Origin of the sequence: Sphingopyxis sp. GW247-27LB, assembly GCF_002277025.1 — a bacterium.
Lineage (GTDB): Bacteria > Pseudomonadota > Alphaproteobacteria > Sphingomonadales > Sphingomonadaceae > Sphingopyxis.
The window spans coordinates 887,049-998,817 of sequence record NZ_NIWD01000008.1; the positions used below are offsets into that span (position 1 = coordinate 887,049).

A 111,769-nucleotide genomic window follows, 5' to 3' on the forward strand; every position below is an offset into this window, starting at 1 on the left:
CGGCCATGGCGATCGGACCTTCGGGAAACCATAAATCCTCGGCGACGACGTCCATTTCGATCATGCAAGCTCCTCCACTTTCTGTCCGGCTGGCGACGCCTCGACGAGCCGGACGAGGCCCGCGTCGCCGATCAGTTCGACCATCGCGCCATCCGGTATGCGGACCGTGGCCTGTTCGACGGCGGTGACGCAGGGCAGGCCATATTCACGGCACAGCGATGTCCCGTGCGACAGGACGCCTCCGGTTTCGAGCACCAGCCCGCCGATCCGTCCGAAGACCGATGTCCAGCTCGGGTCGGTCTGGCGCGTGACGAGGATCTCGCCGTCGCGCACCGCGGACAATCCGCTGACGTCATAGACGATGCGCGCGACGCCGATCACGGTGCCGGGGCTCGCGGCGATGCCGGCTATCTCGCCGACGGCGCCTTGGGGCGACGTGTCGCTATAGGGCGACCAGCCCTTGAGGAATTTCGGTCCCTGCCGATGGAGCGTGGCCTGCCAGACGCGCCGGCGCACCTCGATCCGCCGCTCGGCCTCGGCGGGGCCGAGCCTGCCCGCCAGGGCGTCCTCGATCTCGCCCGTGCCGAGAAAGAAAATCTCGTCGCGGTCGGCAAGCACGCCCGCCTCGGCCAGGCGTTTCCCATAGGAACGGTAGATGCGCCGCACTTCGTACCAGTTGCGGTCGACATAGTGGCGGTGGTTGTCGCGCACCGACATATATCGCTCGTTGTAACGGAACAGCCATCGGAGGACGGCGCGCCGGACCGGCGGCACGCTGGCCAGGATTTCGCGCTGGGCGTTGCGCCGCGCCGCCGCGCTCCGGGCATTGACCTCGACCGGTTCGGGCGACGCGCTCGACGCATAGCCGCGCATCACCGCATAGCAGGCGTCGATATCGTCGCCCCACCGCGGCCACACGACATCCTTGTAATTGGCGCCGAGATGGCGGTGGCGGCGCCAGAATTCCTCGAAAGCCGATACCAGGCGGCGCCCCTCGGCCGAGCCGGTTGCGGCGCTGCGAAACTCGCTCCAGCGTTCGGATTCGAGCGGCAGGCCGGCTGCGCGCGCGTCGCGGGCGATCGTCCAGAGCTGCTGGGCCTCGCGCACCGTTTCGCTGTCGTCGAGGCCCGCGCTTATCCGCGCATAGAGATTTTCGCCGTCCGATCCGAGCTTGCGGCACCAGCGATCGAGGAGTCCCGTCAGGAGCAGGTGGATATCCGATGCGTGCGACAGGACGGCGATCGCGCACGGCGCGCCGACCTTTGCCATCCAGCCCTGCTGCTCGGCCTGATGCGCGCGAAGCTGGTCGAGCGACAGCGTGTCGAGATCGAGGTCGAGCCACGCGTCGCTGACGGTTTCATAGGGCGGCCATTGCGCGTTGACCCAGGCATAGTTGCGAAAGAAGGATCGCCATTGCCGGTCCTTGAATTCATAGCTCAACATCCGCCGCAGGCGACCGGCCCAGCGCCACTTCGCCGCGGCAAGGCCCGCCTGCCGTTCGCGGGGAAGGAAATTGAGAACCGCCTGGATGCGCGCGCGCTGCGGCTGGAATGCGTACATGCGCTCGATCAGGCCGATGTCCACATAGGCGGTCGCGCGGTGATATTTGAACAGGTCGGGGGGCAGCGGCGCGGTGTCGCCGTGCGAGCGGATGAACGCCACGCGGCCCGGCGTGCTGTTGTGGATATTGTAGAAGAGCGGGCTGATCGGCGAGACCCAGGTCTCGTCGGCGAGCATGCGCGACCACAGGCGGCCAGGTCGGTCGGGATCGGCGGCGGGATCGTCGCGCCACGGCTCGATCGCCCGCGAATAATAGACGTCAGCGATCGTCGTGATCGGCCTGCTCTGCAGGATGTAAAGCGTATCGCCCCGCCATGCCCATTCGATATCCTGCGGAAATCCGAGCTGGCCGGCGATCGCCATCGATGTCGAGAAGATTTCGGTCAGCGCGGCATCGGGAAGGGGGTGATCGACATCGCCGCCGCTCCGCCGGCGGACCGCGCCGCTCGCGGTCTCCAGCGCGATCTCTTCGGGATTGACCTCGCCCGAAACGAGCGCCTCGCCAAGGCCGGGGACGGCGTTGACCACCGCCTCCGACAGCGCCTGCGTCACCGGATTGGCGGTGAAGGAGACGCCCGACCAGTCGCCGATGATCATCTGCTGGATGACCACGCCCATGCCGCCTGTCCGGTCGTCGGCGCGCTCTTCGCGATAGGCGGCGGCGTGCGCGTCATGGTAGGATCGCCAGCAGGTCCGCACCGCATCGACTACCGCTTCCAGCCCCCGCACCTCGAGCGATGTATGGTAGAGTCCCGCGAAGGAAGCGTCGGCGGCATCCTCGCCAACCGCCGACGAACGGACGGCAAGTCCGAACCGGTCGTCGAGACCGGCGAGCGCCTCGCGGATCTCGTCGATCAGCGACGGGTCCGGGCCCGTCGCGGCCATCGCCTGCCATGCGCGGGTCGAAATCACCACGAAGGGCGGCACCCGGACGCCGAGTGCCACCAGCCGGGCGAGCGATGCACCCTTGCCGCCGGTGAGCATCTCGTCGGTGGCGTTACGGTTCTCGGGCGCGACGATCCACTTCATGTCAGTCGGCGCTCGCCTCGGTCTTGCCCGCTTCGCCTTCGTGAAGTTGCTTTGCGGTCACATCGTTCGACCACCAGCAGGAAGCGAGGCCGGCGCAGCGCCCCCAGTCCTTGACCTCCCAGACGCCAGCGCCTTCGAAGCCGATATTGGGCCCGCCGCCCGCGACCGCGGCATACATCGCGTCCATATGCGCCTCGACGACATGCCCGGCGACATCGGTGACGCGGAGGCTGATGTCGTGCATGCGTCCGTTTTCCAGGTAACGCGACGATTCCTCGATCGTTTTGACGGCCCACATCTCTTCGCCGTGCGCGATATAGCCGCGCGGCAGTTCGCGGCCGGGCTCGCCGAGCATCTGGGCCTTGACCGACAGGGCGCCGTCCTTCGACTGGATCGCATAGGTCTTGAGGTTGTTCTCCTCGAAGATTCCCATGTCGCGGGTGCCCCACGAATGATCCGAGTCCCCCGTGGTGTCGATGCGATAGGTCTTTCCGGCGATGGTCAGCGAGCCCTTCGCCTTCCAGCCGCGATGATAACGGTCCTTCGCAAGCCAGCGCGGCGTCGGATGGACATTGTCCGCAAAGTCCCAAGGCTGGCTCATATATTCGCAGTCGAAGTCGAAGCTCGCGTTGTCGCCGTCGCGGAATGACAGCTTATGGTGCTTGTTCGGCTCGATGACCTTGACCGACAGGCCGCACAATTCGACGTCGTCGACATCTTCGGCGAAGAGCGGTTCGACATCCTCGCGGTAGCAATAGGTCCAGCTGCCGTCGTCGCCCTTCAAAAGATGTCCCGGAGATTCCCAGGCCGCCTCGGTCGAGTTCCGGTCGGCGGCAAAGCCATGGTAAAGACAGACGAGCATGCCCGATTTGAGCGGTTTGTTGGGAACGACCCAGAGATAGATCCAGCAGCCGATCTGATTTTCGGGGTCGGAGAAATTCCAGTACCAGCTCTCGCGCCAGTGCGGATCCTCGTCCCATTCGTGACGCAGCTCGTCGTTCGCCTTCAATACCATCGTCTCTCCCTTCGCGTGCTCAGGCACGTCGCTGGTCCGCGCCCCGGGAGGGCGCCTTCAAAAGCCGTCGAGGTGGAAAAGCCGCGCGTTGCCGCGGCCGATGCCCTTCTCACTCTCCCATATATCGAATCACTAGAATTATCTAATGATTAGATTATTAGAATGAGTCGTGACTTTTCGCAAGGCCTGCCTATGACCGGCGGGTAAGCGCCGGAAACGGGCAAAAAGGGGAAGAAGCATGTCGCTGCGCGCGAAGAAGAAACTCGCAACACGCAAGGCGCTGATCGACGCATCGCGCCGACTCATTCGCGAAAAGGGTTATGACGGCGCGACGCTCGAGGATATCTGCCAGCAGGCGAATATCCACGTCACGACCTTCTTCTCCTATTTTGCGAGCAAGGAGGAACTGGCCTTCGCCCATCTGCACGATGCGGTGCGGGGTTTCGTCGAGGGCGTGCGCGAACGCCCCGAGGGCACCGACGTCCTGACCTATTGGTGGGACTATCTCTATCATTTCGGCATGCGCGACCGCGCGCACGAAAGCGTCATGCTGAGCCGCATCGACACCCCCGTGCTTCGCCAGGGCTATGCGACCATCAATCGCATGTTCGAAGAGGCGCTAGCCGCAGCCCTGACGGAAGAGGCGGGGAACGAGCCGGGTACCGATCTCTATGCCGAACTCCTCGCATCGACGATCATGAACGGCGTGGTCGCGGCATCGCAATGGCACCGGCGAAACTATGGGCAGGACGCGGCATTCCCCGACACGCACGCCTTTGCGCGGATGCTTGCCGAGCGTTTTCCGCCGCGCGAGGCGATCGAGGAGGTCAAGAAGAAGGTCCTGAAGGCCGCCAAGCTGCCGCTCAGCCCGCCGCGGCCCGCATCCCAAGAGAAAGCCCCTGCGCAAACGAAAGGATAGAGGATGGACCTGGAACTCGTCGATAAGCCGATCTTCGTCGCGGGAGGCAGCCGGGGCATCGGTCTTGGAATTGTCGAAGCCTGCCTGGCCGAGGGTGCCCGCGTCGCGATCGGCGCGCGCGGTGCCGAAGCGCTCGAGGCGGTTCGCGCCGATCTTGCCAATCGTTTCGGTGCCGACCGGGTTCGCGCCTTCGCCGGCGACCTGACCGACAGTGCGGTCATCGACCGCGTGTTCGGCGAGGCCGAGGCCGACCTTGGTCCGTTTTGGGGAGCGGTCGGCAATGTCGGCCTTCATCCCTGTCCTCCCGGCTTCGAAGTTCCCGACACCGTGTGGCGCGGCGGTTTCGCTCAGAATCTGGACTCGGCTTATTATCTTGGGCGTACCGCGCTGCGTTCGATGGCGCCGCGCGGGGAAGGCGCGCTGCTCTTCATCAGTTCGATCGCGGGGCTGGCGGCGAAAGGCACGCCACTGACCTATGGCACCGCGAAGGCCGCGATGAATCATATGGCCAAGGAACTCGCCGTCCTCGTCGGTCCCGCGGGCGTGCGCGTCAACACCATCGCCCCGGGGAACATCATCTTTCCCGGAGGCGATTGGGAGGAGCGGTCGAACGGGCCGCGGGCGGACGCCTGGCTCCGCTGGGTCAATCGCGAGGTGCCGATGAAGCGGTTCGGCCGGCCCGAGGAAATCGGCCGGGTGGCCGCCTTCCTGCTCAGCCCCGCCGCAAGCTTCGTGACCGGCGCGGTCATCCCGGTCGACGGCGGTCAGGATCGGTGACCGGGCCGTCGCGGCTGAGCCTTCGGGTAAAGCTCAGCTACGGACTCGGGGAAATGGCGGAGGGGGTGAAGAGCGCCGCGCTCGAGACCTTCCTCTTCTTCTACTATGTCCAGGTGCTCGGGCTTTCGGGCTCGCTCACCGGCCTTGCCTTGCTCGTCGCCGTTCTCATCGACGCCGTCAGCGATCCGTTGATCGGGCATCTTTCCGACAATCTGCGCAGTCCCCTGGGGCGCCGGCATCCCTTTCTCTATCTCGCCCCGCTCCCGCTCGGGCTTTCGATGGTCCTGCTGTTCGCGCCGCCGAACGGTCTGTCGCAGGGAGGCTTGTTCGTCTGGCTGCTTGGCTTCACCGCGGTCAGCCGGCTCATGCAGTCCTGCTATTTCGTTCCGCACATGGCGCTCGGAGCCGACCTCGCGCAGGATTATGGCGATCGCGTCGCGGTAAGCGGCTGGCGCAATGCTTTCGCCTATCTGGGTCGGCTTCTCGTTCTCGGCGTCGCATTCTCGATATTCTTTCGTCCGAGCGAGGCTTATCCCGACGGCCAGCTCGACGCGTCGGCCTACGCTCCGCTCGCGATGACCTGCGCCGCGATCGCCGGCAGCGCCATCCTGCTTTCCGCCATCGGAACGCAGCGACGGGCGATCGCGATGGACGCAGAACTGGGGCGATCGGGCGAACGGCCACCGGCACGCCTTCTCGGCCATATCGCCAATGCGTTCCGCCTCCGGGCCTTCACGATCTTTTTCATCGCTAACCTGGTCTCCTATGTGCTCAGCGGCGTGCAAGCAGCCCTCAGCATTCACATGATGACCTATTATTGGCGGCTTCCGCCGCAGGGCATCCAGTGGGTGCTCTCCGCGCTCACCATCGGCGTGCTGGTCGGAAGCCTGTTCGTGAGACCGGTGGCCGAGAGATGGGACAAGAAGCAGTTGCTCGTGGCGAGCGTCGTTGCGTCGGTCGCCATCGCGACGCTGCCGATCTTTCTGGCAGAGGCCGGTATCCTGCCGCTGCACGACAAGGATCGGCTGATCCCGATCCTGTTCGGATTTCTCTTTCTGGCCGGATTGAGCGGCGGCGCCGCGCTCGTCCTTCCCGGGGCCATGCTCGCGGACATCGCCGATGCCTACGAGCATCGGTTCGGGGGGCGGATAGAGGGGTTCGTCTATGGCGCCAGCGCGTTCACCCGGAAGGCCGCGCTCGGGTTCGGGGGCGCGATCTCCGGCTTCGCCCTGGACCTCATCCGGTTTCCGCGCGGGGTCTCCCCCACCGACGTCGACCGATCGACCGTTCTCGATCTGGCGCTGCTTTACGGCCCCGCCATGTTGGCTCTCACCATCGTCGCGATGGCCATAATGTGGCGATATCCGCTGAGCCGGAAACGCCACGAGGAAATCATGCGGGACTTGTCTTCCGCCGGCAACCCTTAGCGCGCAGGACACGCGCCCGTTTCAAACGTCGTTCTCAGACTCAGGCATTCAAGCGCTCGATATACGAAAGCCACCGATCCCGCTGGCGGCCAGAGCGGGAACGCTGGACTATAAAAGCGCGAGCCGGGATCATTCGGATGGGAGGACGCCCAATTCGGTGAGCAGGCGGTCGCGCAGCGTGTCGAACGCCTCGCCGCCCGCGCGGCGCGGGTGAGGCAGCGGAACGCGGGTGTCGAAGCCGATGCGCCCCTCTTGCAGCACCAGGATGCGGTCGGCGAGCAGGATCGCCTCCTCGACGTCGTGGGTGACCAGCAGCGTCGCCGGCCCGTGCGCCTGGCAGAGATCGCCGATCAGTCGCTGCATCCTGAGACGGGTGAGCGCGTCGAGCGCCGCGAAGGGTTCGTCGAGCAGCAGCAATTTGGGTTCGCGCACCAGCGCTCGGGCGAGCGCCGCGCGCTGCGCCTCGCCGCCCGACAGCGTCGCGGGCCAGGCGTCGGCGCGGTGATCGAGCCCGACCTCGGCGAGTGCGGCAACGGCGCGGGTGCGCGATGCCAACGCGCGGGGCAGGCCGATGACGACATTCTTCCAGACGCTCTTCGACTGGACGAGGCGGGGTTCCTGAAAGACGACGGTGCGCGCTTCGGGCACCCAGGCGTCACCGCCGTCGGGCGCGTCGAGTCCGGCCAGGATGCGCAGCAGAGTCGTCTTGCCGCTGCCCGACGCGCCGAGCAGCGCGACGAATTCGCCGCTGCGGATGGTGAGATCGAGCCGGTCGAGCACGGTGTTTCCCGAAAAGATGCGGCTGACCTCCGCGACGCGAACCGCGACCGGCGTGTGCGAGACATCGAGCGGCTGCGCCGCATGTGCTTCGACGGCGGGCCTGTAGGCAAGGACGGTGGACATGCGAAATCTCCTATCGGATGGCGACACCCGCGCGCCACGGCATGAATGTCCGTTCGAGCGTGCGGACGATCAGGTCGGCGCCGAGACCGAGGGCGGCGTAGATGGCGATGCAGATCAGGATGACGTCGACCTGCTGATACATTTGCGCGCTGTTGAGCAGATAACCGAGCCCCGCCGAGGCGTTGATCTGCTCGGCGGCGATCAGCACGAGCACCGAGACGCCGAGGGCGAAGCGCAGCCCGGTGAAGATCTGCGGCAGCGCCAGCGGCAGCACCACCTCGCTCACCAGCCGCCGGCCCGACAGGCCGAAGCTGCGCATCGCCTCGATCACCTTGCGGTCGACGTTGCGGACGCCCGCATAGCTGTTGAGATAGACGGGAAACATCGTCGCGAGCGCGATCAGCAGCAGCTTGGGCGCCTCGCCGATCCCGAACCAGACGATGAACAGCGGCACCAGCGCCAGGAAAGGAACGGTGCGGAGCATCTGGAGCAGCGCGTCGAGGAGCTCCTCGCCGAGCCGCGAGAGGCCGGCGACGGTGCCGAGGACCAGCCCCAGCAGGATTCCGGCCGCCCCGCCGGCGATCGCCCGCGTCAGCGACACGCCGATCTGCGCGGCGAGCGCCTGTTCGGTCCAGAGCTGACTCCAGCCCTCGACGAGGCCGGACGGCGACGGGAGGATCGACGGGTCGATCCATCCCGCGCTCGTCGCGATCGCCCAGGCCGCGACGACCAGCAGCGGCCCCGCCGCGCGGCGCACAAAGGACAGTCGCTCCGACCGCCGCCCCGCCGGCCGGACGACCGGCTGGACGAGGGTGCCCGGATCGAGGATGGCGGGCGCGGTCACGCCCCCGCCTCCTGCGCCGCGACGATGGCGTCGTAGCGCGTGTCGAAGACCTTGCGCGTGTCGAGCCTTCCGCGGATCAGTCCGAGGCGCGAGAAGAGGTCGGCCTCGTCCTGATGCGCGGCGATCACGCCGGCGTCGATCGGCGTATAATGCTGCGGCGACCGCGCGATGATCCGCTCTGCGATGTCAAGATCGACATTATAGCGCTTCGCGATCGCCGGCGCGGCTTTCTTCACATTCTCGCGCTGCCAGCGCTGCGCGCGTGCGGCGCGGGCGATCAGGTCGCCGATCGCTTTCGCTTTCGCGGGGTCGGCGAGCGCGGCGTCGGACGCGACCAGATACATGAAACCCGGCGTGTTGGGTCGCGCGCCCGTGGCGATGATCCGGATCTTCCCGCTGTCCTCGAGCTGGGTGAGGAAGGGTTCGGTCAGCACGATCGCGTCGGCCGCGCCCTTGTCGAGCAGGCCGGTGCCGAAGCCCGTCGCCTGCACCGGCTTGATATCGTCGAGCGACAGCCCTTCGCGTTCGAGTAGCCGCGCGACGAAATACTGAAGGACGGTGCCCTTCATATAAGCAACGCTGCGACCCTTGAGATCCTTGACCGAGCGGATCGGCGAGCCGGGCTTCACGACCAGCGCGAAGCCCGATCCTTCGGCCGTCGCCGACTGGCTGACCGCGACGACCTTGATCGGGCTGCCGGCGGCCTGGGCGAAGATGACGGGGGTTTCCGCCATCCAGCCGACATCGACCGAACCACCGGTCTGCGCCGCGATGATCGGCGGGCCGCCGACGAAGTTGGACCATTCGATCCGGTAACCCTCCGGCCGGTCCTCGCCCGCGACGTCGAGCGAGGATTTGAGGGCGTGGAGCTGGTCGGCGACCTTGAGCGTCACGCCCGCCGCGCCGCCGTCACCGCATGCAGCGAGCGCGAGGAACGCACCGGCGGCGAGCACGCCGCGCCGCGAAAAGGGAAATACCATGGAAGAGAGCCTTTTTCGCTTGGCGGGATCAGGCGCCGCCGGGGCCGACCGGGCGGTCGCCGACGATCGTGACGCGCTCCATATGGCGCGCCTCGCTATAGTCGGGGACGGCATAATGCTGGGTCGCGCGATTGTCCCAGAAGGCGATCGAGCCGGGCCGCCAGCTCCAGCGGACCTGGAATTCGGGGCGTTTCACCTGATTGAACAATAGCGCGAGCAGCGCGTCGCTCTCCGCCTCGGGCAGGCCGACGATGCGGCGCGTGAACACCGAATTGACGTAGAGCACCTTTTCCCCCGTTTCGGGATGGATGCGGACGACCGGATGCTCGACGGGTGGGAAGGCTTTTTGCAGCGCGTCGCGCTTTTCCTCGGTGTCGAGGAATTGCAGGAAGGTGCGCGTGTCGTGGATCGCGGTCAGCCCGTCGATGCGCGCCTTCGTCTCCTCGTCGAGCGTATCATAGGCCGCGACCGCATTGGCGAAGACAGTGTCGCCGCCGAGCGACGGAGACACGCGCTGGAGCAGGATCGACGCCGCCGAGGGCTCGGCGCGGAAAGTGGTGTCGGCGTGCCAATTGCCGTCGCTGGTCCGGCGATAGCCGCCCGGCAGCCGCTCCTTCAGCTCGTCCGAAATCAGCGGAAGAATCTGCGGATAGTCGGGGAGCGAAAAGACCGGGTGCTCTTCGAGGTCGCCGAAGGCCGCGCCGAGCGCGATATGCTGTTCGCGCGTCAGATGCTGGTCGCGAAAGAAGATCACCCGATATTTGAGCAGGGCCGCGCGCAGCGCATCATAGGTCGGCCGGTCGAGCGGCTGCGCGAGATCGATACCCGTGATCAGCGCGCCGAGGCTCGGCTGCAGCGGGGTGATGTCGAAGAGAGCGGTGGAAGTGCGGTGGTCGAGCGTCTGGACGGTCATGGGAAATTCCTTGTGACGAAGCGGACGGGCGCCGGAACGGCGCGCGAACGGGCCGGCCATCGCGCGAAAAGGCGAGGCCGAAGAGGCGGCAGAATCCGCGGACGGGGCCGGGCGCGCGCTCGGGTTGGAGGTGGCGCGTCGCGGGCGGGTGCTTGCTATCGTGGCGGGGGGATGTGCATCGTATCACCTCATCATCTGCTGAGGGGAACACGAAACCTGGCGCTGTCGCCTGAGCATCGCGCGCTTTAGCCGTTGGTGACGCGGAGCAAGCTGCTTCCCGATCAAAAGCCGCGGACCCGAAAGAATCGCCAGCCGGCCCGGGTCGGTTCCGGCTGCAATCTCAATTTGATCGGTAGACATATTGCCGTCAAGCATAGATTCGCTTTACACTCGCAAAGCGTCGCAATGCTCGCCCGCCTCGTCGCCGGAGGGGACCGGCGCGGCAAGGCGCATGGCAAGAGCCGCGGTGCGGCACGAAGGAGATGGACGTTGCGCGGCTGGATATTCTTCCACCGGGATCTCGACCCGGCCTTGCCCGAGGTTCCTGAGATCCTGCGCTTCAAGGAGGCCGCCGCGGCGCGCGGCATCGCGTTGCAGGTGCTGAAGCCGCATGATTTCGATATCGTCGCGGCACCGCATGACGACTGGTCGGTGCATTATGAGGGGCGCTCGCTCAAGCGGCCCGATTTCATCCTGTGCCGGACGGGCGCCGAAACCGATTATTTCACGCTGGCGGTGCTGCGCCATTTCGAGCGGCGCGGAGTGCGGCTGATCAACGGGTCGGAGACGATCGACCTCGTCGCCGACAAGCTGCACACGATGCAGCGGCTCGCGCGGGCGGGGCTTGCCATCCCGGCGACGATGCTCGGCAAATTCCCGATCGACGCCGACGTCATCGAGCAGGAGCTGGGCTTTCCCGTCATCGTAAAGACGCTTCGCGGCACGCGCGGGACGGGGGTGCTGAAATGCGAGGATCGCAACCAGTTCGCCGATCTCGCCGGGCTGCTCGCCAGCGCCGAGGCGAAGGCCGATTTCCTGTTCCAGCATTATGTGCGGTCGAGCCACGGCCGCGACGTGCGCGTGCTCGTCATCGGCGGGCGCGTGATCGCGGCGATGGAGCGCCGCGCGCCGCCGGGGCATTTCAAGTCCAACGTTTCGCTCGGCGGCGTCGGCGTTGCGCATACGCCGACGGGCGAGATGGCCGAGCTCGCCGTGCGGGCGGCCGATGCCCTTGGGCTCGAGGTCGCGGGGATCGACATATTGTTCGACGAGGAAGGCTATCGCATCTGCGAGGCCAATTCGGCACCGGGCTTCCAGGGGCTGGAGCGCGCCTGCGGGATCGACGTGCCGGGCGCGGTCTTCGACTGGATCGAGGCGAGCCACGCGATGCAGGCGCGCCCGATCAAGGCGGTCACGGGCGAGGCGCTGATCGACCTCGTCTTCGGTGGCCGGCTGCGCCTGCGCGCAATCAGCGACCGGCTCGACGATCGGCACCTGTTCGCGCGCGCCGCCGGGGTGCGGCTGATCGGTGCGGGGGCGGCATCGCTTGTCACCTCGCTCGTGCCGTCGAGCCGGATCGAGAAGCACAGCCTCGTCGCGAGCCGCCTCGAGCATCTGCGCGCCGACGCGCGCGGCGTGCCGCTGGCGCCCGGCAACGCGATCGAACAGGAACAGGTGCTGCTCACCCTGCTCGCGGTCTCGATCTGGGCCGCGATCCTGCCGTGGCTGGCGGGCGCCGGGTCGCTGGTCGCCGGGGCGCTGTCGCTGCTCACCCTCTCTTTCCCGGCCGTCTTCCTGCTCACGCGCGGGCGAGGGCGGCGGGAGCCGGCGCGATGATTCCCGGGACCGAATTGTCCTTTGCGGCGCTGCTTCCCTTCATCCTCATCGGCTTCACCGCGCAGCTTATCGACAGCGCGCTCGGCATGGCCTTCGGCGTCGTCGGCGCGGCGCTGCTGCTCGCGCTCGGCATGCCGCCGGCGTCGGCGTCGGCCGCGATCCATGCGGCGGAGAGCTTTACCAGCGGCGTGTCGGGGCTCAGTCACGCGCTGCAGAGGAACGTCGACTGGCGGCTGTTCCGCCGCCTCGTCGTCCCCGGCATCATCGGCGGACTGATCGGCGCTTTCATCCTCGTCCATCTCGACATCGGTATCGCGCGGCCCGTGGTGCTGACCTATCTGGGGGCGGTCGGCGTCTATCTGATGTGGCGCGGCGCGCGGCGGCCGCAGACCTATCGCGATCTCAAACTCGTCGGCGGTCTCGGCTTCGTGGGCGGCGTTCTCGACGGGTCGGGCGGGGGCGGCTGGGGGCCGGTGGTCACCGCGAACCTGCTCGCGCAGGGCGGCGAGCCGCGGCGGGTGATCGGCACGGCCAATGCGTCCGAATTCTTCGTGACGGTCACCATCGCCGCCAGCTTCATCGGAACGCTGGGCTGGCAGAGTTTCGGCGTCATGGCGATCGGGCTGCTGATCGGCGGCGTCCTGGGAGCGCCGGTGGGGGCCTGGCTCGTGCGCCGGCTGCGCGCAGAGCTGATCGTTACCGCGGCGGGCGCGCTTCTCCTGCTGGCGAGCGGCTATGGATTCCTGGCGCTGATGTTCGAGCCGGTGCCCGCTTTCCCGCGATTTTGACGCGCCGCAAGCATCGACTGGCCGCCTGAAAGATTTTCTTCGTCGCAAAAGCGGGCGATGAATGTTGACGAATCCAAAATCAATCTTTTAAGTTGAGTTTGTTGTTCGGACCTGGTCGAGACGGGCAACGGCTCTCCCCATCGACCCGCGGCTTTTGACCGGGAAGCAGCTTGCTCCGCGTTACCAACGGCTAAAGCGCGTGATGCTCGGGCGACAGCGCCAGGCATTGCGTTCCCCCAGAAGGGGTATTGCGATGCGTATGTGTAGCAGCAGTTCATAGACGATCGCCGATGATATCGCGCGCCGGGTAGCGGATCGACCGCATCCGGGCGCCCATCGTCGGCCCATCCTTTCATCCCGGCCGCGCCTCCCTTTCGCTTGGGCGCCTGCGGCCATGCGTCCGGCGTGCTCCGCGCGCCGGCGGCAGGTGAATCATGCCTTTGCTGACCCAATCCGACCTGTCGGATCTGGCTCGCTATCCCGCGTCCCTGCGCAGCGCCGCCCGTGCGCTGTGGGGTGCCGGGCTGGCGCACGGCCGATCCGGCCCGGCGCACCGCGCCCGTTTCCATCCACCCAAACAGGGGGCGGGATCGCCGCCCGGGGACCATGACTTATGACGAAATATTCTCCCGCTTTCCGTTTCAAGCTCCTGCTGGGCGCCGCCGTCCTGTTGCCGTCGGCGCCCGCGTGGGCGACCGAAGTCGCGGCCGCCGCCGAAACCCGTACCGGCGACGCCGCGGCTTCGGAAGCGGCTGCGGCCGACAGCGCCGCGACCGAGGCGGCGGTCGAGGCCGACTATGCCGACACGATCATCGTATCGGCGCGGCGCCGCGATGAAAGCGCCCAGGACGTTCCCATCGCGCTGTCGGTCGTCGGGGCCGACACGCTCGAGGCGACGGGCAATTACACGCTGTCGCAGGTGCAGCAACTCGTGCCGAGCCTGCAGGTGTTCAGCTTCAACCCGCGCAACACCAACATCAACATCCGCGGTCTCGGCAGCAATGTCGCGCTGACCAACGACGGGCTGGAGAATGGCGTCGGCTTCTATATCGACAATGTTTATTACGGCCGCCTCGGCCAGTCGCAGTTCGACCTTGTCGACCTGCAGCAGATCGAGGTGCTGCGCGGGCCGCAGGGTACGCTGTTCGGCAAGAACACGACTTCGGGCGCGATCAACATCAGCTCGCGAAAGCCGAGCTTCGATCCCGAATTCTCGGGCGAGGCGAGCGTCGGCGACTATGGCTATTATCAGTTGCGCGGCTCGGCCTCGGGGCCGCTCGTCGACGATCTGCTCGCGGTGCGGCTTTCGGGTTCGGTGACCGAACGGCGCGGATTCCTTTACAATGTCACGCAGAACGCGCGCGCGCAGGGTTATTCGAACTGGAGCGTGCGCGGACAGTTGCTCTTCACGCCCTCCGCGGACCTCGAGGTGCGGATCATCGGCGACTTCGCGCGTCAGAAGCAGAACCACGTCCTCAACGTCTTCGCCAATTATTACGACACTTACGTCGATGGCACCCCCATCCCGAACAATTTCGCCGAGCGCGTCGCGCGCTATCCGGGCTATGCCTTCCCGACCATCGACCCCTTCGCGCGGCGCGGCGAGGCCGATAGCCATTATCAGTCGAACATGGACGGCTATGGCGTGTCGGGACAGGTCGACTGGGACGTCGGGCCGGCGAAGCTGACCTCGATCACCGCCTATCGCTGGTGGAACTGGAATCCCGCGAACGACGGCGATTCCACATCGCTGCCGGTCGTCACGCTCGCGCAATTCTCGAACCGCCAGCGCCAGTTCAGCCAGGAATTCCGGCTGGCCTCAGATACCGACGGCCCGATCGATTATGTCGTCGGCGCCTATTATTTCTGGCAGATCATCCGCGGTTCGGGTCGCACGGGCTACGGCAGCGCGGCGCCCGCCTGGTTCCTGCCGACGGTGCCCGCCAATGTCGCCGCGCTGGCGCTCGACGGCTTCGAGGTCAATCCGCGGTCGGACCCCCAGACCAGAAGCCTAGCCTTCTTCGGCCAGGCCGACTGGAAGATCGGCGATCGCCTCACCCTGACCGCGGGCCTCCGCTTCACCCACGAGAAGAAGAAGGGGTCGTTCAGCCAGGTCTGGGTGGCCGGGGCCGATCCTGCGACGCTGCCCGACGCGCTGGCCGCCGCCGTCATCAACATCCGCAATCTGTTCAGCCCCGAAACCAGCTATTCGACCGGCTTCAGCGACGACAGCCTGTCGGGCCTCGCGACGCTGTCGTGGCAGGCGAGCGACGATCTGCTCGTCTATGCAAGCTACGCGCGCGGCAACAAGTCGGGCGGCCTCAACCTGACCAACCTGCCCACCGGGGTCGACCCCGACGTCGCGCCCGAGACGGTCGACAATTACGAAATCGGCATCAAGTCGCAATGGCTCGACAGGGCGGTGACGCTGAACGCCGCCGCCTATTGGACCGAGATCACCGACTATCAGACCGCGATCTTCGAGCAGGTGTCGGAGATCAACTATCGCCAGTATATCGCCAACATCCCCGGCGCGCGATCGCGCGGCATCGAGGTCGACCTGTCGGCGGCGCCGACCGACCGGCTGAGCTTCTACGGTTCGCTGGCCTATACCGACACCACCTATCTCAGCTATCCCGAAGCCCCGCAGGCGCCCGAGCGGGCGAACGAGGGCGGCAATCAGGACCTGACCGGCAAGCGCCTGCCCGGCGTGCCGAAATTCACCTGGACGGTCGGCGGCGACGCTTCCGCGCCGCTGGGCGCGCTCGGCGGGCGCGAACTGTCGCTCTATGCCCACGCCGACTATTCGCATCGCTCGTCGTTCAACACCTCGTCGAGCAACAGCATCTACGCCGAAGTGCCCGGCTACGGCATCGCCAACGCGCGCATCGGCCTGCGCACCGAGGACGGCCTGCTCGACCTGTCGGTCTGGGCGCGCAACCTGTTCGACAAGGATTATTTCCAGACGCTCGGCGCGATGCCCGGCGCGACCGGCATCGTCACCGCGCTAATCGGCGAGCCGCGCACTGTCGGCCTGACACTGCGGACGAAGCTCTGATGCGCGCCCGCATCCTTTCGCGCCAAGCGCCCCGCCATTCGCCGCTCGTGCGTCGAATAACCCCCGCCGTCGCAACTTCAGGAGATCGATCATGACGGACCTTCACACCAGCTATGCCAATGCCCGCGACAAGACTATCCCGCTCGACGTCACGCCCGTGACGGGCACGATCGGCGCCATCGTGAACGGCGTCCAGCTCTCGGGCGACCTGCCCGCGGCAACGGTGCAGGCGATCCAGGCCGCGCTCGTGCGCCACAAGGTGCTCTTCTTCCGCGATCAGCAGCATCTGACCGACCGGGAGCATGAGGATTTCGCCGCGCTGCTCGGCGATCCGGTCGCGCACCCGACGGTGCCGGTCGCCGAAGGCTCGCGCTATCTGCTCGAGCTCGACAGCAAGGAAGGCTATGCCGCGTCGAGCTGGCACACCGACGTGACCTTTGTCGATGCCTATCCCAAGGCGTCGATCCTGCGCGCGCTCACCATTCCCGAAGCGGGCGGCGATACGCAATGGGCGAACGGCGAGACCGCCTATGAAGGGCTGCCCGAGGTGCTGCGCCAGCTCGTGAACACGCTCTGGGCAACCCACACCAACCTCTATGACTATGCGTCGATCCTCCAGTCGGCGCCCGATGGCGAAAGCGCGGCAAAGCGGATCAAGGAGCATCAGGGCGTCTTCGCCTCGACGGTCTATGAAACCGAGCACCCGGTGGTGCGCGTCCATCCGGTCAGCGGCCAGCGCAGCCTGCTGCTCGGCCATTTCGTCAAGCAGTTCGTCGGACTGAATGCCACCGACAGCGCGCGGCTGTTCCAGACGCTGCAGGAGCATATCACCAAGCCCGAGAATGTCGTGCGCTGGCGCTGGCGCGCGGGCGACGTCGCCATCTGGGACAATCAGGCGACCCAGCACCGCGCGACCGCCGACTTCGGGCTGCAGCGCCGCACGCTGCGCCGCGCGACGATCGCCGGTGAAGTGCCGGTCGCGATCGACGGCCGCCGGAGCCGCACGGTGCGCAAGGACAAGGCGGTTCAATACGAGCCGGCCTGACAGGCGACAGGCCGGCGCCGCTCTCCTCTCCCTCCTGTGACCGCGCCGGTCCAGACTGCGGCGCGCCCGGGTTCCATTCGCCCGCGGCGCGCCGGCCCTTCCGACGCTCATTGTCGGCGGAGGTGTCGCCGGATGGCTTTTTCCGGCCCTACCTTCTCCCCTCCCTTTTAGGGAGAGGCTGGGGGTGGGTAGCCGCCGAAGGCGGCGTTCTTTCGTGGGCTCGTCCGCTCGCGCACCCACCCCTAACCCCTCCCTAAAAGGGAGGGGAATGGCTCAAATCCACCCCGAAGCAGACGTACGGCAATAAACGATATATTCGCTAAGCCGCCTTGCCGTGCAGCGTGTCCATGCTCACCGCGCTTCCGGCCTCGATTTCGGCGGCCTTGGCTTCGACCAGCCTGACGATGTGCTGGATCATGTCGGCGTCGGCGACATGGTGGTCGGTGACGCCCGACAGATAGACCATATGCTTGCCGTTGCCGCCGCCGGTGATGCCGATGTCGGTCTCGCGCGCCTCGCCGGGACCGTTGACGACGCAGCCGAGGACCGAGAGCGACATCGGGGTCTTGATGTGCTGGAGCGCGTCCTCGAGCGCCTGGACGGTGCGGATGACGTCGAAGCCCTGGCGCGCGCAGCTGGGGCAGGAGACGACGCGGACGCCGCGGGTGCGGAGGCCCAGCGATTTCAATATCTCATAACCGACGCGCACTTCCTCTTCGGGCTCGGCCGAGAGGCTGACGCGGATCGTGTCGCCGATGCCCGCCCAGAGGAGGTTGCCGATGCCGAGCGCGCTCTTGACCGTGCCCCCGATCAGCCCGCCCGCTTCGGTGATGCCGAGGTGCAGCGGGCAGTCGACCGCCTCGGCGAGTTGCATGTAGGAGGCGACCGCGAGGAAGACGTCGCTCGCCTTCACCGCGACCTTATAATCGTGGAAGTCGTGGTCCTGCAGCAGCTTGATATGGTCGAGCGCGCTTTCGACCAGCGCCTCGGGGCAGGGCTCGCCATATTTTTCGAGCAGGTCCTTCTCGAGGCTGCCCGCATTCACCCCGATGCGGATCGCGCAGCCGTTCGCCTTGGCGGCGCGGACGACCTCGCCGACGCGCTCGCTGCTGCCGATATTGCCGGGGTTGATACGCAGGCAGGCCGCGCCCGCATCGGCGGCTTCCAATGCGCGCTTATAGTGGAAATGGATGTCGGCGATGATCGGAATCCGCGCCGCGCGGACGATCGACCCGAGCGCCGCGGTCGACTCGGTGTCGGGGCAGGAGACGCGGATCAGGTCGGCGCCGGCATCCTCGCAGCGGCGGATCTGGTCGATCGTCGCCACCGCGTCGCTGGTCGGCGTGTTGGTCATCGTCTGGACGCTGATCGGCGCGCCGCCGCCGACGGGGACGTCGCCCACCATGATGCGGCGGCAGTTGCGTCTGGAGATGTCGCGCCAGGGGCGCAGGCCGGGATTGTGATCGCTCATAGGGTCGTCCTCGGGGAGAGTGCCCGCTCTTTAGCCGTCCCGCCGCCGCTTGGCAAAGCGGTTGCGCATGTACGCCGCGACGGCCAAGGTCGCGGCCCCGCCACGACCCCGCCACGACCCGAGGAAAGACGATGACCCGCCTGTTTGCCGCCGCCCTGTTCGCCTTGTCGGGACTCGCCGTTCCCGCTGCCGCGCAGGAGGTGCCGACCGGCCCGATCGACGTGTCGGGCGGGGTCGAGGTCGTCACGGACTACCGGTTCCGGGGGATTTCACTCAGCGGCGGCGACGTCGCGGTGCAGCCGACGATCACGCTCAGCCACGACAGCGGCCTCTATCTCGGCGCATGGGGATCGACCATCGAGGATACGCCGGCGTTCGGCGAGGCCGAGGTCGACCTGTACGGCGGCTATGCGACCGAAGTCGCGCCGGGAACCTCGATCGACCTCGGGCTGACCTATTATTGGTATCCGGACGGCGAGCGCGCCGCGGGCCCGAGCGACTATGTCGAGGCGACGGGCAAGCTGTCGCACATGCTGGGGCCGGTCGAGGCGACGGCGCGGCTCAGCTATGCGCCGAGCCAGGCGGCGATCGGGCATGACGACAGCCTCTATCTGGCGGCCGACCTGTCGGCGGGCATCCCGACCACGCCGCTGACGTTGTCGGCGTCGGCCGGCTACACCGACGGCGGGCTCGCCGCGCTCGCGCCGGGCGGGCATTATTGGGACTGGTCGCTCGGCGCCTCGGCGAGCTTCGGCCGGCTGACCGCCGGCATCAAATATGTCGACACCGACATTCCAACGACGGGGGTGAAGGCGGTCGACAAATATTTCGATTCGGGCGTAGTCCTGTCGCTTGGGCTGTCGTTCTAGGCGGCGTGGACAAATTTGAGCCAGTATCTGGCGGTGGCCAGTGTCCGCCATGATCTCAGCGAGCGTCACGGCAACGGTCTCCCAGACCCCGGCCTCGCTCCATCGCCGGAACCGCCGATAGATGGTATTCCAACTGCCATACTTGTTGGGGGGCATCGCGCCACGGCGCACTGCACCGGAGCCGCCAGAGTATGCCGTTGATGATCGAGCGTTCTGCTCGGGAGGCCGCCACGACCACGGTTCTCAGGCTCGATCGGCAGTAAGCCCTTTAGAACGCGCCATTCCGCCGCGCTCCACGTCAATCATCTCAACGCAAGTGGTTGCCGAAACCGGCTGACATTGCAATCATGCCCGTGCGGAGGGCTTTATGGCTTTGGTGGAAGTGCTCGAGGGCGAGGATCTGGAAAAGCTGCTGTTCGTGGCCGAGTTCGACTTCCTGCCGCGTGTCGGCGAACACCTTGCCCGAGATATAGATGGCTATTTCCATTATTATCACATCGTTAAAATCTGGCACCGGCAAGATGCAGCGGACGGGGCCTTTCGGGCATGCTTGCTTGTCACGCTCGACGATTGATAACCTCGAATTTGTCCACGCCGCCTAGAGAGGCGCGCGTTAAAACTGATCTGCCGTCCCGTTCGTGTCGAGCGCAGTCGAGACACTCATCGGTGTATCGCAAGGTCGATGGGTGTCTCGACTGCGCTCGACACGAACGGAGGAGAGAAGATGCTGATTTGAGGTACCGTGTTCTAGCGTAACTTTATGTCGGTGTTCGGCGATTCCGCGCAAGGGATTGTTGCAAATTTGTCGCATCCGGACACCTAACGCGCGCCGCCGCGACTTTTTCGTTTGTGCGTCGCAGCAATTTCGTGAACATCGAGCCCACGCACGACCGGACCAGCCCGTGAACGAGGCTGGCCGTCCGTGCGGCAGGCAGGGACGATCCTTCAGACCTTTTTAGGGGATCAACCCATGAAGACTTTCTCCCGCGCATGCTTCGGCATGGCCCTTGCGCTGTCGGCGCTTTCCACATCCGCTTATGCCCAGGAAGCCGAAGAGGCGGCGGACACGAGCAGCATCACCATTTCGGGGAGCGCGACCGTCGTCAGCGACTATCGCTTCCGCGGCTTCAGCCAGTCGAACGAAGAAGCGGCGATCCAGGGCGGCATCACCGTCAGCCACGACAGCGGCCTCTATGTCGGCACCTGGGGGTCGAGCATCGGTTTCGCCAACGGCACCGAGATCGACGTGTTCGGCGGCTATTCGAAAGAAGTGACCTCGGGGCTGACCGCCGATATCGGCGCGACGCTCTATCTTTACCCCGGCACGTCGAACAGCTCGGTGATCGAGCCCTATTTTTCGGTCAAGGGCGACATCGGCCCGGCGTCGGTCAAGACCGGCATCGCCTGGGCACCCGGCGGGCAGGACTCGCTCGGCGACGCGAGCGCGGTCTACCTCTACACCGATGCCGGCGTGGGGATACCGAACACGCCCTTCACGCTGAACGGCCATGTCGGCTACGCCAAGAGCGACAGCTTCCTGGGCGGAGCCGACGGCGAGGTGCTCGACTATTCGGTCGGCGTCTCGGCGAGCTGGAAGATGCTCACCCTCGGCGTGTCCTACGTCAACACCGACGCGCCGAAGCTCGGCGGGTTCAAGGAAGCGGTCGGCGCCGATGGCGCGGTGATCTTTTCGCTCGGCGCGTCCTTCTGACGCCGGGCCGGGGCGGCTTTCTGAGGGGGAGGCCGCCCCTTTTTCGTCAACCCGTCAGACGTGCCAGCGCCCAGCGCGGTTCGACCGGGCGGCTTGCGTCCTCGACATGCGCGGCGACGCGTGCGCCGATCGCGGGGGCGAGCGCGAAGGCGCGGCCCGCGCCGCCGCCGACCACCCACACGCGCGGATGATCGGGCAGCCGGTCGAGCAGCAGGTCTCCGGTTGCGGTGCGGCAGTCGTGCGCGGCGGCGCTCGCGACGACCGGCGCGTCGGCGAGGCGCGGCAGGCGCCCGGCGAGCCATTGCCGGGCATCGGCGAGCGCGCGCCCACCCGAATCCGCGTCGGCGCGGCGGTCGAAGCTGTCGGGGTCGACGGTCGCGTCGGGCGCGCTTTTCCACACCCGTACCCCGACGCCTTCGACATCGGGAAGCAGGTTGAAGCCATAGGCACGGTCGACGAGCGCGGGCATTGCGGGCGGGCGGAACTGGGTGTCGCCCTGGCCGGGGCCGAAATGGAAGATCTGCTGGCGCACCGCCGACAGGCGCTGCGGGGTCAGCGTCTGCGGGAACAGCTCGGTCAGCCACGCCCCGCAGGCGTAGACGAGGCTTTTTGCGGTGCCGCCGTCGGGGAGCGTGTAGAGATCGCGGCGCTTGTCGCGGAGGGGCGCGGGCATCACGACATCCTCGGGCGCGACCTGGGCGTCGAGGATGGTTTCGAGCACCCCGCGGCGCCCGGCGAGCATCGCGCCCTTTTCGGCGACGAGCGCGGCTTCCTCGGGGCGCCAGGCGATCTGGGTGTAGCGCGCGCGGAGCCGGTCGCCGCCGAGGCGGTCGGCATCGCGCGGCGGCGCGAAGGCGTCGGTCGCGGCGAGCGCGGTCACCGCCTCGCAAGCGGTGAGGATGGGCAGGCTGGCGGTGTCGGAGAGGCGCTGCCACGCCTTGGCGCTTTCCTCGACCAGCCCCGCATAAAGCGCATCGCCGCCCTGCACCGGATCGAGCATCATCGATGCGAGGTTCGACGCCGCGCGCCCGTTGCCCGCGCCATAGGCGTCGAAGAGGCGGACGCTGAGCCCCTGCCGGACGAGGTGCCACGCGGCCCAGGCGCCGAGCGCCCCGGCGCCGATGACCGCGACGTCGACATGGCGCTCGGGCGCTTTCGCCCCCTTGCGGCGGCGCGAGGCGCGCGGTTCGGGCGGGTCCTTGCGCTTGGCTTCCTTCTTTTTGGCAGCCCCCAGCGCGAGCGCCGCGGGCGCGGCGGCGAGCGCGGCGAGGAGGCGCCGCCGGTCCATCAGAACCGGGCCACTTTCAAGTAAAACAATTCGTCATTGCGAGCGGCGAAGCCGCGCGGCAATCCAGAGCGTGCGTAGACCGCCCTGGATTGCTTCGCTTCGCTCGCAATGACGATTTTGAAGGATGGCCTCACGTTCTAGCCGCCCTTTTTCTTGTAATAGCGATAGCCGCCGACCCAGGTTTCGAGCGGCGTCATGCGGCGAATCTCGTCGGGGCTCGCGAGCAAGGGATCGCTTTCGAGGATCAGGAAGTCGGCGCGCATCCCCGGCATCAGCGTGCCGAGCCGGTCCTCGGCGAAGCCCGCGAACGCCGCGCTGCGCGTGAAGCCGTCGAGCGCGGTTTCGCGGCTGACGACTTCCTCGGGATGCCAGCCGCCGAAGGGCTGGCCCGCGGCGTCGGTGCGCGAGATGGCGGCGGCGATGCCGGGGAAGGGGTTGGCGCTCTCGACCGGCACGTCGGATCCGAAGGCGAGGCGGACGCCGGCCTTCTCCATGCTCCGCCACGCATAGGCGCCCTTCAGCCGCTCCGGCCCCAGCCGCGCCTCGGCCATCAGCCGGTCCGACGGCTGGTGAATCGGCTGCATCGAGGCGACGACCCCCAATTGCTGGAAGCGTGGAATGTCGAGAGGGTCGACGATCTGCGCATGTTCGATGCGCCAGCGCCGCTCGCCCGGCAGGTCGGCGGTCAGGTCGGCGATCGCGTTCAGCGCCTCGGCGTTGGCAGCGTCGCCGATCGCGTGGATCGCGACCTGGAACTTGTCCATCGAGGCGCGGACCATCTTGTTGCGGAGCTGCGCTGGGGTGAGAAGCGGGAGGCCCTTCTGCCCCGGCGCGTCGCTGTACGGCTGCTTGAGCCACGCGCCGCGCGAGCCCAGCGCACCGTCGAGATAGAGCTTCACCCCGACCATGCGCAGCTTGTCGTCGTAGAGCCAGGGGGTGGGCCCCGGCCCGCCGATCAGCGCCATATTGTCGATGTCGTGGCCATAGCTGATGATGCGGATCGCGAGCTGGCGCTTGTCGCCGGCGCGGCGAAAGGCCTGCCAGTCCTGGATGGTCGTGCCCATGTCGGCGATCGTCGTGATCCCCTGTTCGAGCAGCTTCGCCTGCGCGAGCAGGAAGGCGCGGTCGAGATCACGCGCGAGCGGCTTGGGCACCGCCGAGGCGACGACGCTGGTCGCGGCATCGACGAAGATGCCGCTCGGCTGCCCGCCCGCCATTTCGATGCGCCCGCCCTCGGGCGCCTTGGTCGCCGCGGTGACGCGCGCCGCCCGCATCGCCGCGCTGTTCGCCCAGCCGGCATGGCCGTCGACGCGTTCGAGCCAGACGGGGCGGTCGGCGACCGCGGCGTCGAGGTCGGCGGCGGTCGGAAAGCGACCGAGGCCCCATTTCTCCTGGTTCCAGCCGCGGCCGATGATCCACGGCACCTCGGGATTGTCGGCGGCATATTTGCGGATCGCGGCCTGCGCCTCGGCGAGCGAATTGGTGTCCGAAAGGTCGAGCAGCATCAGCGAGAAGCCGAGCCCCATGACATGGCCGTGCGCGTCGATCAGCCCCGGGATCAGCGTCTTGCCCTTGCCGTCCTCCCTGAAATCGGGACGCTCGGGGCGTTTGTCCTTGCGGTCGAGCAGCTTCGCGACCTTGCCGTCCTTGTCGATGACGAGCCCGGTGAAGCGGACGAGCTTGCCGTCCTTGTCGAGCGTGATGCCGTTGACATTGTCGACGAGCGTATCGGCGTGCGCGGGTGATGCAACCAGCAGCGCCAGCGCGATAGCTATTAAACCCCTCCCCTTCAGGGGAGGGGTTGGGGGTGGGGTCCATCGGCCTTGCGCAAGGGTTCGGGACCCCACCCCAACCCCTCCCCTGAAGGGGAGGGGCTTCAAGAAAATATTGCCCCTCATTTCGGCAACCTTTCGACCAGCGAGCTCGTGTCCTTTCGTCCACCGCCGGCTTTCTGCACGTCGGCGTAGAATTGGTCGACGAGGCTCGCGACGGGCAGCGTCGCGCCGTTCACCCGCGCTTCCTCGAGCGCGAGGCCCAAGTCCTTGCGCATCCAGTCGACCGCGAAGCCGAAATCGAACTCGTCCTTTGCCATCGTCCCCCAGCGGTTGAGCATCTGCCAGCTCGCGGCGGCGCCGCCCGACACCGCCTCGAACACCTTGTCGGTGTCGAGATCCGACGCCTGGGCGAAGCGCAGCGCTTCGGACACGCCCTGGATGACGCCGGCGATCGCGATCTGGTTGACCATCTTGGTCGTCTGTCCCGCGCCGGGGCCGCCGATATGGACGATGCGCCCGGCATAGGCGCGCATCACCGGCTCGGCCGCCGCGAAGGCCTCCGCGCTGCCGCCGCACATGATCGAGAGGGTGCCGTTCTGCGCCCCCGCTTCGCCGCCCGAGACGGGCGCGTCGACGCTGAGCAGCCCGAGTCCCTCGGCCTCGACCGCGAGCCGGCGGGCGATACGCGCCGAAACGGTGGTATGATCGACGAACAATGCGCCCCTTCGCATCGCCCGGAACGCCCCGTCGGCGCCGAGCGTCACCTCCGCGAGATCGTCATCGTTGCCGACGCACGAAAGGACGGCATCGGCTCCCGCCGCGGCTTCGGCGGGGGTCGCTGCCGCCCGGCCCCCATATTGCGCCGCCCAGGCGTCGGCCTTGGCGCGGGTGCGGTTGTAGACGGTGACGCTGTGCCCGGCCCTGGCGAGATGACCCGCGATCGGCCCGCCCATGACGCCGGTGCCGATGAAGGCGATGCGGTAGGATGTTTCGCTCATGCCCGGTCCATAAAGATGCTTTGCCCACGGCGCTAGAGCACTGAACGGAATAAGCCCCTCCCCTTCAGGGGAGGGGTTGGGGGTGGGGTCCATCGGCCTTGCGCAACGGTTCGAGACCCCACCCCAACCCCTCCCCTGAAGGGGAGGGGCTTAAATCGGCCTTTCCCTTCGCGATGCTTGCCGTTAGGGCCAGCGCGCTATGACAGACCTTGCAACGCTCTCCGCCGCCGACTTCCCGGCGATCACATTGGACGATGTGCGCGCGGCGGCGGGGCGAATTAACGGCGCGGTCGTTCGGACGCCGACCCTCCATTCGCAGACGCTGTCCGAGATGGTCGGCGCCGAGGTCTGGCTGAAGTTCGAGAATCTGCAGTTCACCGCGGCCTATAAGGAACGCGGGGCTTTGAACGCGCTGCTCCTCCTCGACGACGAGGCGAAGGCGCGCGGCGTGATCGCGGCGTCGGCGGGCAATCACGCGCAAGGCCTCGCTTATCACGGCAAGCGCCTCGGCGTTCCCGTCACCATCGTGATGCCGAAATCGACGCCGCAGGTGAAAGTGTCGCAGACCGCGAGCCACGGCGCGACGATCGTCCTGCACGGCGAGAAGTTCGACGATGCCTATGCCCATGCGCGCGAGCTCGAAAAGGAACGCGGCCTGACCTTCGTCCACCCCTTCGACCATCCGCACGTCGCGGCGGGGCAGGGAACAGTGGCGCTCGAAATGCTCGAGGACGTGCCCGAACTCGACACGCTGATCGTCCCGATCGGCGGCGGCGGGCTGCTGTCGGGCATGGGCACCGCGGCGCGCGGCATCAAGAACGACATGCGCCTCGTCGGGGTGCAGGCCGAGCTCTATCCGTCGATGTACGCCGAACTCAACGGCGTCGACATGGCGTGCGAGGGCGACACGCTCGCCGAGGGCATAGCGGTCAAGGAACCGGGTTCTTACACCCGCAAGCTGGTCGCCGAGCTTAACGACGATATCGTGCTCGTCGCCGAGCGTCATCTCGAGCGCGCGGTGAGCCTGCTGCTCCAGATCGAGAAGACGGTGGTCGAGGGCGCGGGCGCCGCGGGGCTCGCGGCGATGCTCGCGCACCCCGAGGAGTTTGCGGGGCGCAAGGTCGGCCTCGTGCTCACCGGCGGCAATATCGACACGCGGCTGCTCGCCAACGTGCTGCTGCGCGACCTCGCGCGCTCGGGCCGTATCGCGCGGCTGCGCATCCGCCTGCAGGATCGGCCGGGCGCGCTGTTCAAGGTGATGAAGCTGTTCGACGAGAAGCAGGTCAACATCATCGAAATCTATCACCAGCGCATCTTCACGACCCTGCCCGCGAAGGGACTGATCACCGACATCGAATGCGAGGCGCGCGACCGCGAGCATCTCGACAGCCTGGTCGATGCGCTGCGCGGCGCGGGCTATATGGTGACCACGGTGGAACTGGCGTAGTTTGTTAAGCCCTCCCCTTCAGGGGAGGGCAGCGAAACTTGGCAGCTTGCTGCCTAGTTGCAGCGGGTGGGGTCCATCGGCCTTGCGCAAGGGTTCGAGACCCCACCCCAACCCCTCCCCTGAAGGGGAGGGGCTTGCTATGGTCGCAAACATGCAATCCTTCACCCTCTCCCTCACCGCCACCCCCGACACCATCGATGAACTCGGCCACGTCAACAATGCGGTGTGGGTTCAGTGGATCCAGCAGGTCGCGACCGCGCATTGGGACGCCGCGGCGCCGCAGGCGCACAAGGACGCCTATGTCTGGGTCGTGGTGCGGCACGAGATCGACTATCTGCGCGCGCTCGGTCCCGGCGAGCGCGTGACCGCGCGAACCTGGGTCGCCGATGCGCCGCAAGGCGCCAAGTTCGACCGCTTCATGGAATTCACCGGCGCAGACGGGCGCGTCCATGTCCGCGCGCGGACGGTGTGGGCGCTGCTCGACAAGGCGAGCGGCCGGCCGCTGCGGGTGACCGGCGCGGTGGTGGCGCCGTTCGTGGCGGCGCCATGACCGGCGGCTGGCGCCCGATGCGCGCCGCGGACCTGGACGCGGTCGTCGCGATTTCCGACGCGGTGCACGGCGTCTTCACCGAACCGCGCACGGTCTATGCCGAGCGACTCGACCTTTATCCCGAGGGTTGCCGCATCTTCGAGTGGGACGGCGCGGTCGCGGGCTTTCTTGTCACCCATCCCTGGCATCGCGGCGCCGTGCCGAAGCTGGGGGCGCCGCTCGGCGCGCTGCCCGCGCCCGCCGAGGTCTATTATCTCCACGATATCGCGCTGCTTCCCACGGCGCGCGGGGCGGGCGCGGGCGCCGAGGCGACCGCCTTCGTCCGGTGCCAGGCGCGGCGCGCGGGCTGCACCGAAATCCGCCTCGTCGCGGTGAACGGCGCCGACAGCTATTGGCGCGCGCAAGGGTTCGACGACGCCGCGCCGGGCGAGACGGGCCCGTATGGGCCGGGGTCGTATCTGATGCGGTGCCTTGTTTAGCGAGCGGTGACCGCGACGCGCCGCCGTTCGACCCAGCCCTTCGCGCAGGTCGACGCATAGCGGGCGTCGAGGCCCCGCCCGGTGCCGCGGCATGCGTGGCGCCCCTGCGCGAAATGCACCCACAGCCAGTCGCCGCGCGACCCGCAGACATAGACGGGCGTGCCGCGCCCCAGCTTCCCCACCTTGCCGGCGGCGATCGTCGGGGTGCGATAGACGCTCGTCTTGCGCCCCGACGCATCGCCGGCGATCACCGCATGGGGACAGAGCGCGGGTGCGGCCGCCGGGCCTTGCGCGGCGAGCAGAAGGGCGAAGGAAGCAAGGATCATGGTGCGGTGTTCCTGTCGGGTCGGGCTCGGCCCGCATGGGGCCATCCATCCATCCTTATTCGGATGCGCGCCGCTCGGCCAGCGCGAACCGCGCAACGCCGAACGCGGCGCTTCGATCAGGCGCGCGACCCGCGACCGAATCGAAAGACCCCGCTCGCCTTCGTTCCCGCCCCCGTCTCGGCGACCTCGTAGCGCGCGATTTCCTCGAGGCGCGCGAGCGGCAGCGGGCGGCGCCAGGGGTCGCCGACGAGCGCTTCGATGCCGCGATCGAGGCAGCGGTCGAGGAAGGCGGTGACCGCCGCGGCGAGGTCGTCCGAATAGAAGAGGTCGCCGGCGAGGATCATGTCGGCATCGGGAATGGCGAGGCTCGCCACATCGCCCGCGCGAATGTCGAGCGACACGCCATTGGCCGCCGCATTGAGCGCCAGCGCCGCGAGCGCATGGGGATCGGCGTCGACCGCGATGGCTTCCCGCGCCCCGGCCTTTACCGCGGCGATCGCGACCAGCCCCGACCCGGCGCCGAGATCGAGCACGTGCCGCCCCGCGACGCTCTCGGGATGGTCGAGGACATAGCGCGCGAGCGCGAGGCCGCCCGCCCAATGATGCGCCCAATAGGGGGCGTCGTCCCCCGCGAGACGCCCGACCCCGCTTGCCGGCACCGCCTTGTGCAGGCGGATTTCGGGGATGCCGGGGACGGGCAGCACCGGAAGATGCGCGCGGATGAAGGCGGCGGCGTCGGGCGAGGTCATGCGCGGGGATTAGAACGGGACGACAGCATATGGAATCGTCATTGCGAGCGAAGCGAAGCAATCTCCAGCTCTCGTTCGTTTATGCCCGTAGCTGGAGATTGCTTCGCTCCGCTCGCAATGACAGGTCTCGATCGAGCCCCGTTCGGCGTTGATCGCCGCCGCCAAAGCTGATAGGCGCCGCTGCGATGACCAACGACCGATCCCTGCGATTCAAGGCGTATTGGCGCTCCTTTACCTAGGAGCGGCATGGCATCATCCTGTGACCATCGCCGCCGTGTTCGGACAGGCGAATGGTCAGCATCATACTCCCTTCCGTCACGGCGTGCGCTTTTTGAAGAAGACGCGACATGACCGATACCTTGCTTGCCCTGTCGACCGACCGCTGCCGCATCGCGCCGCTCACCGCCGACGACGCGCGCGCGCTCGCGGCGATCACCGATGAATCGGTGACGTCGCAGGTCGATTTCCTGCCGACCCCCTTCACCGAAAGCGACGCCCGCGCGCTGATCGCGGGGTCGGGCCGCGGCGACGTCTTTCACGCCGTGCGCGGCGCCGGCGGCGGCTCGCTCAGCGGCGTGATCGGCGTGCATCGCCGCGCGGGACGCGACTATGAGATCGGATACTGGTTCGCGGCCCGCGCGCGCGGGCGCGGCATCGCGACCGAAGCGGTGCGCGCGGTCGTCGATGCGCTCGCCGCGTCGCGGCCCGGCTGTTCGATCGTCGCCGAATGCCACCCCGACAATGCGCGGTCGCGCGCGCTGCTGCGCCGCGTCGGCTTCGTGTCGACGGGGCTCGCGGGGCGGCGTCCGGGGCGGATGCTGCTCGCGTGGCGCGCGGCGCCGCTCGACCGCATCGACGTGTGCTGATCGATCAGCCGGGCGCGCTGACCTCGTCGGTCAGCGCCTGGACGATCGCGGCGACCGAGGTGGGGGCATAGGCGAAGCCCATGTGGCCGCAGTCGACCTCGACCTGCCGGTCGCTTTCGTGCGGCAGCCCGCGCGCGCTCGCCACCGCGACGACGCCGTCGTGCGCCGACCACAGCGCGAAGGTCGGCATTTCGGGGCGCGGCGCGGGGTGAAAGTCGATCGGCGGATTGTCGACCGGATGGCGCGCGATCAGGTGATAGAGGCGCCACGCGCGATTGGCGCGGCGGCTGCCCGAAAAGGGCGAGCCGAGCGTGACGACGCGCGCGACCTTGCCCGGATGATGCTTCGCATATTCGCGGGCGTAGATGCCGCCGAGGCTCCACCCGACGAGCGCGGGCGCGTGGCCGGTGCGGTCGATGATCCACTGAACGCGGCCGTCGATGCGCTCGATGATGTCGGCCGTCGCGCCGCGGTTGAAGCCGAGGCCCCAGGCGTAGCAGCGAAAGCCCGCGCGCCGCAGGTCGGCGCGCAGCGCCTTGGTCGCCCAGTCGCCCGACAGGAAGCCCGGCAGCACCATCACCGGCGGATGCTCGCTGTCGGGGTTGGGCTCGGGCGGCAGCGGGCGGATGCGTCCGCCGAGCGCGCGCAGCAGCCCGCCCGCCTCGCGCCACAGCAGCACGAGCCGCGGCGGCGCGTCAGGATCGGGAACGCGCGCCGGCCATTCGGCGCGGCGGGAGAGGAAGGCGCGGATCATCAGTTCTTGAGCTTTATCTTCTTCTCGACCTTCGCCGCGGCCTTCTCTTCCTTTTTGCGACGATTGAAGACGCGGCGCATGTAACGGACATCGGCCGGTTGCAACTGCTTCTCGGCCGCGACGAACTGCTCCTGCTCCTCTTCGCCTATATGGTGCAGATACTCGTCCTTGAGGCCGGCGAAGCGGCGCAGCCAGCCGGGTGAGGCCATGTCGCGCGCGGCAAGATCGGCCAGCATGTCTTCGATCTCCTTATGCTCCGAGATCGCATGGCGGGCATCATCGGTCGTCGCCGGATCGCGCAGCACGGTCGACCAGAGCGCCTGCTCCTCCGCCGCGGCATGGCCCTTGAGTTCCTTCACCAGCTCTTCGAACAACGCCTTGCGATCGGGCGACTTGCCCTGCGTTTCTTCGATCATCGCGAGGAGGGCGCGGTGGCGGTCATGATCCTCGACCAGCCGTCCGAATATATCGGGATCGCCCCTGAATTTCGTCTTCGGCGTGCTGCCGATCCGCGCGGCAAGATCGGGGACGAGGGTTTTGGCCTTTGCGACGGCTTCCGCCTTGGCCTTGGTGGCGGGTTTGCGCTTTGCCTTGCCGCGTTCGATGGTCCGGGTTGTCATGCCATTCTCCCTTCAAGCCCGCCCATTCGGTATACGTGCATCTCGAATTGAAAACGCCATTTTTTCTGAACGGGTTCCATCAAAGCACGGCGCATCGCGCCTCGAAGCTCACCCCTTCGGAACCAGCTTCACCAGCTTGCCGTCCTTGCCGTCGGTGAGGAGCCACACCGAGCCGTCCGCATTGACCTCGACCTCGCGGACGCGGGTGCCGAAATCCCAGCGGTCGGACTTGTGCAGTCTGTCGCCGTCTACCCCCATGCGGATCAGTCCCTCGCCCGACAGCGCGCCCATCAGCAGGCTGTTCTTCCAGCCGGGATAGAGGTCGCCGCCGTACCAGGCGAGCCCCGCGGGCGAGATCGACGGGTTCCACCACAGCTTGGGCGCGTTGAACTCGGGACGGGTCGGATGGTCCGGGATGTCCTTGCCGTCATAATGGTCGCCGTTCGACACGATCGGATAGCCGTAATTGCCGCCGCGCTCGACCAGATTGACCTCGTCGCCGCCCTTAGGCCCCATCTCCTGCTGCCACAGCTTCCCCGTCGCATCGAAGGCGATGCCGAGCAGGTTGCGATGGCCCAGCGACCAGATTTGCGCGGTGATGCCCCCCTTGTCGGCGAAGGGGTTGTCGGCCGGCACGCTGCCGTCGGGGTTCAGGCGGATGACCTTGCCCAGATTTTTGCCCATATCCTGCGCCGGATCGAACTTCTGCCGCTCGCCCGAGGTGATGAAGAGATAGTGGCCGTCGGGCGAGAAGGCGAGGCGGTGCGAGAAATGGCCGCGCCCCGGCACCTTCGGGTCCTGCTTCCAGATGATCTCGAGCCCTTCGATCCGCGGCGCGTCGCCCTGAACCAGCTTCGCCTTGCCGACCACGGCGCCGAACGTATCGCCCGCCCCGGCCTCGACCCAGCTCAGATAGATGGTACCGCTCGCCGCGAAGTCGGGGGCGAGGATGACGTCGCCGAAGCCTCCCTGGCCGCCATAGGCGACCGCGGGCGCTCCCGCGACATCGAGCGTCGCGCCGCCCGCCTGCCAGAGTTTCAATTTGCCCGCCCGCTCGGTGACGAGCGCCTGCTTCCCGCCGGGAAGGAAGGTCATCGCCCAGGGTTCGGCGAAGCTCGCGACCTCCTGCACGGTGAAGGGCGCATCGGCGAGCGGGGTCGCGGGCTGGTCGCCCGACGCGTCGAGCGCCGACGTGTCGGCCGCCGCGCTCGGTGAACTGCCCGCCGAACAGGCTGCGACGACGAAGGCGACCGGGAGCGCGAAGGTCTTGAGGGTCTTCATGGGGAGGCTCGCTTGGCTGTTGGGGATGGCGCCAGTGTGCCGCGCCCGCGCGCCAGAGTCGAGGGTTGCCTAGCGTCCTGCGTCGCGCCGCGCCGCGATCGTTTCGACGCTGTCCATGATCGCGTCGATCGCCTCGCTCGCTGGGGGCGCTTCGGCGCGTTTCTGCGAGAATTGGCCGCGCGCCATAATCTCTTCGAGCGCGGCGCGCGCGCGCGACACGCGGCTCTTCATCGTGCCGAGCGCGCAGCCGCAGATCGCCGCCGCCTCCTCGTACGACATGCCGCCCGCGCCGACGAGGATCAGCGCCTCGCGCTGGTCCTGCGGCAATTCCATCAATCCCCGTTGCAAGTCGGCCATCTCGCCCGAATCTTCCTGCGCCGCGGGGGTCGACAGCGTGCGTTCGACGACGCTCTCGTCATATTCGCCGCGAAACTTGTTGCGGCGCATCTGCGACAGGAAGGTGTTGCGCAGGATGACGAAGGTCCACGCCTTGATCGAGGTGCCGCGCTCGAAGCGGTCGCGCGACGCCCACGCCTTGACCATCGTGTCCTGCGTCAGGTCGTCGGCGAGATCGGGATTGCCCGACAGGCTGCGGCCATAGGCGCGCAGGTGGGGGATGACATCGGCCAACAGCGCCTTGAACTCGTTGTCCGACAGGCTGCTGTTGTCTTGGGCGTCTTGCGGCTGCTTCGCAGCATTGGGACGGGTCATTCGGGGCGTTTCTGGTCGAGCCGGGACAAGAGGTCGAGCATGCGGTCGGGCAGATCCTCGGCGACAATCGTTCCATAGATCATGCGCAGCTTGGCGCTCACCGGTTCGGGCGATTGCCGGCCGGTCAGCACGCGGTGCCATTCGTCGCCGCCCGTGCCGGGGAAATGGCCCCGCGGCCAGCGCGAATTGTCCGACATCACGGGCGATGTGCCGTTGCCGTTCATCCTCTTTTCGCCGTGGGTTGCCATGTCCCAGCAACGACAGAAAAAGCCCCGAGTTCCCACGCCCTATGAATTTTCGTCGCAAAGCGTTGCCGGGAAGCCACAGTCGCGTGGAGAGCCCGCACCCTAACCCAGATTAACGCGCCGCGCGCGGCGGCGGTCTAAGGCGGCTGGTGGTCCCCTTTCCCGGCGGATCGAAAAGGGGGCGCGGCGTGCTATCGGTCATCTATGTGAGCGTCGCGGATCCCGCCCTGGACCGGGAGGATATCCACCGGCTCGTCGACCGGGCACGGGTCAATAACCGGCGCGACGGACTGACGGGCGCGCTCATCTACAACGGCCAGAATTTCATGCAGCTGCTCGAGGGCCCGGTCGGAAAGGTCGAATTGTGCCTTTCCGCCATCCGCGCCGACCGGCGGCACAGCGGCCTGATCGAACTCCGCCGCCGGCTGGTCGCCGAACGCGAATTCGCCGGCTGGTCGATGCTCTACAGCCCGCTGTTCCGCAGCCACGACGAGGATCTGGCGCGGCTCGCGGCGAATGGTCGCCTCGACCCCGAGGACGAGCAGCTGCTCGCCAATTTCCTCGCGCTCGGCAACGGAGATGGCGGCAAGCGGTGAGCGGTGGCGGCGCGCCTGGCCCGTTCGGCGACGGACATAGTTGGGCTTTGCAATGCCCGCGGCACCCGCTAAGCCACCTGAAGATGACAAGTTTCAATCCAGCGCCGCTGATGCGTCCGAATGGATGCCGGGCATGACGAGCGACGCGCCTTCCCAACCCCTCGACGACGCCAGCTTCAAGCGCGAACTGGCCGCGATGCTGCCGCATCTGCGCGCCTTCGGCCGCAGCCTCACCGGCAATGCCGACCTTGCCGACGACCTGGTGCAGGAAACGATGCTGAAGGCGTGGAAGGCGCGCGAGCAATATATTCCAGGGCCCGCGAGCATGAAGAGCTGGGCCTTCGTCATTCTGCGCAACTGCTTCCTGTCGCAGATGCGGCGCAAGAAATTCACCGCCGACTATGACGAACTAGCGGCCGAGCGGATGCTGGTCGCGCCCGACGACCAGGATGACAGCCTGCATCTCGGCGACGTGCAGCGCGCGCTGCTGATGCTGCCGGTCGACCAGCGCGAGGCGCTGGTGCTTATCGGGGCGGGGGGGCTGAGCTACGAGGAAGGCGCGGCGATCTGCGGCTGCGCGATCGGCACGATGAAAAGCCGCGTCTCGCGCGCGCGCGCCGCGCTGCAGGACATATTGGAGGGCGGCCAGATGCCGCTGCGCAGCGAGGACGAGCTGCCCGCGAGCGACGCCTTCGCGGCGATCATGGACAAGGTCGATGATCTGACCGCGAACGGACCCGCGGGGGATTGAGACTATCCTGTCAAACAGCCTTGGGTCCCCGCGAAAGCGGGGACCCAAGGCGATGGGACGAAAGCGCGGCTTTTTGGGTTGGTGTCAGGCCGCCAGCTCGGGCGTGAAGAGCAGGCTCTGGCTGATCGCGGCGCGCACCGTATTCTCGCGGAACGGCTTGGAGATCAGGAAGGTCGGCTCGACGCAATTGCCGCTGAGCAGCCGTTCGGGAAAGGCGGTGATGAAGATCGCCGGCACCGGCGCGCGCGCCAATATGTCCTGGACCGCGTCGATTCCCGACGAGCCGTCGGCGAGCTGGACGTCGGCCAGGACGAGGCCGGCGTCGGTATCCTCGAAGGCCGCGACCGCATCCTCGTGCGTCGTCGCGACTCCCGCGACTTCGTGGCCGAGGCCGCGGACGATCGCTTCGAGTTCCATCGCGATCAGCGGCTCGTCCTCGATGATGAGCACCGAGGTCCGCGTCTCGCGGTCGAGATCGCCGACCGCTTCGGCGAGCAGCGCTTCGACCGTCGCCGTATCGGTGCCCGTGATCGCTGCCGCCTCTTCGGTCGAGAAGCCTTCGAGCGCGGTGAGGAGCAGGATCTGGCGCGCCAGCGGCGTGATGCGGGCGAGGCGGCGATTGGCGGCGCGCACCAGCGCATCCTCTTCGTCCGATCCCTCGCCGTCGGCGATGAAGGCGCTTTCCCAGATGCGGTGGAAGGCGCGGTAGAGGGCGATTCGCGTGTCGGGACCGTGGCCGAACTCCTCGGGCGCCGCGACGATCACTTCGAGCAGCGTGTGAACGAAATTGTCGCCATGCTGCTGGCTTCCGGTCAGCGCGCGCGCGTAGCGGCGCAGGAACGGCAGATGTCCGCGGATTTCATCTCCCAACGTCATGCAAGAACCTCCCTCTGGAATATTTCATACGCGGTCTCGCGGCGGGGGGTTCCGTTCCGGGACCAAAAAAGCGCCCCTTCGGCCTGCAACTTGTCGCACGCGGATGCGTAGACAACGGCGGGACGTTGGAGGCTCGCACGGGAAAGGTCGGAAATCGCCCGATTAATCCCGCAAGCGGGCGACCATGCTTTTGTAGGAACCCGATTCATGGCACAGCGGCCCCGGGAACAGAGCGGCGCGGAGGCGCCGGCAGGAGGCGAGGGGCGGCAATTGGCAGACGGCCGGGACAGGGACGCATCGGCGGGCGAGCGCCGGCGACTGCGGACCCTTCGCGAATATCGCATCATGGACAGCGGGCCCGAGGCCGCGTTCGACCGCGTCACCAAGCTGGTCGCCGACCTGTTCGACGCGCCGATCGCGCTCGTCTCGTTCGTCGACGATTGCCGGCAATGGTTCAAGTCGGCGCACGGCCTCGACCTCGCCGAAATCCCGCGCGACGTCGGTTTCTGCCGCCATGTGATCGCCGACGACCGGCCGCTGGTCGTCCCCGATGCCACCCGCGATCCGCGCTTTCGCGACAATCCGCTGGTCACCGGAGATGCCTGTATCCGTTTCTATGCCGGGGTGCCGCTGCGCGCCTATAACGGCGCGGTGCTGGGCGCCCTCAGCATCATGGATCGCAAGACCCGGCCGCCGCTCGGCGCGCGCGAACTCGAGCGGCTCGAGGATTTCGCGGCGATCATCATGGCCGAGGCCGAATTGCGCCGCACGGCGGTCGAGCGCGACGAGGCGCGCTATATATTGGAGCGCGCGCTCGATTTTTCGAGCATCGCGATCTGGCAGCTCCATGTGAACGACGACGCGATGCACTGGCGCGGCGCGGTCGCCGAATTGTGGGGCGCCGATTACGAAGCCGCGCTCGCATCGCTGGGCGGCGTCTTCGAACGCATCCACCCCGACGACCGGCCGCTGGTCCGCGCCGCGCTCGACGAGGCGATCGACAACGGCACGCCCTATGCCAGCGAGTTTCGCGTCGTGCACCCCGAGCGCGGCGTGCGCTGGCTCGCGGGCCGCGCCGACTGGGACGTCCGCCGCGACGAGGCGATCCTGACCGGGATCAACGTCGACATCACCGAACAGAAGAGCCGGCAGGAAAACGCCAACCTCTTGATGCGCGAACTGCATCACCGGATGCGCAACCTGTTCGCGACGGTCGGCGCCATCATTTCGCTGACCCGCCATTCGGCGCGCGATGTCGACGATTATGTCGAGCGGATCAGCAGTCGGCTCGACGCGCTCAACCGGGCGCAGAACGTCCTGCTCGGCGCCAATTTCATGACCGGGTCGATGCACGCGCTGATGCGTGAGGTCGAGGCGGCCTTTCCGCGCGTGCGCTGGTCGGGCCCCGACCTGCTGCTCCCCGAAAACGCGCTGGTCGCGATGGCGCTGCTGTTCAACGAACTCGCGACCAACGCGGCCAAGCACGGCGCGCTGTCGGCCGAGGAGGGCGAGGTCGAGGTGCATTGGTCGCACGACCCCGACGAGAGCGACGACCGGCAATTCCGCCTGACGTGGAAGGAAAGCGGCGCCCCCGGACATGTTTCCGCCCCCGAACGCACCAGCTTCGGCACGCTGCTGATCGAACGCAGCGTGCGCAACAATCTGGGCGGAACGATCGAGCGCCGCTGGGAGCCGACGGGGCTGGTCGTCGAGATCGCGCTGCCCGCGCGGTGGCGCGAAGCATAGAGGCGGCGCACGCCATGGCATTGGAAGCGCTGATCGCGCGGCTGCAATATTACAGCGATCTCGGCGACGGCGAGCGCGAGGCGCTCGCGCGGCTCGGCGGCAAGGTGCGCAGTTTCACCGCGAACAGCGAGATCATCACCGCGGGCCAGGCGATGGATGCGGTGCTGGTGATGCGCGAAGGCTGGGCGGCGCGCTTCAAGACGCTCGAGGACGGGCGCCGCCAGATCCTCAACATCCTGCTTCCCGGCGACATCTTCGACCTGCAGGTGCTGGTGGCGGCGGAGGCCGACCATAGCGTCGTCACGGTCACGGCGGGATCGGTCTATGCGATGTCGCCCGGCGCGGTGCGCGAGATGCTGGCGGGGTCGGGGGCGCTGACCATGGCCTTCTGGTGGACGCAGGTGCAGGAAGAGGCGTTCCTGCGCGAACAGATCATCCGCAACGGCCGCCAGAGCGCGCAGGAGCGTATCGCGCACCTGCTGCTCGAGCTGCATCGCCGCGCCCAGATCGTCAACCAGGCGAGCGGCGACACGCTGCGCCTGCCGCTGACCCAGACGCAGATCGCCGACACGCTGGGGCTGACCCCGATCCACACCAACCGCGTGCTGCGGCGGCTGGTCCGCGCGGGCTATATCGAGATGAACCGGCAGTGGATCCGCTTCCTCGAACCCGATGCGCTGGCGCAGATGTGCGATTTCGACCCGAGCTATTTCCACCTCGACGCCTTCCGCATGCGGCTGGGGCGGGGGTAGGGGAACGGATGCCGCAAGCGGCCGTTTCGTCAGCGAACCCGCGAAGCGAGAAAGGGCAAAGCCGCATGCCCGGAAACCGGGCCCCGACCGACGATATCCGAACGCTCGACGACCTCGCGCGCGGGGTCGATCGCTGCCGGCGTTGCCCGCTCTATCGCGACGCGACGCAGGGCGTCGCGGGCGAGGGGCCGAAATCGGCGCGGATCATGCTGGTCGGCGAACCGCCGGGCGATCGGGAGGATCTGGAGGGGCGGCCGTTCGTGGGTCCCGCGGGGCGGCTGCTCGATGAGGCGATCGACGAGGCGGGGCTCGACCGGCGGCGGTTGTTCCTGACCAACGCGGTCAAGCATTTCAAGTTCGCGCCGCGCGGCAAGCGGCGGCTGCACCAGCGGCCGACCGCGGGCGAGGTCGACGCCTGCCGCTGGTGGCTCGACAAGGAGCGGCAGCTCGTCCACCCCGCGCTGATCGTCACCCTCGGCGCGACCGCGCTGCGCGGCGTGACGGGACGGAGCGCGAGCGTCCAATCGATGCGCGGCGAGGCGGTGGCGCTTGAGGACGGTGCGACGCTGGTCGCCACGATCCATCCCTCCTTCCTCCTCCGCATGCCCGACCGCGCGCGGGCGGCGCGCGAGCGCGCGGGCTTCGTCGCCGACCTCGTTCGCGCGCGGACGCTCGCCGCCTGATGGCAAAGGCCAAGCCCTGGCTCGAACCGCATCCGCACGGGCTTTACGTGCGGCCCGCGGACCTCTGGATCGATCCCTCGCGCCCCGTCGAGCGCGCGGCGGTGACCCACGGCCACGCCGACCATGCGCGCAGCGGGCATCATGCGGTGTTCGCGACCCCCGAGACGCTGGCGATCATGGCGCTGCGCTACGGCGTCGACGCGGCGGCGTCCCGCAATGCCGCCTTCGCATACGGTGAGGGCTTCGAGCGCGGCGGGGTGCGCTTCAGCTTTCACCCCGCCGGCCATGTCCTCGGCAGCGCGCAGATCGCGATGGAATATCGCGGCGAACGGATCGTCGTCACCGGTGACTACAAGCGCCGCCCCGACCCGACCTGCGCGCCGTTCGAGGTCGTCCCGTGCGACATCTTCATCACCGAGGCGACTTTCGGCCTGCCGGTGTTCCGCCACCCGCCGACCGAGGGCGAGATCGCCAAGCTGCTTGCCGCGGTGCGCGCCGAGCCCGACCGTTCGGTGCTTGTCGGCGCCTATGCGCTGGGGAAGGCGCAGCGGGTGATCGCCGAGCTGCGCGCCGCCGGGTGGACGGCGCCCGTCTATATCCACGGTGCGCTTGAGAAGATGTGCCAGCTTTATGCGGTGCATGGCGTCGACCTCGGCGACCTGCGGCTCGTTGGGGAGAGCGACAAGGCCGAGATGGCGGGGCAGATCGTGCTGGCGCCGCCCTCGGCGCTCAACGACCGCTGGTCGCGGCGCCTGCCCGATCCGGTCACCGCCATGGCCTCGGGCTGGATGCGCGTGCGGCAGCGGGCGCGGCAGCGGATGGTCGAGCTGCCGCTCGTCATCTCCGACCACGCCGACTGGGACGAGCTCACCGCGACGATCGCCGAGGTGAACCCGCAGGAAAGCTGGATCACCCACGGCAGCGAGGGAGGTCTGCTGCGCTGGTGCGAGATGACCCAGCGCAAGGCGCGCGCGCTCCACCTCGTCGGACGCGACGTTGAAGATGAGGGTGGGGAGGAGGAGGCGTGAAGCGCTTCGCGGCCCTGATCGACCGGCTCGTCTACACGCGCTCGCGCAACAGCAAGCTCGCGCTGATCGTCGATTATCTGAAGCACGCTCCCGATCCCGACCGCGGCTGGGCGCTCGCGGCGCTGACCGGCGCGCTCGACTTTCCGGCGGTGAAGGCGGGGACGGTTCGGGCGCTGCTGGCTTCGCGGGTGGATGAGGAATTGTTCCGCCTGTCGCGCCACTTCGTCGGCGATACGGCGGAGACGGCGGCGTTGTTGTGGCCGGAAAAGCCCCTCCCCTTTAGGGGAGGGGTTGGGGTGGGGTCCATCGGCCTTGCACAAGGCCGATGGACCCCACCCGCTGCGACTAAGCCAGCAAGCTGGCAAGTCTCGCTGCCCTCCCCTGAAGGGGAGGGCGGATTAAGTGTCACCCAGGTCGTCGACGCTCTCTCCGCCGCCACCCGCAGCGACGCGCCCGCGATCCTCGCTTCGCTGCTCGACCGGCTCGACGCCGACGGCCGCTATGCGCTGCTCAAGCTCGCGCTCGGCGGGATGCGCGTCGGGGTGTCGGCGCGGCTCGCGAAGCAGGCGTTCGCGCAGGCCTTCGCCGTCGCCATCGACGATGTCGAGGAGCTCTGGCACGCGATCCCGTCGCCTTATGCGCCGCTCTTCGCCTGGGGCGAGGGGAGGGCGCCGCGCCCCGACCTCGCCGACGTCGCCTTCTTCCGCCCCTTCATGCTCGCACACCCCCTCGAAGGGGAGAATCTCGACCTTTCCGACTATGTCGCCGAATGGAAATGGGACGGCATCCGCGTCCAGATCGTCCGTGGCGGCGGCGAGACGCGCCTCTACAGTCGCGGCGGCGAGGAGATCGGCGCTGCCTTCCCCGAACTGCTCGCCGCCTTTGACCAGGATGCGGTGATCGATGGCGAATTGCTGGTGCGCGGTGAGGCGCAGGGCGGGGTCGAGGGCGGCGCGGCGAGCTTCAACGCGCTCCAGCAGCGGCTCGGGCGCAAGACGGTGACTAAAAGGATGCTCGCAGACTATCCGGCCTTCGTTCGCGTCTACGACCTGCTCGCCGTCGACGGCAACGATCTGCGCGGCCTGCCGTGGACCGAGCGGCGGCAGCAGCTCGAGGCCTTCGTGCCGCGCCTCGCCGACAGCCGTTTCGACCTGTCGCCGGTGATCGAGGCCACGCATTTCGGGGAACTCGCGGAGCTGCGCGCCGGCGCCCGCGACGCCGCGATCGAGGGCGTGATGCTCAAGCGCCGCGATGCGCCCTATGTGGCGGGGCGTCGCGCCGGCCTCTGGTACAAGTGGAAGCGCGATCCGCTCGTCGCCGATTGCGTGATGATGTATGCGCAGCGCGGCAACGGGCGGCGCGCGAGCTTCTATTCCGACTATACCTTCGGCTGCTGGACCGACGCGGGCGAACTGCTGCCGGTCGGCAAGGCCTATTCGGGCTTCACCGACGCGGAGCTCAAATGGCTCGACAAATTCGTGCGCGACCACACGATCGATCGCTTCGGCCCGGTGCGCGAGGTCGAGAAGACGCTGGTGCTCGAGGTCGCGTTCGATTCGATCCACGCCTCCAAGCGCCACAAGTCGGGCCTCGCGATGCGCTTCCCGCGCATCGCCCGCATCCGCCGCGACAAGCCCGCCGAAGAGGCCGACCGGATCGCGACCTTGCGCGCGATGGTGACGTGAGATTTGAAGGCGGGGAAGGAAAAATTGCCCTTCGGGGGGCTTGCAACCGCCGGGGGAAGGGCCGAGTTAAGGGGCCATCTGCAAAAGAAAATGGAGACTGCCATGACGATCGCTTTCCCGCCGCTGCCCTATGCCCAGGACGCGCTGGCGCCGCACATCTCGGCCGACACGCTCGCGACGCATCATGGCAAGCATCACAAGGCCTATGTCGACAAGGTCAACGCCGCGATCGAAGGCACCGACCTGGCCGACAAAGCCCTCGAGGAAATCATCCACCACGCCGAAGGATCGGGCAACAAGGGGCTGTTCAACAACAGCGCGCAGTCGTGGAACCACGCCTTCTACTGGAACAGCATGTCGCCCACGAAGACCGCGCCGTCGGGCGATCTCGCCGCCGCGATCGACCGCGACTTCGGCTCGCTCGATGAGCTCAAGAAGAAGCTGAAGGACACCGCGGTCAACCATTTCGCGTCGGGCTGGGCGTGGCTCGTCTCGCGCGACGGCGCGCTGTCGGTCACCGACACCCACGACGCGGGGACCGAGCTCACCGCCGGCATCACCCCGCTGCTCGTCGTCGACGTGTGGGAGCACGCCTATTACATCGACCGCAAGAACGTCCGCCCCGACTATGTCAATGCGGTGGTCGACGAACTGCTGAACTGGGACTTCGCCGCGGAGAATTTCGCGCGCGGCGGCACTTGGACCTACCCGGCCTGACGATGCCATCCTTCCCCCTTGACGGGGGAAGGATATGTAGCCTTGCCGCGAAGCGGCTAGGCGAAGTTGGAAGAGGGTGAAGCGGCGTCGCTGTCACCCTCTCCGCTGCGACTAGCGAACAAGTTCGCAAGTCTCGCTGCCTCCCCCGTCGAGGGGGAGGCATTGGCTTCTATCGTGACGCGGCTTCATCCTCTATAGGCGCCGCCATGACGATCAGCCTCTTCGAACTGTTCAAAATCGGCGTCGGTCCGTCGAGCTCGCACACTGTGGGACCCATGGTGGCGGCGCGCCGCTTCACCGTCTGGCTCGACGAGCAGCACCTCTTGACCAAAACCGCGCATGTCGAGGCCGACCTCTACGGCTCGCTCGCGCTGACCGGAAAGGGCCACGCCGCCGACACCGCGGTCGTCGCGGGGCTCGCGGGCGAGATCCCCGCCTCGACCAGCCTCGCCGCGATCAAGGCGCATTGGGACCGCGCGGCGAGCGAGGGCTTCCTCTATCTGCTCGGCCGCCAGCGCGTCCGCTTCCAGCCCGCGAGCGACCTCCATTTCCAGATGAAGCAGCGCCAGCCGTTCCACAGCAACGCGCTCAGCTTCACCGCGCGCGACGGCGAAGGTGAGATATTGGCGAAGCGCATGTACTTCTCGATCGGCGGTGGCTTCGTCGTCGACGAGGAAGAGGCGGGGCGCAACAGCCGCGGCGCCGAGGACGAGGTCGAGCTTCCTCACGCTTTCACCTCGGGCGCCGATCTGCTCGCGATGGGCGCGGTGTCGGGCAAGAGCTTCGCCGAGATGATGCTCGACAATGAACTCGTCCACCGCAGCCGTGAAGAGGTCGACGCGGGGCTCGACACCATCGCGGCAGCGATGGATGGCTCGATCGACGCGGGATGCAGCAGCATGGGCGTCCTGCCCGGCGGGCTCAAGGTCAAGCGCCGCGCGCCGCAGATCGCCGCCGACATCCGCGAGCGGCACGAAGCGAACCTGTCCGATCCGATGGCGATGATGGACTGGATCAACCTCTGGGCCATGGCGGTGAACGAGGAAAATGCCGCGGGCGGCAAGGTCGTCACCGCGCCGACCAATGGCGCGGCGGGGATCATCCCCGCGGTGATCCGCTATTACCGGCGCAGCTATCGCGGCGACGCGGCGGGCGTGCGGACGTTCCTGCTCGCCGCGGGCGCGATAGGCGCATTATACAAACGCAACGCCAGCATCTCGGGCGCCGAGGTCGGCTGCCAGGGCGAGGTCGGCGTCGCCTGTTCGATGGCGGCGGCGGGGCTGACGGCCGCCTTGGGCGGCACCAACGCGCAGGTCGAAAATGCCGCCGAGATCGGCATGGAGCATAATCTGGGTTTGACCTGCGATCCGATCGGCGGGCTGGTGCAGATCCCGTGCATCGAGCGCAACGCGATGGGCGCGATCAAGGCGATCGACGCCAGCCGCATCGCGATGATCGGCGACGGCACCCATGTCGTAAGCCTCGACACGGTGATCGCAACGATGCTGCAGACGGGGCGGGATATGCGGGATAAATATAAGGAAACGTCGAAGGGCGGACTGGCGGTCAGCGTGGTGGAGTGTTGAGGGGGACACGAGATGCTTGAGCTTAGTGGAGAAACCTTCTGGTGCGATGGCGATCCTCGCGACATTTCTTCCGTCTCGGTGCGGGATTCCGAATTCAATAACTGTGTGATTCGAAGCAAGGCAGCCGGTTGGAATCGTCTTTCAGAAGTCCATCTGGCAGACGTCAGTCATATGAACTGCGCTGTCTCAGGATGCGCCTTTGAAGACGTCTCTTTGCGGAATCTGAAGAAGACAGGCTCATCACCCTTGTTCATATGGGCAAGCGTATTCAGGCGCACTCGCTTGGCTGGCCGGATCAGCGGGCTCAAAATCAACCGGTCCGAACTCGGCTCCCTCGATGGAGCAATGCGAGAGAAGCGAGAGTCGGCGATCCGGAAATATTATGAGAGCGTCGATTGGGCGTTAGACATATCCGATGCCAAGTTTCCGAATGGCGCGACCTTTGAAGCAATACCGGGCGACAAAATACTTAGGGACCCGTCGACTCAAATTTTGGTGAAGCGTGAAAAGCTTGCCGGCCGCGACTGGCGCGCGCTCGACTATGAGCGTTCGGCCATCGATATCGCAATATCGTGGTTTGAGAACGGTTCGATGTTCGATAGCGTCGTGATAGTTCCTAGGAGCGATTCCAAATATCGCGCCAAGGACCAAGAGATATTGGAAATGCTGCGACAGGAAGGAGTTGCGGAGCCTGATTAAAAGGCCCCGAATTACTCGGCCTTTCGTCGGGCTTCAGCCGGCCTCACTCCGCCGCAACGCCACCGGCAATTCCCCGCGCAGCTTGTCGATCAGCAGCCGGACCTTCGGCAGCAGACGGCGGCGCTGCGGATAGACGGCCCAGATCGGCTCCTCCTGCGGGCGGAGCGGCTCGAGGAGCGAGGCGAGCGCAACTCTATTTCATCGTCATCCCGGACTTGATCCGGGATCCATTGGTCCGGCGCTGGTTTGAATGGACCCCGGATCAAGTCCGGGGTGACGAAAGGGAGGGAGGTGTGAGAGGCGCATGACCTTTCCATTCTCGTCACCCTGAACTTGTTTCAGGGTCCATGGCCTGACCTGTCCTTCAACGCTGCGTTTTTTTGTTTCGCCCAAAGACACAAAGCCACGAAGAAGAGGGCCTGGGTCGACAGGCCCGTTCCTCCATCAACGGTGCGGCTGGTCGCACCGTCGCTAAGGAAAGCCGCTTCGCGGCCGACACGACATCTTCGTAGCTTTGTGCGAAAAACAATTGGCGCCATGCTGGCCGGAGAGCGCCGGGCCATGGATGCTGAAACGAGTTCAGCATGACGAAGTTTCGGGCGATCCGCCTCGCATCTTGCATTGCCGCGGCGTTTGGCTGATTGGGACGGCTGAAAAGGAGACCGTCCATGAAGACCCGCGCCGCCGTTGCGTTCGAAGCGAAGAAGCCGCTGGAGATCGTCGAGCTCGACCTCGAAGGCCCGAAGGCGGGCGAGGTGCTGGTCGAGATCATGGCGACGGGCATCTGCCACACCGATGCCTATACGCTCGACGGCTTCGACAGCGAGGGCATCTTCCCGAGCGTGCTGGGGCATGAAGGCGCGGGCGTCGTGCGCGAGGTCGGTGCGGGCGTGACCAGCGTGAAGGCGGGCGACCATGTGATCCCGCTCTACACCCCCGAATGCCGCCAGTGCAAAAGCTGCCTCAGCGGCAAGACCAACCTCTGCACCGCGATCCGCGCGACGCAAGGAAAGGGGCTGATGCCCGACGGCACGACGCGCTTCAGCTACAAGGGGCAGCCGATCTATCATTATATGGGCTGCTCGACCTTCTCGAACTTCACCGTGCTGCCCGAGATCGCGGTCGCGAAGATCCGCGAGGACGCGCCGTTCCAGTCGAGCTGCTACATCGGCTGCGGCGTGACCACCGGGGTCGGCGCGGTGATCAACACCGCGAAGGTGCAGGTCGGCGACAATGTCGTCGTTTTCGGGCTCGGCGGCATCGGGCTCAATGTCATCCAGGGCGCGCGCCTCGCGGGCGCGAACAAGATCATCGGAGTCGACATCAACCCCGATCGCGAAGAATGGGGCCGCAAGTTCGGCATGACCGACTTCCTCAATTCGAAGGGCATGAGCCGCGAGGATGTCGTCGCGGCGATCGTCCAGATGACCGACGGCGGCGCCGATTACACCTTCGACGCGACGGGCAATACCGAGGTGATGCGAACCGCGCTCGAAGCCTGCCATCGCGGCTGGGGCACCTCGATCATCATCGGCGTCGCCGAGGCGGGCAAGGAAATCGCGACGCGCCCGTTCCAGCTCGTCACCGGGCGCAACTGGCGCGGTACAGCGTTCGGCGGCGCCAAGGGCCGCACCGACGTGCCGAAGATCGTCGACATGTACATGCAGGGCAAGATCGAGATCGACCCGATGATCACCCACGTGATGGGGCTGGAGGATATCAACAAAGGGTTCGACCTGATGCACGCGGGCGAGAGCATCCGCAGCGTCGTCGTCTACTGAAGCGGAGGCACCGGAAATGTTCAGCCATGTGACGCTGGGGGCGAACGACATCGCCGCGACCAAGAGTTTCTACGACGCGGTGCTCGGGGCGCTCGGCGTGCCCGAGGGGCGGATCGACGAGCGCGGGCGGCTGATCTACGCGCACGACGGCGGGCGCCTCCTCATCACGCGGCCGGTCAACGGCGAGGCGGCGGCGTGCGGCAACGGCCATACGCTGGGCCTGCTCGCGGCATCGCCCGAGGCGGTCGACGCGTGGCACGCCGCGGGCCTCGCGAACGGCGGCTCGACCGCCGAGGATCCGCCGGGCATTCGCCAGGCGACCGAGGGGCGCGTGCTTTATCTCGCCTATCTGCGCGATCCCGCCGGCAACAAGCTCTGCGCCTTCCACAAGATTTCGGGCTGAGATGAATCCTGGGGCCGCCGCGCGCTACATCCTGACGCTGGCGTGCGAGGACAGGGTCGGCATCGTCGCCGCGGTGACGGGGCTGCTCGCAGAGGCCGACGGCTTCATCCTCGACAGCCAGCAATATGCCGACCTCGATTCGGGGCGCTTCTTCATGCGCGTCGAGTTTCGCGGCGCGGGACCGCGCTTTCCCGAAGGGCTGACGGCGGTGCAGGCGGCTTTCGCGCCGATCGTCGCGCGCTTCGCCATGGACGCGCGGATCAGCGACCGCGCCGTCAAGCCGCGTTTCGTCATCGCGGTGTCGCAGGGCAGCCATTGCCTCAACGACCTGCTCCATCGCTGGTCGACCGGCAATCTCGCGATCGACATCGTCGGAGTCGTCTCGAACCACGAGCATCAGCGGCGCCTGACCGAATGGCACGGCGTGCCCTTTCATCATCTGCCGGTCAGCGACGCCAATCGCGCTGACCAAGAGGCCGCGATCCTGGGCGTGATGGCGCGGGGGCAGGCGGACTATCTGGTGCTCGCGCGCTATATGCAGGTCCTGTCGGGCGACCTGTCGGCACAGCTCGCGGGGCGCTGCATCAACATCCACCACAGCTTCCTGCCCGGCTTCAAGGGCGCGCGGCCCTATCACCGCGCGCACGAGCGCGGGGTCAAGCTGATCGGCGCGACCGCGCATTTCGTCACCGGCGATCTCGACGAGGGGCCGATCATCGAACAGGCGGTCGAGCGCGTCGACCACCGCCAGTCGGTCGACGACCTGATCCGCACCGGGCGCGATATCGAGGCGCAGGTTCTCGCGCGCGCGGTGCGCTGGGTCGCCGAGCAGCGGGTGCTGATCGACGGGCGCAAGACGGTGGTGTTCCGCTAGGGCGGGCTCGCTATGCTTCCGGGTCCGTCATTTTCGGGGAATGCAAAACATCATGGCGGCTGGTCCTGACCGGCGGGGCAGGGTAGGTATCGATTCGCAACCAAAACCGGAGGAGCGGACATCATGTACAGTCACAATATGGTCGGATCGAACGACCTCGACGCCTCGAGGAAATTCTACGACGCGACCTTTCAGGCCATCGGCGGCAAACCAGCTATCCAGGACGAGAAGGGTCGCCTGATCTACATTCACAATGGAGGGATGTTCCTGGTCACGGCGCCGATCGACGGCCAGCCGGCGACGGCAGGCAATGGCTGCACCATCGGCATTGCGATGGCCAATCCCGAACAGGCGGATGCGTGGCACAAGGCGGGCGTCGAAGCGGGGGGCACCGCGATCGAAGATCCGCCGGGGGTGCGCGAGGGCAATGGCATGAAAATGTATCTCGCCTATCTGCGCGATCCCGCCGGCAACAAGCTCTGCGCGCTGCACCGGCTGGGCTGACGATCTTGCGCGGCGAAGCTGGCCTGTTGGCGGATCTCGATGCGCTCGCCATCCCCTTCGCCGCGCACGAGCATGTCGCGGTGTTCACCGTCGCCGAAAGCGACGCGGTGAACGCCGCGATCCCGGGCGCCCACACCAAGAATCTGTTCCTGAAGGACGCCGCCGGAGCCTTCTGGCTCGTCACCGTGCCCGGCGAGGCGCGCGTCGACCTGAAGGCGCTGCCCGCGGCGATCGGCTGCAAGCGGGTGAGTTTCGGCAAGGCCGAGGACATGCAGCGCCTGCTCGGCATCGCGCCGGGATCGGTGACCCCGCTCGCGGCGATCAACGCGCCGCCGGGGAGCGTCGCCGTCGTACTCGATGCGGCGCTTGCGGCCGCCGACCGGGTGAACGTGCATCCGCTGCGCAACACCGGAACGCTGGGGCTGTCGGGCGCGGCGATACTGGACCTGCTGCGCCATTGGGGCCATGATCCGCGAACCGCCCCCATCCCGATGCAGGACCCCCGATGACTCTCGAAACCGTCTCGACCAACCGCAGCCACGGCGGCACGCAGGGCGTCTACCGGCACCGGAGCGACACGACCGGCACCGACATGAATTTCGCGGTCTTCGTCCCCGACCATGAAGCGGACGCCAAGCTGCCCGTGCTCTGGTATCTCTCGGGGCTGACCTGCACCCACGCGAATGTGATGGAGAAGGGCGAATATCGCGCCGCGTGCGCCGAGCATGGGGTGATCTTCGTCGCCCCCGACACCAGCCCGCGCGGCCCCGATCTGAACGGTAATGCCGTTCCCGACGACCCCGACGGCGCGTGGGACTTCGGCCTCGGCGCCGGCTTCTATGTCGACGCGACCGCGGAGCCGTGGGCGCAGCACTACCGGATGCGCTCCTATGTCGAAGACGAGCTGCCCTCGCTGATCCTGCGCGAATTTCCCGCCGCCGACCTGACGCGGCAGGGGATCACCGGCCATTCGATGGGCGGGCACGGCGCGCTGACCGTCGCGCTGCGCACCCCCGACCGCTTTCGCTCGGTCTCGGCCTTCTCGCCGATCGTCGCGCCGACGCGGTGCCCATGGGGCGAGAAGGCGCTGGCGGGCTATCTCGGCGAGGATCGCGAGGCGTGGGGCGCTTACGACGCCTGCGCGCTGATCGCGGCGGGCGCGCGGCTGCCCGACCTGCTCGTCGATCAGGGCGACGCCGATAATTTCCTGGCCGAGCAGCTCAAGACCGGGCTGCTGGCCGAGGCGTGCGAGCGCGCCGGTCAGAAGGCGACGATCCGCATGCAGCCGGGCTACGACCACAGCTATTATTTCATCTCGACCTTCATGGCCGAGCATGTCGCGTGGCATGCCGAACGGTTGAAGGGGTAAAGAATAAGCCCCTCCCCTTCAGGGGAGGGGTTGGGGTGGGGTCCATCGGCCTTGCGCAAGGCCGATGGACCCCACCCGCTGCGACTAGGGAGCCAAGCTCCCAAGTCTCGCTGCCCTCCCCTGAAGGGGAGGGCGCGGATATTATACTACGGAATCAACAGCGTAGACCCCGTCGTTCGCCCCGCTTCGAGGTCGGCATGCGCCCGCGCCGCATCCTGCAAGCCATAGCGCTGGCCGACGGTCATCGCGACCTTACCCTCGCCGATCATCTCGAACACCCGCGCCGCGCCCGCGGCGCGTTCGCCGGGGTCGAGGTAATAGTCGAACAGCGTCGGCCGGGTGACGAACTGCGACCCGTGGCGCGCGAGCACGCCCAGATCGACCCCGCGCACCGGCCCGCCGGCGTTGCCGTAGCTGACGATCAGCCCGCGCCGCGCGGTGGCTTTGAGCGACACCTCCCACGTCGCCATGCCGATGCCGTCGAAGGTCACGGGCACGCCCTGTCCGTCGGTGATCTCGCGGACGTGCGCCGCGACATCCTCCTCCTTGTAGCGGATGACATGGTCGGCGCCCGCGTCGCGCGCCGCCTGTTCCTTGGCCTCGGTGCTGACGGTGCCGATCACCGTCGCACCGACCGCCTTCAGCCATTGGACGAGGATCAGCCCGACCCCGCCCGCCGCGGCGTGGACGAGCACGGGCCAGCCCGCCTCGACCTTCGCGCAGCGCTCGACGAGCGCCTCGACCGTGCACGCCTTGAGCAGCGCCGCGGCGGCGGTCTCGTCGTCGACGTTCGCGGGCAGCTTGAACAGCGAAGCCGCCGGGACCAGTCGCGCGCTCGCATAGGCGTCGCGCTGCGGCCCGAAGGTCGCGACCCGGTCGCCGGGCTGGAGCCCGTGGACACCCTCGCCGACCGCGATCACCTCGCCCGCCGCTTCCATGCCGAGCCCGCCGGGAAGCTCGACCGGATAGGTGCCGTCGCGGTGATAGATGTCGATATAGTTGAGCCCGATCGCGCTCTGCCGCACCAGCGCCTGCCCGGGGCCGGGGGCGCCCAGCGTCACCTCGCGCCAGTCGATGACCTCGGGGCCGCCTTGCGTCTCGATAAAGGCCTGGATCGCTTGCATCGCGCATCTCCTGCTGTTCCGTCCATCTGGTGGGCCGGAGAGTGAGGCGCAAGTAGGGAGTCGTCCATTGACGTCGTCATTGCGAGGAGGCCCGGACCTGATCCGGGGCGACGCGGCAATCCAGGGCGGCGCAGAGCAGCTCTGGATTGCTTCGCTACGCTCGCAATGACGGGAAGGTAATGGCTGGTTTACTTCGGCCGACGCGGGCTACGCTGGCCATAGGGCTTGGGCTTGTAGCGCTCGGTCTTGTCGCGCGGGCCGCCGGGGCCGCGCGGGCCGCGGTCGCCGCCGGGCGCGCGGCCGAGCGTATTGCGCGGCGCTTTGTCGCGCGGCGCCTTCTCGCGTCGCGGCGGATAGGCCGCGCCGCCGGGCGCCGGGGTGATCGCGACGCCGCTGTCGTCCTCGCCGTCGGCGTTGGCGCTGCGCTGGATCGCCTCGGCGAAGCGGTCGGCGATGGCGAGCGGGATGTTGAACAGCGTCTCGCTCGGCCCGATGCGGATCGCACCGATCTCATGCTTGGTCACATGGCCGCGGCGGCAGAGCAGGGGCAGGATCCAGCGCGGGTCGGCATTCTGGCGGCGCCCGATGTTGAGCCGGAACCAGACGCTGTCGTCGAACTGCTCGCGGCGCGGCCCGCGCTCACCGCGATCGGGATGACCGTCCTCGCGCTCGAAGCGTTCGCCCCGCTCGCGTCGCGGCGGCGGGCCGTTGTCGATCAGATCCTCGGGCGGCGGCATGGTCGCGCGGTGCGCGCGGACGAGCGACGCGGCGATATCCTCGGGCGAGCGTTCGGCGAGCAGCCGCTGCGCGAGCTCGAGGTCGTCGGCTTCGTGCTCGACAGGGGCGAGCAGTTTCTCGATCAGCCGTTCCTGATCCTTTTTCCGAACGTCGTCCGCGGTCGGCGCGTTCATCCACTCGGCCTCGATGCGCGCGCCGCGCAGCATGCCGTCGACGCGGCGCCGGCGCGGATAGGGGACGATCAGCACCGCGGTGCCCTTCTTCCCCGCGCGCCCGGTGCGGCCCGAACGGTGCTGGAGCGTCTCGGCATCGCGCGGGATCTCGACATGGATGACAAGGCTCAGGCTCGGCAGGTCGATGCCGCGCGCGGCGACGTCGGTCGCGACGCACACCCGCGCGCGGCGGTCGCGCAGCGCCTGCAGCGCGTGGTTGCGCTCGTTCTGGCTATGCTCGCCCGACAGCGCGACGGCGGCGAAACCGCGATTGACCAGCCGCGCGTGGAGGCGGCGGACATTGTCGCGCGTCGCGCAGAACAGCATCGCCGTGTCGGGCTCGTGCAGGCGGAGGAGGTTGATCACCGCGCCCTCGATATCGGCGGGCGCGACGGTGACGACCTGATAGGCGATGTCGCCGTGCCCGCGGTCCTCGCCGACGGTCGAGATGCGCAGGGCATCGCGCTGGTAGCGCTTGGCGAGCTGCGCGATCGGCTTCGGAATCGTCGCCGAAAACAACAGGGTGCGCCGCGTCCCGGGGGTTGCGTCGAGGATTTCCTCGAGGTCCTCGCGGAACCCCATGTCGAGCATCTCGTCGGCCTCGTCGAGCACCGCGACGCGCAGGCTTTCGAGGTCGAGCGCGCCGCGTTCGAGATGATCGCGCAGCCGCCCCGGCGTGCCGACGACGATATGCACGCCCTGATTGAGGGCGCGGCGTTCCTTGCTCGCGTCCATGCCGCCGACGCAGGTCGCGATGCGCGCGCCGGCCTTGGCATAGAGCCAGCCGAGCTCGCGGCTGACCTGCAGCGCCAGCTCGCGCGTCGGCGCGACGATCAGCGCGAGCGGCGCGGTCGCGAACGGCAGGCGGCCGTCGTCGAACAGCTCGTCCGCCATCGCGAGGCCGAAGGCGACTGTCTTGCCCGACCCGGTCTGGGCAGAAACGAGCAGGTCGCGGCCGTGGGCCTCGGCTTCGGTAACCTGCGCCTGAACGGGGGTCAGCGCCTCATAGCCGCGCGCGGTAAGAGCGTCCGCGAGGACGGGTGAAAGATGATCGAAAGACATATTTTCTTCTTTTCCGTGGCGGGCTGCGCCGCCGATTCTCTAATTCGTCACCCCGGACTTGGTCCGGGGTCCATTCAGCGCTTTCTGCAAGTGACGAATGGATGCCGGATCCCCTGAGCCTGTCGAAGGGCCGGCATGACGAGCGTGATGGGTTGTCCGTTTCCTAAAGGGCCTGGCCTGCCGCATATCCGCTGGCCCAAGCCCATTGAAAATTATAGCCGCCCAGCCACCCGGTGACGTCCACGGCTTCGCCGACCGCATAGAGGCCCGGAAGGCTTTTGGCCATCATTGTTTGCGACGACAGGCCCGCGGTCGCGATGCCGCCGACGGTGACCTCGGCCTTGGCGAAGCCCTCGGTGCCATTGGGGCGGAAGGTCCAGCGGCGGAGCGCGGCTTCGGCATCGGCGAGTTTGCGGTCGGTTTGCGCCCCCATCTCGCCGGGTAGCGCGAGCCGCTCGGCCAGCACCTGCGCGAGGCGGTCGGGGAGGGCGCTCCCTAGCGCCGCCGCGAGCGTCGCGCGCGGTCGCGCGCGTTTCGCCGCAACCAGCCAGCCCGGCGCGGCGTCGGGCGCAAAGTCGATGGTCACCGGCTCGCCGTGCCGCCAATAGCTGCTGATCTGCAGGATCGCGGGGCCGGACAGCCCGCGATGCGTGAAAAGCGCCGCTTCGCGGAACGCCGCCTTGCCCGCGCGTGCCTCGACCGGGGTGGCGACGCCCGACAGCTCGCGGAACAGCAGGTCATCGCCGCCGAGCGTGAGCGGGACGAGCGCGGGGCGCGGCTCGACGACCTTCAGCCCGAATTGCCGCGCGAGGTCGTAGGCGAAGCCGGTCGCCCCCATCTTGGGGATCGACGGTCCGCCGGTCGCGAGAACGAGATTGCGGGCGGTGAAGCGCCGGTCACCGAAGGCAACGCGAAAAAGCCCATCGGCATGCGCGACCTCGCGCAGCGGTTCGCCGCAGCGGACGTCGACGCCGCCCTTCGCCGCCTCGTCGAGCAGCATCGCGACGATTGCCTTCGCCGACCCGTCGCAGAAGAGCTGGCCGAGCGTCTTTTCGTGCCACGCGATGCCATGGGCGTCGACGAGCGCGACGAAATCCGCGGGCGTATAGCGCGCAAGCGCCGACTTGGCGAAATGCGGGTTCGCCGACAGGAAGCGATCGGGTACGGCGTGGATATTGGTGAAATTGCAGCGCCCGCCGCCCGAGATCAGGATCTTCTTGCCCACCTGATCGGCATGGTCGAGCAGCAGCACGCGGCGCCCGCGCTGCCCCGCGGTCGCGGCGCACATCAGCCCGGCCGCGCCGGCGCCCAGCACGATGGCATCGTAATCGGGGGCGGTCATGCGGGCGTCAGCGCAGCTTCGCAATCGACAGCCCGTCGGCCTTGGCGCGGATCTTCACCGATTCCTCGCTGCGCGTCAGCGCCTTGGCGATCGCCTTCAGCGCCATGCCCTTCTTCGCGAGCGTGTGCAGCTTGTCGATCTCGGCCGCGGTCCACGGCTGCTTGTGGCGTTCGAACCGGTCCTTCATGCCATGACCTCCGCGTCGGCGGTGGCGGCGAGGATGGCGATCGCGTCCTCGCGGCCCTGGAATGCGACGGCCTCGCCCGCCTCGGCGCCCATCAGCGCGCGGCCGAGCGGCGCGGTGAAGGCGATGCGGTGCGCGGCGGGGTCGGCCTCGTCGTGGCCGACGATGGTGACGCTGCGCTCGGTCCCGTTCAGCCGATAGGCGACGCGGCTGCCGATGCCGACGAGGCCGTCCGCGGGCGCCGCCTGCACCTCGGCGGTCGCCTTGCGGGTGCCGAAATAGCGGAGCTGGCGCAGCAGCTTCTTGCGCGCCTCCTCGTCGGGTGCGGCCGCGACGGCCGCCTCGATCCGCGCGACCTCCTCGCCCAGCAGGCGCGCGCCGCGCGGCGTGACGAGGTTCGCGCCGACCGGGATCGGCAGCTCAAACTCGGGTTCCTTATGCTCGTCGTCGCTTTCGCGGCGGAACGCTACGCTCATCGTCTCTCTCATGGGGATCAAGGGGAGGGGATCAAGGGGAAAGGAAGCCTCTGCACCGCGAAGGTGGCGATAAGATGGCGCGGTGTAACCTCGGCGCCGGTGCCCGCGAAGCAGGAGCGATGCGCCGGCCCGCCCGATCTGTCATGATGCCCGTCCGATGAGTATCGACGAACCCTCGCTCGCGCGACTGATGGCCGCATCGCAGCGCGGCGACCGCGCGGCCTATCGCGCGCTGCTCGGTGATTGCCGCGCGTGGCTGACGCGCTATTTCGCACGCCGCAGCGCGCCGCACCAGATCGACGATCTGGTGCAGGAAACGCTCGTGTCGCTGCACCGCAAGCGCGCGACATGGGACAGCGGCCGCGCCTTCTTGCCGTGGCTCGCGGCGATCGCGCGCTATCGCTGGATCGACATGCTGCGCCGGCAGCGGGACGAGGTCGAGCTGGGCGAGGGCGATGCCGCGGTCGGCGCCGAGGATGAAGCGGTGCACGCGCGACTCAGCCTCGACCGGCTGCTCGCGCTTCTGCCCGCGGGGCAGGCGCAGGCGATCACGTTGGTCAAGATCGAGGGCGCCTCGATCGCCGAGGCGTCGCGGATCAGCGGCCAGAGCGAGTCGCTGGTCAAGGTAAATATCCATCGCGGGCTCAGGAAGCTCGCGGGGCTGGTGGAAAGCGAATGAGATGAACGACGCATCGATCGACGAACTGATCGACGGACTGGCCGGCGACCTCGAGCCCGTGCGCCCGCGCCGCATCGCGCGCGCTTCGCTGTGGGTCGGCGCGGGCTGGCTGGCGGCGGCGGCGCTGCTGCTCTGGCTGTTCGGGATGCGCCGCGACATGGCCGCGATGCCCGCGATGTCGATGCTGTCCTTCTGGCTGGTCGCGGCGGTCGCGATCGCCGCGATCTGGAGCGCGCTGCGCATGGGGCTGCCCGGCGTCGGGCGCGATCATGGCGGCTGGCGCTGGGCGGCGCTTGCCGCGCTGGCGCTGCCGCTCTCGGCGCTGTTCGTCGGGCTCGGCGACGGGCATCGCGCGGTCGAGACGGCGCGGGGCGGGACCGAACTGCCCTGCCTGCCGATGGCGCTGCTCGCCGGGCTCGGCGTCGGCGGCGCGCTTTTCGCCTGGCTGCGCGGCGGCGCGCCGACGTCGCCGGCGCGCGCCGGCTGGGTGATCGGGATCGCGTCGGGCGCGTCGGGCGCGACGATCGCCGCGCTCCATTGCCCCGTCGACGACATCGTCCATATCGCGCTGTGGCACGGCGGTGCGGTGCTGCTCGCGGCGCTCGCCGGACGGCTCGCGCTGCCGCCCTTGCTGCGCTGGTAGGATCGCGCTGGACAGCCGCCGCCGCCGTGTGTTATGTATATAACACACAAGGAGATTGGCGATGCGAAACTGGACGACGATAGCGATGTTACCGCTGATGCTGGCGACCGCGACGGGCTGCAGCGGCGCCGACAAGGCCGATGGCGGCCGCGACGGGGCCAGCAGCGAATCGCGCCCCGCCGACAGCGGCCCGGCGGCGACCAAATCCTTTGCGCTCAGCGGCTTCACCGGCGTCGACGTCGCGGGCCCCTATGATGTGACGATCCGCCGCGGTGACAGCTTCGCGATCAGCGCCAAGGGACCGCAGGCCGAACTCGACCAGCTCGAGGTCGAAGTCGATGGATCGACGCTGTCGATCGGCCGCAAGCGCAGCAGCTGGAGCTTCCGCGACCACGACGATGTCGACATCACGATCACCATGCCCAGGCTCAGCGCGGTCGAGCTGGCGGGGTCGGGCTCGATCGACGCCGACAGCGTCGACGGCGACGCGGTCGAGGCCGCGGTGACCGGATCGGGCGAGCTCAAGATCGCGAAGCTGACCGCGACGAGCGTCAAGCTCGCCATGTCGGGCTCGGGCGATCTGGAGGTCGCGGGCGGCAAGGTCGGATCGGGCGACATCGGCGTCACGGGTTCGGGCGACATCGATGCCGACGGACTGGTCGCCGATACGCTCGACGTTTCGGTGACCGGATCGGGCAATGTCGAGGCGCAGGCGACCGCCAGCGCCGATGTGCGCGTGATCGGATCGGGCGACGTCAAGATCGGCGGCGGCGCCAAATGCTCGACCAGCAAGACCGGGTCGGGCAACGTCACCTGCAACTGAGCCGCCTATGGCGCCGCCGCGGCCGAACGGCTAAGGCGGCGTCATGACGCATGTTTCGCGATGGGCCGCATTCGCGGCCGCCACCCTGCTGCTCTCCGGCCCCGCTTCGGCGGCCGAGAAGCGCTATGGCCTCACCAGCTTCGAGGCGATCGAACTCAGTGCCGACGTGACGGTCGAGGTTGTCGCGCGCGCGCCGGTGAGCGCGGTGGCGACAGGGCCGCAGGATGCGCTCGACCGGCTCAGCATCGAGGCGCGCGACGGCAAGCTGGTGATCGGCGAGCGGCGCTTCGCGGGCGACGAGCGCAAGAGCAAGGGCCCGGCGCCGGTGACGGTTCGCATCAACGCCGCCAATCTCCGCTCGGCGATGGTCGCGGGCGCGGGGTCGCTGACGATCGACGCGCTGAAGGGCGCGCGCGTGACGATCGGCCTGCGCGGGCCCGGCCAACTGATCGTGGGCCGGGTCGACGCCGACCGGCTGTCGGTGGCGATGGTCGGCAACGGCACGATGACGCTGGGCGGCCAGGCGCGCCAGGCGACCATGACGCTGTCGGGCGCCGGGACGGTCGACGCGGGCGAACTCGCGGTCGGCGAGCTGATCAGCGACAGCGAAGGCGCGGGTGACCATCGCTTCAGCGCGACCAAGACCGCCGCGATCACCGCCCGCGGCGTCGGCCGGACGGTCGTGCTCGGCCGGCCGGTGTGCACCGTGCGCAACGTCGGAAGCGGCAGCGTGCAGTGCGGGGCGGGGAAGTAGATGAATGTCCGCTAGCGACCGATTGCGGCCGGTAGCGGACGTTAGCGACCATACCCTCTCCCCTCCCTTTTAGGGAGGGGCTGGGGGTGGGTAGCCGCCGAAGGCGGCGTTCTTTTGCAGGCTCGCTCCGCTCGCGCACCCACCCCTAACCCCTCCCTAAAAGGGAGGGGAAATGGCTCAAACCCACCCCAAAGCGGCCGCCCAAAAAACGCTTTCCTACATTATCGCGCCGTGCCAGCCTCTTCTCCCATCGGCTCTTTCATTTCGTGGATCCCTCCGCCACCGGCGCCGCATCAAGGCGCATCGGCGCCCCAAAATTCCCCACGGGTATTATTTTACCCGAGGGGAGTGACAAGTTTGACAACCTAGGAAATAAAATCACGCAGCGCCGTGCTTCCTTCCCCGTCACCCCCGGACCCTTCGACAGACTCAGGACAGGCTTGATCCTCGGTCCCGCTTCTGGGGCGCGGATCGATTCGCTATCCGCCGGACGGAACATAAAGCGACNTAGGAAATAAAATCACGCAGCGCCGTGCTTCCTTCCCCGTCACCCCCGGACCCTTCGACAGACTCAGGACAGGCTTGATCCTCGGTCCCGCTTCTGGGGCGCGGATCGATTCGCTATCCGCCGGACGGAACATAAAGCGACACCCGCTCCCCACCCCATAACAGACCTCGGCGGTCGCGCAGCCCGAACCTCAATGCCCCGCCGTGCCCAGTCCGTCGATCTTCTTCGACTGTTTCGCGACCAGTCCCGGGAAGAAGCGCGCGAGGCGCGACAGGCGTTTGGCCATCTTGCCGACCGTCACATGCACGCGCTCGCCGTGTACCGCCTCCCACGCCGCTTCGGCGACGCGTTCGACGGGGACGATCTCGAACCCGCTCGCCGACAGGCGGTTGCGCGCGGGTTCGTTGCTGTCGGCGCTCACCTGGTCGAGCAGCGGCGTGTCGATGAAGCCGGGCATCAGCGAGCGCACCTTGATGCCATGCTTCGAAAATTCGATTTCGAGCGCTTCGGTCAGGCCGCGCACCGCGAACTTCGTCGCCGAATAGACCGCGAGCCCGGCTACGCCGTAGAAACCCGACGCCGAGCCGGTGTTGAGGATCGTCGATCCGGGCGTCGCGCGGAGCAGCGGCAGCGCGCTGTAAATGCCGTTCACCACGCCGCCGAAGTTGATCGCGATCAGCCGGTCGGCCTCCGCGGGCGCCATGTCCATGAACTGGCCGCCCGAGCCGATGCCGGCGTTGTTGAAGAGGACATCGAGTCGCCCGCCGCTCGCCGCCGCGAAGTCGGCGAGCGCCTTTTGCCACTGGTCGCGGTCGCGCACGTCCATGACGTGGCGCGACGAAGCGCCCTCGGGCAGCAGCGCGGCGGTCTCGTCGATCCCCTGTGCATTGACGTCGGCGATGCCGACGAACCAGCCCTGGCCCGCGAAGTGACGCGCGGTCGCGCGCCCGATGCCCGACCCGCCGCCGGTGATGAAGATCGCCTTGCGCGCCATCCTGCCCTCCCGTGATGCTGACATGATTGTCAGTGTGACCACAGGCGAAGCCGCGGCGAAGGTCAAGCGGCAATCGCGGGGTGGCCACGCCGGGTCGGGCTGGTTATCACCGGGCGATGACTCGCTTGCGCCTGATGCTCCTCTCCCTGCTCGCTTTTCTCCTCGGCGCCGCGCTGCCGGCGCAGGCCGCGGTGGTGGTGAGCTTCTACAGCCATGATTTCGGCGACCGCTTCCCCCACGCCTTCGTCACGCTGAAGGGCCGGGTCGACGCGACCGGCGAGGCGGTCGACACCAATTACGGCTTCACCGCCAAATCGGTGAGCCCGGCAATCCTCTTCGGATCGGTGAAGGGCTATGTGCAGACGTCGAAGCCCGACTATGTGGCGAAGAGCGACAGGCAGTTCAGCCTGACCGTCGACGATGCGACCTATGCCCGGCTGCTCGCCAAGATCGGCGAATGGCAGAACCGCGAGCAGCCAAGCTACAGCCTCGGCAAGCATAATTGCGTCCATTTCGTCATGGAACTGGCCGAGGCGTTGGGGCTGAAGGTCAATCGCAAGAGCAAATATTTCAAGAAGCCGAAGAGCTTTCTTCAGGAAGTGAAGGGGCTGAATCCACAGTTGGAATGAAGGGGGCACAGATGGGGTGGGGACGGGCGCTGCTTTGGTTGGGCGCGGCATTGGCCGGTGGGAACTTGGCAATCACCGACGCGGCGGCGCAAATGCCGTCTCCGCCGCCGCCGAAGACCGTCTTCGTGCCGCGGCCCGATCCGAATGACAAATCGCGGCCTGCCCTGCCTGCCGGCCGGCCCGCCGACTGGATTACCCTTGATGATTATCCCCAGGACGCCCGGCGCGAGAACCGCCAAGGGGACGTTCGTTTCCGCTTGGCTGTCTCAAATAGCGGTCAGCCGACGGCATGCGTAATCTCGGGCAGCAGCGGTCATCTCGACCTCGACTACGCGGCGTGTCGCCTGCTGCTTGAGCGGGCACGGTTCCGTCCGGCGCTCGATCGATCAGGCACTCCGACGACGGGTTACTACGGAAGCCGAATTCTATGGCGCATCCCTCCTGCAGCGGAAAGCTACCCTCGCGGCCCGGTCCCAACGGGCTTCCTGTCTTTCGAGCGTCCTCTTGCAACCCCGCTTTTGGGGACCGAGGCGGCAGGCAGTTTGAGCGGTCAGGTTCGCGTGTCGCTGCGGATCGCAGGCGACGGATCGGTCGCGCGCTGCGCGGTCGTGGATGGGACGGCACCGGAAGAGCTGGTCCGCGAAAGCTGCCCGTTTGTTCTCAAGTCGGCGAAATTTGAACCTGCGCGCGACGTTGACGGTAAACCTACCGAGGGGCGTTATGACGTCACTCTGATATGGGACGACGTCGCCTATATGGCTACGATGGTTCCCAATCCGGAGCAGTATTTTCCGCCCACCGGCAGGCTTCGTCAATCCTTCACGGTCGGAAAGGAGGGCATCATAAGCGATTGTCAGGCGGAACGATCGGGTGTGATCCCCTTTGACTTGATGACCGCCAATCCGTGTCGCATGAGCTTCCATGGCGAGCCTTATCGCGATGACGACGGAAATCCGGTCGAAAGGCGGGTCTCTATCGATTTTGATGTCCGCGTCGATCCAAAATAGCCCCAACCCGCAAGATGGGCTGACGGTGCGATCAGCGGGCTTAGTCTCTGGACGAGCACGGCCTTTCACCCTATGTTCAGCGTACAGCGTGCACCATGGCGCGCGCTGAACCGAAGAGGGGCCCCGTTTGCGACTGTTACTGACCTTGCTCGCGCTGCTGACCGGCCTTGCCGGCGCGGATCGCGCGCAGGCGGCGCCGGCGATGCCGGCGGCGATGGGGTCGCTGGTGCTGCTCGCCGAAACGGCGGCGCAGTCCGATGCCTCCGACAAAGCGCGCCGGCCGGCCGATCCGGTGCCGTCGCGCCGCTCGTCGTGCAGTTGCCGCAAGCCGATTCGCTCGGCCCCGCCCTATCTGCCCGGCGTTCTCAGCCGCTCCGACCGCGCACTCGAATAGCGCCGCCGCGCCAGGCCGTCCGCGCCTGACCGACCCATTCGCGGTCGCCCATAGGGGCGACCGGGCAACGCCTGCGTTGCCGCAACCCGCATAGACAATCCAAGGAAATCAATATGTTCGGCAGCATTGCCAAGAGCCTGTTCGGCTCGTCCAACGATCGTTACGTCGCCTCGATCCGCAAGGTCGTCGACAAGATCAACGCGTTCGAGCCCGCATTGGAAGCGCTCGACGACGCGGCGCTCCAGGCGCAGACGCAGAAGTTCCGCGACCGGCTGGCGGCGGGCGAGACGCTCGACGACATCCTGCCCGAGGCCTTCGCCACGGTGCGCGAAGCGGCGAAGCGCACGCTCGGCATGCGGCACTTCGACGTGCAGATGGTCGGCGGCATCGTCCTCCACCGCGGCGAGATCGCCGAGATGGCGACGGGTGAGGGCAAGACGCTGATGGCGACCCTGCCCTGCTATCTGAACGCGCTCGAAAGCAAGGGCGTCCATGTCGTCACGGTCAACGACTATCTCGCCCGCCGCGACGCCGAATGGATGGGCACGGTCTACGGCTTCCTTGGCCTCACCACCGGCGTCATCGTCCCCAACCTCAACGAGACGCAGCGGCGCGAGGCGTATAACAGCGACATCACCTACGCGACCAACAACGAACTCGGCTTCGATTATCTGCGCGACAATATGAAGTTCGAGCGGTCGCAGATGGTCCACCGCCCCTTCAACTTCGGCATCGTCGACGAGGTCGATTCGATCCTGATCGACGAGGCGCGCACTCCGCTGATCATTTCGGGCCCGACCGACGACAAGTCGGAGCTCTATATCCGCGTCAACGAAGTCGTCCACCAGCTCGGCGAGGATGATTATGAAAAGGACGAGAAGACCAAGTCGATCAGCCTGACCGAGGACGGCACCGAGCATGTCGAGCGGCTGCTCGAGGCGGCCGGTCTGCTCCAGGGCAGCAACCTCTACGACATCGAGAACACCCAGATCGTCCATCACGTCAACCAGGCGCTGAAGGCCATCGTGATGTTCAAGCTCGACACCGACTATATCGTCAAGGACGGCAAGGTCGTCATTATCGACGAATTCACCGGCCGCATGATGGACGGCCGCCGCTGGTCCGACGGCCTGCACCAGGCGGTCGAGGCGAAGGAAGGCGTGCAGATCGAGCCCGAGAACCAGACGCTCGCGTCGATCACCTTCCAGAATTATTTCCGCATGTATCCGAAGCTCAGCGGCATGACCGGCACCGCGGCGACCGAGGCGGCCGAATTCTTCGAAATCTACAAGATGAACGTCGTCACCATCCCGACGAACCGTCCGATCGCGAGGGTCGACGACGAGGATGAATTCTACAAGAATATCACCGACAAGTTCGGCGCCATCGCGCGCACGATCCGCGAAGCGAACGAGCGCGGCCAGCCGGTGCTCGTCGGCACCGTGTCGATCGAGAAGTCGGAACTGCTCTCCTCCTATCTCGAAAAGGAAGGCGTGCCGCACAGCGTCCTGAACGCGCGCTTCCACGAGAGCGAAGCGCATATCGTCGCGCAGGCGGGGCGCACCGGCGCGGTCACCATCGCGACCAACATGGCGGGCCGCGGCACCGACATCAAACTCGGCGGCAGCGAGGAATTCCGCATCGAGGACGAGCTGAAGGACCTGCCCGAAGGCCCCGAACGCGAGGCCGCGATCGCGCGCATCCACGAAGAGGTCGCGGCCGAGCGCGAAGCGGTGAAGGCGGCGGGCGGCCTGTTCGTGCTCGCGACCGAGCGTCACGAAAGCCGGCGCATCGACAACCAGCTCCGCGGCCGTTCGGGGCGCCAGGGCGACCCCGGCCTGTCGAAATTCTACCTCTGCCTCGACGACGACCTGCTCCGCATCTTCGGCCCCGACACCTTGTTCGCCAAGATGATGAACAAGAATCTGGAGGACGGCGAGGCGATCGGGTCGAAGTGGCTGTCGAAGGCGATCGAGACCGCGCAGAAGAAGGTCGAGGCGCGCAACTACGACATCCGCAAGCAGGTCGTCGAATATGACAACGTCATGAACGACCAGCGCAAGGTCATCTATGAACAGCGCGGTGAGATCATCGACAGCGAGACCGTCGACGACGCGATGGGCGCGATGCGCGCCGAGACGGTCAATTCGATCGTCGCCGACGCCTGTCCGCCGGGCAGCTATCCCGAGCAATGGGACGTCGAGGGCATGAAAGCGCGCGTCGCCAACGTCCTCGAACTGTCGCCGCCGATCGACGCGTGGATGCAGGAGGATGCGGTCGACGCCGAAATCTTCGAAGAACGCATCCAGGAACTGGCCGACGCCACGGCGGCCGAGAAGGCGGCGCAGGTCGACCCCGAGACGTGGCGCGGCATCGAGAAGTCGATCCTGCTCCAGACGCTCGACCATCATTGGAAGGAGCATCTCTCGACCCTCGACGCGCTGCGCCAGGTCGTTTTCCTGCGCGCCTATGCGCAGAAGCAGCCGATCAACGAATATAAGGCCGAGGCGTTTGCGCTGTTCGAGCGCATGCTGCAGAACATCCGCGAGGATGTGACGCGCACCGTCGCGCGGATCGATTTCCAGTTCCAGGAACCCGAGCCGATGCCGCTCCCCGATCTGCCCGACTTTCTGACCACCCACATCGACCCCTTCACCGGCGAGGACAACAGCGCCGACCTCGATGGGGGCGAGTTGGGAGTGATCGCGAACACGCTACCCCCGATGCAGGCGCCGCGCCCGGACCTGCCGGAGGGCGAGAATCCCTATGCGGCACTGGACATCAGCCGCAACGCGCCATGCCCCTGCGGCTCGGGCCGCAAATACAAGCATTGCCACGGGGCCCTGTAACATTGCTCAAGCCCCTCCCCTTAGGGGAGGGGCATTTCGCCCTCAGCGCCCCTGTACGACCAACACGCGCACGCGGTCCGTGGCCGCCTTCGACAGCGTCACGTCATAGGTTCCCGGCGTCAGGTCGAACCAGACGATCTTGCGAATCCCCGAACAGGCCGGGCCGTGTCCATGCTCGGCCGAGGTCAGCGGCTTGCCGTGCGCAACAAGGTCGATCCACACGCGCCCGTCGGCGGCGACGCCATAGCGGCCGGCCGCGGCGATGGTCAGCGTCCGCGCCGCCGCGCCGTCGGCCATGGCCAGCGTGACCGGCCGGCCGGGCACGATCGCCGCGTCCGCGGCGCCATCGGTCTGGGTCCAGGCCGCGAGCGGGGTCGCGCTCAAATCTGCGGGCGCGGAGCAGGCGGCCGGTTCAGCGGTCGCGGCGAGCAGGCCGGCGAGCAGTATGGCGGATAGGGACATGAGCGAATACTCCCGCGGCGGACGATGCTTTCCCTCTATAGAGCGAAGGCTGGCGGGCAAGGCATTTCGATTTCCGTGAGCTTTCAGATATCTTGCCTTCCCGCGCAGCGGTGCTAGCATCGGTCCCACAAGCCTGACGGCCGTGAAGCCGGCGGGCAGCGCAGTAGCTGGAACAAGTGGACACCGTCATTGCGCGCGGTGCGGGACAGTGTGCTGCGGAAAGGACCGGCTTCATTCGCTTCTTCGACGAAATGACGAGCCAGGAGGGCGGGGTCCGGCCGCCCTACCGCGAATATCGCGACTGGTTCGACGGCGAGGATGCGACGCGCATCCAGCACAAGACGCAGCAGGCCGAGGCCTTTTTCCGCACCATCGGGATCACCTTCAACGTCTATGGCGCCGACGGCGGCGACGAGCGGCTGATTCCCTTCGACGTCGTGCCGCGGATCATCGCCGCGGGCGAATGGCGGCGGCTGTCGCGCGGGATCGAACAGCGGGTGCGGGCGCTCAATGCCTTCCTCCACGATATCTATCACCGGCAGGAGATTCTCCGCGCGGGGCGCGTGCCGACCGAGCTGGTCGCGCGCAACGACGCTTTCCTGCCGATGATGATGGGCATGGATCCGCCCGGCGGCGTCTATACGCATATCAGCGGCATCGACATTGTCCGCACCGGCCCCGACGAATTCTACGTGCTCGAGGACAATGCCCGTACCCCGTCGGGCGTCTCCTACATGCTCGAGAATCGCGAGACGATGCTCCAGATGTTCCCCGAGCTGTTCGCGAAGGTCGCGGTGCGCGAGGTCGGCGATTATCCGATCAACCTGTTGAAATCGCTGTCGGCCTGCGTGCCGCCGATGTGCGGGGGCACGCCGACCGTCGCGGTGCTGACGCCGGGCATCCACAACAGCGCCTATTTCGAGCACAGTTTCCTCGCCGACCAGATGGGCGCCGAACTGGTCGAGGGGCACGATCTGCGCGTCGTCGAGGGGCGCATCGCGATGCGGACGACGCAGGGTTACCGGCCGATCGACGTCCTGTACCGCCGCGTCGACGACGATTTCCTCGATCCGCTCAATTTCCGCCCCGACTCGCTGCTCGGGGTGCCCGGCATCTGGGACGTCTATCGCGCCGGCGGCATCACCATCGCCAATGCGCCGGGCACCGGGATCGCCGACGACAAGGCGCTCTACAGCTACATGCCCGACATCATCGAATTCTATACGGGCGAGAAGGCACTGCTGCCCAATGTGCCGACCTGGCGCTGCGGCGAGCCCGGGCATCTGCGCGAGGTGCTCGACCGGCTGCCCGAGCTGGTGGTCAAGGAGGTGCACGGGTCGGGCGGCTACGGCATGCTCGTCGGCCCCGCGGCGAGCAAGACGGAGATCGCGGCCTTCCGCACCAAGCTGGAGGCCAATCCCGCCAATTATATCGCGCAGCCGACGCTGTCGCTGTCGACCGTGCCGATCTTCACCAAAAAGGGTCTCGCGCCGCGCCACGTCGACCTCCGCCCCTTCGTCCTGATGTCGCCGCAGGGCATCACCATCACCCCCGGCGGACTGACCCGCGTCGCGATGACCAAGGGGTCGCTGGTGGTCAATTCGAGCCAGGGCGGCGGGACCAAGGATACCTGGGTGTTGGAGGATTGATGGGGGCGGAGCGGATTTTCCCCAACTTGAACCCCTCCCCTTCAGGGGAGGGGCAGCGAGACTTGGCAGCTTGCTGCCTAGTCGCAGCGGGGTGGGGTTCATCGGTCTTATGCTCTGCCGCGAGACCCCACCCCAACCCCTCCCCTGAAGGGGAGGGGCTTGAACGGCCGTCCCCATGCTAGGAAAAACCGCCGGCTCGCTCTTCTGGATGGCGCGTTATCTCGAGCGCAGCGAGAATACCGCCCGGCTGATCGACGCGGGCTTCCGCATCGCGCTCACCCGCTCGGCGACCGCGCCCGCCGAATGGAAATCGGTGCTGGAGACTGCCGGGGTCGCGAGCGCCTATGCGATGACGCACCAGGATTTCACCTCGGCGCGCGTCGTCGATTATCTGCTCCGCGATCCCGCCAATCCGTCGAGCATCCTGTCGATCGTCAAGCAGGCACGCGACAACGCGCGCACCGCGCGCACCTATCTGACGCGCGAGGTTTGGGAAGCGGTGAACACCGGCTGGATGACGCTGGTCGCGCTGCTGAGGCGGCCGGTGCGCGAGGACGATCTGCCCGACGTGCTGGCGACGATCCGGCGGCAGAACGGGCAGGTGCGCGGCGCGCTGACCGGCACGATGCTGCGCAACGACGGCTTCCACTTCGCACAGCTCGGCACCTTTCTGGAACGCGCCGACAACACCGCGCGCATCCTCGACGTCAAATATTATCTGCTGCTGCCCTCGGTCGCGCATATCGGATCGTCGATCGACAATGTGCAGTGGGAGACGATCCTGCGCTCGGTGTCGGCGCACCGCGCCTATCGCTGGCTCTACGGCGCGGAGATCAGTGCCCTCAAGATCGCCGAATTCCTGATCCTTTATGCACAGATGCCGCGCAGCCTCGCCTTCTGCTGCGAGCGGATGGCGGAGCATCTGGGGCAGATCCAGCGCATCTATGCCGAAGAGACCGAGGCGGGGCGGATGGCGACGGCGCTGTGTCGCGACCGGCTGGCCGGGCCGATCCAGTCGATCTTCGACGGCGGGCTGCACGAATATCTGCGCGGCTTCCTGGCCGCCAACGCGGCGCTCGCCCGGCAGGTCGAGCGCGACTACCGGTTTGTGGAGTGACCATGCGCCTGCGCGTCGAACATACGACCCGTTATCATTTCGAGGGGCATGTCGCCTATGCGCTGCAACAGCTTCGGCTGACGCCGAAGGAGCGGCCGGGGCAGCAGTTGATCCACGGTTGGACAGTCGAGGTCGAGGGCGGATCGCGGCAACTCCACTATACGGACCATCACGGCAATGCCGTCGACTTGGTGTCGGTCGACGGCGGCGCACCGGAACTGGTCATCCATTGCGCCGGAGAGGTCGAACTGGTGACGTGGGACGGGGTGATCGGCGCGCATCGCGGCGCGATACCGCTATGGACGTTCCTGCACCCGACCCCGCTGACGCGCGCAGGGCGCCAGGTGCGGGCGCTGACGGCGGCGCTGGGGCGCGATTTCGGTTCGGAGATCGAGCGCGCGCACGCGCTCTCCGCACTGATCCTCGACCGGCTCGCCTACCGGATCGGCGTCACCGATGCCGAGACGACCGCCGAACAGGCGCTGGCGGGCGAGGGCGGCGTCTGCCAGGACCATGCCCATATCTTCATCGCCGCGATGCGCCACCTCGGCCATCCGGCGCGCTATGTCTCGGGCTATCTGATGATGAACGACCGGACGCAGCAGGATGCGACGCACGCGTGGGCGGAGGCGCATTTCGACCATATCGGCTGGATCGGCTTCGACGTCAGCAACGGCCATTCGCCCGACCAGCGCTATATCCGCGTGGCGACCGGGCTCGATTATCGGGACGCCGCCCCGGTTCGTGGCATGCGCTATGGTGCGGCGCAGGAAAATCTGGTTGTTCAATTGCAGGTCCAGCAATAAGCGGGGCCGGGCTGGGATCGGACTGGGGCCAGGGAAGAAGGAATCGATGACCTATTGCGTCGGGATGCGCCTGAACAAGGGGCTGGTGTTCATGTCGGACACCCGCACCAACGCGGGCGTCGACGATATCTCGCAGGTCCGCAAGATGCGGAGCTGGCACGTGCCGGGCGAGCGCGTCATCACGCTGATGTCGGCGGGCAATCTTGCGACGACGCAGGCGGTGGTCAGCCTGCTCGACGAGCGGACCAAGGCGCCCGAGGATCGGCATCCGTCGATCCTCGCCGCGCCCTCGATGTTCCAGGTCGCGATGACCATCGGCGAAACGCTGCGCGGCATCGTGACGCGCTACGGCGTCGAAGGGCCGATGGCCGAATCGATCTTCCGCGCATCGCTGATCGTCGGCGGCCAGATCAAGGGCTCAGAGCCGCGCCTGTTCATGATCTATCCTGAGGGCAATTTCATCGAGGCGGGAGAGGACAATCCCTTCTTCCAGATCGGCGAGACCAAATATGGCCGCCCGATGATCGTCCGCTCCTACGACCCTGCCATGTCGTTCGAGGATGCGGTGAAGCTGCTTTGCGTTTCGTTCGATTCGACGATCCAGGCCAATGCCGGGGTCGACCTGCCGATCGACCTCAAGGTCCACGCCCGCGACGATTTCACCACCGTGCGCGAACGCCGCTTCGAACGCGACGACGCCTATTATCAAAGCGTCTCGGACGGCTGGGCCGAAGCGCTGGGCATCGCGCTGGCCGAATTGCCGGACTTTCATTTCTGAAATCCCCCTCCCGCAAGCGGGAGGGGAGATGATCACCGATTCTTCCGCCCCTCGATCAGCCCGTCGACCAGGCTCGGGTCGGCGAGCGTCGAGGTGTCGCCCAGCGACCCGAAGTCATTCTCCGCGATCTTGCGCAAGATCCGCCGCATGATCTTGCCCGAGCGTGTCTTGGGCAGCGCGGGGGTCAGGTGGATATGGTCGGGAGTCGCGATCGGACCGATCTCGGTGCGGACCTGCTGTTTCAGCGCCGCGGCGACCTCGTCGGTCGGCTCGACCCCGGCGTTCAGCGTCACATAGGCGTAGATGCCCTGGCCCTTGATGTCGTGGGGAAAGCCGACGACCGCGGCTTCGGCGACCAGATCGTGCAGCACCAGCGCGCTTTCGACCTCGGCGGTGCCCATGCGGTGCCCCGAGACGTTGATGACGTCGTCGACACGGCCGGTGATCCGCCAATATCCGCCCTTGTCGCGGCGGCAGCCGTCGCCGGTGAAATATTTGCCCTTGTAGGTCGAGAAATAGGTCGACACGAAACGGTCATGGTCGCCATAGAGCGTTCGCGCCTGTCCCGGCCAGCTGTGCGTCATGCACAGATTGCCCTCGGCCGCGCCGCCGCTCTGTTCGTCGACAAGCACGCCGCCCTCGGCATCGACGAGCTGCGGGCGGATGCCGAAGAAGGGACGCCCGGCGCTTCCCGGCTGCATCGGATGCGCGCCGGGAAGGGTGGTGATCATGATCCCGCCGGTCTCTGTCTGCCACCAGGTGTCGACCACGGGAACGCGGCCCTTGCCGACGATATCATGATACCAGCGCCACGCCTCGGGGTTGATCGGTTCGCCGACGCTGCCGAGCAGGCGGATCGAGCCGAGGTCGTGACGCGTCACATAATGGTCGCCCTCGCGCATCAGCGCGCGGATCGCCGTCGGCGCGGTGTAGAGGATGTTCACCCGATGCTTGTCGACGACGCGCCAGAAGCGGTCGTGGTCGGGGTAATTGGGAATGCCCTCGAACATCAGTGTCGTCGCGCCGTTCTGTAAGGGGCCATAGACGACATAGCTGTGCCCGGTGACCCAGCCGATATCGGCGGTGCACCAGAAGATCTCGCCCGGCCGATAGTCGAACCCGTAGTGAAAGGTCGACGCGACCCACACCGAATAGCCCCCGACGGTGTGGAGCACGCCCTTGGGCTTGCCGGTCGAGCCCGAGGTATAGAGAATGAACAGCGGGTCCTCGGCGCCCATCGGCTCGCACGGGCAATCGGCGCCGACATCGGCGGAGAGCGCGTCGTACCAATGGTCGCGGCCTTCGATCATCGCGATATCGCCGCCGGTGTGAGCGATGACGAGCACCGCCTTGACGTCCACCTTCTCCAGCGCCTTGTCGACATTGGCCTTCAGCGGGATGGTGCGCCCGCCGCGCAGCCCCTCGTCGGCACAGATCACCCAGTCGCTCGCGCAATCCTCGATGCGCCCCGCGATCGCGTCGGGCGAAAAGCCGCCGAAGATGACGCTATGCACTGCGCCGATGCGCGCGCAGGCGAGCATCGCGACCGCGCCCTCGGGGATCATCGGCATATAGATGGTGACGCGGTCGCCCCTTTGGACGCCCATTTTCTTCAGCGTGTTCGCGAAACGGATCACGTCGGCGAGCAGCGCGGCATAGCTGATGTGGCGGGTCTCGCCATCGGGCGCGTCGGGCTCGAAGATGATCGCGGTGCGTTCCCCGTGCCCCGCGGCGACATGGCGGTCGAGCGCATTGTGGCAGAGGTTGAGGACGCCGTCCTCATACCATTTGATGTCGACCGGATCGAACGACCAGTTCGCGATTTTCGTCGGAGGCGTCACCCAGTCGACACGCTGCGCCTCGGCCGCCCAGAAGGCGTCGGGGTCGGCGGTGCTCGCGGCATAGAGCCGGTCGTAGTCGTCGGCGGTGCAGTGGGTGTTCGCGGCGGCGTCGGCGGGAACCGGGACGAAGGGTTCGGAGGGGGGCAGGTCGGACATGGGGATTCTCCCGCTTTCGATTTGCTTTGTTCGTCCCCTGCGATACTCCGCGAGCCGCAAGTTGCAAGGGCGGGCCGCCCGATACGAAAGGGACGAACGATGACCGCGATCGGCGAAGAGGTGGGCCGACTGCTCGACGGGCTGGGCGTGGACCGCGCGCTGTGGAGCGAAGGATCGATGCCCTCGATCACCCCGCTGACCGGCGAGCAGGTCGCGATGCTGCGCGTCGCCGACGCGGCGGAAATCGACGAGACGCTCGATGCGGCAACCGCGGCCTTTCGCGCCTGGCGGCTGGTGCCGCCGCCGCGCCGCGGCGAATTGGTGCGCCTGTTCGGCGAAGAACTGCGCGCCGCGAAGGACGATCTGGCACGGCTGGTGACGATCGAAGCGGGAAAGATTCCCTCGGAGGGCGCGGGCGAGGTGCAGGAGATGATCGACATCTGCGACTTCGCGGTTGGCCTGTCGCGCCAGCTCTACGGCCTCACCATCGCGACCGAGCGGCCGGGGCACCGGATGATGGAAGTGTGGCATCCGCTCGGGGTCGTCGGGGTGATCTCGGCGTTCAACTTCCCTGTCGCGGTATGGGCGTGGAACGCGGCGCTCGCGCTCGTCTGCGGCAACAGCGTCGTGTGGAAGCCCTCGGAAAAGACGCCGCTGACCGCGCTGGCGACGCAGGCGATCTTCGCGCGCGCGGTGGCGCGTTTCGGCGATGCGCCCGAGGGTCTCTCGGGATTGCTGATCGGCGGGCGCGAGGCGGGCGAGGCGCTCGTCGACGACGCGCGCGTCGCGCTCGTTTCGGCGACCGGATCGACGCGCATGGGCCGTGCGGTCGCGCCCCGGCTCGCCCAGCGGTTCGCGCGCGCGATCCTAGAGCTCGGCGGCAACAACGGCGTGATCGTCGCGCCCTCGGCCGATCTCGACCTCGCGCTGCGCGGGGTCGCGTTCGGGGCGATGGGGACGGCGGGGCAGCGTTGCACGACGACGCGGCGCTTGTTCGTCCACGACAGCATCTACGACGGCTTCGTCGCGCGGCTGAAGGCCGCCTATGCGAGCGTCGCGGTCGGCAATCCGCTGGAGGGAGAAGTGCTCGTCGGGCCGCTGATCGACCGCGCCGCGCATGAGGCGATGGAAGGGGCGCTGGCCGCCGCGCGCGCGGCCGGCGGGGTCGTTCATGGCGGCGAGCGGGTCGGCGAGGGTGCGGGCTATTATGCGCGCCCCGCGCTCGTCGAGATGCCGGGGCAGGTCGAGCCGGTGCTGGATGAGACTTTCGCACCGATCCTCTATGTGATGCGCTACGACGATCTCGATGCCGCGATCCGGCTGCACAACGCGGTCGCGGCGGGGTTGTCGTCGGCGATCTTCACCACCGACATGCGCGAGGCCGAGCGCTTCCTGGCGGCGAGCGACTGCGGCATCGCCAACGTCAATCTGGGCACGAGCGGCGCCGAGATCGGCGGAGCGTTCGGTGGCGAGAAGGAGACGGGGGGCGGGCGCGAGTCAGGGTCGGATAGCTGGAAGGCCTATATGCGGCGCGCGACCAATACGGTGAATTACTCGGACGCGCTGCCGCTGGCGCAGGGGGTGTCGTTCGACATCTGAGCGGCGCGGCGGGCCGCGGTCAGTAGCAATCCCACTGATAGAAGACCTTGCTGAAGTCGCGCTTCAACAGGTCTGCGCGCCGGATCATGAACTGGCCTTGCCCCATATCGCCCCACATGATGTGATCGTCGCTCCAGAGATTGATCAAGACGCGATCGACGTCCTGATAGGCGGGCGCGGCGCGCCAGTCGGATTGCGTGAAGCCCGGATGGCCGCCGACATGGTGGCGTGGCGGGGCCTGTTCATATTGCTTGTCCGCAAAGGTATAGATGCGGCCGCCCTTGTCGCTTTCGAGCAGCTTCCCGATATCCCTTTCGGCCAGCCAGGACTCGGTCGATGGAAATTGCTCGACGCGTTTGGGCTTCAGCGCAATTCCCTGTTCGACCGTGCCCTCATAGAGCGGAGAATAATCGTCGATCCCGTGGTCGCCGAACGGCTTGCCCATGTGCAATTTGCCGGGTCCCTGGATCTTCTCGCGCCAGATGACGCGGAATTTTCCGGCTTCGGGCTTCTCGAAATTCGCTCCGTACAGATCGTCGCGTGCGATGAAGAACTGCAGGATCCCGCTCTCCGGATAGTCCGGCAAGGGTGGCAGTGCCGAAAAATCGACCTGCGCGAGAAAGGACATCGGCCGCCCCTCGGCATCGGTCGGCCAGGCTTCCTCCGCGGCCAGCCAGACCGGGCCGCCGATGCGGGTGCCGCCCGGCGTTGCGGGCGCGGGTCCCGATGGCTCGAGCTCTATGGCCGGGAGGCCATGGCCCTTCTGCCAAGCGACGAACTCGCCCACAGCCGGGTCGCGCAGAAGGTCCTGCATCGTCGGTTCGGCAGGCGTGGCCGCCGTGCATCCGGACGCAATTGCCGCCGCCAACATGACCGGAACAAGGAGCTTTTTCATACGCCGGGCCATATCGGCTCTTCATGCCGGGAGCGAGCGAATTTGAAGCCTTGACCGGCCGTCCGGGACCGCGCCCCAGCGAAGGGTTCAGCCTGTCCGCCAGCCGAAACGGTCTTCATCCAGCGCCACGACGTTGCCGGTGCTCCCAACCGGTTCTTCCTTCCCGTCGGTCAGGAACGCCAGCATCTCGGCATCGCTCACATCGACATGCGCGAGCGTCCGCGCGCCATCGGGCGTTCGCGCCACCACCACGCCGGCCTTCGGCGCGCCGTCGCGGGAGTAGAAGACCGTATAGCTCTCGATCGTCGCAGGCCCCGCATAATCCTGCACCAGTTCGGGCACCGGCCCGCGCTTCGCTTCGGCTTCGGCTTGATAGCCGAAGTCCTGCGGGAAGCTCGCCGCCGCGATCGGCTCGCTGCCCAGCACGATGCAATGATTGTCGGTCGCGAAGCCGCCGTTGGCGAAGAGGAAGCCATAGCGGCCTTCGCCGCGCAGCTTCTTCACCATCGAGACGATCGCGTGGCTCATATAGTTGGCGATCGGCCCGCCGCCGAAGGTCAGGCCGCCGAACACCGTCGCGGGGCGGTCCCACGGCCAGCCGAGGATGCGCCGCGCCATCTTCGGCACGCAGGGAAAGCAGCTGTAGAGTTCGACGCAGTCGAAATCCTCGACGGTCATGCCGTTGAGTTCGAGCGTGCGCGTGATCGACGTTTCCATGCTGACGCTATGGTCGTAACGATCGCGTTTCAGGATGCTTGCTGGCTCCTTCGCCGCGGCGCCCATGCCGACATGGATCAGGCGATCCTCGGCGATGCCGCGGCGGCGCGCTTCGGCGAGGCTCGCGAGGAGGAAGCCCGCGCCCTGGTTCACCGAGCTGTTGGCGACCATCAGCTTCGAATAGGGGAAGGCGATCGGGCGGTTGCGCTCGTTCACCGCCAGGATATCGGCGGGGCTGGCGGGTTTGCGGATCCACGCGCCGTCGTTCGCGGCTGCGACCTCCGAAAAGCGCGACCAGATTTCGGCGCTTTCGGCCTGCGCCTTGGCGAGGCTTTCGCCCCATGCCGCGCGGGTGGCGTTCTCGTAGAGCGGATAGACGTCGACAGGTGCCGAAAGCCCGTGCTTCTGGGCATAATTGGGCTCGCGCCGGGTCGCGACCTGGCGCACGGCGTTGTAGCTCTTGTCCTCGCCGCTCGCCGCCTTGGCGGCGCGTCCCGCGGCGGTGCGCAGCGCTTCGCCGCCGACGATGGCCGCCAATTTGATCTCGCCCGCCCCGATACGGTTCGCGGCCTCGTTGAGCAGGCGCACCGGCGTATCGCCGTGCGGCGCGTCGGATTGATAGTTGATCGCCGGCTTGGCGCCGATGGCGGCGGCGAGCGGTTCGCAGAGTTTGCCGAGATGGTGGAAGCTGATCTGGTCGACGATCGCGAGGCTGTCGATGTCGGCGAGCGGCACGCCGGCGTCCTGCGCCGCGGCCTTCAGCGCCGCGACCATCAGGCCAAGCGAGTCGAGCCCCGCGTCGGGATCCTCGGGCCGGTCGTTGACCTGCCCGACGCCGATGATGACGGGAATGCGCTCGGGGTCGGTCATGTTCATCTCAGCGCGCTTTCCACACCGGCTTGCGCTTCTCGGCGAAGGCGCGCGGCCCTTCGCGCGCATCCTCGCTGCGCATGAGCACAGCACGCTCGCGGGTGTTATGCTCCCAATAGGGGGCGTCGGCGGCGATGCGGCCCTCGTCGATGCCGAGCGCGACGCGCTTCGACGCCTGCACCGACAGTGGGGCGTTGGCGGCGATCTTTTCGGCGAGCGCGATCGCGGCCGGCATCAGATCGGCGAGCGGGACGACGTGGTTGACCAGCCCGAACGCGGCCGCGCGCGGGGCGGGGATCGGATCGCCGGTCAGCATATATTCCATCGCGAGCTTGCGCGGCAGTTGCTGCGCAAGGCGGAAGGCGCCGCCCGCCGCGGCGAACAGTCCGACCTTGACCTCGGGTAGCGCGAATTGCGCATGGTCGGCGGCAACGACCAGATCGCACATCAGCGCGAGTTCGCAGCCGCCGCCGAAGGCGAAGCCGTTGACCGCGCCGATGACCGGCTTCGAGATCGGATGCGCGGCGAAACCGCCAAAGCCCCACGCCTGCTGCGCCGGATCGTCGGGGGCGAGGCTTTCGCCGCGCGACAGCGCGACGAGGTCAGCGCCGGCGCAGAAGCTCTTGTCGCCCGCGCCGGTGACGATGACCACGCGGATTTCGGGATCGTGCTCCGCCTGCTCCAGCGCGGTGCCGATGCCAGCATGGACCGCGGCGTTGACCGCGTTGCGCGCTTCGGGCCGGTTGATCGTGACGATCAGGATATGGCCCTGGCGTTCGGTGAGGACGGCGGTGTCGGTCATGCGAATCTCTCCCTTTCGGGCGAGTATCGCGGCGAGTTGACGTTTACGTCAACTGCTCTTCGTCATTGCGAGCGTAGCGAAGCAATCTCCAGCCTTCGGACTCGCGCAAGGACGATAGCTGGAGATTGCCGCGTCGCCTTCGGCTCCTCGCAATGACGAGGCTGTCAGATCGACTGCCCGGTCTTCGCCCAGTCGGCGAGAAAGCCTTCGATACCCTTTTCGGTCAGGACATGCTTGAACAGCCCCTTGATGACCGACGGCGGCGCGGTCATCACGTCGGCGCCGATCTTGGCGGCTTCGAGCACATGGATGCCGTGGCGCACGCTCGCGACGAGGATTTCGGTGTCATAGGCGTAATTGTCGTAGATCAGCCGGATATCGGCGATCAGCTGCATGCCGTCGAAGCCATTGTCGTCGTGGCGGCCTACGAACGGGGACACGAATGTCGCGCCGGCCTTGGCCGCGAGCAGCGCCTGCGTCGCCGAGAAGCAGAGCGTGACGTTGACCATCGTGCCGTCGCCGGTCAGCGCCTTGCAGGTCTTGAGCCCGTCGATCGTCAGCGGCACCTTGATGCAGACATTATCGGCGATCTTGCGGAGGATCTCGGCCTCCTTCATCATCGTCGCGTGGTCGAGCGCGACGACCTCGGCCGAGACGGGGCCGTCGACGATCGCGCAGATTTCCTTCGTCACTTCCTTGAAGTCGCGGCCCGACTTGGCGATCAGCGACGGGTTGGTCGTGACCCCGTCGAGCAGGCCCGTCACGGCGAGTTCCTGGATGTCGGCGATTTCGGCGGTGTCGGCGAAGAATTTCATGGCGTGGGCGATCCTGCTGAGTGGTGATTCGGGATTGCGACCGCCCTAGAACAAGACGTGCGTAAATTGAACCATCGCTACCCTTCCTCGTCACCCCGGACTTGATCCGGGGTCCCGCTTTTCGCCGTCGCTGAGTGGGACCCCGGATCAAAGCCCGGAGTGACGGGAGCGGGAAAGGGGTGGCGTTCGTTTTTTGTTCCGGTTAAGCGCCGATGATGGCCAAAGCGAAACGCCAATATGTCTGCCAGAATTGCGGCGCGGTTTCGTACCGCTGGCAGGGGCAATGCGCCGATTGCGGCGAATGGAACACGCTGGTCGAGGAGGCGGCCGAGACCGTCTTTTCGGCGAAGCACGACCTGACGAAGGGCGGCCGCGCGCTCGCGCTCGAAACCTTGGACGCGCATAGCGCCATACCCGAGCGGATGTTCTGCGGGATCGCCGAGTTCGACCGCGCGCTCGGCGGCGGTTTCGTCGCGGGGTCGGCGACGCTGATCGGCGGCGATCCGGGGATCGGCAAGTCGACCCTGCTGCTGCAGGCGGCGGGGCGGCTCGCCAAGGCGGGCAAGTCGGTCGTCTATATCAGCGGCGAGGAGGCGGCCGCGCAGGTGCGGCTGCGCGCGCAGCGGCTGGGGCTCGGCGACGCGCCCGTCGCGCTCGCGAGCGCGACCTCCGTACGCGATATCCTCGCGACGCTCGACGGCCGTAGCGCCGATTTCGTGGTGATCGATTCGATCCAGACGATGCACAGCGACCTGATCGACAGCGCGCCGGGAACGGTGAGTCAGGTGCGCGCGAGCGCGCAGGAGTTGATCCGCTACGCCAAGGACAGCGGCGCGGCGATCGTGCTCGTCGGCCATGTGACGAAGGACGGGACGATCGCGGGACCGCGCGTGCTCGAACATATGGTCGACACGGTGCTGTCGTTCGAGGGCGAGCGCAGCCATCTTTATCGCATCCTTCGCGCCGTCAAGAACCGCTTCGGCGGCACCGACGAGATCGGGGTGTTCGCGATGGGCGAGGAGGGGCTCGGCGAAGTCGCCAACCCGTCGAGCCTGTTCCTGACCGATCGGAGCCGGGATGTGCCGGGATCGGTGGTCTTCCCCGCATTGGAAGGCACGCGCCCGGTGCTCGTCGAGGTTCAGGCGCTCACCGTGCGGCTCGCGAGCGGCGCGACGCCGCGCCGCGCGGTCGTCGGGTGGGACAGCGGCCGGCTCGCGATGGTGCTCGCGGTCTTGGAAGCGCGCTGCGGGCTCCAGATGGGCGCAGCGGAGGTCTATCTCAACATCGCGGGCGGTTACCGCCTCACCGACCCCGCGGCCGACCTCGCGGTCGCGGCGGCGCTGATCTCGGCGTTCAGCGAGCGGCCGGTGCCCGCCGACGCGATCGTCTTCGGCGAGCTTTCGCTGTCGGGCGAGGTGCGCCCCGTCGCGCACGACGCACTGCGGCTGCGCGAGGCGGCGAAGCTCGGTTTTTCGCGCGGCTGGGGACCCAAGGGGATGAAGGCGGTCGGCGGCATTTCGGTGACCGGCTTCACGCGCCTCGGCGAACTCGTTGACCTGATGCTCGGGCGCGACTAGCCACCGGCGCATGGGAAGTCTGACCGCTCTCGATATCGTCGTGCTCGTCCTTGTCCTCGGCGGCGCCGTGCTCGGCTTCGCGCGTGGGCTGGTGCAGGAGGTGACCTCGCTGCTCGCCTGGATCCTCGCGATCCTCGCGGTGCGCTTTTTTCATGCGACGCTGACCGGGCTGCTCGCCGATTATGTCGGCACGCCGGGCGGAGCGGCGATGCTGGCGTTCGTCTTGCTGTTCGGCGGCGTGTTCGCGATCGCCAAATGGGGCTCGCGCGCGATGGGACAGCGCAGCCGCGCGTCGCTCGTCGGCGGCTTCGACCGCGGGCTCGGCGCGGGCTTCGGGGCGGTGAAGGGGCTGGCGCTCGCGACCGTGCTGTTCATGGGCGCCACGCTCCTCTACGATATCGGCTATGGCAATGCGCAGCGCCCGGCCTGGATGAGCGACAGCCGCACCTATCCCGCGCTGAGCGCGACCAGTGCGGCGCTGAGCAAGGTCATCGCCGATCGCCGCGCCGAGGCGCGCGAGGCGCAGACGGCCGCCGCGAAACAGGATGCGGCGGACAGCGCGCGATGAGCGCGCCGCTCTATAATCGCGACATTTTGGCGCTCGCGGTGGCGACGGCGGACTATCCGCTGCCCGCCGAGGCGCGCCGCCGCGCCTCGCTGCGCGCGCCGCTGTGCGGCAGCCGGATCATCGTCGATGTGGGCTCGGACGCGGCGGGGCGGGTGACCGCGGTCGGCCTGCATGTCGAGGCGTGCGCGCTCGGGCAGGCGTCGGCGGCGCTGCTCGCGCGCCATGCACCGGGACGCAGCGTCGCCGAGATCCGCGCCGCGCGCGACGCGATCGCCCTGTGGTTCGGGGGCGAGGGCGAGGCGCCCGACTGGCCCGGCTTCGAACTGCTCGCGCCGGCGCGCGACTATCCGGCGCGGCACGGCGCCATCCTGCTGCCCTTCGACGCCGCGGTCGCGGCGTTCGAAGGCGCGAACGTCGGCGCATGATGCTGACGGTCCTCGCGGCGGGGCCAGCGGTGACCGAAAGGGTCGCCGAGACGCCGACCGACACCTTGCTCTTCGAAGGCGCGATCCTGCTCGGGGTCGCGACCCTGTTCGTGATGATCTTCCGCCGGCTCGGCCTTGGCGCGGTGCTCGGCTATCTGATCGCGGGCGCGCTCGTCGGGCCGCACGGGCTGGGGCTGGTCGGCGGCGGCGAATCGAAGCTCGCGATCGCCGAGCTCGGCATCGCCTTCCTGCTCTTCCTCGTCGGGCTCGAGCTGCATCCGCGGCGGCTGTGGCAGCTCCGCAAGGCGATCTTCGGCCTCGGGCTCGCGCAGGTCGTGGTGACCGGGCTCATCCTGACGGGGCTCATCCTCGTGACGCAGGGGTTCAGCTGGCAGGCGGCGCTCGTCCTCGGTCTGCCGCTCGCGCTCTCGTCGACCGCGCAGGTGCTGCCCAGCCTCAAAAGTTCGGGTCGCATCAACTCGCCCTTCGGCGAAAAGGCCTTTTCGATCCTGCTGTTCCAGGATCTCGCCATCGTCCCGATGATCACGATCGTCGCCGCGCTGTCGCGCGCGCCCGCCGATCCGTCGGCGCCGCCGGGCGGGGTGCTTGCGCTCTATACCGTCGCGGCGATCGCCGGGCTGGTGCTGGCCGGGCGCTTTGTCGTGAACCCGTTCCTGAAGCTCGTCGGCCGTTATGGCGAGCGCGAGCTGTTCGTCGTCGTCGGGCTGCTCGTCGTGCTCGCGAGCGCGGCGCTGATGCACAGCCTGCACCTGTCGACCGCGCTCGGCGCCTTCATCGCGGGCGTGATGCTCGCCGATTCGCCCTACCGGCATGAGATCGAGGCCGATGTCGAGCCTTTCCGCCTCATCCTGCTCGGCCTCTTCTTCCTCGCTGTCGGGATGGTGCTCGACGTGGGCGTCGTGCTCGCCGATCCGCTGCGCGTGCTCGCGCTCGCGGCGGGGCTGGTAGCGGTCAAGATCGTGGTGCTGACCGTCATCGTCCGCCTGTTCGGCAAGTCGTGGAAGACCGCGCTCGGCCTCGCGCTGCTGCTGAGCCAGGGCGGCGAGTTCGGTTTCCTTCTGTTTACCCAGGCGGCCGACGCGCTGCTGATCGCGCCCGAGGCGGCGAGCCTGTTCAGCGCCGTGGTCACGCTGTCGATGATGTCGACGCCCTTCCTGATGCTGTTCGCGCGCAACCTCGAATTCGCGCCCGACCGCGATGGGGCGGACCTCGACGGTCCCGAGGATGCGCCACGCGGGTCGGCGCTGGTGATCGGCTACGGCCGGTTCGGGCAGATCGTGTCCCAGATGCTGAACGCGGTCGACTGTTCAGTGACGCTGATCGACAAGAAACCCAGCCAGATCGAGCTGTCGGGACAATATGACACCAAGGTCTATTTCGGCGACGGGCTGCGGCTCGACCTGCTCCGCCGTTCGGGCGCCGACGAGGCGCGGCTGATCATCTATTGCATCGACGATCCGTCGGTCGACGCCGACACGCTGCGGCCGGTGGTCGAGGCGTTCCCGCAGGCGAAGGTGCTGATGCGCGTGTTCGACCGGCGCCAGTTGATGGCGATCGACGGTGCGGGGACGAGCGGCGCGGTGCGCGAGGTGTTCGAAAGCTCGATCGCGCTCGGGCTGATGGCACTCGAACAGCTCGATATCGACCCGCGCCAGATGGAGGATGTCGAGGCCGCGCTCCGCCAGCTCGACGCGACGCGGCTCGCGGCGCAGATGGACGAGGGCGACCTGTCGGCGGGCAAGGAGCATCGTTTCACGCCCGGCGGCGGGCGCGAGGCGGCGAGCGTGCTCGAAACGCTGCGCCAGCGGCGGCAGGCGGCGAAAGCGGCGCGCGAGGAGGAAGCCGAACAGGCGGCCGACCCGGAAGCAGCGTGAATCGTCCCTCCCCCCCAAGGGGAGAGGCGCTCAGGCTTGGCCGTCCAGAAACTCGGCCACCGTATCGAGTCCATAGTCTTCGGTGACGAAGCTCCGCCCGATGCCGCGGGTCAGGATCAGCGGTAGCTTGCCGCCACGCACTTTCTTGTCGTGCGCCATATGCGCGGCGAGCGCGGCGCCGCCACTGTTGATCCCCGCGCTCGCGAGGCTGTGCGGCAGGCCCAGGCTCGCGAGATGGTCGCGCACCCGCGCCGCATCCTCGGCCGCGCACAGGCCTTTCGCGGCCGAGAATTGATGCGCGAGCACCATGCCCGCGGCGACCGCCTCGCCGTGGAGGAGGCGATCCGAATAGCCGGTTTCGGCTTCGAGCGCGTGCCCGAAGCTGTGACCGAGGTTGAGGAGCGCGCGCACGTCCTGCGTCTCGCGTTCGTCGGCGGCGACGATGCGCGCCTTCGCGGCGACGCTGTGCGCGATCGCGTGCGCGCGGGCTTCGCCGTCGCCTTTCAGCAGGGCCGCGCCATGCGCCTCGCACCAGGCGAAGAAATCCGCGTCGTCGATCAGCCCATATTTGACCACTTCGGCATAGCCGGCGCCGAGTTCGCGCGCCGGCAGCGTGGCGAGCGTCGTCGGATCGATGACGACGAGCGCGGGCTGGTGAAAGGCGCCGATCAGATTCTTGCCCGCCGCGACATTGATCGCGGTCTTGCCGCCGACGCTGCTGTCGACCTGCGCGAGCAGGGTGGTGGGGACCTGGATGAAGGAGCAGCCGCGCTTGACGATGCTGCACGCGAAACCGACCAGATCGCCGATCACCCCGCCGCCCAGCGCGATGACATGGTCGCTGCGCTCGATGCCCTCGCCGATCAGCCATTCGGTGAGGCGCGCGAGGCCCTCCCAGCTCTTGGTCGCTTCGCCCGCCGGAAGCACGAAGGAGGAAAAGGAAATGCCCTCGGCGCCGAGCGCCATGCCGACGCGCGCAAGATAGGGATCCGCGACATGGGCATCGGTGATGATCATCGTGCGTGGGCGCTTGAGAAGCGGCGCGACGTGGCGGCCGATGTCGCCCAGCAGCCCGTCGCCGATCAGGATCGGATAGCTGCGTGTGCCGAGGTCGACGGTCAGTTGCTGCATGTCGCAAGCACCTCCAATATCGCGCGCACCGTCTGTTCGTGCGGATGACTTGCCGAGCTGACGCGCAGATGCGCTTCGGCATAGATGGGATTGCGCACCGCCGCGAGCTCGCGCAGCACCTCGCCGGGGTCGCGGTTCTTGAGCAGCGGGCGGTGGCTGCGGCGGCCGACGCGCTCGACGAGAGTCGGGATATCGGCGTCGAGCCAGACGCAGAGACTGTCCTTCAGGATCAGCGCCCGCGTCTCGTCGTTGATGAAGGCGCCGCCGCCGGTCGCGAGCACATGCGGCCGCCCGGTGAGCAGCCGCGCGATCACTCGCCGCTCGCCGTCGCGGAAATGCGCCTCGCCGAAGCGCGCGAAAATGTCGGAGATCGTCATGCCGGCGGCGCGCTCGATCTCGTCGTCGGCGTCGGCGAACGGCATGCCCAGCCGCTGCGCGAGGCGGCGGCCGACCGTCGACTTGCCCGACCCCATCAGCCCGACGAGCACGATCGACCGCTCGCGGATCGACGGCGCGATGGCGGGGCCGGGGCTTTTCGGGTTTCGCGTCATGGTGCGCGCGGCTATACCGAAGGGCCCGCGCGGAACAATGGTTTTCGGCGCGAACGAATAACCGAGGGTCGTAGGGATATTGCGCGCGAGGGACAGATCGGGGAAAGGCCGGTGGATCGGGCGACTGGTCGTGCTGGCCTTGCTGCTCGTCGCCTTCTGGCTATTGCTGCTGTTCCTGGGCCGACCGATCGAGCCGAAGATGATTGAGGTGGATGTGACCGATACGATTGCCGCGGCAGCGCCGACCGAAAGCATGACTCGATGAGGAACAGGCTGCTCGCGCTGACGCTTGGCCTCTCGGGGAGCGCGCTCGCCGCAGCGCTCGTTCTTCCGGTCGTCGCGCAGGAATCGCTGCTGCCCGAGGGTTTTGGCACGCCCGCGCCGTCGCCTGCGCCGGCTCCGGCGCCCACCCCATCGCCGACGCCGGCTCCGACACCGAAGGCGGGCGCTCCGGCGGCGCCGAAGGGTGCGCCGCCGCTCGCGCCGCCGGTCACCGCGACGCTCCCCGGCACCGACACCACCGACGCCGATTCCGAAGAGGGCGAAGCGGAAGAGGGCGCATCGGGCCAGCTCAAATACGACCTTCCGCCCGGCGCGCGGCGCCTGCTGACGCGCATCGGCCCGCTGACGCCCGAAACCGGCGGCCTTGCGCCCGACGCGTTCGGGGTGCGCGGCCAATATGCCGCGGCGATCATGCGCAACACGAGCGGCCGGCTCGCCTCGCGCTGGGGGCAGATATTGCTGCGCCGCGCGCTGGCGTCGGCGATCGACACGCCGGCGACGATCAACGGCGCCGACCTGGCCGCCGACCGCGCGGCGCTCCTCTTGCGCATGGGCGAATCGATCGCGGCGCGCCGGATCGTCCAGTCGGTCGACTACGACCGCGCGAGCCAGCGTCTCGTCGCGGTCGCGCAGCAGACCTATCTTGCCACCGCCGATCCGGCGGGCCTGTGCCCCTATGTCCCCGCGGGGCTGGCGCACGGCGACGAACAGACGTGGCGGCTCTCGGCGGCGATCTGCGCCGGCCTGTCGGGCGAGGCCGGCCCCGCCGGCTGGGCGATCGGCCGCGTGCGGTCGAGCGGGAAGATCGCCAATTTCGACATATTGCTCGCCGAGCGCGTGCTCGGCGCGACCGGCGCCGGCCGCCGTTCGACGACGATCGAATGGGACAATGTCGACCGGCTGACGAACTGGCGCTTCGGCATGGCCACGGCGACGGCGATTCCGGTTCCGGCCGAGCTTCGCGCGTCGGAGCCTGCCTATATGCGCGGCTGGACGGTGCTCGCGCCGATGACCGACATGGCCGACCGCGTTGCGGCAGCCCCCGATGCGGCGGCGCGCGGCGTGCTGTCGAGCGAAGCCTATGTGTCGCTGCTCAGCGCCGCGGCGAGCGAGGCGGAACCGACTGAGGCGCTCGCGGCGCAGACCGAGACGCTGCGCAGCGCCTATCGGGCGGCGAACGCCGTCGATCGCTACACGGCGATGGGGAGTTTGTGGAATGGGGCGGGAAGCGCCGCGCAGCGCTATGCCGCGCTGATCGCGACCGCGCGCGCCGCCGCCGCGCTGCCGACGGGGACCGAGGTCGGCGACGACCCCTGGCAGCTTGTCGGCTCGATGCTCGCGGGCGGTTACGACCGCAACGCGATGGCCTGGGTGCCCGAGGTCAATGTCGGCACGCGCGCCTGGGGTGTGCTTGCCGTCGGCTCGCCGCGCCCGCTCAATGGGACCAGCACCGGCCGCGTCGGCAAGTTCGCGGACGGCGACGACAGCCCCGACCAGCTTCGGTCGAAATTGCTGCTCGCCGGGCTTGCGGGACTCGGGCGCATCGATGCGGGGGACGCCGCATCGGCGGCGCAGGATCTCGGCACCGACCTCGGGCGCCAGACCCGCTGGACACGCGCGATCGACCTCGCCGCCGAGCGCCGCGAGCCGGGCATGGTCGCGCTGCTCGCCGCCACCGGCATGCAGGGCGAATGGGCGAAGATGCCGCCCTATCATCTCTATCACATCGTGCGCGCCCTCCGTGACGTCGGGCTTGAGGCTGAGGCGCGAATGATCGCCGCCGAAGCGCTGGTGCGGGTCTGATCCCGCGCGGCCGATGGACGCGACCGACAGCGCGACGATCGAGCGGTTTCTGGAAATGATGGCGGCCGAACGCGGCGCCGCGCGCAACACGCTCGCCGCCTATCGCCGGGACCTCGACCAGGCGTCGGCGCTCGCCGGCGGGCGCCTGGCCGCGGCGACGCCGGCGGTGCTGCGGAAGATCATGGCCGGTTACGCTTCGCTGGCGGCGAGCAGCGCGGCGCGCAAGCTGTCGGCGCTCCGCCAATATTTCGCTTTCCTGCAGGACGAGGGCGAACGGGCGGATAATCCCGCGCTCGACATCGCGCGCCCGGCGACGCGGCGGCCGCTGCCGCGCATCCTGACCCATGATGACGTCGAAAGGCTGTTCGCGCAGGCGGGGGAGGAAGCCGAAGGCGAGGCGCCCCCCGCGGCCGCGATCCGCCTGCTGCTGCTGCTCGAACTGCTCTACGGTTCGGGGCTGCGCGCGAGTGAGCTCGTGTCGCTGCCGCGCCGCGCGATCGCGGGCGAGCGGGCGTTTCTGATCGTGCGCGGCAAGGGCGACAAGGAAAGGCTGGTGCCGCTGTCGGAACGCGCTCGCGTCGCGTTCGACCGCTGGCTGCCGCTGCTCGCCGAGGGGTCGGCTTGGCTGTTTCCGTCGGGCAAGGGGCATGTGTCGCGGGTGCGTCTGTTCCAGATGCTCCGCGACCTCGCGGGCCGCGCGGGGGTCAACCCGCAATCGGTCAGCCCGCATGTGCTGCGCCACGCTTTTGCCACCCATCTGCTGGAGGGCGGTGCCGACCTGCGCGCGTTGCAACTGATGCTCGGTCATGCCGACATCGCGACGACCGAAATCTACACCCATGTCGACAGCCGCCGCCTCGTCGAGCTGGTCAACCGCCGCCATCCGCTCGCACGGATGGATGTCGGTGCGGCGAGCGTTGACGTCGAAGCGCCATCCGCCTAGCGATTCGGCATGACAGCCTTTCTGGATTTCGAAAAACAGGTCGCCGCGCTCGATAGGCAGATCGCCGAATTGCGCGAGATGGGGGACGACCCCACGCTCAACATCGACAATGATGTCGCACGGCTCGAGGCCAAATCCTCGAAAATGCTGCGCGAAATCTACGCGAAGCTGACGCCGTGGCAAAAGACGCAGGTCGCGCGCCACCCCGACCGGCCGCATTTCAAACATTATGTCGCGGGCCTGTTCGACGACTGGATGCCGCTCGCTGGCGACCGCAATTTCGGCGATGACCAGGCGATCCTCGGCGGGCTCGCGCGCTTCCGCGGCCGCCGCGTGATGGTGATCGGGCACGAAAAGGGCGACGATATCCCGTCGCGCATGAAGCATAATTTCGGCATGGCGAAGCCCGAGGGCTACAGGAAGGCGATCCGCCTGATGCAGCTCGCCGACCGCTTCGGGCTGCCGGTGGTGACGCTGGTCGACACCTCGGGCGCCTTTCCCGGCATCCAGGCCGAGGAACGCGGCCAGGCCGAGGCGATCGCGCGCTCGACCGAACAATGCCTCGCGCTCGGCGTGCCGATGGTCGCGGCGGTCGTCGGCGAGGGCGGATCGGGCGGCGCGATTGCGCTCGCCGCGGCGAACCGCGTGCTCATGTTCGAACATGCCGTCTATTCGGTGATCTCGCCCGAAGGCTGCGCGTCGATCCTCTGGCGCACGTCGGACAAGGCGCCCGAAGCCGCGGCGGCGATGAAGATGTCGGCCGAGGATCTGCTCGCGCTCGGCGTGATCGACAGCATCGTCCCCGAGCCGGTCGGCGGCGCGCATCGCGCGCCCGACGTGGCGATCAAGGCGCTCGGCGACGCGATCGCGGCCGAACTCGATGCGCTGTCGAGCCTGCCGCGTGACGCGCTATTGTCGTCGCGCGAAGAGAAATTCCTCGCGATGGGGCGGGCTTAGGACGGGAACCGGTCGCATCCGCTGGCGTTTCCTGTCACACCCTCCCAACACGAGGGCGAGTTCGAACGGGAAGAAAAGGGAGGCGCGCCGATGGGCCGCATGACGACGACGACAATGGCGATGGCGGCTGTCCTGACCGGGAGCGCGCTGATGGTGGGCGGCGGCAGCGAGCCCGCCGCCGCCAAGACCAAGACGATCAAGACCGCGAACAGCATCACTGCGTCGGAACGCCAGCAGGGCGCCGAGGCGCATCCGCAGCTCTTGCAGGAATTCGGCGGCGCCTATGCAGGGCCGCAGGCCGCCTATGTCACCCGCGTCGGGCAGAATATCGCCGTCCAGTCGGGAATGTCGAACGCGCGCAGCGATTTCACCGTCACGCTGCTCAATTCGCCGGTGAACAACGCCTTCGCGATCCCCGGCGGCTATATCTATGTCACCCGCCAGTTGATGGCGCTGATGAACGACGAGGCCGAACTCGCGGGCGTGCTCGGCCACGAAGTCGGCCATGTCGCGGCGCAGCACAGCAAGAAGCGCCAGTCGCGCGCGACGCAGAACAGCATCCTGGGCGTGCTCGGCGCGGTGCTGGGCAGCGCGATCGGCGACAATGGCGGGCTGCTCGGCTCGCTCGGCGGGTTGCTCCAGAATAATGCCATGAAGGTCGCGCAGCTTGCCACGCTCGGCTTTTCGCGCAGCCAGGAACTTCAGGCCGACCAGCTGGGCGTCCAGTATCTGAAGAGCGCGGGCTATGATCCGATGGCGCTTTCGACCGTGCTCGCAAGCCTCGCCAACCAGACGAACCTCGAAGCGAGGCTCGCCGGCGGAGACGCCCGCGCGTTGCCCGAATGGGCGAGCACCCACCCCGATCCCGCGTCGCGGGTCCGCAACGCGCAGACGCTCGCCGGCCGCGCCGGCACCGGCGGCGTGCGCAACGCCGACGCCTTCATGGCCTCGGTCGACGGCGTTCTCTATGGCGATGACCCGGCGCAGGGGGTGGTCGAGGGACGCCAGTTTCTCCACCCCGACCTGCGACTCAGCTTTTCGGTGCCGAACGGTTACGGGATGCAGAACGGGACGAGCGCGGTCAGCATCAGCGGCAACGGCGGGCAGGCGCAATTTTCGACCGGCCCCTATAGCGGCGACATGAACGCCTATATCGCGTCGGTGTTCAAGGCGGTGGGCGGCGACGCCAATCTGACGCCGGGCAACATCCAGCGCACGACGGTGAACGGCATTCCCGCTTATTATTCGACGGTGCGCGCGAACAGCCAGTCGGGGCAGGTCGACGTCACCGTCTTCGCCTATGAATTCGCGCGGAACAGCGCCTTCCACTTCGTCGCGTTGACGAAGGCAGGCGGCGCGGGAACCTTCAACCCGATGTTCACCAGCCTGCGGCGGCTGAGCGCGAGCGAGGCGGCGGCGATCCGGCCGCGGCGCATCGACGTGGTGACGGTGAAAAGCGGCGACACGGTCGCGAGCCTCGCGCGGCGCATGGCCTATAGCGACTATCCGTCGGAACGGTTCCAGGTGCTCAATCGCCTCGCCGCGAACAGCCGGCTGACGCCGGGCCAGAAGGTCAAGCTGGTCGTCTACGCCAGCCGCTGAGGCGCGGCGGACAATAAAAGGGGCGGTGGATGCCACCGCCCCTTTCTTGAGGTTTGTCTCCCGGAAACCCGGGAAACAAAGTCCGTTATTCGCCGAGGTTGGTCGCGACGTTGTCGAACGTCTTGCTGACACCCTCACCGACCGAGGTCATCGCGGTGATGCCGGCGACGGCGATCAGAGCGGCGATCAGGCCATATTCGATGGCGGTCGCGGCCTTGGTGTCGCGAACGAACTTCTTGATGAATTTCATGTCTGGTCTCCTGATAAGTCACTTACCCTGTTGACGGTCTGGTCGTGGTCAACATCGGCGTTCTACGGGGAATTGGTTTTGAATTTCTTAATGTCGTGCCGCCGATTGCGGGGGGTTCGAGTCCCGTTAAAGGACAGCGCCCGTCGTCGTTGCGACATTGGTCCACATCTTGATCGTTTTCTCGCCCACGCCGGCCACGGCGACGCTCGCCGCCAGAAAGATCAGGGCCAGAATCAGCCCATATTCGACGGCCGTCGCGGCCCTGGTCGACCGCATCAGCCCTGCCATCATCTCCATTGCTCCGCCCCTGCTGACATTATAGTTCCCGAGGTCCGATCGTCGCACAGGAAGGTTAACAATTTGGCCGCGCTCATACCCCCCAAACCCGCGGGAAACTGTCTCATTGTGGTCGCCGTGGCGCTCGTTGACGGCGACGGCCGGCTGCTCGTCCAGCAGCGCCCCGAGGGTAAGTCCATGGCCGGATTGTGGGAATTTCCCGGCGGCAAGATCGAGCCCGGCGAAACGCCCGAGGCGGCGCTGGTGCGCGAGCTCGGCGAAGAACTGGCGATCGATGTCGAAGCGGCCTGCCTCGCTCCCGCCTGTTTCGCGAGCGACGCGCTGGAAGACCGCCATCTGCTGTTGCTGCTCTATGTCTGCCGCAAATGGCGCGGCACGCCGCAGGCCATCCACGCGAGCGCGCTGCGCTGGGTGCGACCGGTCGAACTCCATGGGCTCGCCATGCCGCCCGCCGACAAGCCGCTCATTGGCCTTCTCGAAGCGCTCGTCTGACGACTACCGCTTCGGCTTGAGCGCTTCGGCAAGCGACGCGGTGCCGCTGCCGCGCCGGGCGGGGCGGGGCTGGTCGGGATGCGGCGTCCAGCCGCTGAAATGAATCAGGCGAAATTGCTCGGCTACCCGGCCGTCGGGATCGGCCTGCGCCGCGAAGGCGGCGGCGATCCGCGCAGCCTCCTCGCGCGTCAGCGGCGGCGGCGCGGGGGAAAGGCGGCTCGCGAGCCCGGCGGCGCGCAGATCGCGCACCAGCGCGAACCAGTCGCCGTAGCGCACGGTGAGCGCCTCGACGTCGACGACGGGCATGGTGAAACCGGTGCGCTGGAGCAGATTGCCCATCGCCGCGAGATCGATCTGCGGGTGCAGCCGCGCGATCGGCCGCACGCCCTCGGCCATCACCGCGCGGCGCTGGCGCTGGAGGCTGCCGTCGCCGACGAAGGCGCCAAGCAGTAGCCCGTCGGGTGCGAGCAGCGCGCGCAGGCGTAGCAGCGCGCCGGGCACGTCGTTGACGCTGTCGAGCCCGCCCGGCCAGACGATCAGGTCGAAGCTGGCGAACGGCAGATCGACCGCATCGGCCTCGCCCGGAATCGCGCTGCTTTCCGCCGCGAGGCGCGGCCCTGCCTCGAGGATGGTCAGCCGGGTGCCGGCGGCGCGCAGATGGTCGGCCAGCGCGGCATCGTGCGCGCCGATCAGCAGGGCGCGCGAAAAGTCGCGCGTCACCATCGACAGCCGGTCGAGCAGCGTCTCGGCGATGATCGGGGCAAGGAAATTGGCCTCTGCGGGCAGGCGCGCCATCCGGTCGCGCTGGGCGCGGTGGCGGGCTGGGGAGAAGAGCGGGGCAGGGGTTTCCGGCATGCGGGCGCTTGTGCCGCCTCGCGCCTTGCTTCACAAGTCCGGCATGGCGACCGAGGGGGAGGAAGCGGGCAGTCGGATGCCGCCGGGCGCACGGCTGCGGCACGGCATGCGACAGGCGGGCCGGGCGATCGTCGATTATGCGCTGCCGCCGCGCTGCCCCGCATGCGGAACGATCGTCGGTGCGGATCGGCAATTCTGCCTCGATTGCTGGTCCTCGCTCGATTTTCTGGGCGGACCGGCTTGCGCGCGCTGCTCGATCCCGCTGCCTTCGGCGGTGCCCGGCGGCGATCTCGAATGCGGTGCCTGCCTCGCCGACCCGCCGCCTTTCGAAGGCGCGCCCGCCGCGGTCGCCTATGGCCCCGCCGCGCGCACCGTCGCGCTGCGGCTGAAATATGGGCGCCGCGTCGGTCACGCTCGGCTGATGGCGGGGCTGATGCTGGCCCCGCTGCGCGCGCTGGCGGGCGAGGGGGAGGCGCTGCTCGTCCCCGTGCCGCTCCATCGCTGGCGGCTGTGGTCGCGCGGCTTCAACCAGGCGGCGCTGGTCGCCGACGCGCTGACGCGGCTGAGCGGCGTGCCGCACGATCATGACCTGCTGCTGCGGGTGAAAGCCACGCCGCCGATGCGCGGCAAGGGAAAGCGCGAGCGGGCGCGCATCGTCGCAGGTGCTTTCGCGCTGGCGCCCGGCGCGAAGGAAAGGGCGCGGGGGCGTCATCTGATCCTGATCGACGACGTCCATGCGAGCGGCGCGACGCTGCGCGCCGCGGCGCGGATTCTCCGGCGAAGCGGCGCGGCGCGGGTTTCGGCGCTCTGCTGGGCGCGGGTGGTGCCCGATGCGGCAACCGGCAACCTATTTGACTTTGCCGCGCTGGATTCCGATATGCAGAGCGAAAGGATGACAGGATAGCCGCATGGCGACGATCGAAGTCTATACCAAGTTCCTCTGCCCCTATTGCACGCGCGCGAAGGCGCTGCTCGACCGCAAGGGGGCGGAATATCGCGAGATCGACGTGACGATGGACCGCGCGGGCTTTGCCGCGATGGTCGAGCGCGCGAATGGCGGCCGCACGGTGCCGCAGATATTCATCGACGGCCGCCACATCGGCGGCAGCGACGATCTCGCGGCGCTCGACGCGCGCGGCGGGCTCGACCCACTGCTCGGGCTCGGCTGAGATGATCGTCTTCGACCTCCGTTGCTCCGCCGGCGATCACCGGTTCGAGGCGTGGTTCGCGAGCAGCGGGAGCTTCGCCGACCAGCAGGCGCGCGGGCTGATCGCTTGCCCGGTGTGCGGCGATGCCGAGGTGGAGAAGGCGGTGATGGCGCCGCGCGTCGGCGCGAAATCGAACCGGCAGGCGGCGGGCGGCGCGGTCCAGCCTGCGGTTTCCGCCCAGACGGGCGAACCATCGCCCGAAATGATGCGCAAGCTCATCGCCGACATCGCGGCGAAGCAAGCCGAAATGCTGCCGCAGTCGCGCTGGGTCGGCCGCGATTTCGCCGATGCGGCGCGCGCGATGCACGAGGGCCGCGCGGCAGAGAATCTGATCCACGGCCAGGCCTCGCCCGAGGAGGCGCAGGCACTTCGCGACGACGGCATCGCCGCGATGCCGCTGCTCGTGCCCATCGCGCCGCCCGATGCGGCTAATTGACACGCAAGTTGACGCTTCGCGCCCCGCCCCGCTAAACGAACCGCGGCGCGCCCGTAGCTCAGCAGGATAGAGCATCAGATTCCTAATCTGGGGGCCACAGGTTCGAATCCTGTCGGGCGCACCATTCTCGAACAAAAGAGAGAACTGCGGGCGTGGTTTTGGCCACGCCCGCTGCAGCACTCCGGGCCAGCACGGCTTTGGAGCCGCTGATGCGGATTTCCCGGTCATTTACGCGCACCTCGCTTAGCAGCAGCCGGGCATATGCTTGGCGCAGATCGGGCGGGCCGTGATGCAGCTTGTCGCGGAGGAGTAGCGCCAGCTTCTCGATCTTCGCTGGCGTGATCACAGGTTCGGCCATGGCGAGGCGGCGGGTGAGATCAGAAATCTGTTCGGCGAGTTCATCGCGCCGGAACCGGAGATTGACCAGTCGCTCGCGCATGGATGCGTCCTCGGCATCCATCAACCCTTTTTCGACCAGTTCGAGCAGTCGGGCGATACCTGCTTCGGCTTCCTTGTGATCCTGGCGCATCTGCCGCAGTCGATCGCGATTGCGATCCTCGCGTTCGATCGCCGTGCGCAGATAGTCGCCGAGCAGGCCGACGAGATGCTCGGGCTGCAATATCTGCTTCGTCACCTCGCCGATCACAATGCCATCTAGCTTGTCCATCGGCATACGCAGCCCCTTGCAGCCGAAGGGGCCTTCCTTGAGGCGGCGCGAGCAGCAGTAATAGCGATACTGCCCACCCTTGCCGGTGTTCTGGATCAATGCAGCCTCGCAGTGACCGCATCGGGCCACTCCGGCCAGCAGCGTCGGCGTGTTGACCAGGCGCGGCGCCACCCGCTTAGGCGCGCGGCTTTGGAGCAGCGCCTGTGCGGCGTTGAAGGTCTTCTCGTCGATGATCGCGGGGACGGCGAGCGGTATCCATTCGGAGGGTGGGCGGGGCCGGTCATTCCGGCTGTCGGTGCGATTGAAGTAATGCTGCCCATGATAGGTGCTCGCCGTCAAGATGGCATGGACGCCTCCGGTTGAGAACCTGCGTCCCCGCCGCAATATGCCGCGCTCGTTGAGCCAGGTGGCGATGGCTTTCACACCCATGGGCCGGCCTTCCACACCTGCAGCCATATCGAAAATCATGCGAACAACGCGCGCCTCAGCGTCGTTGACAACGAGCACCTTCTTGTCCTTGCTGCCCCGCCGTTCGGCGATCTCGACGCCATAGCCATAGGGCGGCCGTGAGCCGTTCCAGAAGCCTTGGCGGGCATTCTCCAGCATGGCGCGATGAACGTGTTTCGCTGTCTCGCGGCTCTGATGTTCGTCGAAGATATGCAGCAGCTTGCGGAACATTTCGCCGGTCGGGTCCTGGCCGACCTCCTGTGTGATCGATACCAGCTCGACCCCGGCCTTCCTGAGTTCCCGGACGTAGAGTTCGGAGTGCAGCGAATCCCTGCTGAACCGGCTCAGCGAATGCACCACCACGAGATCGAAGGGCTTATCCGTCCGCTTGGCGGTATGGATCATTTCCTGGAAAACAGGGCGGTCCTCATCGAGCGCGGACGCTCCAGGCTCGGAGAAGACCTGAACGACCTCGATGCCTTGCCGCTGACACCATATGCGGCACTGGGCGATCTGATCGGGGATCGACAGGTCTCGCTCGGCCTGCCGGGCTGTCGACACGCGGACATAGATCGCCGCGCGGGTCATGGGCGGTTACTCCTGGTCGAAGAGGATCGCGTCGATCTCCCTGCCAAGATAGGCGCGCAGGATCGCCACTTCGTCGCGCAACACCGGCATCGCCGCCGAAAAGTCACTGACCACAGCTTGCTCGCCGCTGGCTTGCCTGACCGGCGGTGGAGACACAGTCCGCTTGCGCCGGATGACGATCCGGCCACTGCGCTTCGGCGCAAGGCGGCCCTTCGATACGGGGCAGGAGGCGGGCTGGGCGTCCATCTCCCATTGTCTACGGGCAACGCCCTCATGCAACCAAGACCCAATTTTTCCAGTGGGATAAGGCTTGTCCCGTTAGCGCGAGAGGCGTGATCACCTTTGTGCTCGATTGCACATGATTGCGCATAGTCTTCACGCATGACGACGCTCCTTCAGCCGAACCAAAGCAGCTCTTCTCCGCGCCTCCAGCGCCGCCTGCACAGCCGCATGGGCGCGAGCAGCGTCGGCAAGGATGTAGTGCTTGTGGGCAGTCCGCTGGTCGCTATGCCCGAGCAGTTCCGATACCAGCGCCACCATGGCAGGGTCATGATCGACGAAACTGGTCGCTGCGATGCTGCGAGCCAGATGCGGCCAGACATGACGGCCGAAGGCGATTTTCGTGCGCTTCTCGATCTGGGCGCGAATCGGTCCATCACCCATCGGACCGCCCCAGCGGTCGATCCAGAGCCGATCCGTCTTCACGCCATCGCTGCGCGCCAACAGCCTGCGTCTGTAATCCCGTAGCCAGATGTCGATATATGGGTTGAGCGCTGGAGACAGTTCTGCCTGATAGGGGCGAGCTGTTTTGGTTTCCGCCTCGGTGAAGGAGAGGCAATAGCGATCGTCATCGAACAACAGATGCCGTCCGATCTCGATAGCCGTCAGGTTCCCGATCCTCATCGGGCAACTGGTCAGAACCGCGATGATCAGGCCATCCCGCATGCAGGTTGCGGCATGATAGCGATCACCCATCTCCAGCGCCTGGTCCATGAGATCGACGCCCAGCGCCAGAAGCTGACGAGCGTCAACCATGTGACCACGCTTGTCCTTTTCCGGCCTCGCGATGGCCTTGAGGTCGGTGACTAGGATTCGCAGCCAGGTCCAGTCACGGTCAGGAGCCATGACCATGATCATGCGGGCAAAGCCCTCGAAGATCATCGCCACGCTGCACGATGACACCCGATCCTGCAGCTGAAGCGCGAACAGGCGGACTCGATCGGGCGTCACCCGTGTTTCGGGAGGGGCCTCGGCGTCCAGCCAGCCATTACGGGTGAGAAAGGAAACCCACTGGCCATAGCCTTGCTCGACATTGCGACAGCGGGCGGGGCTCCATTTGCGGGCAGGCTTTCGACCGCCGCGAAAGCTAGAGACCTCGCGGGCTTCGCGATAGCGCAATTGGTCGATTGGGGGCCAAACGGCGCGCTTGATGCACAGGGGAATACTCACAGCAGGTCTCCCCCTTCATTGAAGCCGCCACTGCCGCCCTTACGGCGCTTCGTGCGTTTGATCCTCATTCGAGCGGTTTCACGGCTGCGCAGGATGTGCTCCTGGAAGTGACGCGATGCCTGCCGTTGCTGCGAGGGAGCGTAATAACGCCGCGTCGTGTTGATATCCCGGTGCCCGAGATGCTGGCTGATCGTGAATATGCCCTCGGGGTTGTCCTTCAGCCACAGGGCCGCAGAGATATGCCGGAACTGATGCGGCGTGATGGCCACGCCCAGCACCCGCTTTGACTGAGCCCCAACTGCATGAGCCATGGTCCTGGGATCAAGGCAGGCCCCATCGGATGCCGGGAATAGCCAAGGCGATGACGGGTTCGGGCACAGCTTCGGCCTCCAGTCCCGAAGATACAATTCCAACAGCTCAACGGTCTGATCCGGCAGCCTGAACCGCAGGTCCTGGTCGTTCTTCACTTCCTCGCTGTCGTGCTCGGTGATCCAGAAGGCATCCTTGCCGTGGCCGATCTTGCGGATTGATTTGCCGAGTTCCAAGTCGATGAGGTTGGCGCGACGAACACTGCATACGAGCAGGACTTCGGTCGCCATGGCGGTGCGGACCAGTGCTGGCGCCCAGGGTTTGTCAGGGTTCTTAAGAGCCCGCTCGAGCAGGATGAACGGCAGCAACTGCACCTGGTCGGCAAAGCGCTGATCCTCCAAACGGTCCAGCAGCTTCCGGTTCTTCACCGTCATGCCTCGCCTCGGCTCATACTGTTCCTTTAGTTCCTCAACTATCTCGTCAAGGCCATCCAGGTCCTGCTGCGACAGATCGCACCAGCGGGCGACAACCCGCGCGCGCAGCGCCAACTGGAACATTAGCGGTGTAACAGTGCCTTCCGCGCGGGCGTACAGATAGTGCAAGACCTGATCGACACGTTCTGGGCGAACGACATCAGCAAGCGCGGCGAGGTCTGTCATGGGGACGCCAGTATGGACAAGGGCCGATACGCTGATTGCCACATTGTGCCGATATTGCTGGATGGTGCCCGGCTTCAGCGGTTTTTTGCGTTTTCGGCCGGAATCATACGTTGAGCCCAGCCAGGTGGTGAAGGCATCAAGTTCCACCGCCAGTTTTCCCGACCATTCCGTCTGGGCAATCCAATAGCTGGTTCGCTTGGGAGGCGGAGGCATCAGCGCCGGCAGGTCTTCCTGGGAGGCTGCCAACCGGTTCCACGCCTTGATGCTGTTGCTGACGACGCGCTCCCAGTCCCCGATCATGGCTTCGTCACGCAGATGGGTCACGAAGCGTTCAATGACCGCATCCGACATATGGCGGGGCATGACTCCCAGCTCGGCGACGAAGTGGAAGAGGCGCGAGGTCGCACGCTGCATCTTTACGTCGAGCGTTTTCTGAAGCGCGCCCCATTCGCCAGTGAGCGGGAAGCGGGAGCGGGGATTATGAAGACGCCCCTGCGCCAGCCGAAATGCCTTGCGCAGCCTTGACTTCATGTTGGCGTAGGATTGCTCGCTCATGCCCGCCATAGCGGGCGACAAGCGATCCAATTTCTCGAAGAGCGTACGCTGGTTGGCGGGCAGGTCGAGCAGGCCGTGGCCAACAAGTTCATCGGCGCGCTTGACTGCAGAACGCAGCTGGGTACGTTCCACATCGCTGAGGTTGCATTCGAGAAGGTAGTCGCGCAGCTGCTCCAAGGTCAGGAGCGATTTTTGAGGCCCTGATTGCTGATTGTTATGGTCATTCGTGTGCATTGTTACTCACCGCTGATCAAACGTGAAAATTAGTGAAACCCCTTCTACATTATTCCTTGGCTGTAGTTATTTGGGGTATTCACAAGGATCAGATCGCCTCGCCTTTGAGGAACTTGATGAGGTCAATCTTGTCGATCCTGATCCGGCCTTTTTCCTTGGGCTGAAAGGATCGAAGGCCCTCATCGCGTATCCAGCGACGGATAGTGGGATGTGACACGCTAGCGAACTGCGCCGCCTGCGGCACCGTCAGCAGTTCGACGGGCATAGCGATGACTTCGCCGGGCGTGAGAGTAGGCAGGGGCCTAGCGGGTGCAGCGACCTTCCTGCGGCTGAGATTGAGCATCTTGGGTCTCCTTCTACCAATGGGCCACGCCACCGGGAGGAGACTGCTGGGCTGCACGATTACGCTGCCGAAAGGCAGCGGATCATCGCCTGACAACCACCTCGGCGCCTCGTCGGCGGCGTTGGTGGTTGGGCATAATGATCAGGAATGGGCGGAAATCATCAAGAAAATTCGGGGCGGGACACGCTGTGCCCCAGTTGGTCTCCCCGCCTTTGTCGGCGACGCGGGCGGCGGCAGCGCGCCGCCATCATTCTCAGGGGCAAGCGATGCGATTACAACCGGCCTTCTCGGTTCATCTGCTCCAGGACGGGGCATGTCAGGAATTCATTGTCCTCTCGCAGAATTCCAAGGGCCACGAGCATGTCTTCGTCCGCGCCGTGCTCCCGCACCAGACCTTCGAGGCGGTCGAGTTGCTCTGACACATAAACTGCGGTGAAATACTCGTCGATATCCTCCAGGGAGGGGCTGGGTTGAATGTTGCTGTTCATGGGTTCGCCTTCCGTTGGTGATGAGTGCCAAGGATGCTGAACCCGCCAGACAGATCAAGCCTGCGTGAACCGACTGGGCCAAAGCGCGTTCCATGTCGCCGCGTTTGATCGTCTGGCGGGGATGGGAGTCAGGACGAAAGACTAGCGGTGAGCAAGGCGATCAGCGCTTCCTCTTTATTCAACAGGCCCCTGGAATGCGGCACTGCACCCGCCTTCAGGAGCGCCTGCTCGAACGCTGTGTATTGCTCACCGTCGAGGTGGAGGACAACGGTTTTGCCTTCGGGGTCGAACTCGTTGCCTTGCAGATACATTTTGAGTTCATGCGCCGTGGAGTCCGCCGCCTTCGCGAGCAGCATGTCGATATTGTCCGCGTCGACATAGGAGGAGAGCAGTGCGAGCTTGGTCCAGCCGATCCGCCTGAGCCGCTCGATCGGAACGCTGAGATCATCGAATGTGCGGCTGATCTGGGCGAGGTTATATGCCTTGCGGATGCCGATCTTCAGTTGCTTGGCGACGGACCTGAAATCCTCAGGGTGATTTTTCTGCGTGTCGCGGAGGTGTCGGGCGACCTCTAGGAAATGATCGCCCATCATGTCGACAATCATTTGGGGCACTTTGGATGCCTTCGATTTTGTCCCTTCCATTGTTCCAAACCTTTGAAGTTGTTGGGAACTATTTCCTATGGAAAAGACGCGCCTCGACAAGGGAATTGCACTGAAAATGGCAGGATTCTGGGGTTGTGGGATTGGACCGCCTATGCATACTTCATGACGAAGACCGTCAGCGTACGACCGCATCTACTAAGAGCATTAGCACGCCAGCAGAAGTGAAGGCCGACATCCAGATGATGTGGCGCACATCGCGACGGATACGCCTCATTCGAAGCTGATTACCATTCATGGTCTGAATTTGCTTCAGCTAGCACGAATGTGCAATCCCGCGAGCGCGGTCTGAACAAGCTATACTTGGGTATGGTGCCCTCTGGCGAACTCCGCTGCATTCGCCGCATCGAACAGTTCGGCCACGTCGACCTTCAGAGCATCCGCAATCCTGGCGAGCGCCTTTACTGACGGATTGCGAACTCCGCGTTCAACGCCGCTGATGTAGCCGCGATCAAATCCGCTGTCGGTCGCGAAATCTTCCTGTGTGATGCCCCGCTCCTTGCGCAGGCGCTTCAAATTCCAGCCTATGCGAGCGTAAACATCCATCGCGTTCGAGGATGTTTCGGTGAGACTTATAAGCCCACGACTTATAAGTCTCATTTTTCTGGACTGAACCGAGCCGATCTCGCAGAGAAGCGGCATGGCAAGGCAAAAAGCAGTCCCCGTTCTGATATCCAATGGCAACAATCGCAGCGCGTTGACGCGCATCAGGCTTGGTAATGGCCTGCATGACGAGAGCTGGCTTCAGACGCTGATCCATGATCACCCGGCCATCCTGCCGATCTCAGACATCGAACCTGGCTTCGGCGATCTGATAGCGGTCGCCCGCGAAGTCCCGTGCGGACACGGCTATATAGACAATCTCTATCTCACTCCATCTGGCGACATCGTGTTGGTCGAGACCAAGCTGTGGCGGAACAGCCAGATGCGACGCGAAGTGGTGGCGCAGGCGCTGGACTATGTCGCAGCGCTCAGCCGCATGGGGTACGATACTTTCCAAGCGGCAATCGCGCGCGGACAGCAGCCACCGGCCGGTCTTTATGATCTTGTCCGTGATCATCCCGAAGCGCTGGACGAGCCCGAGTTCATCGACGCTGTCGCCTTGAACCTGCGGCGTGGAAGAATGGTCGCGATCGTGCTGGGCGATGGCATCCGAACCGAAACGGAAGCGCTCAGCGATCTACTCCAGAGCCATGCGGGCGCGCATTTCACCTTCGCGCTCGTGGAGCTTGCCACATGGCAGAGCCCGGCAGGTGACATCCTCGCGGTGCCCAGCACACTGACCAAAACCGTGATGATCGAGCGCGGGATCGTCCGTGTCGAGGATGGGGCGGCAACCGTCCATCCGGTCCCTGCTGCTGCCCAGAAGGGACCGCAGTCGATCAGTTCGGCGGACTTCTGGGACATGATGGCGAAACGTGATCCGGCGCTGCCTGCCGCAATTCGGTCCCTTCTGTCGGCGCTCGAACCGTTGGGGGTCTATCCCGATCTCAAGGCCAGCCTGAACCTGAAGCTCGATCTGGCCGACCAGGAGAAGCCAATTAATTTCGGCTATATCATGAAGAACGGCACCTTCTGGCCGAACCCGGCATCATGGACATTGCCGGAGGCGATGTGGCGACCTTACTTTCAGGCGCTCGCCCGCATGGTCGGCGGTGTTGTGATCGACGAGCCGAACAACAAGTATGTTGCTGTCAACGGGCGATCAGGCCCCAGGATCGAACAATTAGTACCAGGCCACCAGGGTGCGTGGGTTGCCGCGATCGAGCGCGTCATCCACGAGCTAAACGCAGAAACTGCCTGACTTCGATCGCCATCAGATTTCATTAACCATTCGGAGCCATTTTACGTGGTCTCCGTGAGGTCATGTATTTATCGGTGAAGTTGTGGCAATCCGTATTGTAAAGAAAGCTAAAACTCAGGTTCCGCATAGCCTGAAGATACTCAAGGGATTGCCCCAATTACAAGAGCCGCCACCAGAGCCGCTCGCCTCTATGCCGGTGCTCGCCAAGGCGAAAAAGAAAGCGGGTAAACCGCTTCGGCGCGATAAGTTCGAACGGCACGAGCGACTATGCAAACTGATCCAGCAGACGATCGAAGGCACGCTCACGGGCGGCATGGCTTACGACTTTGAAGGTTTTGTCTGGGCCGTTCGACCGGAGCCGGAATGGGCAAAGCTGGTCGGCGTGAAGAGCGTGGACACGATCACGGACCTGACCAAGCTACCGCCGATCCAGAAAGACTACACGCAGATCGACAGCACCAAGGCACTGCTGCTGCGTTTGGGATCACCCGCTCCTCCATCTCCACGCAAAATCGCAACCGCCATGCGCAAGGCATTCAAGGCGAAAACAGGCCGTTATCCCAAACCAAAGGAGTTTCCACTGCTCAAGGTGTTGGCCGAGGAGTGGCCAGACGACCTCCAGGTGCAGATTTTCCAGACGGCGCTAGACGAATGGGTCCCCTTTAAGGTGGGGGTCGCGAACGAGATCGAAGCAATGAAAGCGAAGGGCTTGAAGGCATATCACCGCCATCATCACTTCCCTTCGGTTTCCGTGATCTGCAAGTTTCGGCAGATCGCCCTCGAACTATATGTGATGAGGCTTCAGGAAAAGGTCGCTCAGGGCAAGGGCGTACCGATGGCTGCGATCACGGCGTTTCCGAAGCTCTTCGGTCACATCAAGCCGAAATGACACTAATTGCAATTTCCGAAATCCAATCTATCAGAGCGCCTTTATAGTATATAATTATACTGTGGTATCATAACCCTCTTATCATTCTATACAGGAAGACAGAGTAATTTCGGAAGTTATGATAACAGGGTTATGGCTCCCGGCCTCGCTCCGCTCGGACGGGTAGTCTCATATCCCCCTTTCCGAAACCTGAAAGGAACGCCGAGAGAATGGATTTCGGAAATTCGTGGAGGGGCAGCGCACCGACCTCATATGGGCTATAGCTCGAACCGCGTATTTGTGATTCTGGCACGTCGGGCGCGTTAGGGGGAAGTTCAAAGGGATGAATGCGGTTGAAATCGAGGAAGCTGTGTCCCGCCTGGCGGAGCAGCCCTTTGATCCTGAAGAGTTTCCATTCGCCTTTCTCGAAGCGTTCGGCAACAAGACCACCACCATCAGGCGGTTGCGCTCTGGTGCGTCCAACAAGTCCGACCTGGGCGGTGTTCTCCAGACGAACAATATCCATATCGCGACCGCTGATCGCGGCGCAGTGACAGAGTGCCTGACCGCGCTCCGGGCAAGCCCCGCGACGGCCAAGGCCAAGGCCAAATTCATCCTCGCCACTGACGGTGATACCTTCGAGGCTGAGGACATCGAGTCCGGCGAAACGGTCGCCTGCGCCTTCACCGACTTTCCTGACCATTTCGGGTTTTTCCTGCCGCTGGCGGGCATCAGCACCGTGCGGCAGGTGCGCGAGAGCAGCTTTGACATTCGCGCGACCAGCCGCCTCAACCGCCTCTATGTCGAACTGCTGAAGGACAATCCCGATTGGGGCGCGGCCGATCGCCGCCCCGACATGAACCACTTCCTGGCCCGGATGATCTTCTGCTTCTTCGCCGAGGACACGGATATATTCCACCGCAGCTATCCGTTTACCGGCACGGTCGAGAAGATGAGCGACCGGGATTCTTCCAACACCCATGAGGTGATCAGCGAACTGTTCCGCGCCATGAACACGCCCATTGCCGATCGCGAGGCGGCTGGGATCGCCCGCTGGGCCATTCCCTTTCCCTATGTGAACGGTGGGCTGTTTTCGGGAAGCCTAGAAGTGCCGCGTTTCAGCAAGATCGCGCGTTCCTACCTTCTCCATATCGGCAACCTCGATTGGACCAAAATCAACCCGGACATTTTCGGGTCGATGATCCAGGCCGTGGCGGATGACGACGAGCGCGGCGCGCTGGGGATGCACTACACCAGTGTTCCCAACATTCTGAAGGTGCTCAACCCGCTCTTTCTTGACGACCTGCGCGCACATCTGGAGGAGGCCGACGACAACGCCCGCAAGCTGTTGAACCTGCGCAACCGCATGGCGAAAATCCGCGTTTTCGACCCCGCGTGCGGCAGCGGCAATTTCCTGGTCATCGCATACAAGGAAATGCGGGCCATCGAGGCCGAGATTAACCGGCGGCGGGGCGAGGAAGGCCGCGCATCCGAAATTCCGCTCACCAATTTTCGCGGCATCGAGCTGCGCGATTTTCCTGCCGAGATTGCACGTCTAGCCCTTATCATCGCTGAGTTTCAGTCCGATGTAATGTATCGCGGTCAGCGGCTGGCCCTGGCCGAGCTTCTGCCGCTCAACGCGCAGAACTGGATCACCTGCGGAAATGCGCTGCGGCTGGACTGGCTTTCCATTTGCCCGCCGACCGGGACGGGCGTGAAGCTGGTAGGCGATGATCTTTTCCAGACCCCGCTCGATCAGGCACAGATCGACTTCGAGAACGAAGGGGGCGAAACATACATCTGCGGCAACCCGCCTTATCGCGGCAGCCAATGGCAGACCGACGACCAAAAGTCCGACCTCAAGGCTATCTTTGACGGGCGAACGGCTAACTGGAAGTCACTCGATTACGTGGCGGGCTGGTTCATGAAAGCCGCTGTTTACGGCACCGTGACGACCACGGTGTCCGCATTCGTGTCCACTAACTCCATATGCCAAGGCCGACAGGTGGAAACCCTCTGGTCTCTTATTTTTGAGACCGGTCACGAGATTGGTTTCGCGCATACTTCGTTCAAATGGGCCAATCTCGCCAGCCACAATGCCGGTGTCACCGTCGCCATCGTGGGTATTTCCAATCACGTAGGTCGAACGCGGCTTCTGTTCTCCGATGCGGGCGGCAATGGCACGACCGTCAAAGAGGTTGAGAACATAAACGCCTATTTGGTGCCGGGATCAAATGTCATCGTCGCCCCTCTCTCGCGACCTCGCAACGGGTTAACCGAAATGAGTTTCGGCAGTATGCCGAACGACGGGGGGTATTTGCTTCTTGACGTCGATGAAGCCGAAACCGCCATCAGAGACCATGCTGTCGATCGGAAATACATTCGCCCCTTTTTTGGCTCACAGGAATTCGTTCGAGGAATTGAACGAAGGTGTATTTGGGTGACTGACAGCGATTTTCAGGCTGCCGAAAGAAATGCTTGGCTGAAGAAACGGTTTGAGAATGTTCGTTTGCAACGAAATGCCTCAGCCCGCGCAACAACCAATGCACTTGCCCTAACGCCCTACCGATTTGGTGAAGTGCGTCAGACAGGCGACGAAGTCATAATTGCAGTAGCGGCTATTAGTTCCGAGAATCGTGACTACCTGCCGTGCGGCTTACTGCCTCCTGGCGCCATCATCTCAAACAAGTGCTACGCCCTCTACGATGCGCCGCTATGGAACATGGCACTGATCGCCTCCCGTTTGCATTGGGTTTGGATCGCAACCGTTTGCGTGCGGATGCGCACAGACTTTTCCTATTCCAACACTCTCGGCTGGAACACCTTTCCGGTGCCGACACTGACCGACAAGAACAGGGATGACCTGACCCGCTGTGCGGAAGATATTTTGCTCGCGCGCGAAGCTCATTTCCCGGCCACCATCGCCGACCTCTACGATCCCGATGCGATGCCCGACGACCTGCGCGAAGCACACGAGCGAAACGACGAAGTGTTGGAGCGCATCTATATCGGGCGGCGATTCAGGAATGACACCGAGCGGCTGGAAAAGCTGTTCGAGCTATACACCAAGATGACAGCAGGTGCGGGAACGACGCGAAAACGGAAGGCGGGGGCAGCATGAGCAGCCTCACCGACATCGAGAAACGCTACTTCGAAAATCTGCTGGGCATGGCGAGCGGCTATGTTTTGGACTACTCCGACCAGACCTTTGCGGAGTTTTTCAATCACCACCGCATTCAGATTCACGGCGCGAAATACCAGACTTACGGAAGTTCCAAGGCGAAGAAACTCCGTTCCTTTTGGGAGCAGGAGCCGGACGCCGTTGTGGGCAAGGTGCTGTCCGAATTGCTTGACGCCTACGAGGCGGTTTGCACGCTCAATGGTCAGCAATCCGATACCGCTGTTCTCGGAAAAGCGCGCGGCATCGTCGCCCGGCTTGAAGGCAAGCCCGCGCCGTCGCCGAAGTCCACCGCGCAGACCGTCGATGACTTCCTGCACAGCGAGTTCACGATACCCAATATCCAGAAGCTACCCGTCGAAGCCCAAGCGGTCCCGATTATCGAGAGCCGTCTGACCGAAGCCCGGACGGCGATGGGGGCCGGCGCGTATTTATCGACCATCCTTCTCTGCGGTAGCGTGCTCGAAGCGGTCTTGCTCGGAGCCGCGCAAAAACAACCGGCTCGTTTCAATCAGGCGGCGGCCAGCCCGAAGACAGCGGATGGAACCGTGCGGCGGTTCCATGAGTGGAACCTTGCCCAATTCATTGACGCCGCCAGCGAAATCAACTTGCTCAAGCCGGACGTGAAAAAATTCAGCCACGGGCTCCGTGACTTCCGCAACTACATCCATCCTTACGAACAGATGGCCTCCGGCTTTACGCCGGACCAGCACACCGCCAAGGTTTGTTTTCAGGTACTGAAGGCGGCGCTCGCCAGCGTTGCGGGGGAGCGATGATGATTCACGATAAGAAAACCGTTCCCACCGTCTCGGTTTCCTATGCCCGCAACGGCAACTCCACCAAGGCGAATGCCCTTGGCATGAGACCAATGCAGGAGCGCGCCTATGAGAAGCGCGGCGAGCAATATCTGCTGATCAAATCGCCGCCCGCGTCTGGCAAGAGCCGCGCCCTCATGTTCATCGCGCTCGACAAGCTGGCCAACCAGGGCGTCAAACAGGCTATCATCGTTGTGCCGGAAAAGACCATCGGGTCATCATTCGCGGATGAACGCCTGTCGAAGTTCGGCTTCTGGGCCGACTGGCAGGTGCAGCCGAAATGGAACCTGTGCAACGCGCCCGGCGGCGACAATGGTGGCAAGGTAAATTCCGTCGGAGCGTTTCTGGAAAGCGACGACACGGTGCTCGTCTGCACCCACGCCACGTTCCGCTTCGCCGTGGACAGGTTTGGTATCGAGGCGTTCGATAACCGTCTGATCGCCGTCGACGAATTCCATCACGTTTCCGCAAATCCCGACAACAAGCTGGGCCTGCACCTGGGCCAGTTCATCGCGCGCGACAAAGTGCATATCGTCGCCATGACCGGCTCGTATTTTCGGGGCGACGCCGAAGCGGTCCTTGCCCCGCAGGACGAGTCCAAATTCGATAGCGTCACCTATACCTACTACGAGCAGCTCAACGGCTACGAGTATCTGAAACAGCTCGACATCGGCTATTTCTTCTATTCCGGCGCCTATGCCGACGACATCCTTGCCGTCCTCGATCCCACCGAGAAAACCATCATCCATATCCCCAACGTCAATTCGCGCGAGAGCACGAAGGACAAGATCAGGGAGGTGGAACATATCATCGAGGAACTGGGCGACTGGCAAGGCACCGACCCGGCGACCGGCTTTCAGTTGGTCAAGACCGCCGATGGGGGCACCTTGCGCATCGCCGACCTGGTTGACGACGATTCGGCCAAGCGCGACCGCGTTGCCGCCGCGCTCAAAGACCCGGCGCAGAAGAACAACCGCGATCATGTGGACATCATCATCGCCCTTGGCATGGCCAAGGAGGGCTTTGACTGGATTTGGTGCGAACACGCGCTGACGGTCGGCTACCGCGCCAGCCTGACCGAAATCGTGCAGATCATCGGGCGTGCCACCCGCGACGCGCCGGGCAAGACCCGCGCGCGCTTCACCAACCTGATCGCCGAGCCGGACGCGGCGGAATCCGCCGTTACCGAAGCCGTCAACGATACCCTCAAAGCCATCGCCGCCAGCCTGTTGATGGAACAGGTGCTGGCCCCGCGCTTCGAGTTCAAGCCCAAGAMCCCCGCGACCAGCACCGCCACTCCGGGCTTCGACTACGGCGAAGGCGGCTACGATCCCGACAAGTGCAATGTCGGATTCCACGAGGAGCGCGGGGTATTCCAGATCGAGATCAAGGGCTTGGCCGAACCCAAGTCCCCCGAGGCGGCGCGCATCTGCAGGGAGGATTTGAACGAGGTGATCGCAACCTTCGTTCAGGACAAGCCCAGCATCGAGCGCGGGCTGTTCGACGAGGAACTGGTGCCCGAAGAGCTGACACAGGTGCGTCTCGGCAAGATCATCAAGGACAAATATCCTGAGTTGGATGAGGAGGATCAGGAGGCCGTGCGCCAACACGCCATCGCAGCCATTAATTTGACCCAGCAGGCCAAGAAAGTCGCCCTGGGCGACGATGGCGGGGAGCCGAGCGCCAATACCGCGCTGATCGACGGCGTGCGCAAGTTTGCGATGGATGTGCGTGAACTCGACATCGACCTGATCGACCGCATCAATCCGTTCGGTGAAGCCTATGCCATTCTTGCCAAAACCATGAGCGAGGACAGCCTGAAAACCGTTGCCGCTGCCATCGCCGCCAAGCGCACCAGCCTGACGCCGGAGGAAGCGCGCGAGCTGGCCAAGCGCGCCTTGAAGTTCAAGCAGGAGCGCGGACGCCTACCGTCCATCACGTCGGCCGACGCATGGGAAAAGCGCATGGCCGAAGGTGTCGCGTTCTTGGCCCGCATGAAGGCGGAGGCTGCGCGTGGCTAACGGGTTCACCGATGACGACGATGCCTTGCTGGCTGAGCTTGGCGTTGAGGTCGAGGCGAAGAAGGAGGCCGCCCGCACCCCGCGCGAGGAACGCATCATCGCTGGATTTGAGGAAATCCAGCGATTTGTCGAACAGCATGGCAACACCCCTCGCCACGGCGAAGGGCTCGACATCTTCGAGCGGTTGTATGCGGTGCGGCTCGACCGGCTACGTGCCCAGCCAGACAGTCGCGCCCTGCTGGGACCGCTCGACCATCAGGGATTGCTGAACGGTGCCGCGCCAGTCATCGCCGAAATCCCCGACGATATTAGCGACGACGAGTTGCTAGCTCAGCTTGGCGTGGATGCGGAAGCGGATGACATCACCGCCTTGCACCATGTCCGTTCCGCCGCCGAAAAGCGCGCGGCGGAGGAAATCGCCAATCGTGAGCGATGTGAGGACTTCGACCGCTTCAAACCGCTATTCGATGCAGCGCAAGCCGACATCGACATCGGTGCACGTATAACCCAGCCCATCCGCAAGGATGCAGGTTTCCTGAAAACCGACATCCGGGCCGGGGAATTTTTCATCCTTGGCGGGCAGATCGCCTACGTCGCCGAGGTCGGTAAACCTTTCAAAGCGCCCAACGGCGAAATGGACGCCCGTCTTCGCGTGATCTATTCCAACGGCACCGAGAGCAACCTGCTGCTCCGCTCCCTGCAACGCGCGCTATACAAGGACGACGCCAGCCGCCGCGTCTCCGAGCCAAACGCCGGACCCCTGTTCGCAGGGGAGAGCGACGATGGCGACCTGGCCAGCGGCACCATCTACGTGCTGCGCAGCAAGTCGGAGCACCCGACTGTCGCGGCCAACCGCGAGGTGCTGCACAAGATCGGCGTCACCGGCGGCGACGTGGCGCGGCGCATCGCGAACGCCAAGCTGGACGCGACCTTTCTGCTGGCGGACGTGGAGATTGTCGGCACCTACACCCTCTACAACATCAATCGCACCAAGCTGGAAAACCTGATCCATCGTATCTTCGACCCGGCCCGCCTCGACATCGAGATCAAGGACCGTTTTGGAAATCCGGTCATCCCGCGCGAATGGTTCCTGGTGCCGCGCTTCGTGATTGATGATGCCGTCGAGAAGATCAGGGACGGCACGATCACAGATCATGTCTATGACCCTGCTACGGCGCGACTAGTGCACCAAAACGAAAAGTTGGGGGAACGTCCATGACTTCGATGCGGGGGGATATTGTCAATCGTGTGAAGCGGTTGCCGAAGCCGTCATTGGCGGCGGAGGCGCTTCAACCCGTGTTCGAGGCGGTCAGCAACTCACTTCATGCCGTTGAGGATGCTTTCGGCGACCAGTTTCAGGAAAAGGGCAAGATCACCGTCACCATCGCGCATCCTCGCTCCCCGGATGACATTGAAATTACCGTAGACGATAACGGCGTTGGGCTTGAGCCTGCCCGTTTTGAGGCGTTCTGCACCACTGACACAGATTACAAAATCTCGCGGGGCGGTAAGGGAGTCGGGCGGCTTCTGTGGCTTGACGCTTTCGATAGCGTCAAGGTTGTGAGCATCTACCGTGATCAAGGGACCTTGTTCCGCCGGTCTTTCACTTTCCGCCTGGAAGCGCAGGACCAGATCACTGACGAGCAGATCGAACCCGTCACCGGTGCGGCCAGCACCGGTACTGCAATTACGTTCAAGCGGCTTCGCGGGACGGCTTATCGCAGTAAATTCCCAAGTCAGACCGCCACGATCGTCAAACATTTCGGGTCGCACTTTTTCGCGGACTTCATCATGGGACGCTCCCCAGCCGTCATTGTCGATATTGACTCCAACGCAACCATGTTCCCCGAGGAAATCCAGAATCTCCGGGTCGAGGATCGCGGCATTGCCGCGGTCGAGAGCCAAGAATTCGGTACCTTATCACTCGCGAGTTTTGTCTGCGACAAAGCAGCAAGCGCGAATTTCGACGGCCTACACCAGATGCACCTGGTCGCAAACGGGCGCACGGTTACGACCCGAAAAATCGACGGGTTGATCGGCATCGGCCGCTTTGGTTCCGATGGCACCAACGTCTATCACGGTTGCGTCACCGGTGATTTTCTCGATGAGCGCGTCAATCAGGAACGTACGCAATTCAACTTCGACGAAAGCATCATTGAGGAGATCGTGCGGGAGTGTTCCGACCACGTTCGGACGAACGCCATCCATGAGGAGATCACACAGTTCGACAATCAGCGCCTCGGCACGATGCAGGAGTTCATGCAGGAATATCCGTCGTTCGCCTTTGAGGAAGCGCAAGACCTTTTGGCGAAGACACCAAAAAACGCCGTGAAGCCGGAGCAATTCGCCCAAGCCCTAATTCCCATCCGGATTCGCCGTGACAAGGAGCGGAATGATACGATTCAGAGGATTGTTTCGCAGCTTGGGGGAAATGACGACGTATCCGAGAATTTTGCCGAGGCGATTCGTAAGGCAGCAGATGAAATTCGAGCCGAAGAACAACGGCAACTCACGGAATATGTGCTGCGGCGAAAGACCGTCCTTGACGTGATGGAGGTTTTAACCCGCCGCATCCGTGAACGTGAAGACGGCTCTCAGGACTTCCATCTGGAAGAAACGCTTCACCAGTTCATATGCCCCATGAGGCTGAGAGGAGATGATCCGTCGAAGGTGGAGCGGTCGGACCACGACCTTTGGATCATCGACGAGCGTTTGACCTTCACCAAGTATTTCGCGTCGGACGTGCCCTTCACGCAGATCGTTGACAGTGAAGCCAGCACAAAGCGTCCCGATCTGCTCATTTATGACCGACTATACGGGCTTGGAGCGGAGGGTGAGGACCCGTTAAAGCGTGTGATGCTTGTTGAGTTCAAGCATCCAGGCCGGAAGGATTATGACGAACGATATTCGCCGATGAGCCAGATCAGCGAATATATCACCAAGCTCCAGAAGGGCGAGATTCTGGATTTTCGAGGTGGCCGCGTCCGTGTCGCGGACGATTGCATTTTCTACTGCTACGTTGTCGCCGACATCGTCGGAAAACTCGAAATCCACACGAACGGCTGGCGCACGACATCGAACGGGCGAGGCCGTATTCAGGAATTGAGCGGCAAGTTCCGGGGCATTATCGAGATTATCGAATGGGCCGACTTGCTTGGCGATGCCCGCTTGCGAAACCACGCCTTCGTGTCTGCAGCGGGCCTTCGGTATGACAAGCACCCCAACTAATATACGCGACGCGGGATGTTGGCTGAAGCACCAACAGGGGGAGGAAATGATCGAGTATTTTCGACGGGCGGCGGTGCAATGCCGCTGACGCTGACCCCTGTTTCTCATGGCTCCCTGTGTCATGGCTCTCGATGGATCATTGCCGACGAAGATGATCTCGCCAGCAGGGTCGCCCGGCTGGCGCTCGGTCAGGCGCGTCACGTCGCCGCCATTCTGGCCGGAATCGACAAGACACCTCCCGCGACCCGCGCCGACGCGGCAAGGGGCGCGATCAAACTGCTCACCGTGCCTACTGGCAAACCGCCCTACCACCGCGACGGTTGGATTTTCCAGGCTATCTCATGGATAGCCGCGCATCGTGGCGAGACTGGTGCGGTCATTCGCGCGCCGCACATGATCCATGCCCATAAAGGGTTCGACGGCTTCCAACTTAAGCTCGACGATGCTGGACAGAACATCACTGCCGTTGTGGTATTCGAAGACAAGGCGACCGAGAATCCCCGCAGCAAGATCACCGGCGACGTGTGGAAAGGCATCCGTGATCTCGAAGGTGGCGGGCGGATGAATGAGTTGATCCCTGAGACTGGCGGCTTGCTAGAGGCGCATCAGCAGCGTTTTCCCGAACTTGACGTCGATGGCGCCATCGAGCGGATCGCTTGGGAGGAGGCACGCCATTTCCGCGTCGCGGTGACCGCCGACACGAGCCACAACGATGACGATGCCCGCGCCGAACTCTTCAAGGGTTTCGATGAGGTCGCGCCGGGGCAATGCGCCCGCCGCCAGGCTGAAACCATGGTAATCCCGGAGCTGCGCGATTGGATGAAGACGTTCTCGGCAAAAGCGATCCAGCAGATCGAGGAATGGCGCGACAATGTTTGATCCAGTCACGATCAACCTCATCAGCCGCGCTCCCCCGCTCGGCGATCTCGATTTCGACGCGCTGCCGCAGCGTTTCACCAACGCCTTTGCCGAGATCGTAGCTGCGCGCGTCCGGCTGCGCGGCGTTGCCAGTCAAGAGCAACGCGGCGAGGCGGTGACCGAATTGCTCTCGGAGATGCGCAGGCTGGCGGCGGCGCAGGAGCTTCTAGTTGCGACAGCACCGGAACGCGCCGACCGCGCATCGGCTGCGTTTGTCGCCGGGACGGCGCACCAGCTTTGCCTGATGGCCCAGATCGTTGCCGCTGACGGGGTGACCCACTTTTCCAGCATCAATGCGATCCATGCCGACCACGAAATCTGCGCGACGCTGCTGTTTCTCATCGCCGATTCGCAAAGTGACGCCGCCGAGATGGCGAAGCGGCTCAGGCGGCCCGAAGGCGATCTTAGTGCAGAATCGCGCCTTGTGACTGCGATTGGCGACCTCGCAACCGGCCGCTTACGTGCGGTGATCGCCAGCGAGGTGGCCGAGGACGATTTCGACGTTTACGATCCGCCTGTCGACTTGAGCGGCGGCGGGATCGCGGTCGAGGCACTGCTCCGCCGGCTGCATGCAGGCGTGATCCAGCTGGCAAGGGAACTGCTCATCGCTCCTCGTTCCGATGCCGAGGAGGTCACGATCCCAGAATCTCAGCGCATCTTCGCGCAGGTGCGCGACCTGTGCGTTGCCCCGATCGACGATGTGTTCGAGGCGGACGGTCCGCGTGCCGTTAGCGTCTTCCCCGGCCCCCTGCATATCTCCAAGCTACTGCTGGCGGTGTCCGGCAACCTCGTCGAAGCTAGCCTTTGCCGGGTTTCCGCGCCCGGTGGTGTCGATCCCGGGTCATGGTGGCAGATCATTCGGCGCGCCGCCCGCAAGCGACCTTACCTCTGGCGAAATCACCGCGAGGCGCTGGAGCGTGGATATCTAGCCAAGGGTATTTCCGCTGCCGTCAGCTTCCCGACCGGTGGCGGCAAATCCACTCTAGCGGAACTCAAGATTGCGGCGGCATTGCTGGGCGGCGGTAAGGTCGTTGTACTCGCACCGACGCTGGCGC

At 66.1% G+C, this 111,769-nt stretch carries 108 protein-coding genes, 1 tRNA gene and 2 pseudogenes (2 of these 111 only partly in view); 67 read left to right on the forward strand and 44 right to left on the reverse strand.

Going from position 1 to position 111,769, the window contains the following annotated elements; translation table 11 throughout:
- The 3 genes in view from CD928_RS11710 to CD928_RS11720 are tightly spaced (at most 1 nt apart) and all read right to left on the reverse strand, a layout consistent with a single transcriptional unit that may run on beyond the window.
- Positions 1-64: the start of an SMP-30/gluconolactonase/LRE family protein gene (locus CD928_RS11710; protein ID WP_369679304.1), read on the reverse strand. It extends 857 nt beyond the left edge of the window; the window shows 64 of its 921 coding nt (coding positions 1-64); the start codon lies at positions 62-64; its stop codon lies beyond the left edge, outside the window.
- On the reverse strand, positions 61-2,589 hold the full coding sequence (locus CD928_RS11715) for a PEP/pyruvate-binding domain-containing protein (protein ID WP_095387217.1): 2,529 nt from the start codon (positions 2,587-2,589) through the stop codon (positions 61-63). The genes CD928_RS11710 and CD928_RS11715 overlap by 4 nt, the downstream gene beginning before the upstream one ends.
- Position 2,590: 1 nt before the next feature.
- The gene (locus CD928_RS11720) at positions 2,591-3,604 is read right to left on the reverse strand and encodes a hypothetical protein (RefSeq protein WP_095387218.1); all 1,014 of its coding nucleotides are present in this window, start codon (positions 3,602-3,604) and stop codon (positions 2,591-2,593) included.
- A 238-nt stretch (positions 3,605-3,842) separates the two neighbouring features.
- Here CD928_RS11720 and CD928_RS11725 point away from each other — a divergent pair, with 238 nt between their 5' ends.
- From CD928_RS11725 to CD928_RS11735, 3 genes are read left to right on the forward strand one after another with little or no spacing between them, the layout of a single operon-like run.
- On the forward strand, positions 3,843-4,523 hold the full coding sequence (locus CD928_RS11725) for a TetR/AcrR family transcriptional regulator (protein WP_095387219.1): 681 nt from the start codon (positions 3,843-3,845) through the stop codon (positions 4,521-4,523).
- 3 nt (positions 4,524-4,526) lie between these two features.
- Entirely contained in the window at positions 4,527-5,300 is a 774-nt protein-coding gene (locus tag CD928_RS11730) for an SDR family NAD(P)-dependent oxidoreductase (protein ID WP_095387220.1), read from the forward strand.
- The gene (locus CD928_RS11735; RefSeq protein ID WP_141237143.1) at positions 5,297-6,727 is read left to right on the forward strand and encodes an MFS transporter; all 1,431 of its coding nucleotides are present in this window, start codon (positions 5,297-5,299) and stop codon (positions 6,725-6,727) included. The genes CD928_RS11730 and CD928_RS11735 overlap by 4 nt, the downstream gene beginning before the upstream one ends.
- Positions 6,728-6,856: 129 nt before the next feature.
- Here the strand turns inward: CD928_RS11735 and CD928_RS11740 are convergent, their stop codons facing one another.
- The 4 genes from CD928_RS11740 to CD928_RS11755 are packed head-to-tail and all read right to left on the reverse strand — an operon-like array spanning position 6,857 to position 10,367.
- Positions 6,857-7,630 (reverse strand): ABC transporter ATP-binding protein, encoded by a 774-nt coding sequence (locus tag CD928_RS11740; RefSeq protein ID WP_095387222.1) that lies wholly within the window; start codon positions 7,628-7,630, stop codon positions 6,857-6,859.
- A gap of 10 nt (positions 7,631-7,640) precedes the next feature.
- Positions 7,641-8,474 carry an ABC transporter permease gene (locus tag CD928_RS11745; RefSeq protein ID WP_095387223.1) on the reverse strand — a complete coding sequence of 278 codons (834 nt, stop codon included), beginning with the start codon at positions 8,472-8,474 and terminating at the stop codon, positions 7,641-7,643.
- Positions 8,471-9,454, reverse strand: a complete 984-nt coding sequence (locus CD928_RS11750) for an aliphatic sulfonate ABC transporter substrate-binding protein (RefSeq protein ID WP_176473553.1) — start codon at positions 9,452-9,454, stop codon at positions 8,471-8,473. Before CD928_RS11750 ends, CD928_RS11745 begins: the two co-directional genes overlap by 4 nt.
- Positions 9,455-9,482: 28 nt before the next feature.
- A complete protein-coding gene (locus tag CD928_RS11755) occupies positions 9,483-10,367 on the reverse strand; it encodes a TauD/TfdA family dioxygenase (protein WP_095387225.1) in 885 nt (294 codons plus the stop codon).
- 405 nt (positions 10,368-10,772) lie between these two features.
- Here CD928_RS11755 and CD928_RS11765 point away from each other — a divergent pair, with 405 nt between their 5' ends.
- The 4 genes from CD928_RS11765 (at position 10,773) to CD928_RS11780 (ending at position 17,094) form a co-directional block, all read left to right on the forward strand.
- A complete protein-coding gene (locus CD928_RS11765; protein ID WP_255247127.1) occupies positions 10,773-12,203 on the forward strand; it encodes a RimK family alpha-L-glutamate ligase in 1,431 nt (476 codons plus the stop codon).
- Entirely contained in the window at positions 12,200-12,991 is a 792-nt protein-coding gene (locus CD928_RS11770) for a sulfite exporter TauE/SafE family protein (protein WP_095387228.1), read from the forward strand. The genes CD928_RS11765 and CD928_RS11770 overlap by 4 nt, the downstream gene beginning before the upstream one ends.
- A 613-nt stretch (positions 12,992-13,604) precedes the next feature.
- Positions 13,605-16,049: a TonB-dependent receptor gene (locus CD928_RS11775; RefSeq protein WP_095387229.1), complete on the forward strand. Its 2,445-nt coding sequence runs from the start codon at positions 13,605-13,607 to the stop codon at positions 16,047-16,049.
- A gap of 91 nt (positions 16,050-16,140) precedes the next feature.
- Positions 16,141-17,094, forward strand: coding sequence for a TauD/TfdA family dioxygenase (locus CD928_RS11780; RefSeq protein WP_095387230.1), 954 nt, complete (start codon positions 16,141-16,143; stop codon positions 17,092-17,094).
- Positions 17,095-17,413: 319 nt separating this feature from the next.
- Here the strand turns inward: CD928_RS11780 and ispG are convergent, their stop codons facing one another.
- Positions 17,414-18,565, reverse strand: a complete 1,152-nt coding sequence (gene ispG / locus CD928_RS11785; RefSeq protein ID WP_095387231.1) for a flavodoxin-dependent (E)-4-hydroxy-3-methylbut-2-enyl-diphosphate synthase — start codon at positions 18,563-18,565, stop codon at positions 17,414-17,416.
- 131 nt (positions 18,566-18,696) lie between these two features.
- Here ispG and CD928_RS11790 point away from each other — a divergent pair, with 131 nt between their 5' ends.
- The gene (locus CD928_RS11790; RefSeq protein ID WP_095387232.1) at positions 18,697-19,434 is read left to right on the forward strand and encodes a TorF family putative porin; all 738 of its coding nucleotides are present in this window, start codon (positions 18,697-18,699) and stop codon (positions 19,432-19,434) included.
- 84 nt (positions 19,435-19,518) lie between these two features.
- Here the strand turns inward: CD928_RS11790 and CD928_RS24030 are convergent.
- Positions 19,519-19,590, reverse strand: a pseudogene (locus CD928_RS24030) (hypothetical protein); the annotation flags it as partial.
- A gap of 211 nt (positions 19,591-19,801) precedes the next feature.
- On the opposite strand from CD928_RS24030, the gene CD928_RS11800 reads away from it, so the two are divergent.
- Positions 19,802-20,008 (forward strand): hypothetical protein, encoded by a 207-nt coding sequence (locus CD928_RS11800; RefSeq protein WP_095387233.1) that lies wholly within the window; start codon positions 19,802-19,804, stop codon positions 20,006-20,008.
- A gap of 396 nt (positions 20,009-20,404) precedes the next feature.
- Positions 20,405-21,145: a TorF family putative porin gene (locus CD928_RS11805; protein ID WP_095387234.1), complete on the forward strand. Its 741-nt coding sequence runs from the start codon at positions 20,405-20,407 to the stop codon at positions 21,143-21,145.
- Between the two features lie 46 nt (positions 21,146-21,191).
- Here the strand turns inward: CD928_RS11805 and CD928_RS11810 are convergent, their stop codons facing one another.
- From CD928_RS11810 to CD928_RS11820, 3 genes are all read right to left on the reverse strand, one after another.
- On the reverse strand, positions 21,192-22,433 hold the full coding sequence (locus CD928_RS11810) for an FAD-binding oxidoreductase (RefSeq protein ID WP_095387235.1): 1,242 nt from the start codon (positions 22,431-22,433) through the stop codon (positions 21,192-21,194).
- 137 nt (positions 22,434-22,570) lie between these two features.
- On the reverse strand, positions 22,571-24,226 hold the full coding sequence (locus CD928_RS11815) for an amidohydrolase (RefSeq protein ID WP_255247150.1): 1,656 nt from the start codon (positions 24,224-24,226) through the stop codon (positions 22,571-22,573).
- A 101-nt stretch (positions 24,227-24,327) separates the two neighbouring features.
- Entirely contained in the window at positions 24,328-25,206 is an 879-nt protein-coding gene (locus tag CD928_RS11820; protein ID WP_095387237.1) for an NAD(P)-dependent oxidoreductase, read from the reverse strand.
- A gap of 199 nt (positions 25,207-25,405) precedes the next feature.
- Between CD928_RS11820 and CD928_RS11825 the strand changes: the two genes are divergently transcribed.
- The 3 genes from CD928_RS11825 to CD928_RS11835 all read left to right on the forward strand — a co-directional run bounded on the left by CD928_RS11825 (position 25,406) and on the right by CD928_RS11835 (position 27,682).
- On the forward strand, positions 25,406-26,653 hold the full coding sequence (locus tag CD928_RS11825) for a threonine ammonia-lyase (RefSeq protein ID WP_095387238.1): 1,248 nt from the start codon (positions 25,406-25,408) through the stop codon (positions 26,651-26,653).
- Between the two features lie 151 nt (positions 26,654-26,804).
- Positions 26,805-27,203 carry a thioesterase family protein gene (locus CD928_RS11830; protein WP_095387415.1) on the forward strand — a complete coding sequence of 133 codons (399 nt, stop codon included), beginning with the start codon at positions 26,805-26,807 and terminating at the stop codon, positions 27,201-27,203.
- Positions 27,200-27,682 carry a GNAT family N-acetyltransferase gene (locus CD928_RS11835; protein WP_095387239.1) on the forward strand — a complete coding sequence of 161 codons (483 nt, stop codon included), beginning with the start codon at positions 27,200-27,202 and terminating at the stop codon, positions 27,680-27,682. The genes CD928_RS11830 and CD928_RS11835 overlap by 4 nt, the downstream gene beginning before the upstream one ends.
- Here the strand turns inward: CD928_RS11835 and CD928_RS11840 are convergent.
- Both CD928_RS11840 and CD928_RS11845 read right to left on the reverse strand, forming a co-directional pair.
- Complete coding sequence (locus CD928_RS11840; RefSeq protein WP_095387240.1) at positions 27,679-28,008, reverse strand: hypothetical protein; 330 nt, start codon at positions 28,006-28,008, stop codon at positions 27,679-27,681. The two genes, CD928_RS11835 and CD928_RS11840, sit on opposite strands and share 4 nt — an antisense overlap.
- Positions 28,009-28,124: 116 nt before the next feature.
- Complete coding sequence (locus tag CD928_RS11845) at positions 28,125-28,757, reverse strand: methyltransferase (RefSeq protein ID WP_095387241.1); 633 nt, start codon at positions 28,755-28,757, stop codon at positions 28,125-28,127.
- Between the two features lie 347 nt (positions 28,758-29,104).
- Here CD928_RS11845 and CD928_RS11850 point away from each other — a divergent pair, with 347 nt between their 5' ends.
- On the forward strand, positions 29,105-29,623 hold the full coding sequence (locus CD928_RS11850; protein ID WP_095387242.1) for a GNAT family N-acetyltransferase: 519 nt from the start codon (positions 29,105-29,107) through the stop codon (positions 29,621-29,623).
- A 4-nt stretch (positions 29,624-29,627) separates the two neighbouring features.
- Here CD928_RS11850 and CD928_RS11855 read toward each other — a convergent pair whose 3' ends face one another.
- The 5 genes from CD928_RS11855 to CD928_RS11875 all read right to left on the reverse strand — a co-directional run bounded on the left by CD928_RS11855 (position 29,628) and on the right by CD928_RS11875 (position 33,213).
- Entirely contained in the window at positions 29,628-30,377 is a 750-nt protein-coding gene (locus tag CD928_RS11855) for a triacylglycerol lipase (RefSeq protein ID WP_095387243.1), read from the reverse strand.
- Entirely contained in the window at positions 30,377-30,997 is a 621-nt protein-coding gene (locus CD928_RS11860; RefSeq protein WP_095387244.1) for a hemerythrin domain-containing protein, read from the reverse strand. The genes CD928_RS11855 and CD928_RS11860 overlap by 1 nt, the downstream gene beginning before the upstream one ends.
- Before the next feature lie 108 nt (positions 30,998-31,105).
- Complete coding sequence (locus CD928_RS11865) at positions 31,106-32,278, reverse strand: PQQ-dependent sugar dehydrogenase (protein ID WP_095387245.1); 1,173 nt, start codon at positions 32,276-32,278, stop codon at positions 31,106-31,108.
- A gap of 69 nt (positions 32,279-32,347) precedes the next feature.
- On the reverse strand, positions 32,348-32,989 hold the full coding sequence (locus CD928_RS11870; RefSeq protein WP_095387246.1) for a sigma-70 family RNA polymerase sigma factor: 642 nt from the start codon (positions 32,987-32,989) through the stop codon (positions 32,348-32,350).
- Positions 32,986-33,213 carry a NepR family anti-sigma factor gene (locus CD928_RS11875; RefSeq protein WP_095387247.1) on the reverse strand — a complete coding sequence of 76 codons (228 nt, stop codon included), beginning with the start codon at positions 33,211-33,213 and terminating at the stop codon, positions 32,986-32,988. The genes CD928_RS11870 and CD928_RS11875 overlap by 4 nt, the downstream gene beginning before the upstream one ends.
- Positions 33,214-33,422: 209 nt before the next feature.
- On the opposite strand from CD928_RS11875, the gene CD928_RS11880 reads away from it, so the two are divergent.
- Positions 33,423-33,830 (forward strand): BLUF domain-containing protein, encoded by a 408-nt coding sequence (locus CD928_RS11880; protein ID WP_095387248.1) that lies wholly within the window; start codon positions 33,423-33,425, stop codon positions 33,828-33,830.
- Positions 33,831-33,963: 133 nt separating this feature from the next.
- Entirely contained in the window at positions 33,964-34,581 is a 618-nt protein-coding gene (locus tag CD928_RS11885; RefSeq protein ID WP_255247128.1) for a sigma-70 family RNA polymerase sigma factor, read from the forward strand.
- 84 nt (positions 34,582-34,665) lie between these two features.
- On the opposite strand, the gene CD928_RS11890 is transcribed toward CD928_RS11885, so the two are convergent.
- A complete protein-coding gene (locus CD928_RS11890; RefSeq protein WP_095387250.1) occupies positions 34,666-35,457 on the reverse strand; it encodes a response regulator in 792 nt (263 codons plus the stop codon).
- 207 nt (positions 35,458-35,664) lie between these two features.
- On the opposite strand from CD928_RS11890, the gene CD928_RS11895 reads away from it, so the two are divergent.
- From CD928_RS11895 to fghA, 14 genes are all read left to right on the forward strand, one after another.
- Positions 35,665-37,203 carry a sensor histidine kinase gene (locus CD928_RS11895; protein WP_095387251.1) on the forward strand — a complete coding sequence of 513 codons (1,539 nt, stop codon included), beginning with the start codon at positions 35,665-35,667 and terminating at the stop codon, positions 37,201-37,203.
- A gap of 14 nt (positions 37,204-37,217) precedes the next feature.
- Complete coding sequence (locus tag CD928_RS11900) at positions 37,218-37,955, forward strand: Crp/Fnr family transcriptional regulator (RefSeq protein ID WP_095387252.1); 738 nt, start codon at positions 37,218-37,220, stop codon at positions 37,953-37,955.
- 65 nt (positions 37,956-38,020) lie between these two features.
- Positions 38,021-38,638 (forward strand): UdgX family uracil-DNA binding protein, encoded by a 618-nt coding sequence (locus CD928_RS11905; RefSeq protein WP_255247129.1) that lies wholly within the window; start codon positions 38,021-38,023, stop codon positions 38,636-38,638.
- A complete protein-coding gene (locus CD928_RS11910) occupies positions 38,638-39,666 on the forward strand; it encodes a ligase-associated DNA damage response exonuclease (RefSeq protein ID WP_095387254.1) in 1,029 nt (342 codons plus the stop codon). Before CD928_RS11905 ends, CD928_RS11910 begins: the two co-directional genes overlap by 1 nt.
- Positions 39,663-41,351 carry a cisplatin damage response ATP-dependent DNA ligase gene (locus tag CD928_RS11915; protein ID WP_095387255.1) on the forward strand — a complete coding sequence of 563 codons (1,689 nt, stop codon included), beginning with the start codon at positions 39,663-39,665 and terminating at the stop codon, positions 41,349-41,351. The genes CD928_RS11910 and CD928_RS11915 overlap by 4 nt, the downstream gene beginning before the upstream one ends.
- 102 nt (positions 41,352-41,453) lie before the next feature.
- Positions 41,454-42,068 carry a superoxide dismutase gene (locus tag CD928_RS11920; RefSeq protein ID WP_095387256.1) on the forward strand — a complete coding sequence of 205 codons (615 nt, stop codon included), beginning with the start codon at positions 41,454-41,456 and terminating at the stop codon, positions 42,066-42,068.
- Between the two features lie 206 nt (positions 42,069-42,274).
- Complete coding sequence (locus CD928_RS11925) at positions 42,275-43,654, forward strand: L-serine ammonia-lyase (RefSeq protein WP_095387257.1); 1,380 nt, start codon at positions 42,275-42,277, stop codon at positions 43,652-43,654.
- 12 nt (positions 43,655-43,666) lie between these two features.
- Positions 43,667-44,353: a hypothetical protein gene (locus CD928_RS23035; protein ID WP_141237144.1), complete on the forward strand. Its 687-nt coding sequence runs from the start codon at positions 43,667-43,669 to the stop codon at positions 44,351-44,353.
- Positions 44,354-45,021: 668 nt separating this feature from the next.
- On the forward strand, positions 45,022-46,134 hold the full coding sequence (locus CD928_RS11935) for an S-(hydroxymethyl)glutathione dehydrogenase/class III alcohol dehydrogenase (RefSeq protein WP_095387259.1): 1,113 nt from the start codon (positions 45,022-45,024) through the stop codon (positions 46,132-46,134).
- Positions 46,135-46,150: 16 nt separating this feature from the next.
- Positions 46,151-46,537 (forward strand): VOC family protein, encoded by a 387-nt coding sequence (locus CD928_RS11940; protein ID WP_095387260.1) that lies wholly within the window; start codon positions 46,151-46,153, stop codon positions 46,535-46,537.
- A gap of 1 nt (position 46,538) precedes the next feature.
- Positions 46,539-47,411 carry a formyltetrahydrofolate deformylase gene (purU, locus tag CD928_RS11945; RefSeq protein WP_095387261.1) on the forward strand — a complete coding sequence of 291 codons (873 nt, stop codon included), beginning with the start codon at positions 46,539-46,541 and terminating at the stop codon, positions 47,409-47,411.
- Between the two features lie 123 nt (positions 47,412-47,534).
- The gene (locus CD928_RS11950) at positions 47,535-47,915 is read left to right on the forward strand and encodes a VOC family protein (protein ID WP_095387262.1); all 381 of its coding nucleotides are present in this window, start codon (positions 47,535-47,537) and stop codon (positions 47,913-47,915) included.
- A gap of 5 nt (positions 47,916-47,920) precedes the next feature.
- On the forward strand, positions 47,921-48,424 hold the full coding sequence (locus tag CD928_RS11955; RefSeq protein ID WP_095387263.1) for a prolyl-tRNA synthetase associated domain-containing protein: 504 nt from the start codon (positions 47,921-47,923) through the stop codon (positions 48,422-48,424).
- Entirely contained in the window at positions 48,421-49,284 is an 864-nt protein-coding gene (gene fghA / locus CD928_RS11960) for an S-formylglutathione hydrolase (RefSeq protein WP_095387264.1), read from the forward strand. The genes CD928_RS11955 and fghA overlap by 4 nt, the downstream gene beginning before the upstream one ends.
- Positions 49,285-49,430: 146 nt before the next feature.
- On the opposite strand, the gene CD928_RS11965 is transcribed toward fghA, so the two are convergent.
- The 5 genes from CD928_RS11965 to CD928_RS11985 all read right to left on the reverse strand — a co-directional run bounded on the left by CD928_RS11965 (position 49,431) and on the right by CD928_RS11985 (position 54,422).
- Entirely contained in the window at positions 49,431-50,408 is a 978-nt protein-coding gene (locus tag CD928_RS11965) for a quinone oxidoreductase (RefSeq protein WP_095387265.1), read from the reverse strand.
- A gap of 188 nt (positions 50,409-50,596) precedes the next feature.
- Entirely contained in the window at positions 50,597-52,420 is a 1,824-nt protein-coding gene (locus CD928_RS11970; protein WP_095387266.1) for a DEAD/DEAH box helicase, read from the reverse strand.
- Positions 52,421-52,583: 163 nt separating this feature from the next.
- Positions 52,584-53,762 (reverse strand): NAD(P)/FAD-dependent oxidoreductase, encoded by a 1,179-nt coding sequence (locus tag CD928_RS11975; protein ID WP_095387267.1) that lies wholly within the window; start codon positions 53,760-53,762, stop codon positions 52,584-52,586.
- A 7-nt stretch (positions 53,763-53,769) separates the two neighbouring features.
- Complete coding sequence (locus CD928_RS11980; protein WP_095387268.1) at positions 53,770-53,949, reverse strand: hypothetical protein; 180 nt, start codon at positions 53,947-53,949, stop codon at positions 53,770-53,772.
- Positions 53,946-54,422: a GreA/GreB family elongation factor gene (locus CD928_RS11985; RefSeq protein WP_095387269.1), complete on the reverse strand. Its 477-nt coding sequence runs from the start codon at positions 54,420-54,422 to the stop codon at positions 53,946-53,948. The genes CD928_RS11980 and CD928_RS11985 overlap by 4 nt, the downstream gene beginning before the upstream one ends.
- Positions 54,423-54,579: 157 nt before the next feature.
- On the opposite strand from CD928_RS11985, the gene CD928_RS11990 reads away from it, so the two are divergent.
- The 4 genes from CD928_RS11990 (at position 54,580) to CD928_RS12005 (ending at position 57,321) form a co-directional block, all read left to right on the forward strand.
- Positions 54,580-55,101, forward strand: a complete 522-nt coding sequence (locus CD928_RS11990; protein ID WP_095387270.1) for a sigma-70 family RNA polymerase sigma factor — start codon at positions 54,580-54,582, stop codon at positions 55,099-55,101.
- Position 55,102: 1 nt separating this feature from the next.
- Positions 55,103-55,744: an NrsF family protein gene (locus CD928_RS11995; RefSeq protein ID WP_095387271.1), complete on the forward strand. Its 642-nt coding sequence runs from the start codon at positions 55,103-55,105 to the stop codon at positions 55,742-55,744.
- A 61-nt stretch (positions 55,745-55,805) separates the two neighbouring features.
- Positions 55,806-56,567, forward strand: a complete 762-nt coding sequence (locus CD928_RS12000) for a head GIN domain-containing protein (protein WP_095387272.1) — start codon at positions 55,806-55,808, stop codon at positions 56,565-56,567.
- Positions 56,568-56,610: 43 nt separating this feature from the next.
- Entirely contained in the window at positions 56,611-57,321 is a 711-nt protein-coding gene (locus CD928_RS12005) for a head GIN domain-containing protein (RefSeq protein WP_095387273.1), read from the forward strand.
- A gap of 698 nt (positions 57,322-58,019) precedes the next feature.
- Here the strand turns inward: CD928_RS12005 and CD928_RS12010 are convergent.
- Positions 58,020-58,823, reverse strand: coding sequence for an SDR family oxidoreductase (locus CD928_RS12010; protein ID WP_095387274.1), 804 nt, complete (start codon positions 58,821-58,823; stop codon positions 58,020-58,022).
- Positions 58,824-58,939: 116 nt separating this feature from the next.
- On the opposite strand from CD928_RS12010, the gene CD928_RS12015 reads away from it, so the two are divergent.
- The 4 genes from CD928_RS12015 (at position 58,940) to secA (ending at position 63,702) form a co-directional block, all read left to right on the forward strand.
- Entirely contained in the window at positions 58,940-59,452 is a 513-nt protein-coding gene (locus CD928_RS12015; RefSeq protein WP_095387275.1) for a hypothetical protein, read from the forward strand.
- 11 nt (positions 59,453-59,463) lie between these two features.
- Positions 59,464-60,459 carry a TonB family protein gene (locus CD928_RS12020; RefSeq protein WP_176473554.1) on the forward strand — a complete coding sequence of 332 codons (996 nt, stop codon included), beginning with the start codon at positions 59,464-59,466 and terminating at the stop codon, positions 60,457-60,459.
- Positions 60,460-60,586: 127 nt separating this feature from the next.
- Positions 60,587-60,853, forward strand: a complete 267-nt coding sequence (locus CD928_RS12025) for a hypothetical protein (RefSeq protein WP_095387277.1) — start codon at positions 60,587-60,589, stop codon at positions 60,851-60,853.
- A gap of 113 nt (positions 60,854-60,966) precedes the next feature.
- Positions 60,967-63,702: a preprotein translocase subunit SecA gene (gene secA / locus CD928_RS12030; RefSeq protein WP_095387278.1), complete on the forward strand. Its 2,736-nt coding sequence runs from the start codon at positions 60,967-60,969 to the stop codon at positions 63,700-63,702.
- A 42-nt stretch (positions 63,703-63,744) separates the two neighbouring features.
- On the opposite strand, the gene CD928_RS12035 is transcribed toward secA, so the two are convergent.
- Entirely contained in the window at positions 63,745-64,164 is a 420-nt protein-coding gene (locus tag CD928_RS12035; protein ID WP_095387279.1) for a hypothetical protein, read from the reverse strand.
- Positions 64,165-64,415: 251 nt separating this feature from the next.
- Here CD928_RS12035 and CD928_RS12040 point away from each other — a divergent pair, with 251 nt between their 5' ends.
- The 4 genes from CD928_RS12040 (at position 64,416) to CD928_RS12055 (ending at position 68,514) form a co-directional block, all read left to right on the forward strand.
- Positions 64,416-65,813: a circularly permuted type 2 ATP-grasp protein gene (locus CD928_RS12040; protein WP_095387416.1), complete on the forward strand. Its 1,398-nt coding sequence runs from the start codon at positions 64,416-64,418 to the stop codon at positions 65,811-65,813.
- 175 nt (positions 65,814-65,988) lie between these two features.
- On the forward strand, positions 65,989-66,930 hold the full coding sequence (locus CD928_RS12045; RefSeq protein ID WP_095387280.1) for an alpha-E domain-containing protein: 942 nt from the start codon (positions 65,989-65,991) through the stop codon (positions 66,928-66,930).
- 2 nt (positions 66,931-66,932) lie between these two features.
- A complete protein-coding gene (locus CD928_RS12050; protein ID WP_095387281.1) occupies positions 66,933-67,736 on the forward strand; it encodes a transglutaminase family protein in 804 nt (267 codons plus the stop codon).
- Between the two features lie 46 nt (positions 67,737-67,782).
- Complete coding sequence (locus CD928_RS12055; RefSeq protein WP_095387282.1) at positions 67,783-68,514, forward strand: peptidase; 732 nt, start codon at positions 67,783-67,785, stop codon at positions 68,512-68,514.
- Between the two features lie 32 nt (positions 68,515-68,546).
- Here CD928_RS12055 and acs read toward each other — a convergent pair whose 3' ends face one another.
- Complete coding sequence (acs, locus tag CD928_RS12060; protein WP_095387283.1) at positions 68,547-70,511, reverse strand: acetate--CoA ligase; 1,965 nt, start codon at positions 70,509-70,511, stop codon at positions 68,547-68,549.
- A gap of 99 nt (positions 70,512-70,610) precedes the next feature.
- On the opposite strand from acs, the gene CD928_RS12065 reads away from it, so the two are divergent.
- Positions 70,611-72,110 (forward strand): aldehyde dehydrogenase family protein, encoded by a 1,500-nt coding sequence (locus CD928_RS12065; RefSeq protein ID WP_095387284.1) that lies wholly within the window; start codon positions 70,611-70,613, stop codon positions 72,108-72,110.
- Positions 72,111-72,129: 19 nt separating this feature from the next.
- Here the strand turns inward: CD928_RS12065 and CD928_RS12070 are convergent, their stop codons facing one another.
- The 4 genes from CD928_RS12070 to fsa all read right to left on the reverse strand — a co-directional run bounded on the left by CD928_RS12070 (position 72,130) and on the right by fsa (position 76,209).
- Positions 72,130-73,005, reverse strand: a complete 876-nt coding sequence (locus CD928_RS12070; RefSeq protein WP_176473555.1) for a YwqG family protein — start codon at positions 73,003-73,005, stop codon at positions 72,130-72,132.
- An 87-nt stretch (positions 73,006-73,092) separates the two neighbouring features.
- Positions 73,093-74,598: an acetyl-CoA acetyltransferase gene (locus CD928_RS12075; protein ID WP_255247130.1), complete on the reverse strand. Its 1,506-nt coding sequence runs from the start codon at positions 74,596-74,598 to the stop codon at positions 73,093-73,095.
- 1 nt (position 74,599) lies between these two features.
- The gene (locus tag CD928_RS12080; protein WP_095387286.1) at positions 74,600-75,394 is read right to left on the reverse strand and encodes a crotonase/enoyl-CoA hydratase family protein; all 795 of its coding nucleotides are present in this window, start codon (positions 75,392-75,394) and stop codon (positions 74,600-74,602) included.
- A gap of 164 nt (positions 75,395-75,558) precedes the next feature.
- Positions 75,559-76,209, reverse strand: coding sequence for a fructose-6-phosphate aldolase (gene fsa, locus CD928_RS12085; RefSeq protein WP_095387287.1), 651 nt, complete (start codon positions 76,207-76,209; stop codon positions 75,559-75,561).
- A 215-nt stretch (positions 76,210-76,424) separates the two neighbouring features.
- Here fsa and radA point away from each other — a divergent pair, with 215 nt between their 5' ends.
- Genes radA through CD928_RS12105 form a run of 4 tightly spaced genes read left to right on the forward strand, consistent with a single transcriptional unit; the run spans position 76,425 to position 80,674 of the window.
- The gene (gene radA / locus CD928_RS12090) at positions 76,425-77,786 is read left to right on the forward strand and encodes a DNA repair protein RadA (RefSeq protein WP_095387418.1); all 1,362 of its coding nucleotides are present in this window, start codon (positions 76,425-76,427) and stop codon (positions 77,784-77,786) included.
- 10 nt (positions 77,787-77,796) lie between these two features.
- Complete coding sequence (locus CD928_RS12095) at positions 77,797-78,354, forward strand: CvpA family protein (RefSeq protein WP_176473556.1); 558 nt, start codon at positions 77,797-77,799, stop codon at positions 78,352-78,354.
- Positions 78,351-78,779 (forward strand): iron-sulfur cluster assembly scaffold protein, encoded by a 429-nt coding sequence (locus CD928_RS12100; RefSeq protein ID WP_095387288.1) that lies wholly within the window; start codon positions 78,351-78,353, stop codon positions 78,777-78,779. Before CD928_RS12095 ends, CD928_RS12100 begins: the two co-directional genes overlap by 4 nt.
- Entirely contained in the window at positions 78,776-80,674 is a 1,899-nt protein-coding gene (locus CD928_RS12105; protein ID WP_095387289.1) for a cation:proton antiporter, read from the forward strand. Before CD928_RS12100 ends, CD928_RS12105 begins: the two co-directional genes overlap by 4 nt.
- Before the next feature lie 30 nt (positions 80,675-80,704).
- Here the strand turns inward: CD928_RS12105 and aroB are convergent, their stop codons facing one another.
- Positions 80,705-81,805 carry a 3-dehydroquinate synthase gene (gene aroB, locus CD928_RS12110; protein WP_095387290.1) on the reverse strand — a complete coding sequence of 367 codons (1,101 nt, stop codon included), beginning with the start codon at positions 81,803-81,805 and terminating at the stop codon, positions 80,705-80,707.
- Positions 81,793-82,356, reverse strand: coding sequence for a shikimate kinase (locus CD928_RS12115; RefSeq protein WP_095387420.1), 564 nt, complete (start codon positions 82,354-82,356; stop codon positions 81,793-81,795). The genes aroB and CD928_RS12115 overlap by 13 nt, the downstream gene beginning before the upstream one ends.
- A gap of 130 nt (positions 82,357-82,486) precedes the next feature.
- Between CD928_RS12115 and CD928_RS23820 the strand changes: the two genes are divergently transcribed.
- The 5 genes from CD928_RS23820 to CD928_RS12135 all read left to right on the forward strand — a co-directional run bounded on the left by CD928_RS23820 (position 82,487) and on the right by CD928_RS12135 (position 87,943).
- On the forward strand, positions 82,487-82,621 hold the full coding sequence (locus tag CD928_RS23820; RefSeq protein ID WP_255247131.1) for a hypothetical protein: 135 nt from the start codon (positions 82,487-82,489) through the stop codon (positions 82,619-82,621).
- Positions 82,618-84,441 carry a hypothetical protein gene (locus CD928_RS12120; protein WP_095387291.1) on the forward strand — a complete coding sequence of 608 codons (1,824 nt, stop codon included), beginning with the start codon at positions 82,618-82,620 and terminating at the stop codon, positions 84,439-84,441. The genes CD928_RS23820 and CD928_RS12120 overlap by 4 nt, the downstream gene beginning before the upstream one ends.
- Positions 84,442-84,454: 13 nt before the next feature.
- Complete coding sequence (locus CD928_RS12125) at positions 84,455-85,384, forward strand: tyrosine recombinase (RefSeq protein WP_095387292.1); 930 nt, start codon at positions 84,455-84,457, stop codon at positions 85,382-85,384.
- A 9-nt stretch (positions 85,385-85,393) separates the two neighbouring features.
- On the forward strand, positions 85,394-86,341 hold the full coding sequence (locus CD928_RS12130) for an acetyl-CoA carboxylase carboxyltransferase subunit alpha (RefSeq protein WP_095387293.1): 948 nt from the start codon (positions 85,394-85,396) through the stop codon (positions 86,339-86,341).
- A 150-nt stretch (positions 86,342-86,491) separates the two neighbouring features.
- Positions 86,492-87,943 carry a M48 family metalloprotease gene (locus tag CD928_RS12135; protein WP_255247151.1) on the forward strand — a complete coding sequence of 484 codons (1,452 nt, stop codon included), beginning with the start codon at positions 86,492-86,494 and terminating at the stop codon, positions 87,941-87,943.
- An 85-nt stretch (positions 87,944-88,028) separates the two neighbouring features.
- Here the strand turns inward: CD928_RS12135 and CD928_RS12140 are convergent, their stop codons facing one another.
- Positions 88,029-88,193, reverse strand: a complete 165-nt coding sequence (locus CD928_RS12140; RefSeq protein ID WP_095387294.1) for a Flp family type IVb pilin — start codon at positions 88,191-88,193, stop codon at positions 88,029-88,031.
- A 126-nt stretch (positions 88,194-88,319) separates the two neighbouring features.
- Positions 88,320-88,490 carry a Flp family type IVb pilin gene (locus CD928_RS12145; protein ID WP_095387295.1) on the reverse strand — a complete coding sequence of 57 codons (171 nt, stop codon included), beginning with the start codon at positions 88,488-88,490 and terminating at the stop codon, positions 88,320-88,322.
- A 108-nt stretch (positions 88,491-88,598) separates the two neighbouring features.
- On the opposite strand from CD928_RS12145, the gene CD928_RS12150 reads away from it, so the two are divergent.
- A complete protein-coding gene (locus tag CD928_RS12150) occupies positions 88,599-88,982 on the forward strand; it encodes a (deoxy)nucleoside triphosphate pyrophosphohydrolase (protein ID WP_255247132.1) in 384 nt (127 codons plus the stop codon).
- Positions 88,983-88,985: 3 nt separating this feature from the next.
- Here CD928_RS12150 and CD928_RS12155 read toward each other — a convergent pair whose 3' ends face one another.
- Entirely contained in the window at positions 88,986-89,837 is an 852-nt protein-coding gene (locus CD928_RS12155; protein WP_095387297.1) for a methyltransferase domain-containing protein, read from the reverse strand.
- Between the two features lie 106 nt (positions 89,838-89,943).
- On the opposite strand from CD928_RS12155, the gene CD928_RS12160 reads away from it, so the two are divergent.
- From CD928_RS12160 to CD928_RS23825, 5 genes are all read left to right on the forward strand, one after another.
- The gene (locus tag CD928_RS12160; RefSeq protein ID WP_255247152.1) at positions 89,944-90,741 is read left to right on the forward strand and encodes a ComF family protein; all 798 of its coding nucleotides are present in this window, start codon (positions 89,944-89,946) and stop codon (positions 90,739-90,741) included.
- A 4-nt stretch (positions 90,742-90,745) separates the two neighbouring features.
- Positions 90,746-91,006 carry a glutaredoxin 3 gene (gene grxC / locus CD928_RS12165; RefSeq protein WP_095387299.1) on the forward strand — a complete coding sequence of 87 codons (261 nt, stop codon included), beginning with the start codon at positions 90,746-90,748 and terminating at the stop codon, positions 91,004-91,006.
- A 1-nt stretch (position 91,007) separates the two neighbouring features.
- Positions 91,008-91,481, forward strand: a complete 474-nt coding sequence (locus tag CD928_RS12170; protein WP_095387300.1) for a DUF1178 family protein — start codon at positions 91,008-91,010, stop codon at positions 91,479-91,481.
- Positions 91,482-91,528: 47 nt separating this feature from the next.
- A tRNA-Arg gene (locus tag CD928_RS12175) sits at positions 91,529-91,605 on the forward strand.
- 390 nt (positions 91,606-91,995) lie between these two features.
- On the forward strand, positions 91,996-92,139 hold the full coding sequence (locus CD928_RS23825; RefSeq protein WP_255247133.1) for a hypothetical protein: 144 nt from the start codon (positions 91,996-91,998) through the stop codon (positions 92,137-92,139).
- A gap of 33 nt (positions 92,140-92,172) precedes the next feature.
- Here the strand turns inward: CD928_RS23825 and CD928_RS24035 are convergent.
- The 7 genes and pseudogenes from CD928_RS24035 to CD928_RS12215 form a co-directional block, all read right to left on the reverse strand.
- Positions 92,173-93,183 (reverse strand): annotated as a pseudogene (locus tag CD928_RS24035) (recombinase family protein); the annotation flags it as partial.
- 375 nt (positions 93,184-93,558) lie between these two features.
- Positions 93,559-94,632: a site-specific integrase gene (locus tag CD928_RS12190; protein WP_141237145.1), complete on the reverse strand. Its 1,074-nt coding sequence runs from the start codon at positions 94,630-94,632 to the stop codon at positions 93,559-93,561.
- The gene (locus tag CD928_RS12195; protein ID WP_095387302.1) at positions 94,629-96,389 is read right to left on the reverse strand and encodes a site-specific integrase; all 1,761 of its coding nucleotides are present in this window, start codon (positions 96,387-96,389) and stop codon (positions 94,629-94,631) included. Before CD928_RS12195 ends, CD928_RS12190 begins: the two co-directional genes overlap by 4 nt.
- A gap of 88 nt (positions 96,390-96,477) precedes the next feature.
- Positions 96,478-96,732: a helix-turn-helix domain-containing protein gene (locus CD928_RS12200; protein WP_095387303.1), complete on the reverse strand. Its 255-nt coding sequence runs from the start codon at positions 96,730-96,732 to the stop codon at positions 96,478-96,480.
- Positions 96,733-97,004: 272 nt separating this feature from the next.
- The gene (locus tag CD928_RS12205; protein WP_095387304.1) at positions 97,005-97,220 is read right to left on the reverse strand and encodes a hypothetical protein; all 216 of its coding nucleotides are present in this window, start codon (positions 97,218-97,220) and stop codon (positions 97,005-97,007) included.
- Positions 97,221-97,348: 128 nt separating this feature from the next.
- Positions 97,349-97,813 (reverse strand): hypothetical protein, encoded by a 465-nt coding sequence (locus CD928_RS12210; RefSeq protein ID WP_141237146.1) that lies wholly within the window; start codon positions 97,811-97,813, stop codon positions 97,349-97,351.
- Between the two features lie 366 nt (positions 97,814-98,179).
- On the reverse strand, positions 98,180-98,398 hold the full coding sequence (locus tag CD928_RS12215) for a helix-turn-helix domain-containing protein (protein ID WP_255247135.1): 219 nt from the start codon (positions 98,396-98,398) through the stop codon (positions 98,180-98,182).
- Positions 98,399-98,522: 124 nt separating this feature from the next.
- Here CD928_RS12215 and CD928_RS12220 point away from each other — a divergent pair, with 124 nt between their 5' ends.
- The 9 genes from CD928_RS12220 to CD928_RS12260 all read left to right on the forward strand — a co-directional run.
- Positions 98,523-99,686 (forward strand): hypothetical protein, encoded by a 1,164-nt coding sequence (locus CD928_RS12220; RefSeq protein WP_141237147.1) that lies wholly within the window; start codon positions 98,523-98,525, stop codon positions 99,684-99,686.
- 82 nt (positions 99,687-99,768) lie between these two features.
- Complete coding sequence (locus CD928_RS12225) at positions 99,769-100,575, forward strand: hypothetical protein (RefSeq protein WP_141237148.1); 807 nt, start codon at positions 99,769-99,771, stop codon at positions 100,573-100,575.
- Between the two features lie 322 nt (positions 100,576-100,897).
- Positions 100,898-103,675 carry a DNA methyltransferase gene (locus CD928_RS12230; RefSeq protein ID WP_095387308.1) on the forward strand — a complete coding sequence of 926 codons (2,778 nt, stop codon included), beginning with the start codon at positions 100,898-100,900 and terminating at the stop codon, positions 103,673-103,675.
- The gene (locus CD928_RS12235; protein WP_095387309.1) at positions 103,672-104,508 is read left to right on the forward strand and encodes a hypothetical protein; all 837 of its coding nucleotides are present in this window, start codon (positions 103,672-103,674) and stop codon (positions 104,506-104,508) included. The genes CD928_RS12230 and CD928_RS12235 overlap by 4 nt, the downstream gene beginning before the upstream one ends.
- A gap of 2 nt (positions 104,509-104,510) precedes the next feature.
- A complete protein-coding gene (locus CD928_RS12240; protein WP_095387424.1) occupies positions 104,511-106,568 on the forward strand; it encodes a DEAD/DEAH box helicase in 2,058 nt (685 codons plus the stop codon).
- On the forward strand, positions 106,561-107,787 hold the full coding sequence (locus CD928_RS12245; protein ID WP_095387310.1) for a GIY-YIG nuclease family protein: 1,227 nt from the start codon (positions 106,561-106,563) through the stop codon (positions 107,785-107,787). Before CD928_RS12240 ends, CD928_RS12245 begins: the two co-directional genes overlap by 8 nt.
- Positions 107,784-109,796 (forward strand): ATP-binding protein, encoded by a 2,013-nt coding sequence (locus CD928_RS12250; protein WP_095387311.1) that lies wholly within the window; start codon positions 107,784-107,786, stop codon positions 109,794-109,796. Before CD928_RS12245 ends, CD928_RS12250 begins: the two co-directional genes overlap by 4 nt.
- A 78-nt stretch (positions 109,797-109,874) precedes the next feature.
- Entirely contained in the window at positions 109,875-110,675 is an 801-nt protein-coding gene (locus tag CD928_RS12255; protein ID WP_095387312.1) for a hypothetical protein, read from the forward strand.
- Positions 110,668-111,769, forward strand: partial view of a DEAD/DEAH box helicase gene (locus CD928_RS12260; protein ID WP_095387313.1) — the 5' end (the start) only. Its footprint extends 2,219 nt past the window's final position; only the first 1,102 of its 3,321 coding nucleotides appear in the window; its start codon is at positions 110,668-110,670; its stop codon lies off the right edge, out of view. Before CD928_RS12255 ends, CD928_RS12260 begins: the two co-directional genes overlap by 8 nt.

Excerpts from the sequence above, each read along its gene's own strand:
- CD928_RS11715 (WP_095387217.1), bottom strand. The coding sequence starts at position 2,589 with ATGAAGTGGATCGTCGCGCCCGAGAACCGTAACGCCACCGACGAGATG.
- CD928_RS11720 (WP_095387218.1), bottom strand. The coding sequence starts at position 3,604 with ATGGTATTGAAGGCGAACGACGAGCTGCGTCACGAATGGGACGAGGAT.
- CD928_RS11725 (WP_095387219.1), top strand. The coding sequence starts at position 3,843 with ATGTCGCTGCGCGCGAAGAAGAAACTCGCAACACGCAAGGCGCTGATC.
- CD928_RS11730 (WP_095387220.1), top strand. The coding sequence starts at position 4,527 with ATGGACCTGGAACTCGTCGATAAGCCGATCTTCGTCGCGGGAGGCAGC.
- CD928_RS11740 (WP_095387222.1), bottom strand. The coding sequence starts at position 7,630 with ATGTCCACCGTCCTTGCCTACAGGCCCGCCGTCGAAGCACATGCGGCG.
- CD928_RS11750 (WP_176473553.1), bottom strand. The coding sequence starts at position 9,454 with ATGGTATTTCCCTTTTCGCGGCGCGGCGTGCTCGCCGCCGGTGCGTTC.
- CD928_RS11755 (WP_095387225.1), bottom strand. The coding sequence starts at position 10,367 with ATGACCGTCCAGACGCTCGACCACCGCACTTCCACCGCTCTCTTCGAC.
- CD928_RS11765 (WP_255247127.1), top strand. The coding sequence starts at position 10,773 with ATGCTCGCCCGCCTCGTCGCCGGAGGGGACCGGCGCGGCAAGGCGCAT.
- CD928_RS11770 (WP_095387228.1), top strand. The coding sequence starts at position 12,200 with ATGATTCCCGGGACCGAATTGTCCTTTGCGGCGCTGCTTCCCTTCATC.
- CD928_RS11775 (WP_095387229.1), top strand. The coding sequence starts at position 13,605 with ATGACGAAATATTCTCCCGCTTTCCGTTTCAAGCTCCTGCTGGGCGCC.
- CD928_RS11780 (WP_095387230.1), top strand. The coding sequence starts at position 16,141 with ATGACGGACCTTCACACCAGCTATGCCAATGCCCGCGACAAGACTATC.
- ispG (WP_095387231.1), bottom strand. The coding sequence starts at position 18,565 with ATGAGCGATCACAATCCCGGCCTGCGCCCCTGGCGCGACATCTCCAGA.
- CD928_RS11790 (WP_095387232.1), top strand. The coding sequence starts at position 18,697 with ATGACCCGCCTGTTTGCCGCCGCCCTGTTCGCCTTGTCGGGACTCGCC.
- CD928_RS11800 (WP_095387233.1), top strand. The coding sequence starts at position 19,802 with ATGGCTTTGGTGGAAGTGCTCGAGGGCGAGGATCTGGAAAAGCTGCTG.
- CD928_RS11805 (WP_095387234.1), top strand. The coding sequence starts at position 20,405 with ATGAAGACTTTCTCCCGCGCATGCTTCGGCATGGCCCTTGCGCTGTCG.
- CD928_RS11810 (WP_095387235.1), bottom strand. The coding sequence starts at position 22,433 with ATGGACCGGCGGCGCCTCCTCGCCGCGCTCGCCGCCGCGCCCGCGGCG.
- CD928_RS11820 (WP_095387237.1), bottom strand. The coding sequence starts at position 25,206 with ATGAGCGAAACATCCTACCGCATCGCCTTCATCGGCACCGGCGTCATG.
- CD928_RS11825 (WP_095387238.1), top strand. The coding sequence starts at position 25,406 with ATGACAGACCTTGCAACGCTCTCCGCCGCCGACTTCCCGGCGATCACA.
- CD928_RS11830 (WP_095387415.1), top strand. The coding sequence starts at position 26,805 with ATGCAATCCTTCACCCTCTCCCTCACCGCCACCCCCGACACCATCGAT.
- CD928_RS11835 (WP_095387239.1), top strand. The coding sequence starts at position 27,200 with ATGACCGGCGGCTGGCGCCCGATGCGCGCCGCGGACCTGGACGCGGTC.
- CD928_RS11840 (WP_095387240.1), bottom strand. The coding sequence starts at position 28,008 with ATGATCCTTGCTTCCTTCGCCCTTCTGCTCGCCGCGCAAGGCCCGGCG.
- CD928_RS11845 (WP_095387241.1), bottom strand. The coding sequence starts at position 28,757 with ATGACCTCGCCCGACGCCGCCGCCTTCATCCGCGCGCATCTTCCGGTG.
- CD928_RS11850 (WP_095387242.1), top strand. The coding sequence starts at position 29,105 with ATGACCGATACCTTGCTTGCCCTGTCGACCGACCGCTGCCGCATCGCG.
- CD928_RS11855 (WP_095387243.1), bottom strand. The coding sequence starts at position 30,377 with ATGATCCGCGCCTTCCTCTCCCGCCGCGCCGAATGGCCGGCGCGCGTT.
- CD928_RS11860 (WP_095387244.1), bottom strand. The coding sequence starts at position 30,997 with ATGACAACCCGGACCATCGAACGCGGCAAGGCAAAGCGCAAACCCGCC.
- CD928_RS11865 (WP_095387245.1), bottom strand. The coding sequence starts at position 32,278 with ATGAAGACCCTCAAGACCTTCGCGCTCCCGGTCGCCTTCGTCGTCGCA.
- CD928_RS11870 (WP_095387246.1), bottom strand. The coding sequence starts at position 32,989 with ATGACCCGTCCCAATGCTGCGAAGCAGCCGCAAGACGCCCAAGACAAC.
- CD928_RS11875 (WP_095387247.1), bottom strand. The coding sequence starts at position 33,213 with ATGAACGGCAACGGCACATCGCCCGTGATGTCGGACAATTCGCGCTGG.
- CD928_RS11885 (WP_255247128.1), top strand. The coding sequence starts at position 33,964 with ATGACGAGCGACGCGCCTTCCCAACCCCTCGACGACGCCAGCTTCAAG.
- CD928_RS11890 (WP_095387250.1), bottom strand. The coding sequence starts at position 35,457 with ATGACGTTGGGAGATGAAATCCGCGGACATCTGCCGTTCCTGCGCCGC.
- CD928_RS11895 (WP_095387251.1), top strand. The coding sequence starts at position 35,665 with ATGGCACAGCGGCCCCGGGAACAGAGCGGCGCGGAGGCGCCGGCAGGA.
- CD928_RS11900 (WP_095387252.1), top strand. The coding sequence starts at position 37,218 with ATGGCATTGGAAGCGCTGATCGCGCGGCTGCAATATTACAGCGATCTC.
- CD928_RS11905 (WP_255247129.1), top strand. The coding sequence starts at position 38,021 with ATGCCCGGAAACCGGGCCCCGACCGACGATATCCGAACGCTCGACGAC.
- CD928_RS11910 (WP_095387254.1), top strand. The coding sequence starts at position 38,638 with ATGGCAAAGGCCAAGCCCTGGCTCGAACCGCATCCGCACGGGCTTTAC.
- CD928_RS11920 (WP_095387256.1), top strand. The coding sequence starts at position 41,454 with ATGACGATCGCTTTCCCGCCGCTGCCCTATGCCCAGGACGCGCTGGCG.
- CD928_RS11925 (WP_095387257.1), top strand. The coding sequence starts at position 42,275 with ATGACGATCAGCCTCTTCGAACTGTTCAAAATCGGCGTCGGTCCGTCG.
- CD928_RS23035 (WP_141237144.1), top strand. The coding sequence starts at position 43,667 with ATGCTTGAGCTTAGTGGAGAAACCTTCTGGTGCGATGGCGATCCTCGC.
- CD928_RS11935 (WP_095387259.1), top strand. The coding sequence starts at position 45,022 with ATGAAGACCCGCGCCGCCGTTGCGTTCGAAGCGAAGAAGCCGCTGGAG.
- CD928_RS11940 (WP_095387260.1), top strand. The coding sequence starts at position 46,151 with ATGTTCAGCCATGTGACGCTGGGGGCGAACGACATCGCCGCGACCAAG.
- purU (WP_095387261.1), top strand. The coding sequence starts at position 46,539 with ATGAATCCTGGGGCCGCCGCGCGCTACATCCTGACGCTGGCGTGCGAG.
- CD928_RS11950 (WP_095387262.1), top strand. The coding sequence starts at position 47,535 with ATGTACAGTCACAATATGGTCGGATCGAACGACCTCGACGCCTCGAGG.
- fghA (WP_095387264.1), top strand. The coding sequence starts at position 48,421 with ATGACTCTCGAAACCGTCTCGACCAACCGCAGCCACGGCGGCACGCAG.
- CD928_RS11965 (WP_095387265.1), bottom strand. The coding sequence starts at position 50,408 with ATGCAAGCGATCCAGGCCTTTATCGAGACGCAAGGCGGCCCCGAGGTC.
- CD928_RS11970 (WP_095387266.1), bottom strand. The coding sequence starts at position 52,420 with ATGTCTTTCGATCATCTTTCACCCGTCCTCGCGGACGCTCTTACCGCG.
- CD928_RS11975 (WP_095387267.1), bottom strand. The coding sequence starts at position 53,762 with ATGACCGCCCCCGATTACGATGCCATCGTGCTGGGCGCCGGCGCGGCC.
- CD928_RS11980 (WP_095387268.1), bottom strand. The coding sequence starts at position 53,949 with ATGAAGGACCGGTTCGAACGCCACAAGCAGCCGTGGACCGCGGCCGAG.
- CD928_RS11985 (WP_095387269.1), bottom strand. The coding sequence starts at position 54,422 with ATGAGCGTAGCGTTCCGCCGCGAAAGCGACGACGAGCATAAGGAACCC.
- CD928_RS11990 (WP_095387270.1), top strand. The coding sequence starts at position 54,580 with ATGAGTATCGACGAACCCTCGCTCGCGCGACTGATGGCCGCATCGCAG.
- CD928_RS11995 (WP_095387271.1), top strand. The coding sequence starts at position 55,103 with ATGAACGACGCATCGATCGACGAACTGATCGACGGACTGGCCGGCGAC.
- CD928_RS12000 (WP_095387272.1), top strand. The coding sequence starts at position 55,806 with ATGCGAAACTGGACGACGATAGCGATGTTACCGCTGATGCTGGCGACC.
- CD928_RS12005 (WP_095387273.1), top strand. The coding sequence starts at position 56,611 with ATGACGCATGTTTCGCGATGGGCCGCATTCGCGGCCGCCACCCTGCTG.
- CD928_RS12010 (WP_095387274.1), bottom strand. The coding sequence starts at position 58,823 with ATGGCGCGCAAGGCGATCTTCATCACCGGCGGCGGGTCGGGCATCGGG.
- CD928_RS12015 (WP_095387275.1), top strand. The coding sequence starts at position 58,940 with ATGACTCGCTTGCGCCTGATGCTCCTCTCCCTGCTCGCTTTTCTCCTC.
- CD928_RS12020 (WP_176473554.1), top strand. The coding sequence starts at position 59,464 with ATGGGGTGGGGACGGGCGCTGCTTTGGTTGGGCGCGGCATTGGCCGGT.
- secA (WP_095387278.1), top strand. The coding sequence starts at position 60,967 with ATGTTCGGCAGCATTGCCAAGAGCCTGTTCGGCTCGTCCAACGATCGT.
- CD928_RS12035 (WP_095387279.1), bottom strand. The coding sequence starts at position 64,164 with ATGTCCCTATCCGCCATACTGCTCGCCGGCCTGCTCGCCGCGACCGCT.
- CD928_RS12040 (WP_095387416.1), top strand. The coding sequence starts at position 64,416 with ATGACGAGCCAGGAGGGCGGGGTCCGGCCGCCCTACCGCGAATATCGC.
- CD928_RS12045 (WP_095387280.1), top strand. The coding sequence starts at position 65,989 with ATGCTAGGAAAAACCGCCGGCTCGCTCTTCTGGATGGCGCGTTATCTC.
- CD928_RS12050 (WP_095387281.1), top strand. The coding sequence starts at position 66,933 with ATGCGCCTGCGCGTCGAACATACGACCCGTTATCATTTCGAGGGGCAT.
- CD928_RS12055 (WP_095387282.1), top strand. The coding sequence starts at position 67,783 with ATGACCTATTGCGTCGGGATGCGCCTGAACAAGGGGCTGGTGTTCATG.
- acs (WP_095387283.1), bottom strand. The coding sequence starts at position 70,511 with ATGTCCGACCTGCCCCCCTCCGAACCCTTCGTCCCGGTTCCCGCCGAC.
- CD928_RS12065 (WP_095387284.1), top strand. The coding sequence starts at position 70,611 with ATGACCGCGATCGGCGAAGAGGTGGGCCGACTGCTCGACGGGCTGGGC.
- CD928_RS12070 (WP_176473555.1), bottom strand. The coding sequence starts at position 73,005 with ATGAAAAAGCTCCTTGTTCCGGTCATGTTGGCGGCGGCAATTGCGTCC.
- CD928_RS12075 (WP_255247130.1), bottom strand. The coding sequence starts at position 74,598 with ATGAACATGACCGACCCCGAGCGCATTCCCGTCATCATCGGCGTCGGG.
- CD928_RS12080 (WP_095387286.1), bottom strand. The coding sequence starts at position 75,394 with ATGACCGACACCGCCGTCCTCACCGAACGCCAGGGCCATATCCTGATC.
- fsa (WP_095387287.1), bottom strand. The coding sequence starts at position 76,209 with ATGAAATTCTTCGCCGACACCGCCGAAATCGCCGACATCCAGGAACTC.
- radA (WP_095387418.1), top strand. The coding sequence starts at position 76,425 with ATGGCCAAAGCGAAACGCCAATATGTCTGCCAGAATTGCGGCGCGGTT.
- CD928_RS12095 (WP_176473556.1), top strand. The coding sequence starts at position 77,797 with ATGGGAAGTCTGACCGCTCTCGATATCGTCGTGCTCGTCCTTGTCCTC.
- CD928_RS12100 (WP_095387288.1), top strand. The coding sequence starts at position 78,351 with ATGAGCGCGCCGCTCTATAATCGCGACATTTTGGCGCTCGCGGTGGCG.
- CD928_RS12105 (WP_095387289.1), top strand. The coding sequence starts at position 78,776 with ATGATGCTGACGGTCCTCGCGGCGGGGCCAGCGGTGACCGAAAGGGTC.
- aroB (WP_095387290.1), bottom strand. The coding sequence starts at position 81,805 with ATGCAGCAACTGACCGTCGACCTCGGCACACGCAGCTATCCGATCCTG.
- CD928_RS12115 (WP_095387420.1), bottom strand. The coding sequence starts at position 82,356 with ATGACGCGAAACCCGAAAAGCCCCGGCCCCGCCATCGCGCCGTCGATC.
- CD928_RS12120 (WP_095387291.1), top strand. The coding sequence starts at position 82,618 with ATGAGGAACAGGCTGCTCGCGCTGACGCTTGGCCTCTCGGGGAGCGCG.
- CD928_RS12125 (WP_095387292.1), top strand. The coding sequence starts at position 84,455 with ATGGACGCGACCGACAGCGCGACGATCGAGCGGTTTCTGGAAATGATG.
- CD928_RS12130 (WP_095387293.1), top strand. The coding sequence starts at position 85,394 with ATGACAGCCTTTCTGGATTTCGAAAAACAGGTCGCCGCGCTCGATAGG.
- CD928_RS12135 (WP_255247151.1), top strand. The coding sequence starts at position 86,492 with ATGGTGGGCGGCGGCAGCGAGCCCGCCGCCGCCAAGACCAAGACGATC.
- CD928_RS12140 (WP_095387294.1), bottom strand. The coding sequence starts at position 88,193 with ATGAAATTCATCAAGAAGTTCGTTCGCGACACCAAGGCCGCGACCGCC.
- CD928_RS12145 (WP_095387295.1), bottom strand. The coding sequence starts at position 88,490 with ATGGAGATGATGGCAGGGCTGATGCGGTCGACCAGGGCCGCGACGGCC.
- CD928_RS12155 (WP_095387297.1), bottom strand. The coding sequence starts at position 89,837 with ATGCCGGAAACCCCTGCCCCGCTCTTCTCCCCAGCCCGCCACCGCGCC.
- CD928_RS12160 (WP_255247152.1), top strand. The coding sequence starts at position 89,944 with ATGCGACAGGCGGGCCGGGCGATCGTCGATTATGCGCTGCCGCCGCGC.
- grxC (WP_095387299.1), top strand. The coding sequence starts at position 90,746 with ATGGCGACGATCGAAGTCTATACCAAGTTCCTCTGCCCCTATTGCACG.
- CD928_RS12170 (WP_095387300.1), top strand. The coding sequence starts at position 91,008 with ATGATCGTCTTCGACCTCCGTTGCTCCGCCGGCGATCACCGGTTCGAG.
- CD928_RS12195 (WP_095387302.1), bottom strand. The coding sequence starts at position 96,389 with ATGCACACGAATGACCATAACAATCAGCAATCAGGGCCTCAAAAATCG.
- CD928_RS12200 (WP_095387303.1), bottom strand. The coding sequence starts at position 96,732 with ATGCTCAATCTCAGCCGCAGGAAGGTCGCTGCACCCGCTAGGCCCCTG.
- CD928_RS12205 (WP_095387304.1), bottom strand. The coding sequence starts at position 97,220 with ATGAACAGCAACATTCAACCCAGCCCCTCCCTGGAGGATATCGACGAG.
- CD928_RS12210 (WP_141237146.1), bottom strand. The coding sequence starts at position 97,813 with ATGATGGGCGATCATTTCCTAGAGGTCGCCCGACACCTCCGCGACACG.
- CD928_RS12220 (WP_141237147.1), top strand. The coding sequence starts at position 98,523 with ATGGCAAGGCAAAAAGCAGTCCCCGTTCTGATATCCAATGGCAACAAT.
- CD928_RS12230 (WP_095387308.1), top strand. The coding sequence starts at position 100,898 with ATGAATGCGGTTGAAATCGAGGAAGCTGTGTCCCGCCTGGCGGAGCAG.
- CD928_RS12235 (WP_095387309.1), top strand. The coding sequence starts at position 103,672 with ATGAGCAGCCTCACCGACATCGAGAAACGCTACTTCGAAAATCTGCTG.
- CD928_RS12250 (WP_095387311.1), top strand. The coding sequence starts at position 107,784 with ATGACTTCGATGCGGGGGGATATTGTCAATCGTGTGAAGCGGTTGCCG.
- CD928_RS12255 (WP_095387312.1), top strand. The coding sequence starts at position 109,875 with ATGCCGCTGACGCTGACCCCTGTTTCTCATGGCTCCCTGTGTCATGGC.